Origin of the sequence: Pedobacter endophyticus, from assembly GCF_015679185.1 — a bacterium.
GTDB classification, from domain to species: domain Bacteria; phylum Bacteroidota; class Bacteroidia; order Sphingobacteriales; family Sphingobacteriaceae; genus Pedobacter; species Pedobacter endophyticus.
In genome coordinates this window covers 3690977-3806319 of sequence record NZ_CP064939.1, presented here as the reverse complement: position 1 = coordinate 3806319, position 115343 = coordinate 3690977, and the positions used below count along the sequence as shown (strand labels likewise).

Sequence of the window (115343 nt, the reverse complement as noted above, 5' to 3'; positions counted from 1 at the left end):
TTGTACCACTGGCCTTACATAGCCTTTTTTAACCAATTTTAAGTACCAGGCATTTCCTGCGTTTGCCTTATCTAAACACCGCAGCCACATCTCATTTTCATTTAGCGATAAGATCTGGTATTGAGATACGCCTAAATAATAACTGATAAAGCCTCCACCAGATATAGTTAGATATTTAACGCCATTGGTTTCAGTAATTAGCCAGGTTAAATTGGTTGCTGGCGTATAGTTTACCGTTGGATCATTTGCTCCCGCCGGGCCTCCAATTCCCGGGGCATTGGATGCGTTTGCAAATGTAGTGCCTTTATTATCGTAAGTATATTTCAACCCATTCATGTTAAAGGTCATTTCATCATCGTAAAAGCCAAGTCCAGTTTTTTCATCTGCCGCTGCCTGGTACCAATCGGGCGCTTGCGAAGTGATCGGCCCAACGCCTAAGTGTCCGGCCGATTTTTGATCGATTACCCACGTAAAGCCCGACGCATTGGATAAGCCTCCGGACAAAGTAGTAAATGCAGGATCGGTTAACATGGCGGGGTTGGTATTTGCGATGACCACGGCTTTTGTGCTCGAAACGGAACCCCCATCGGTTACAATGGTTAACTTCACGTTATACGTTCCGGCGAGGGGGTAAGATGCGGTTACGGTGTTGCCATCGGCAGTGCCACCGTTTCCGAAATCCCAAAGGGCCTTAAACCCCGGCGACTCGTTTACCAGCGTAACTACATTGGCGTTGGTTGTGCTTGGCGTTACGGTAAACTTAACCTGATCGGCGGTAGGCAATGCACCCAACTCTTTATCTGTATTTTCTTTTTTGCAGGCACTGATGCTCAGCAATATCAACAGGCTAAGAAACCCAGCCGATTGTTTTATGATATAATTGAATTTCATGATAATATCTGATTAATTATAGCCCGGATTTTGTTTGATTACGCCTTTGGTTAAATCAATTTCTTGTTGCGGAATTGGTAACAGCTCACTCTTACCTGCTTTATAGCCTAAAGGCCCAAGTACTGCAACTGCCCTGCCCGAACGAACAAGATCAAAGAAACGATGCCCTTCGAAAGCCAGCTCTAAACGGCGCTCGTTAAAAATGTTATCTAAGGTTGCGGGTACTGGCGCCAAACCAACCCTTGCACGTACGGCGGTAAGTAATTCGAGGGCACGGGTGGCATTGCCTACCGACCGTACCAAAGCTTCGGCCTCCATTAAATAAGTATCGGCCAGGCGCATTTCGATTTCATCAATCGGCCAGTTTAATTCTGCCGTTCCACTGTTTGATCGGTAAGCCTTTAACGGTGCGTACTTTTTAATAAAATAATCGGTATTTTGGTAACGGGCGTTGTATGTTCCTCCGGCAGCTTTTAATGCGGCACCATCGATAATGGATGTTCCAAAACGCGGATCAGCTTTCATGGCGTTTACCAAATCCAACGTGACCGGGCAAAAGCCCCAACCCGCCGAATACGTATCGCCATTGTAACTATCCATGCCCACAAACTGTGGCGCTACATTACCTTCGCCGCCATTAACCCAGCCCCAGTCGCCCCAGGCACCTAAAGTTGAATGCGGAATTTCTAAAATCACTTCTGCATTGAATTTGTTATCTGGCCTGAAAATATCTGCATAGTTGGGCAACAGCGCGTAACCATATTCGTTACCGGTTTTATTTACATCGTTAAATAAAGTTGCGGCCTCGGTTAGCTTGGCGTTATCGTTTTCAAAAAGCAACACTTTACCCAGCAATGCTTTAGCTGCGCCTCTTGATATTCTGCCTTTTTCTCCCGAGGGAACCACTGCAGGCAAATCGGGATAAGCCTCTCTCAAATCTTTTTCTATCTGCGCATAAATGGCAGCAGGTGCCGATTGCGTTTGCGTATATAAATCGGCGGTTGGAATTTGTTGCGTAATGAGCGGAACGTTGCCAAAAAACCTAACCAGATCGAAATAAAAATAGGCCCTTAAAAATTTCGCCTCAGCCGTTACGCGGGCCTTAAATGTTGCACTTAACGTAGTTGCATTATCGATTTTGCCAAGAATGATGTTGGCACGGTTTACACCGGTAAAATTCCTCGACCATAACCCAACCTGCGGGCCGAGTCTCGAATCCATGTTGAAATTATCGTAAGCAACCCACCCCGGTTGATCGGAGGCATTACCGCCACCGGCCCAACAATCGTCTGATGCGGCGCTCAACAACGGCTGTTTCATGGTATAACCTCCGCTTGTTCCCCACTGCATCACATCATAAACGGCTATTAAGCCCTGATAAACCTCAGTTTCGTTGCGATAGAAATTTTCTTCGGTTGCTGTACCCTTGGGGGTTAATTCCAAAAAGTCTTTCTTGCACGAAACGGATAACTGCATTATTGCCAGTACGGCAACAGCATATTTTATATCTTTAATCTTCATCACTAAATTATTAAAATCCAACATTTACACCTACAAAGAATGATCTTGCTTGTGGATAAAAACCACGGTCTACACCTAAACTTCCACCACCAATTTCAGGGTCGTAGCCCGTGTACTTGGTCAAGGTGAAAAGGTTGTTCGCCATTACATAAAACTTCAGATTATCGAGGCCAACCTTATTGATCAGGGTTTTGGGCAAGGTATAGCCCAACTGAACATTCTTTAACCTGAAATAAGCGCCACTTTCTAAAAACAGGCTCGAAACGCGACTGTAGTTTTTGTTCTCGTCGGCCAAAGTTGCACGCGGTACCATGTTGCTGGTTCCCTCGCCGGTCCATCTGTTTAAAATGTTTGTGGTGTAATTAGACGGGCTTAAATCGAACCTTCTTAAACCATTAAAAATCATGTTTCCAGAAACGCCCTGTCCGAAAAGAGAAATATCGAACCCTTTGTATTTTGCCGAAAACGTTAAGCCATAGGTAAAATTCGGGTTAGATCGGCCCAAAAATGTTCTATCGGCATCGCTAATCAATCCATCGCCGTTTAAATCTAAAAACTTAATATCGCCCGGTTTGGCATTGGGCTGTATGGGGGCTCCGGCGCTGTTTTTATAATTGTTTATTTCTGCCTGATTTTGGAACAAACCTGCGCTTTGGTAGCCGAAAAACGAATCGACGGATTGACCAACGGCAACCCTTGTTACTTCTAAGCTCTGCGGAGTAATCGTTTGTCTGCTAGGCAGATAATCTTTATCGGCACCTAGCAAGGTCACTTCATTTTTAATAAATGAGGCGTTACCTGCAACGCGGAAGCTAAACTCGCCTACTCTTTTGTTCCAGCCCAGTTCTACCTCAAAACCGCGGTTGTATAAATCGGCCGTATTGGCGTAAGGACCTGTGTTGCCCACGTACGATGGCACGACTTGTTGAAGCAACATGCCGTAGGTTTTCTTATTGAAATAACTGGTTGATAGGGTAATGCCCTCAAACAACGTGGCATCGAAGCCCAAATCGAATGATGAAGTTTCTTCCCACTTCAAATCGGGGTTTGAAAGCGCATTCGGGCTTACACCGTTAACCAACGCCTGACCTGCTGCTGTACCTAACGAGTAATTTCGTCCGCCGCTTACGGTAGCTAAATAGCTAAAATCGGGAATATTATCGTTACCGTTTATCCCGTACGACCCTCTGAATTTGAGGAAGGTAATGATGTTATTTTGGGGCCAGAAACTTTCTCTTGATGCAACCCAACCTGCCGATGCGGATGGGAAATAACCATACTTATTGTTAGGGCCGAAACGTGATGAACCGTCTCTACGAATAATCCCGGTGAAGAGGTACTTCTCGTCGTAATTGTAAATAATCCTTCCGAAAATTGAATTTAAGGTGTTTTGGTATTCGCCGCCATAAAAATCGGAATTGATTCTTGCTACAGGAAATTGCAGGGAGGCATCGCGGATGTTATCTACAGGGATTCCTTCTTTAATTCCTCCAGAGGTTTCGCCTTTGTTTTTTTGTGCCGAATAGCCAACCAAGGCGGTGATAACATGCTTACCTATGGTTTTATCGTAACTTAGCGTATTTTCTAATGACCAAAATAAACCTCTGTTGTTATCGCGGGTATAGGCGGTTAGGGTAGATTGATTAATGGAGTTGAGGTAATAAATGGGACGAAAAGTTTGTCCTCCCCAAAAGGCTAAATCTACACCTCCGGTACTCCGCAATTTTAAGCCTTTAATAAATTCCACTTCGGCAAAAGCGTTTCCTACAACCTTGTCGCTCCATGAGTTTCCTTGCGCAACTTGCAAGGCGGCAATGGGGTTTAAAATTTCGGATTGTGCATAATCAGAAATTCCATACGGAAAACCGGCGGCGTTTCTTACTACGGGGTTATTTAAGTATTTGGGTAGGCCATATTGCGCAGGATCGGTTTCCACAACAGGTGTAATCGGGTCCATATTAATGGCTCTGCTTAATGGAGAACCATATTCTGTATTGGTGCTTACGCCTGTGGAATTAATTCTGGTGTAACCGATTGAATTTCCAAACTTGATGTTCTTGGTAATCTTGTGTTCAAAATTAAATCGTGCGGTAAAGCGCTTGAACTTCGAATTTTGGGTGGCCACGATACCATCTTGATCGAAATAACTGAAAGAGCCATAATAGATTGATTTCTCATTGCCACCACTCATATTTAAGTCGTGGTTTTGAATCATGGCCTTGTTGTTAAAAACGGCGTCTTGCCAATCGGTGCCCACGCCGTATTGTTGCGGGTTCGGAAAACGCACTGCAGTTACGCCATCTGCCAGTTGCGATTCGTTGTAAATTGTGGCATATTGGGTTGCATTTAAAAGGTCTAACTTGGTAGACGGGGCTTGAGTACCGATGTAATTGTTATATTCTACTCTAATCCGGCCAGTATTTGCCCCCTTTTTAGTGGTTACAATAATTACCCCATTTGCCGCCCGCGTACCGTAAATTGCCGCAGAAGCTGCATCTTTCAATACTTCGATCGATTCGATATCCGATTGATTTAAATATTCGATACCTCCGCCAATTACGACACCATCTACCACAAACAGCGGATTGGCGTTGTTGATGTTTGCAGTACCACGAATTCTGATGGTGCCACCATCCCCTGGCTGCCCAGAGCTTGTAGTAACTGTTACGCCCGAGGCCCGGCCTTGCAGCGATTGTTCGATCCTCACTACGGGCATATCTTTCAAATCGGTTGCTTTTACGGAGGCAATGGCGCCGGTAACTACGCTTTTCTTTTGCGTGCCGTAACCAATTACAACAGCATCGGCCAACAAACCCGCCGAAGGTGTTAAGGTAATAGTAATGCCGTTGGCGGCGGTAACCTCTTTATTTTCATAACCAATGTAAGAAACAACCAGCGTTGCGCCTTCGGCTACATCCCTCAAAATAAAGGTACCTGTTGCATCGGTCATAATCCCCTGGTTGGTGCCCTTTACCTTAACGCTAGCGCCAACCATTGGCTGTCCTTTCTCGTCGAGTACCGTTCCTCTGATGTCAACAAACGTTCTGATCATCAGTGGCGTTCCGTCTACAGCTTTCCGGTGGATGATAATGGTATTGTTTTTAACCGTAAAACCGAGGGGCTGTTCGCTAAAAATGCGCCTGAGCACTTCCTTAATATCGGTATTTCGGACTTGAATAGTTACGGGTTTGGCTTCTTTAAGAAGATCTAAATCGTACAAAAAGTTGTATCCAACATCTTTATTTAGTTTTTTAAAAACCTTAAGTAGCGTGGTATTTTTTTCTGATAAAGTTACGTTCTGCGCATTGGCAGCCCCATAACTGAGTTGTAAAAAGCAAGTGATTAGTAAGACAAACGTCAATTTCATAATCAGCAGAAATTTAAACAGGCGCCCTTTGGGTTGGGGCAACCAATCGGTATAAAAATTCATATATTTGGTTATTAGGTTTAAGAATAATTGTATCTCACAGTTTTACGGTTAGAAAAGGCCTTTTATATAGCCGGGAGCGTTGCCGCGCTTCCGGTTTTTTGTTGGCACTATCCTAAAATCATCATCGCTTGATGAAAGCAGGTATACGTTATGGCATAACTAAAATCCTCCTTCCATCAATTTTAAAATGTACGGCGCCGGTTGTTTGAAGCATATCCAAAACTTCGTTTACACTATTAAACCGCGATATACGCCCGCCAAAAACTTTATTGATCCGGTTTCCCCGATAGTCGATTTCAACATCGTACCACCTGGCAATCTTGTTCATAATAGTTTGCAAATTTTCCTCATTAAAGCTAAAGAAACCATCTTTCCACGCTACCGATTCCTCAGCATCAACATTTTGAATTAATACTAACGAAGATGATGAACTGATCACAGACTGTTGACCAGGTTTGAGTAAAGCTGCAGCATTGGTTTGCAAGTTTTTAATCTGTACGCTTCCCTCAAGCAAGGTGGTTTTATTGCTCGGCTCATTTGCGTAAGCGTTAATGTTAAAATGGGTTCCTAAAACGGCTAACTCCTGATCTCTGCCATTACCCAGTTCCGTTTTTACCTTAAAAGGCACACGAGCACCGTTTTTGTCCAGCTGTTTAGCCACCTCAAAATATGCCTCGCCCTTAAGCTCAACCAGTCTTGCGGCTTCGTTAAAAGCTGCAGGATACTTTAACGATGATTCTGCATTTAGCCAAACCCTTGTACCATCGGGCAAGTTGATTTGATATTGCCCTCCGCGGGGCGTTTCGATGGTGTTATATAAATTTCTGTTGTTAGAAACAGAAGCAACAGTATAAATGAGCTCGCCGTTTTTGGTTTTGGTAATGTTTATTCCGGCCTGCTTGGCAATAACACCGTTAGAGGCATCGGTAAGCGAAATTTTAGAGCCATCGGCTAAAGTTAAGGTGGCCTTGTTACCACCGGGACGGATAATCGGATCTTGATTTTTCGTAATTTCGGGCTTAGTGCCGATGTTATCGTATAGCTGCCTCTTAATCACAAAGCCGATAAAGAAAAGTACCATCGCAGCAGCAGCCAGCTTTAGCCACAGCCTATTTTTTATTCCCGAATTTATTGCTGTTTCATCCTGAATCGCAGTCCAGATTTGCTTCCGTGCATCGATCAACTCTGCATGATTTAAGTCAGAATCTCTGTTCGAAAGCGCTTTCAAGTGCCACGATTCTACCAAAGCCTTTTCAGCTTCAGTACAAAGTCCGCTCCGGTACTTTTCTAAAAGTTTTTCAACTTCCTGTTTACTCATTACTTCAAAATATTTGGCTAATTAAATACAAGTAGGTTGAGCAGGCGCCAGGTAGTAGATGGAATGAAAATATTTTTTATTTTTCGCCTGTTATCCTGAACGTAGTGAAGAATCCCACTCGTAATCCCAGAAATAGCCATACCAACCACGGCAGATTTATTCTTTTTTTTAGAAAAGCAAAGACAGCATTTCATTTTAATGTTTCCTCCCGCCACCTGCTCATACGCCTGCAGGCCTTACACTCGAGGCCGGTATCCACAGTGTCGGGTTTATAAAACGAGTTTCCTGCAAAAAAGCTTTAAATCTGTCTCCCGTCAGTTGAAACTGACGGCAATGGAATAGCAAGGAATAAACCGGCACATCGCCCCTCATTGCCGTTCGGCTTTAGTATCCCGTCAGTTGAAACTGACGGCAATGGAATAGCGAGGAATAAACCTGCACATCGCCCCTCATTGCCGTTCGGCTTTAGCCAACGGTAAATTAGCAAGGAATAGAACTCCATTGCCGTTGACTTCAGTCAACGGTTAACGGATTAAAACTATAACAGCCAGCAACAAAAACGAAGTTAATTTTAATCTTAAAACCTTAAGCGCATTGCTCATTTGTTTTTTAACTGTTTTGTCTGACAATTGAAGAATTTCTGCAATTTGTTTTTGGGTAAGGTGCTGTTGCCTGCTCATTTCAAAAATCAATCTCATCTTCGGCGGCAGCAAGCTTACTTCTTTCTCAATTAGCGAAGCAAATTCTCTTTCACGAATGTAATTATCCGTTACATAATCGCCTTTCTCTGCAAAATCTGTCAGCGATTGCAAATAATTCGACCGCGATTTATTTTTGTCCAACCAATCGAAAACCTTGTAGCGAACCGCAGTATATAAATAAGATGAAAGTTGCGTTTTGATCTGAATATTTGGGTTGCTCCACAGGTAAACAAAAATCTCCTGCACAATATCACGGGCATCCTCCCTATTGCTTACCATTTTACAGGCGTAAATGTATAACAAACCATTAAAGCGCTCGTAAATTTCCTCGAAGGCGAACTTATCTCCCTCCTGCATCAGAACGAAGATCTCAAGATCAGTTAGCGATTTGTAAGTTGACATTTGGTTAGGATGATTAAACGAATGTAAGGATTTGTTTAACTTAAATCCTAACAAAATCGCCACAAATCGTACAATTTTAAACGTCTACTTAACGCTTAATCCGTTTTACACACCATTGTAATCTTTAGCTTCATAATTGGCATATCGGGAAAAGTCGATATATATTTGCAGCATGGATCAAGTAGAAGTTTTTAAAGCCTTATCAAACAAAACGCGTTTACAGATTTTAAACTGGCTGAAACAGCCTGCAGAAAATTTCCCGGAACAGCCCAATGCCGATTTCGAAAACGTTGGTGTTTGTGTAGGTCAAATCCAAACAAAAGCCGGCTTATCTCAAAGCACCATTTCCGAATACCTTGCCATTTTACAAAGAGCCGATTTGGTATCTGCAACCCGCGTGGGGCAATGGACGTACTACAAACGCAACGAAGCGGGGTTGAAAAAACTGAACGAAATTATTACTACAGAATTATAAAAATTGAAAAATATGAACACAGATAGTTTATTTAAGCCTTTCAGCTTAAAAACATTGAACACGAAAAACAGAATTGTTATGGCGCCTATGACGCGGTCGTTTTCGCCTGATGGCATCCCTACCGATGATGTAGCTGCCTATTATGCAAAAAGAGCTGCAGGTCAGGTTGGCCTGATCTTATCAGAAGGCACCGTAATCAATCGCCCATCCTCTTCGGCCGATCCAAATATCCCGCACTTTTATGGCGAACAGGCGTTGGCCGCTTGGCAAAAAGTAATTAATAGCGTTCATACCGCAGGCGGGCAAATGGGTCCACAGATTTGGCATCAGGGTATTATGGAAAATCACCCATCTGGGTGGTTGCCAGGCACCCCGTTCGAAGGGCCATCATCTCTTAACAAGCCCGGTTTTGAAAACGGCGTTGCCATGAACGATGCTGCCATTGCCGACACCATTGCCGCATTTGGTCAGGCAGCTGCTGATGCAAAAGCCTTAGGTTTCGATACTGTAGAAATTCATGGTGCACATCAATACCTGATCGACCAATTTTTTTGGGACGGCACCAACAATCGCACCGATATTTATGGTGGCAAAACATTGGCCGAGCGTACACGTTTCGCCGTTGAGGTAATTAAAGAAGTACGCAAACGCGTTGGAGACGATTTTGCGCTTATTATTCGCTTATCGCAATTTAAGCCAGCGGCCTACGATTTTAAACTGGCCAAAAATGAAACTGAAATGGAGCAATGGTTAACGCCGCTTGCAGATGCTGGTGTTGACATTTTCCACTGTTCGCAACGCCGTTTCTGGGAGCCAGAGTTTGAAGGTTCTGATTTGAACTTTGCAGGCTGGGCCAAAAAAGTAACTGGCAAAGCAACCATCTCGGTGGGTTCGGTTGGGCTCGACGGCGATTTCTTTGGTGCTTTTGCTGGCCAAAGCTCTCAACCAAGCTCGCTCGATGAACTGGTACGCCGGATGGATCGTGGCGATTTCGACCTTGTTGCTGTTGGTCGTCCGCTTTTAGCTGACCCGAACTGGGTAGAAAAAATTAAGAACAACCGTACCGACGAATTAAAAGGCTTTAGCAAAGAGGCTTTGGCAGAATTGGTATAATTTTTCATTCTTTATTTGCAATTTAAAAGCATCCCGAAAGGGATGCTTTTTTTATATCCCGTTCGTCATTGCGAGGCACGAAGCAATCTATCACATGAGATTGCTTCGTGCCTCGCAATGACGATTTTTATAAAGATTTTCCTTAAATTCACACTTTCAAACAACCCAAAATTCCATGTCGAATATTTCCCTCATTATCGAAGAAAGACCAGCAAACATTGGCAACTTTATGGTTGGCAGGCTACTGCCATTTAGAGAAAAACGTATGGTTGGGCCTTTCGCCTTTATCGACCACATGGGGCCGGCAGCAATGAACGACCATGAAAATTTAGACGTCCCTCCGCACCCGCATATTGGCTTATCGACCTTAACGTTTCTTTTTGAGGGAGAAATTGAACATAAAGATAGTTTGGGAACGGATGTAATCATTAAACCCGGTCAGGTAAACTGGATGACTTCGGGAAGTGGAATAGTTCATTCTGAAAGAACGCCGGAATATTTGCGACATACCGATAAATTGTTGCACGGCTTACAAATTTGGGTGGCACTGCCAAAGGCTTTGGAGCAAATGGAACCCGAGTTTTTTCATGTCGACGATCAAGATATACCAAGCTGGGAACAAGACAACGTAAGTATCAAGCTAATTGCCGGTGAGGCTTTCGGGAAAAAATCGCCTGTTCCCGTTTACTGTCCGCTTTATTTTTTAGAGATTAAGAGCACAGAAAGGCAAAAACTGAACATTGGCGATAATCTTTTTGGCGAAAGTGCACTTTACATTTTGGAGGGCGGGATTGAAAGCGATGGTCACCTGTTTGAACCGCGATTGATATTAATTGCCAACGATGCCAAACTCTGCGAATTTACGATGCTCGAAAACACAACGGTTTATATTTTCGGCGGAAACCCGTTTCCCGAAGAGAGGTTTATTTACTGGAACTTTGTAGCGTCAGAAAAGGAATTGATAGAAAAAGCCAAGCAAAATTGGTTGGAGCAAAAGTTCAAGTCTGTGCCAGGCGAAACGGATTTTGTTCCGCTGCCAAACCAAAACCCATATTTGAAAAAGTAGCTATTTCGCTGTCGTTACGAAATCGATTTTTTATCGGTTGTGGTAATCTACATCACCTATTTGTGATGTGAGGTTCATTTTATCATTAAACAAGAGCATTTAATTTGATCACCTTTCAACTTTCAAGTTACGTTCGTTAAGGTATGCTTTAAACTCTGCAAAAGTCATCCCCTCAGTTTCTTTTGCTATTTTCTCTTTTACCGTCCGAAAAAATTTGACTGTGTCAAAACTTTTTTCTTTTTTTTCGTTTTTATCATTCATTTTCAATGATCTCTTTTGGTGAACGTATATCTAACTGTATATAACCATTTTTAATGTTAATCGAGTTATAGCCTCGGATGCGGAATACGTTTACTATGTGTTTAAAATTCCAACTTACCAAGTAATCAACCTTATTTATCGTGGCACAAGCAATATGCCGACAATCGTCGATGCTAGTTGGCCCAACGACCTTTTCATTGATATAATTTTCTGCCAAGGAGTTGATTTCCTCTGTGATTTCGACATATTCGACAGTTTCTTTATCCAAATCAACGAAATATTCCTTAACCTTTTCGGTGCGTTTTGCAGCTCAAACTCCGTCAGATCTGAGTATACACAAATGACCTCACCACATTTGACCATTGCAAATAACTTTTCGGTTTGCTGCTGAAATTCAATATCATAGATTCCGCCAAACACTGAAGTATCAAAATACAATCGTGGCCTCATAACCAAATTTAAACAATTGATTCGACCTATGCAAGTTCACAGTAAGGTGTTCACTAAAGCAAATACTAAATTAAAGGGCTTGGAGGGAGTTTGTCTGAGCGAAGCCAGACAGTTCCTGCTGACAGTACCGGCCAACTCTGTTTGATAAGTACATGATCGATTCGATGCCGATATTATTCTTCCAACAGCGCTTGCCTGATTTTTTCAGCAGCTTCGGCCAACTCCTCTTCGGTAGGTTTAAGCTTTTCCTTACTGAAATTCATATCGTTTACATGGTTCATCGGAATCAGATGTATATGCGCATGCGGAACTTCCAATCCCACCACAGAAACGCCAACTTTTTCGCAGGGGAAAGCGGTTTTTAATCCCTTAGCTACAATTTTGGCAAACATCCACAGCCCAACATACAGATCCTCATCCATATCGAAAATATAATCGACCTCGATTTTAGGGATCACTAATACATGCCCGGCTGTTAACGGCTGAATATCTAAAAAAGCTAAATACTCCACGGTTTCCGCTACAACATGGGCATTTATTTCTCCGGCAACAATTTTCGAAAAGATAGTCATTTAAGGTGTAAGGTTAAAAGGTGTAAGGTTTAGGGCTAAAGGCGGGAGCTAAAGCATTACGCCCAACTAAAAGTCTTTGTTTATTATAAAAGATTACCATAAGAGGTAAAGGTGAGGCGTTTACAATTTACGAAATTTGGCCTTACGCCTATACCCTCAACCTTACACCGCTCTTGCTTATCTCGAAATTTCTAATACTTCGAATTGCATTTTGCCTGCAGGCACTTCAATTTCGGCAAATTCGCCAACTGATTTACCGAGCAATCCCTGTGCTATTGGCGACTTAACAGAGATTTTTCCCGTTTTTAAATCAGCCTCACTTTCGGCAACCAATTGATACGTCATCGTTGCACCGTTTTTAACATTCTTGATCTTTACGATCGACAAAGCCAGCACTTTCGACAAATCTAATTTCGACTCATCAATCAGTCGTGCATTAGCCAATGTATTTTTCAATTTGGCAATTTTCGCCTCGTGCAAACCTTGCGCCTCCTTAGCGGCATCATATTCTGCATTTTCCGACAAATCGCCCTTATCTCTTGCCTCAGCAATTGCTTTAGATATCAGCTGACGGCCAGTCGTAGTTAGATAATGAACTTCCTCTTTTAATTTATCTAACCCCTCTTGTGTGTAGTACGTTACCTCTGTCATTGCTCTATTAATTTTGTTTCAAACGCTATAAAAAACAAACAAGACTACATAGTTGGTTTGCTACATAGTCTTGCTTCAATTATAACGAAGATAAATTGTGTAAATTACAAAAGCAAATAAATACACAGGATTTTTTATGATTTAAGGACGAACAGCACTTTTGTACCTCGCTGGCGCAAGCGTCCCGCTTATGCTTATGCCTATCCAATTATTTATCCACAATGTTCGATATATTCTATAATTCACTCATTATTTTTACTTTTAGCGCAAATTATTCAGTAAAAAATGAAAAAAATACTTTCTATTGCCTTGCTAATTGCTTTAGGCGGTTACACCGTTTCGGCGCAGGAACTTTATATGCCGCGAAATATTAAGGCGGCCTATCAAAAAGGAACGCGATCTATGAGCGGAAAACCCGGTCCCAATTATTGGCAAAACCATGGCCGTTACAACATGGATATAAAAGTTGATGCCGAAACCAAGGTAGTGAGCGGACAAGAGGAAATTGTTTACAGCAATAACAGTAATGATACCTTAAAAACACTTGCCATTCGTTTTGTAAATAATTTGCATAAGCCAACATCACCACGTGGCGGAGCTGTAAGCGAAGATTTCTTATCAACAGGCTTGAACATTTCCTCGTTTTCGGTAGATGGCGAAACCTATCAAGTGGACAGCAAAAACTGGGGAACGGTTGGCAACGTACGCTTAAAAAAACCGCTGAATCCAAAATCAAAGATTACCGTCAAAATCGATTGGGATTACCCATTATCGAAAGAAAGTGGCCGCGAAGGACAGATCGACCCGAACTCATTTTTTGTGGCTTACAGTTATCCGCGAATTTCAGTTTACGATGACTACAACGGATGGGACAGAATTCCGCATACCGACAGGGCTGAGTTTTATAACGATTTTAATGACTATGTTTTTTCTGTCAAGGCTCCAAAAAACTACGTAGTTTATGCTACAGGCGATTTTTTGAACCCCGATGAAGTTTTACAGCCTCAAATTTCCGAGCGTTTAAAAAAATCGTACAATACCGATGGCGTTATCCACATCGCTACAGCGCAAGAATTAAAAGAAGGCAAGGTAACTGCACAAAAAGAGTGGAACACCTGGAAATTTAAAACAGATCACATTACCGATGTTACCTTTGCTTTGAGCAACCATTACGTTTGGGATGGCGGAAGTGTAATTGTCGATTCAAAAACCGGCCGAAGGGCCAGTGCTCAGGCGGCCTATAACCCAACAACGGGAAAGGATTTCATCAACTCGGTTAAGTATAACATCAATGCGTTGGCTTGGTTTTCTAACAACTGGCCGGGCATTCCTTATCCTTACGTAAAAACAATCGCCTTTCAGGGGTTTGCCGACATGGAATACCCAATGATGGTCAACGATTCGCAATTTGGCGATCCGGTATTTGCCCAGTTGGTGCAAGACCACGAAGTAGCGCACACCTATTTTCCGTTTTATATGGGCATTAACGAAACCCGTTACGCTTATATGGACGAAGGTTGGGCAACAACTTTCGAGTATTTGATCGGTATTGCAGAGCATGGCAAGCAAGCAGCCGACGATTTCTACAAAAAGTTTCGGGTGAACAATTATATCAACGATAAATCTGCAGAAGAAGATCAGCCGGTAATTTCCATGTCAGATCAAGTATCGGGAGCAGGTTATGGCAATAACTCGTACGGCAAAGCGTCGCTTTCCTATTTGGCTTTGAAGGACATGCTTGGCGATGAAATTTTCAAAAAAGCACTGCATACTTACATGAATAACTGGAACGGTAAACACCCCATTCCCTGGGATTACTTTAACTCCATGAACGCAGGTTCGGGCCAAAACCTGAACTGGTTTTTCCAAAACTGGTTTTTTACCAATAATTACCTTGATTTATCAATTTCGAAAGTTAGCCCGGCGAAAGGAAAGTATACCATTGCAGTTAAAAATACCGGTGGATTTGCAATTCCATTCAATGTTGTGGTTACTTACAGTGATGGCAAAACAGAAAACATCCATAAAACGCCAATGGTGTGGAAAGCCAACCAAAAACAAACTGCAGTAGTTATTAATACCCTTAAAAAAATAAAATCTGTTGCGTTAGATAATGGCATTTACGTTGATGCCACGCCAAAAGATAATGTTTATGAGGTAAAATAGGTCAGTTTGCAGTTCTCAATTTTCAGTTTGGAACCGCCAATTAAAAAGTGATCGGATGAATATCGGCATATTGCAAGTATTCATCCGATCACTTTAAACCGCCCGTCTGCTGAAGCAAGACTGCAATGAATAAAAATCTGCAGCCATTTACAACGCCAAACCGTTAACTGAAAACTGAAAATTGCCAACTGAAGCAAGACTGCAATGAAGAAAAATTTGGAGCCATTTACAACGCCAAGCCGTTAACTGAAAATTGCCAACTGACAACTACTAACTGTCCTCCGTTTTACAACTTACCTGATGGTTAACCGGAAAGTTGACCGAATTAGCAATAAAGCACATTTTATTGGCTTCTTTATGCAACGATTCTGCCAGTTCGATATTTGCATTATTGGCAATTAAAACCTGCGGATGCAACGTAACTTCCCTAAATTTGCCACTTCCATCGGCCGATTCTTCCATTGTGCCAACCGCCTCGTCTTTATAATCGATAACAACAATTTCGTTCTTTGAGCACAGATGCAAATACCAAAGCATGTGGCAGCTTGATAAAGAGGCCAAAAGTAAATCTTCGGGGTTATATTTCGATTTATCGCCAAGGAAGGCCGAATCAGATGAACCCGAAATATCGGCTTTGCCCTTTACAGAAATGACATAATCGCGATCGTATGAACGATAATCCATTGTGCCCGAGCCCTTATTGCCCGTCCAGGTAACCGTAGTTGAATATTGATGATCTTTCGGCATGATAAAAATGGTTAGATTGTATTGCCAATTTATGAAATAATGATTGGATTTTGAGAAGAAATCGCAACTGTTTTTAATTTAGAAAATGGAATCCTTTATGCGCTGGTTTCCCGTAAATTAAAAATTCATTCCTTTTAGCTTCTCTGCCAAAACCTCCGAAATTTTGCGGTACGAATCAAAAGTCCATCCGCCAACATGCGGCGTTAGTATCACCTTCGGGTTTGCTGCCAGTTCTTGGTACCACGTTTGCTCGCCGAGGGCCGGAAACTTTTCAGTTTGCAAAACATCTAAACCGGCACCCAAAACTTTGCCCGATTTTATCGCATTTAATACTGCTGGGGTACCTACAATTTCCCCTCTGGCCGTGTTGATGAAAAAAATCGGCTTTTTAAAATGGAAAAAATATTCATCATTTACCATTTGCCTTGTCTCGGCTGTTAAAGGAATATGTAAGCTTAAAACATCACTAAATTTCACAATCTCTTCCATACTTACCTCACGGGCAAAAGCGTCAGAAAAACCCGTCTTGTATTTATCGTAGGCCATTACATCAACCTCAAAGCCCGCCAGTTTCTTCGCAAAACTCTGCCCCATAAACCCATAGCCAATAATACCTACTTTTTTGCCTTTTAACTCATAACCGCGGTTACCTTCTCTGTCCCAAACACCGTTTCTGATTTCGATATCCGCCTTGCGGAAGTTGTTCATCAACGATAAAAGTAAACCAGTGGCATGTTCGCCCACCGCATCGCAGTTGCCCTCGGGCGCATTAATCAGCTCAATATTCCGCTCAAAGGCTATGTTATCATCTATATTATCGAGCCCTGCACCTGCCCTGGCTACAAATTTCAGGTTTACCGCCGCATCGAAAAGCGCTTTATCAATTCTAAATTTCGTACGCACGGCAATGCCCACGTAGTCCTTAATTCTTGCTAAAGTTTCCTCGCGTGTAATCTGAGGTTCATCATCAACCTGGTAGCCCATGGCAGTAGCCTCTTCCTTAAAAACCGGATGTAGATCATCCACGATCAATATTTTTTTCATGCTTGTACAAAAGTAACAATCTCGAGGTCTTTTAAACTCCGTACTATCGAAAAATGTTTTCTATAAGGGCAACGTTAAACTGTAACTACCTGCATTTTGGGGCTAAAACAAGCGTTTATTTCGAACATTAATCCGTTCAAATGCTCACAAAAATTTTACTATAAAGGGGCTGTAATAAAATAGTTACGGCTCCTTATTTAAACTTAGTTGCCGTTACTTTGTCTCCCTTTATAAAAAACACACACAAAGCATATTCTTTAATGAGACTTTTAAAATCGCGAACGATACAGATTACCCTTTTATTTTTTAGTTTAACGTTTAACCTTTTTGCTCAAACTGGCGGAAAGGCAAAAATTACCGGCGTTTTAAAAGATGCCAAAACGCAAGAAACCATTCCATTTGCAACAGCTGTTTTAATTAACAAGGCAGGCAAAAACGCAAAAATTGCACAAACAGATGTAAATGGTGCTTTTGTAATGACCGATTTGCCAACGGGCACTTTTACCTTTAAAATTAGTTACGTAGGCTACCAAACCATGGTTAGAAACAATGTAACTATTACTGCAACAACCGGAACCGTTAACTTCGGCGATATTAAGATGAACCCCGGCAAGGGCAACATATTAAGTGAGGTTACCGTAACTGCCGAAAAGCCTGGCATGCAAATGGGCATCGACAAAAAGATTTTTACCGTAGATCAAAGCGTAATTAGCGAAGGTGGTTCAGCCGGCGATTTATTGCAAAACGTCCCGTCAGTTTCTACCGATATTGATGGCAATGTGAGCTTACGGGGCTCAAGTGGCGTAAAGGTACTTATCGATGGCAAGCCCTCGTTAATTGCGGGTGGCAACGTTGCACAAATATTGGCCTCCATACCCGCCAGCTCAATTGAAAGTGTAGAGGTAATCACCAATCCATCATCCAAGTACGATGCCGAAGGCCAATCGGGTATAATCAACATTGTATTAAAGAAGAATACCAAGCTTGGCTTTAACGGCTCTGCAGCAATAACTGCCGGTAACCGCGATAACTATAATGCCAACACCAACCTAAGTTTTCAAAACAGCAAAGTAAATATTTACGGAAATTACAGCTATCGTTATGGCAACCGCATAGGCGGAGGTTTTCAAGATATCACCTATAAAGATCCAACCAGTTCTACCGCATTTGCCAATCAGAATACCTCATCAAACTCGTTAGATCAAGGCCACAATGTAAAGGCAGGTATCGATTATTATGTGGCGCCAAAAAGCGTAATCAGTTTATCGGGCGGCTTCAATTCGAGAGAGAATGAGCGAGATGAGTTTATCGACATCAGACAGCTTAGTTCTGCCAGAACTCCTGTTTTGTTAAGCAACAGAACCAATGCCAACAACGGCTATGGCGATAGTTATGATTTGAACTTGGATTATGTACAGAAATTTAAAAAGCCTAAAGAGGAACTGACTTTTAACTTCGGTTACTCTAACGGAACCAACAACAACGATCAAACCTACAGCACAAACGTTACCAATAGCAACGGTAACGCTGTTGATTTAAACCCAAGTTTACAACGCATTTTTAACACAGGCGATAACAGCAACTATAACATTCAGGCCGATTACGCGCTACCAGTGGGTAAGGTTGGCAAAATAGAAGCAGGCTACCGCAGCCAAATCCGCCTTGGCAATAACGATCAGTACGCTGATTCTATTTTAACCAATACGAGCGTGTATGTTAGAAACAATAAGCTGATTAACGATTTTAATAGTAAAGACCAGGTGCACGCCCTTTACTTAAATTATCAAAACCAGATTAAGAACTTTGGCTATCAGATAGGTTTACGGGCCGAAGATGCCCGCTTAGATACCCATTTAGAGGGCTATCAAAACAACGTGCTGACATCGAGCGAGGGAAATATCCATTATAAGCGAATCTATCCAAGTGTGTTTTTAACCCAGAAATTGAAAGGCGAAAACCAACTTCAGTTGAGCTATACCCGACGCGTAAATCGTCCACGTCCGTGGGAAACAAACCCTTTCCTTGATGTTTCCGATCCACTGAATTATAGAGCTGGTAACCCGAACTTATTACCAGAAGATGTTCACTCTTTCGAACTGGGCTACATGAAATATTGGAAGAAAGTGACCTTAACATCAAGTTTATATTTTCGCCAAACAAACGATGTAATCCAACGGGTAAGAAGCGTACCTGATGAAAACGGTGTGATCATCTCGACACCACAAAACTTATCTCGTCAGATAAACAGCGGACTAGAGTTAATTGGCCGGTTCGATCTGCTTAAAGCTTTAAACTTTACTACAAACGTAAACCTGTACCAAAGTAAGTTTTACGGCGATGAGCGCTACAACATTGCCAATAGCAGCGGTTTTAGCTGGAATGCCAACTTAACGGCAAACTTAACGGTGGCAAAAAATGTGTCGCTACAAATGCGTGGCGATTACAGGGCCCCAGAGGTGATGGCCCAGGGAAAAAGAAACGCCATGTACGGAATTGATGGCGGTGCGAAATACGATTTCCCGAACAAGAAAGCATCACTGAGTTTAAACATCAGAGATATTTTTAACACCAGGGCCTGGAGCATGACGACGGATGACAATTATACAACTATCGATTTTGAGCGCCGAATGCGTGGCACCATGGGCAACTTAACTTTTTCTTACCGTTTCGGAAAAACAAGCTTTAACCTAAACAAAACCAAGAAAAAAGACGATCAACAAGATAACCGCCCAGACGAGGGATCGTTTTAAAAGAGCCTCACCCGCCGAAGATCTGGTAGGTATCGGATGACGTTATTCTTGCCGTCTTTCCCGCGCAGGAGAGAATCTGAATACAGTGTAAAAAGACTGATCAGTAAGATCCCCAGTCAAGCTGAGGATGAGAACCGCTGATAGTTGGCGCCTTAGAGAGCTAATTAATGGTCTTTTATGAAGAAGAAAGCCCAGCCGCTAACTTTCATAGCGAGGGGCTTCTTTTTTTACTACCTTGCATTATGGAAGCAATCAATCCCTGGAAAACCCTCGAGAGTGAACTTAAATATGATAACAACTGGATCAGATTAACCGAGCATCAGGTAATTAATCCATCGGGTGGCAAGGGAATCTACGGCGAAATTCACTTTAAAAACTTAGCGCTGGGCATTTTACCTTTAGATGAAGACTACAACACCTGGTTGGTAGGCCAATATCGGTATCCATTAAAGGCCTACAGCTGGGAAATTCCCGAGGGCGGCGGTCCTTTTACCGAAGCACCCTTAGAGAGTGCCAAAAGGGAACTTTTAGAAGAAACCGGCATGAGCGCCAAACATTGGAAGGAAATTCAAAGGCTGCACCTTTCCAATTCGGTAACCGATGAACATGCCATAATTTATGTAGCCACCGATTTAATACAGGGAATAGCAATGCCAGAGGAAACGGAAGAACTGGTTGTAAAAAAGATCCCTTTTGACGCTGCTTATCAAATGGTTTTAAACGGAGAAATAACCGACTCAATGAGTGTGGCTGCAATTTTAAAAGCCAAGCTGATGATTTTAAACGGCGAATTGTAATGATTATCTTTGTTGATATAAATTGTTAATCTACTCACCAACAATGGGTCGTACATCCGAAATATCAGAATTTGCAAACTCCACTGCCGGCCAGCGGATGGACGCACTCTTTTATATGCAAAGCCATTGGATAAAAAACGAAAACAAGCTCATGGATATTACCGACGATTTCTACCTTAACTTTATTACCTTATTAAATAAGCATGAGGTTGAATATTTGTTGATAGGAGGCTTTGCGGTTAACTTTCATGGCTATGCGAGAACTACGCACGATATGGACTTATGGATAAACCCCGAAAAGGCTAACTTTGCGAGATTGCTTACTGCTATTGACGAGTTTGGTTTTGATGTTAGTATACTAAAAGGAGTATATCTGGCAAAGCAAGAACCGATAAAATTGCCACATGATACGATCAGTTTTAAGAAAATAGAAATATTGGTCGATATTTCGGGGGTGTATGATTTTCAAACTGCGTATAACGACAAAGTTGACGCAATGTATAACGATATTTCCTTAAAGTTTATAGGCTATGACGATTTGATAAAGAACAAATTGTCGTCGGCACGCCCCAAAGATTACGATGATATACATACACTAAAATTGATTGCAGAAGAAAGAAAACTGAATGCGCCAATACGTGATGAATCAAACACGCTTAAGAGGAAGAAGCCGCAGCGATAATATTAAGTTTAAGAACTGTAACGCTATAAACACCAAACAATTATTAAAGCAACATTATAACATAATTAATTAAATGAGTAAGCTTTTCGGCTACATTTTAAGTCCTGTTTTCTATTTCTTTTTCGGATTAACACTTTGCATTTTCCACCCCATTCAATGGATTTGCTACAAACTTTTTGGCTACAAGGCGCACAAAGTTTCGGTAGATATTTTAAACTTCTTTCTTACCTATTGCCAGTTACTCCTTTTAAATTCGATCAGCTTCAAAAACGAATACACGCTGCCAACAGATCGGCCGATTATTTTCGCCGCTAACCACCAAAGCATGTACGATATTCCATCGTTGATCTGGTTTTTAAGAAGACACAGTGCAAAATTTATTTCCAAAATTGAGTTAACTAAAGGCATCCCCTCCATATCGATAAACCTGCGCCTGGGTGGCGGCGCAAACATCAACAGAAAAGACAATAAACAGGCCATTTCCGAAATCATAAAACTCGGTCGCCGAATGAAGGAAAACAACTGGAGTACGGTTATTTTTCCTGAGGGCACAAGAGCCAAAGACGGACAGGTTAAACAATTCCAATTTGGAGGAATTGCCACCATTTTAAAGGCTGTACCGAATGCCCTCGTGGTGCCAGTCGCAATAGAAAATTCGTGGAAAATTGTTCGGTTTGGAACGTATCCTCTTACTACTGGCAACGCGTTAAAGTGGACTATCTTAAAACCGATTGAGCCAGAAGGAAAAACCGCTAACGAGATTACTTTAGAAGCTGAAACCGAAATCAGAAAGCTGCTCGGGCAAGTGTAGGGTAATATTTCACCAACAAGTTAAGTATTCGTTTCTTCCATCAACTCATTGTGCTAATCATAAAATCCGTGATATGTCACCTTGAGCGGAGTCGAAGGGCAAAAAATTCAGCATGACGGGATGAACGAACACTTAAACCCGATCCCATCCCTGAACGCTCGACTGCGGACTATTCAGCAATTCGACAATATTAACTTTGGACTTCGGACTCACGACTAAAGACTTCTGACTCCCGACTAAATATTCTTATTGCCGATAACCCTAAAAAACTCATCGCGGTAAGTATCGCCAACCGGAATAATCTTTTCATTAATGGTTATCCGGCTTCTTTCAATACTTTCTATCTTGTCGACCGCAACAATATACGATTTATGCACCCTGATGAATTGGCTTTGCGGCAAGGCTTCTTCCATCTTTTTCATGCTCTGAAGCGTAATCACACGTTCATCTTTGGTAAAAATAGAAATGTAGTCCTTTAAACCTTCGATGTACAAAATATCATGTAGGTAAATCTTTTGAATCTTGTGTTCAGTCTTAACAAAAATGTAATCCTGTACCGGGTTCGGCGGCCCCGAAAATGGCGCTGGAGTAATGATGGGTTGCGCAACACTGGCAGGAGCTTCAACTGGCTTAACCTGATTATGCACTTTTTCTACCGCCTTGTAAAACCTATCAAAAGCAATCGGCTTAAGCAGATAATCAGAAACGTTGAGATCGTAACTTTCCAAAGCATATTGAGGGTAAGCCGTTGTTAAAATGTAGTGCGTTTTGTTGCCCGCAATTTTTAAAAACTGTATTCCGGTTAACTCCGGCATTTGAATATCCAAAAACACCAGATCAATTCCTCCCGCCTGAACAATTTGCAGCGCTTCAATAGGGTTTTCGCACCTTTTAACCAAAGTTAAAAAAGGCACTTTAGAAATATAATCCTGTAAAATATCAAGCGCTAAAGGCTCATCATCAACAACAATACAGTTTAGGTTCATTTTTAGGTTTAATTTTAGCGGTGAGATTATAGATTTGCGACCTGAGATGAAAGATTTGAGAGATGCGTATGGACGATAACATTTCCCACATCCTCCATCTAATGTCTCCCGTCTCAGATGTCCTGTCTCACATCAGATCTAATTTAAATATCAATCATTAGTTCGCACGTATAATGAGTAGCCGAATTTACAACATTTAATTTATATCTATCGGGGTAAACAAGCTGTAATCTACGCTCCACATTAGTTAGCCCCACCCCGCCCTGGGCATCTTTATTTTGCTGGTTCTTTTTGTTAATCACACTGAAGTGCAAAATCTTCTGGTTTGCAATAATATTGATCTTTACCGGGTTTTCGGGATCGTTAACTACGCCGTGCTTAAATGCATTCTCTACAAAGCTGATCAGCATTAAAGGAACTATTTTTTGTGAATCAATTTCGCCGTTTAAGGTAAGTTCGATAAATGCACCATCTTTAAAACGGATTTTCTGTAGCTCAATGTAGTTCGTTAAATACTCAACCTCTTTGCTTAAATCAACAGTGGGCGTATTGCTCTCGTAAATCATGTAACGCATAATTTCTGAAAGCTTCATAATTGCATCGGCTGTTTTATCCGATTTTTGGTAAGCAAGCGAATAAATATTATTTAGCGAATTAAAAAGAAAATGCGGATTGAGCTGCGATTTTAAAAACTGCAGTTCCATTTCTCGTCGTTCACTTTCAAGGTCACGCTGAATGCGCTCGTTAGAGAACCAATCTGCCGCAAATTTAATCAGGCAACTCGAAACTAAAAAGAAACCACAAATAAATAACTGTGCAAAAAAATACTGATCTGCCGGCCAGGTTTTCTTTTTCCCTTCCATTACATAATCCATCATATCTTTCGGATTTAGCACTGCAACTACCGTTTTTATTAACGAGGCCGCACCCAGCAAAAGCAAGAACAAAAGGATGTATAGGAAATACTTCTTCTTCCGTTTAATTAATTGAGGGATAAGAATGAGGTAATTAATATAGAACAGAGAAACGTTAATGACGCCAAATAACAGTATCGAAATTACAACATGTTTGGTCGTGTTTCTCTCCGCGCTAAAAAAAACATCCAAAATAATAATGAACACGATAACCGCCCAATATAATGCGTGCAGTATTAAAGGCCCTTTGCTTTTTTTCATTTATATTTAATTAAACAGGAACAAATCTCCCTGCTTTATTTTATGCAACCAAAATAAATAAACTTTATATTTTAACAGCAAACAATCTACCAACGGGCATTTTTTTTCTACGAACCGTCCAAATGGCAAAATTTATCGACGAACGCCCAAAATGGCCGTTGATCTAGAATCTTGAACACTTGGTATAATACATTTTAGCAGCCGATTTTCATTCTGTTCCTTTGAATCATCAAAACGAAACGAAATGAAAAAGTTAGCCAATACATCGCCATTTTTACTTTTATTAGTACCAGTTTTTATGATGATTATTTTAACCTTTACCGTTAATGCCAATCGCAATGAAACAGAATTAGTGGTAAAACCTGCTAAAACCTCAACTGCTGTTGTTAAACAAGCTACCGCTATTTTTCAATAAGGATGAGTAATTATGCCATCCAAACCGCAGGTTTAAATTTTAGCTTTGGCCACCAGGCCATTGTAACCGATTTATCGCTACAGGTGCCTAAAGGCAGCATTTATGGCTTTTTGGGGCCAAATGGCGCCGGTAAAACCACTACTATAAAAATATTGCTCAACCTGCTAAAATCTCGCGCAGATCAGGTTTTCATTTTCGGCAAAGAAATTAACAACAACCGCATTCAATGCTTAAAGCGAATGGGTGCACTGGTAGAACAGCCGGCAATTTACGGCCACCTTACCGGAAAAGAGAATCTGATTAACCGCTGCATCATTTTAGGTATTAAAAAGGATAAGGCAGAAAAAATGTTGACCCTGGTCGGCTTATCAGATGCGGCAAACAAAAAATCGAACAAATACTCGCTGGGGATGAAACAACGCCTTGGCATAGCATTGGCCTTGGTTTCCGATCCTGAACTGCTGCTGTTAGATGAACCTACAAACGGCCTCGACCCGAACGGCATTATCGAAGTTAGAAATTTATTGGTTGATCTGGCTACCAACCATGGTAAAACGATATTGGTTTCGAGCCATTTATTGGCCGAAATAGAAAAAACCGCTACACACGTTGGCATCATAAATAAGGGCAAACTGTTGTTTCAGGGCACTATTGATGAATTGCACTTACTAAGTAAACCCATGCTCGAAATAGAGGTGGAGCAAACCGAGTTAGCAAGCAACCTCCTAAGCGAAGCTGGCATTGAAATCATCTCACAAACAGAAAAAAGAATTACAGTTCCATTCTCCTCTGCAAGCCAAAGCGGCGAGATCAACACGCTGCTTGTACAACGTGGCTGCAGCGTGAGCAGCCTTTCCAGACAGCGTAAAGACCTCGAGAACTTGTTTTTAGCCATTACCAAAACCAATTAAACATGCGCTCTTTTTATATTTCACTCGTTTCTGAGTTTTACAAATCCAGAAAAACGCTCGCATTTTGGGCTGCAATTATATTACCGCTCGTTGTTTGCGGCCTGGTTTCTTTTGGTTTTTATACCAATGCAGATAAAATTCTGAACCTAAATTATCCGCCAATGATGCTCTGGTTGCGGTACATTGGTGCTGCGCTTGGCGTAATGGGTATATTGATTTTGCCGTTTTACGTCATATTTATGGCTTTTTCGGTCAACAATATCGAACATAAGAACGATACCTGGAAAACACTTTTCGCCCAACCCTTAAATAAACTATCTATCTATGCCGCCAAGTATTTTTATGCCGTAATACTGGTGGTTATCTGTCTGTTTTTGTTCGGCGTGCTCTCGTTTGCCTTTGGTCACTTACTTCAGGCGCTTGTTCCCAGGTATAATTTCAATCAATACGATCCCTCCCCACTTTTAATCAAGTTTTATATCAAGCTGTTTCTTTCCTCTTTAGGTATCTTATCCATTCAATTTATACTTAGTTTGCTTTGGGGCGATTTTTTAAAGCCAATGGGAATCGGCTTTGTGGGCACCATTATGGGTATAATTACAGGCAATTTGGGCTGGAAATATGCTTACCTGATCCCTTATAGCCATCCATCGTTAGTGCTAAGTAGTAGTTCTTCAGCCAAAAATCTATCCAACCCGGCAAACATTGAGATTTTTAACCAGGCAATTTACACGAGCTTAATTTATGCCGTGGCTCTTTTTGTAATTGGCTATTTCATCGTAACTAAAAAAAGTATTAAATAGTTAATAGACCGAAGTTCATATTCTCTCGTTAAATCGTTAAAAGATTTCTCCGTTCCGCGTTGCCACAGTCGAAAAGACGAGCGGGCTACGGACAGAGATGAGACCGTTCCTCATCCCCAAAGGTTACTTTGTAGCGAGGCAGGACTTGTGCGAGCTGACCTGTGCCGATTTTTCATCGGTAAGCAATCTGATTTATGAAAAGAGGTTGCTTTCCCGAAAAATCATATAGTATAGACACATCTCCTTTCGGCTGTTCGTCTTTCCCGCGCAGGCGGGAATCTTAATGCAAGGCGCCTAAATTTGTGCATTAGGATGCCCTACCGATAGCTATCGGTACAAGCTGAGGATGACGACCGTTTTTGGATAGTGCCATGAAATTTGACCATAATTCAAATTATTCGAGGTCATAAATCAAATGTTCTACAGATGGGTCCACAGACAAGAGAAATCGCGACAGGCTGTTCCTCGCAATGACGATCAACTTAAGAACGTCGTTCATATCGATTTCCATGCAATAAATTTAAAATCAGTATGACAGCGTTAAACCACTCATCCGATAGCTACGCCATCCTTCTGTTTAAAAAACAAAAGCCTGCACTTTATTAAAGGCAGGCTTTTTGCGTGAGAGAGGTGCGTCATTTACATGTATTTTCAATCCTTTAAAAGGACAATATTCTTTCTTTAAAGGCCCAGACAATAAGCTGGTACGAATTTTTCAAATCGAGTTTTCTAACCATATTTCTTCGGTGTGTATTTACTGTATGCTCGCTTATAAACAGCATTTCGCCAATCTCCTTGCTGTTGTAGCCCATAGATAATAAATGCACTATTTCAACCTCTCGCTCACTTATAGCGACATGATTTTGCTGAAGCAGAACTTTGTTAATCATTTTATGAAATTTTGGATAATTCCGTTTTTAAAAAACAAAAAGGACCGCATTATCTCAAAACGAGCCAACAAGCTTGATGTGCAATAATTTGAAGATAGACGACCTTATTTCAATAACGGCAACGTACTCAGTAACCGTTATAATATCAAAAGTAAGTACGCAGAGTAATACATTTCCACGGTAATTCGCCCTAAATAAAAGGGTAATTTTACGGTATTTTATTTTATCAAATACTTGCCCAAGCGCTTATTATTATCGATTTTTAACGCAAAATCAAACCCTATTATTTATGGATCAAAAATTAAGCTCGCAATCTATCGATCCCACGATTGCGACAGAAATGGTTAACGCCTATGCAAAAGAAACCGCAGCATTGAATTCAAAATCTTACACTAAGGCTGTATGGTTTCCCGCAGAGCAAATCTTAAATATCGCCAAAACGATAAGCGATGGTAAGCACGACGGATTAAGAATCTATTTTGCACAGTACGTTGAGAATACCTTACCAGATTTACCAGAATCTCATGTCGGCAGAAACACGCTATTACTTGTTCCAACGTTTGCCAGCGTTGAGGGCACTGTTGGTGGCGAAGGGCCTCACGATGATGATACTGGCGATATTGGCAACAGAGGCGAAATGTGCCCAGACGAGTGTAACGGTGTAACACTCTAGAAAGCAATGTCTGCAATACTTAGCCCTATAACCACTGTTGAATTACTTTGCCTCACCACGGCAACGGTATTCCTTGTAAAAGACAAAAATCTGTTTTGGCGAAATAACATCGCATATCTTATCGTGGTTTGTCTTACCGAAATGGTTATCGGGAGGTACGTGTCCTCTAAGTATCACAACAACCTTTGGGTATTTAATATCTTCGTCTTTTTCGAGGCTAGCTTTATCTCTTACGGAATTTACCACTGTTTGAACAAATACACCAATGCGAAAGTATTACTCGCCATAGGAACTTCAATTATCTATGCGTTCTACTTTGGGTTTATTATCAAAAATGGGATACTGGTCTTTAACCAAGTAGTTGTAAGCGTAATGTCGGTTATTTTTGTACTCTATTGCCTTTACTATTACTATTTGCTCTTAACCAGCGAAGAAGTACCAGAAATAAGCGGAAATCCAGAGTTTTGGTGGTTAACGGCGGTTTTGTTTTACTATTTTGGCAGTACTACGGTTAATTTGTTCTTGAAGTTGTTCATGAGCATTAAAATTGGCGCATTCAGCATTAGGTACATTATATTGAATGTTCTTAACCTTATTTTGTACGGCCTTTGGGCTTATTCATTTATATGCAGAGCGAAACAACGCAAATCGTTATCTTAGTTGGAATATCGACACTGATATTTTTACTGATGCCCGTTTTTTTGATCTTTTACATTAAGATCAGTATCAAATACCGGAAAAACCATTTGCTGGAAAAAGCCGCCATGCAGCAAAAATTTGAGGCAGAAATTCTTCAAACGCTGGTAGAAGTTCAAGATCAGACGATGCAAAGTATTGCCACAGAACTGCACGATAACGTTGGGCAGCTACTGAGTTTAACCACTTTAACGTTAAACTCAGTAGACCTTTCGAACACAGAAAAGACCAGAAAAAAAATTGAAAACTCACTTTCTCTGGTCAACAATTCAATAAAAGAGCTCAGAGAACTTGCCAAAATACTGCATGGCGAGCAATTGGTAGAAAACGGCCTTGGTAACGCCATCGAACAAGAAATTAACTGGTTAAACAAAGCTGGTACTTATCAGCTCATTATCAACAATCAGCTTTTGGGCTTATCAGTTACATCGCCCAATAAAGATCTGATCATTTTGCGTCTGCTTCAGGAAATTATTAATAACATTATTAAACATGCCCAGGCAACCGAAATTGAAATTGCCGCTTCATTTAGCGATAATACACTGCAACTAACTGTGAAAGAAAATGGGATCGGTTTCGATTACGAACAAATTAAAGAAAAAAAGACAGGCATGGGCTTAAGTTCAATTTTTAAGCGGGTTGATATGATTAAAGGAAGCCTGAACATCCAATCGGCACCCAACAAAGGCACAGCAATATCAATCGAAATTCCTTATCCTTAATTATGATAACACCAAGCATTTCTGTAGCCGTGGTAGATGACCACACCTTATTCCGCTCTGGCCTGGCGAGTTTACTCGGCGAATTCGATGAAATCGACATTTCATTTGAAGCCTTTAATGGCGCCGATCTTCAAACCAAGCTCAAAAAAAGCCCGGCTGTTCAGCTGATTTTAATGGATATTAACATGCCAGTTATGGATGGCTTCGCTGCCACCAAATGGGTTAAAACCAATTATCCACACATGCATGTATTGGCGTTGAGCATGCTCGAAGATGAAAAAGCCATTATTGGCATGATAAAAGCCGGCGCAGGCGGCTACATGCTCAAAGAATCTACTCCGTTAGAATTGCTCCACGCGATAAAGGTTATTGTAGAAAAAGGATTTTACGTAAATGAGCTCGTTTCTGGAAAGTTACTGGTGGCACTGAAAGATGGCGACAGCAACCCTACGTTTTCGGCACGGGAACTCACATTTTTGCAGCATTGCTGCTCCGAACTAACCTATAAGGAAATAGCCGAACTAATGAATGTGAGCCCCCGTACCATTGATAATTATCGCGAATCGCTATTCGCTAAATTGAATATAAAATCACGAACCGGCCTGGTGGTATATGGGATCAAGAACAAAATGATCGTGATTTAATTTGAACTATTCAAGCTCAAATTCCTGATGAAAACTAGGAATAGCTACGTGTTTATATCCATTGTCCTTTAAACGTGTGGCAAAGTTTTGCTGAACATCGTATTCGCCATGTACCAAAAATAATTGCCTTACTTTTTCAGGGTCTTGGCAAGCTAAAAAATGCAACAAATCTTCATAATCGCCGTGAGCGCTCATCGATTTAATTGAGCGAATATCTGCCTTCACATCATATTCATCTCTAAATATCTCAACAACCTTTTCGCCAGCAAGCAATCGCCCACCCAGCGAGTTAGGCTCGCAGTAGCCCACCATTAAAATGGTATTTTTGGTATTGCCGATGTTGTTCCTGATGTGGTGTTTCACCCGTCCTGCCTCAGCCATTCCCGATGCAGAGATAATCACACACGGTCTCCGATCCTCGTTTAAGCTTTGCGATTCCTCTACACTTTCTACAAAACGCAGGCCCTTAAATGCAAACACGTCAAAATCTACTTTCATCACCCGCTTAACGCCATTATTATATACCTCCGGATGGTTTTTTAGAATTTCCGTTGCTTTAGACGATAGTGGACTATCTACATAATATTGCAGATCGGGTAATTTGCCCTTCAATTCGAGGCCATTTAAAGCGTACAGCAACTCTTGCGTTCTGCCGACCGAAAATGCCGGTATAATAACCTTTCCTCTTTTAACGTTGCAGGTTTCGTTAATAATTTCCAGCAACATGTCTTCAATAGGATCGAGATCTTTGTGTAACGAATCGCCATAAGTAGATTCCATTAATATGTAATCTGCCTGATCGAATTTTTGCGGACTCTTTAATAACAAGTCACCGTAGCGGCCAACATCGCCCGAAAAGGTTATTCTCTTGATTTCACCATCTTCTTTTATTGATAAATGGACGGCAGCGCTTCCCAAAATGTGACCTGCATCGGTAAACTTTAACCTGATATTTTCATCAATTTCAAAATCTTCCTCATACTCCACAATCTTCATTTGGCTGAGCGTTTTAGTCACGTCCTCCTCGGTGTAAAGCGCCTCCTCCATCTCTTCACCCTCACGCAGTCGACGATTGGAAAATTCAGCATCTTGCATTTGAATTTTTGCAGAATCCATCATTAATATTCGTGCAAGGTCCATTGTGGCCGCGGTGCAAAAGATTTTCCCGCTGAAACCATCGGCCACCAACTTCGGCAGCAACCCGCAATGGTCTATGTGCGCATGCGATAAAACAAGATAGGTTACCTGCTTCGGATCGAAGCCGAAATAGTCGTTCAACTTGTCGGTAACGCGGCCCATTCCCTGGAAAAGGCCACAATCTAATAATATTTGGGTGTTATTCTTTAGCGTAATAAGGTGCTTGCTCCCTGTAACAGTACGGGCAGCACCATGAAAGGCAATCTTCATTTAGGTGTAGCGGGAATGATTTATAAAAAAATTGCCGGATTTTCTCCGGCAATTCAATTTCTTATGATTTTACCTCTGATATTTTATCTTTAACTTTGTCGGCAACGCCTGATGCCTTATCTGAAAAGCCCGCAAGTTTGTCTTTCGATGCATCTAATAAATCAGCAAAAAAATCGGATACTTTTTCTTTTAAATCACTAGTCGAATCTGAAGATAATGCTAATGCAATAGTTGCGCCCAATGCAGCTCCGGCCAATACGCCTGCTATAATTTTTGTTTCTTTTGTCATGATTTTTAGTATTTAGTTATTAAACATATTTCACCTGTTGGTGTTTTAATTTTTTTTATATTACAAAAATTAATCCAGAATGAAGCATATATTTTTTATCGACCTCGATAACACCATCTACTTTACCAAGCCAAACGAAAAAATCTTAATGAGCGGCCTTTACAATCTACTTGATCAGGAAGACCTGGGCATTTCAGACCACGATTACCAATCGGCAAAAAAAGAAATGCTTCGGACACCGTTTTTAAAGGTAGCCGAAAAATACGGATTCGATAAGGGCGTTACTGAGCGTACTGTTGAGTTTTTAGCGAACAGAGAAGTGGTAGAGCCATTGCAAACGAGTGAAGATTACCATTACATCAAAGCGTTGGAAGGACGCAAATTTATCTTTACAGCCGGGTTCCCTAAGCAACAGTTATCAAAAGTTAAAATGCTGGGAATTGCTGATGATTTCGAATCGGTTTTTGTAATTGACGTAGCTAAAACGAGCAAAAAAGAAGCTTTTGCAGAATTTATTAAAAAGGAAAACCTGAATAAGAGCGACATTTTAATTATCGGCGACGATGCAGAGTCGGAAATAAAATTCGGATTGGAGCTGGGCATCGAAACTTTTTTATTGGATCCGGATCACCTTCATCCAGATGCCGAAACAACTTATCGCGGAACCGATCTAAGTAGCCTGCCAGAAATAACAGGACAAAAAAAGAGGTCAAGCTTTTAAATCTTGACCTCTTTTAAGGGTTCAGCCCCTTAACTTATCCTCTGCCACCTCTTGTTGGCCTTCCACCTTGAGCGCTGCCTCTTTCGCCACCGCTGCTTCGTTGTTGTTCTTGTTGACTACGTTGCTGTTGCGCCTGGGCCTCTCGCTGCGATCTTTGTTGCTGCTCTTGCTGTGCACGTTGCTGCTGAGCCTGGGCCTCTCGCTGCGATCTTTGTTGCTGTTCTTGCTGTGCACGTTGCTGTTGCATTTGCTCATTACGCTGTGCTCTTTGTTGCTCCATTTGTTGCGAACGCTGTTGCTCCTGGGCTTGCGCCTGTTGAGCACGTTGCTGTTGCATTTGCTCATTACGCTGCGCCCGCTGTTGCTCCATTTGCTGCGCTTGTTGGGCACGTTGTTGTTCCATCTGCTCGTTGCGCTGCGCCCTTTGTTGCTCCTGCCCCTGCGCCTGTTGAGCACGTTGTTGTTGCATTTGCTCGTTACGTTGAGCCCTTTGTTGCTCCTGACCTTGCGCACTGCGTTGTTGCTGTGCCCGCTCATTACGTTGCTGAGAAGCCTGAACATCTCTTTGTGCCCGTTGCTGATCCTGGCTTACGCGATCCGCCTGACCACGTTGCTGACGCATTTGCTCCATCCGTTGTTGGTAGTCTCCGCGATTAGCGTTTTGCTGCTGGTTCCGCTGCTCAATTCCGTTCGAGTTTCCGCGTTCCGCACGTCCGTTACTGTTGCGATTATAAACTTCGCCACGATCGGCATTCGATCGGTTATTCTCTCTGCCAATAGTAGCATCATTTCCACGGGTTGATTGAGAAGAACGATTGTCATTTCTCGATCCAAAACGGTTGTCGTTGCTGTTGTTTCCACCCCGCGAATCGCGATTCGTGTAACCCTCATTTCTTCCTGCCCTGCTAAAACCAGCGTTACCCTGCTCAAATTTTCTCGGTGCAGCACTCCTGTTGTTTACTGCATTCCGTTCAGGTCGTGGCCTGTAAATAGACACTTGTCTGTTCTCGATTCTGCTGGCGCCCGGTCTGCTACTTTGCGAGTATCTGTAAACCGTTACATTACGATTCGTCGCACGTCGAATATCTTCTATCCTTGGTCCTCCATAATACGTTCTCCGGTTGTAAACATAAGTATTGTTTATAATCGTTGTATTGCGGATGTAAACATTGTTACGGGCGTAATTATATCTCGGAAAAACATTAACGTAAATGCTCGCCTGCGGAATAAAGTTCCAGCAAAAATCTGGCACCACATACCTGCGGCCGAAGCTCAGGTTAATGCTAATGCCCGGTGCCATAGGCGCCCAACCATAATACCCTTCCCCACTTCTCCAATCAACCCAGGCAGGTCCCCATGTAGTATCTGGCAACCAAATCCATTGGCGATAACTATTAATTACCCAACGGCCATAATGAAAAGGTGCCCAGCCCCAATCGTAGTTAGATACCCAGGTATTTCCATATTCAGTCATCGCCCAACGTCCGTTTGTATAATAAGGCCGGAAATCGCTTTGGTCAACATCAGGCCGCCAAACGTAACCATACTGCGGATCCTGAATCCATGTGCCGTAAGGCGACAATTCGTCGTAAAAAGTTTGTAGAGAAACGTTTCCAGTGCTATAACCATCGTCCTGGTAGTCGTTTTGATAGTCTTGTGCCCTGACTAAGGTTGTGGTTCCGGCAAGGAGCGCAAAAAGCCCTAGCACAATTGCCGATTTTTTCAGTGTTTTCATTTGTGTGTTTATTTAATAACCTAACTTGTGTGTATCAATTAGAGCGCCAAACAGCATTAAAGGTTTAATATGCATGCATAGTTTTTCGTTTTGTGCCAGATCTCGCCAGCCGGGGCATATTTCACTCTTTTATAACGGTTTAAGCAAAGTATAATTGTGCAGAAAACAAGTCATTCGCCAATAAAATTTGCTACAATTAAATTTTTTAAAAAGTATGTTCTGCTTTTCTATAAATTCTAAAACTTAATTCTATAATTGTATTTTTGCATCATGCAAAATGGCACCTTATATCTAATCCCTGTACCTCTGGCAGAAGAGGCAGCTCATAAAACCTTTACCCCCTATTTGGTAGATACCATTAACCAGATAGATACTTACATTGTTGAAAATAGTAAAACCGCACGTCGGTTTCTAAAAGAAGCTGGTTTACAAACCCCTCAAAAAGATTTGATCGTTCACGATTACGGAAAACATAACCGAAATGATCTCGGTCAGTTTTTTAATGAGTTAAAGGCGGGCAAGGATGTGGGCTTAATGAGTGAGGCGGGCTGCCCGGGCATTGCCGATCCAGGTGCAGATATTGTAGCCGAGGCGCACAAACGAGGAATTAAAGTAGTTCCGTTGGTAGGACCGAGCTCAATTTTGCTCGCTTTAATGGCTTCAGGGTTTAATGGCCAAAGCTTCGCTTTTTGGGGTTATTTACCGATAGATAAAGAACAAAGAGCCAAACGGATCAAGGATTTGGATTTATCTGCAAGCAGATATAAACAAACACAGATTTTTATTGAAACGCCTTTTAGAAATAACCAGCTGTTTGAAGAAGTATTGAAAAGCTGCAAGCCCAACACGCAAATTTGTGTGGCCTGCAATCTCACCGCCGAAGATGAATTTATCAAAACGCAAAGTGTGTACAACTGGCGGAAAGAAGAAATTGATCTTCATAAAAAGCCGACTATATTTTTGATGTATTAAGTAAAATTGGTTCATCGGTTCATTAGTCATCGGATGAATACTTTGCATTGACGCTAAATTCAACCGATGACTGTTCGGTATTGCTCATTGTAATTGGTTAATTAATTCATTGGTTCATTCGTTAATTAATCATCCGATGAATACCTTGTATTGACGCTAGATTCATGCGATGACGGTTCGGTATTGCTCATTGTAATTGCTTCGTTGCTAATTGCTAGCTGGTAGCTGATAATAGTTGGTTGGTGAAAATTGAATTTCTTCCTATATTGGGATTATCCAATCTAAATAATACAAAAATTTAATCGTTAACCCTTTACAGTCAATGAAAAAATTAATTCTGTCTCTTTTCGCCATCAGTGTTTTAGTTAGCTGTAAAGACACTAAAAAGCAACAAATGAATACTACCAACAATGAAGCTTTGATTAAACAATATTTTGAACATTTTAATCAGCACAACTGGCCCAAAATGGCTGCTATGTATACTGATACGGCTGAATTTAAAGATCCCTCGTTAGGACAGGGAACTTTTAAACAGACGAGAGATCAAATTGTTAAAAAATATAGCGAATTGGGTACTACTTTCGCCGATGTTCGGGATGAAGTACTTCAGGTTTACCCTTCAGGAGACAAACACATCATCGTTGAATTTGTATCTACAGGTACAGCTCCGGACGGTTCTAAATTTGAATTGCCCATTTGCACGATATTTACGATCGAGAATGGATTGATTACAAAGGACTTTACTTATTACGATAATTTTGAGGAGTAAACTACCGGTACATTCCCTTGCCATCAATAAAATCGATCACCTTATCGGGCAAGAAGAACTGAACGTTTTTCTTTTCTTTAATTGCCTTTCGGATAAATGTGGATGAGATTTCCATTAACGGTGTTTGGGTAAAAGTAATTGCAGGATGGTTTCCCCACTCGCTCACATTGGCTCCCGGACGTGGATAAACGTAAATCTCATAATTTTTGAGCAATACCTCGTAATTTTTCCACTTCTTAAGCGATGCCAGGTTATCGGCGCCCATAATCAGAACAAACGTTCGTTCCGGATACTTTTCATGCAGATAGGCTAACGTGTCGACGGTGTAGGAAGGTTGCGGCAAGCCAAACTCAATGTCGCTCACCCGGATATGTTCAGCATTTTCCGTTGCTATTTTTGCCATTTCCAACCGGTCGTACATGTTTGTCAATCCGCTTTTTTCCTTTAAAGGGTTATGCGGTGAAACTACCAGCCAAACTTCGCTAAGCGCAGTATGATTGGCCATGTAGTTGGCAATAATTAAATGCCCTGTGTGGATGGGGTTATAAGAACCAAAGAAAAGACCAGTTTTCAATTTTCAGTTTTCAGTTTAAATCAACGCCGTCATTGCGAGGTACGAAGCAATCTTCGTACTAAAGTCTATTGGAATAGGATTGCTTCGTACCTTATAATGACACCGTTGTAATCCGCTCATAATCAGCTATGTTTTATACGCAAGAAATCCATTAGCATTTTGCTTAGCCACCACGCATAACCGCTTCGTCCTTGCTGTCCCGAAGCTTCGGGCTCGGCATCTTTCATGCTTAGCGTTCATGCTAAATAGATCCCGAGCCAAGCTGAGGATGACGACCGTTCATAGTCCGTGCTTATATGCATAAAGAATATCTAAAACGTCATCATTTTTTTCAGGGACACGGACCTGATTGATACTCGTTACAAAGTAACCCCTTTGGGGCAATGACAAAAAAAGTCAAGAAGTCAAGCTTTAAAAGCTTGACTTCTTTCCATTCAGCTATCAGATTCATCTGACAATATTGGAAAAGTTACATATAATCTTTAAAATCTTCCAATGGCTCATCAAAATCGGCAGACATTTTAAAAAAACCATTTGCATAACCGAATTGTCTCTCTTTCAGCTTTTCATTTCGTTTTGATTTTTTCTTTAGCGACGAAACAAAGTCAGAAACCTGCTTCTTCAGATCTGAAGGCAATGAAGAAATCTGGCTATACAGTTGAATATCAGTCATACTCAAATATAACAATTTCCACTTTCTTAAGGAACTATTTCTTCAAAAACTCCCTCACCAACTGCTCCGCCTCTTCACAAGCTGTAGTCAAATCGTAGTTCTTTAAAATTACATCGAATTTATCGGCGTAAGTGAGTTCTTTCTCCGCCTTGATAAAACGCTCCTGCAACTTCGCCGGGCTATCTGTACCGCGACCGCTCAACCGCTCTTTCAAAACATCTAACGATGGCGGCTGAACAAAAATGGCCAACGCATCCTCTTCATATTTCCTTTTCAGGCGAATACCGCCCTCTACATCAATATCAAAAATAACGTGCTTACCCTCATTCCAAATGCGTTCAATCTCCGAACGTAGCGTGCCGTAAAAAGTACCATTATACACCTCCTCAAACTCAACAAACTCCTGACGGGCCACCTTGTGCAAAAACTCCTCTTTAGTAATAAAGTAATAATCGTTTTCGTGTGTCTCATTACCCCTTAACTCGCGTGTGGTAGCCGAAATGGAAAAACTCAGTTCAGGAAACTTCTTTAATAAATGATGTACGATGGTGGTTTTACCAGCTCCTGATGGCGCAGAAAATATAATTAATTTGCCTTGTTTCATTTTTTTAAAACTAAAGCTTAACGCATTAAGTCCAAAGCTTTAATCTTTGAACTTTTAGCTTTAAGCTTTCTATAACACATTCAGTAACTGTTCTTTAATTTTTTCTAACTCTTCCTTCATTCCCACAACGTACTGTTGCATTTGTGCGTCGTTGGCCTTTGCCCCCATGGTGTTAATCTCACGGCCAATTTCCTGAGAAATAAAGCCCATCTTCTTTCCATTGGCCTCTTTGCTTGCCAACGTTTGCAAAAAATAATTGCAATGACTTTTCAGGCGTGTTTTTTCTTCCGTAATATCAATTTTGTCTATGTAATAGATCAGTTCCTGCTCAAAGCGGTTCTGATCCACATTTACCTTGCCAACCGCCTCTTCTAAAAACTGCGAAAACTTATCCCGAATGTGCGCAATCCTTTTCGGCTCCAGCGCTTCAACTGATTCGAAATAAGACAGGATATTCTTGATTCTGAGTTCAAGGTCGGCCTTTAACACAGATCCTTCATCTTCCCTAAACTTGTTAAAATTGGCCAGCGCTTCAGTAAAAATCTGGTATAAATGGTTCCATTCATCCTCACTCACACTTTCTTCCTTGTAGCTAATTACCTCAGGAAAAGTCAGTGCTGTTTGCAAAAGATTACTACTTTCGGCTCCCAATTGCTCGTTTACCGCAATTAATTGATTGTAATAATGTGTGAGCAAGGCGGTATTAATGCTCGCTCCTGTAACATCGCCATTGGTGCGCTCTACATTAATGCTGAGGCTTACTTTTCCACGTTCAATATCTTTGCTGCAGATGTTGCGCAGCACAAGTTCCTTATCAGAAAAAGCCTTGGGATATTTTAAATTGAGCTCAAGAAATTTACTGTTGAGCGATTTTATTTCGACACTATACTTTGCATTTGCATAATCGGCTGTTGCTAAGCCGTATCCTGTCATGGATTTTATCATGTGCAAAGATAGGTTTTTAACGTGAAACGATAAAGCAACAAAATCGGCAATTGTCCCAATCTTTCTTGCCCGATCAAAATTTTTAGTAAACGGACGCGGCTAGCTCTTAGCGGCCTGCAGCCCCGCTTTACACTTTACTGCGTGCTCGTTCCAATCAGGTTTATTTTACAACGCAGTAAGCTTTTTGGGTAAGCCTTTTTCCTGCAGGGCGGGCATAACTGCACACAGGCTGGCAGCACCAGAGCATTCATTTCTACTTAAAAACTACCCTGAGCTATGTTTTAAGCATGGTCAAAATGGCATTAAAAGTCTTCGCTTTCAACTTGTCCAAATCCTCCGCGGCCATTCCCTTAACCTCCACCGCTTCGCCAAATACTGTTTTAATTAAACCGGGCTTTAACAAAAGTGGATTCCGTCGTGGCAAATGCGCTTTACTGTTCAAAATGGCGAAGGGCATTATTGGTGTTTGCGTCTCAATAGCCAGGCGAAATGCGCCATCGTAAAAAGGAGCCAGCAAGTCGTCTGTTTTATTCATCGTACCTTCAGGAAATATTAAGATCGACTCACCTTTGTTCAAGTGATTTCTAAGTTCGGCCACCGATTGGTCGCGGCTTTCGCGGCTGCTGCGATCGATCATGACCACGAGGCGCTTGTAAATCCAGCCAAAAACGGGAACCTTTAACATTTCAATCTTGCCCAGCGGACTGAAGGCCTGGGGGATGCAAATTACAATAGCCACCGCATCGAGAAAAGAAGTGTGGTTACCTACATAAATATACGATCGCGATGTATTTATTTTTTCGCTTCCTTTTGCCCTGAACCACAGAAAAGTGAGCAAGCTGAAGCTGTAGGCCCAAAACTTCAAGAACATAAAAGCAATCCGTCTTCCCGCACGTTCATTAAATATACCCGTGGTTAAAATAACGAAAGGACATACCGCATTCATTAAGATGAAAAACACGATGGATGAATACATCAAATACAGCAGGCCGGCAAATTTTCGGATGGACATTAACGTTCTTTTAACAGTTTATAAAGTTAACAAATGTTAATTTTACAAAAAAACCTTGCATAAAATGAAACTCGGGCCTTTCCTTTTCTTGATGCTTCTGATAAGCGGTTTGTTTACGAACGAGGCTTTTGCCCAGTCGTTCATCATTAGAGGTGTGGTAATTGAAAAGGGATCGAACGTGCGAATTGCCATGGCAAAAATCTCGAATATGCGATCGAAAACGGGCGCTGTTAGTAACGAGATTGGCATGTTTCAGCTCAGCGTAGAAATGGGCGATACTTTACTGGTAACCAAAAAAGACCTGCTCGACAAAAAAGTGGCAGTCAAAACCAATACAGATTTGGTGGTATATTTAACCAGGGGCACTACCATGTTAGATGAGGTTGTTGTTAAAGGCAACTCGAAACAACAGGAAATGGCAGAAATTAACCGCGACTACAAACGGAACGGCTCTTTTTATGCCGGCAAGCCGCCCCTTATCTCGCTAATTCCCTTTGGCGGTCATCCATTGACATTTTTTTACGAGCTTTTTGGCAAAACGCCCGCCCAGGCCCGCCGATTTAAACGCTATTATAAAAAAGAGCTAACTTTGATGGAAGTAGACCGTTTCTTTAACAAAAGTTTGGTGATTGAAAATACCGACCTGAAAGGAAAAGATTTGGATAAGTTTTTGCTTGACTATTATCCGCCAACCAGTTTGGCTAACAATTGGAACCACTACGACGCGATTAAATACATCAAGGAATCTGCCCGCAGGTATACAGATACCCTGAACCACAAAAAAACAACAATGCAATGAAATATCCGAAGCTCATTTTCTTATTCATCATATCACTAATGGCTTGCGCTGGTGCAAAAGCACAGGATTTTATTGTAAGAGGGGTTGTTATAGAAAAAGGGTCGAACATTAGAGTGGCGTTAGCAGAAATTACCAATCAGCGCACCAAACTCGGCGTAGGAAGCAACGACCTGGGAATGTTTCAGCTAAAAGCCAAAATCGGCGATACCTTATATGTAAATAAGCGTGACCTGCTCGATCAACAAATTGTAGTTCGGAGCAATCAGGATTTGATCATTTATTTAGTGCGAAACTCAACCATGTTGGATGAAGTAACAATTCGTGGCAATACGAAGAAGCAAGACCTTGCCGAAATTAAGCAAGAATTTAAAAACAAAGGGGTTTACAATGGCGGCAAATCATCGTTCCTGCAAACCGTTTTTAGTCCGCTCAATGCCTTGTATAACCTGGTAGGTAAAGACCCTAAAAATGCCCGACGGTTTGGCCGATACGCAGATAACGAAATTAAGCAAAGTCAAATCGACCAATATTTTAATGGCACTATTATTCAAAACAACACCAATTTGAGAGGTAAAGATTTGGAAACCTACATGCTCAACTGCAGGCCAGAATACGATAAAGCACAATATTGGAACAGTTACGATTACATTAAGTACATTAAAGAATCGTCGAAGAAATTTACCGATACACTTGGCAAGGGGAAGTAAGCTGGAGTTTTGAGTTGGGGGTTGGGAGTTTTGAGTCTTTAGTCCCGAGTCCATAGTCTCTATCCATAGCGTATTGTCCGATCGTTGTTCTTTGGTCTAAATGGAGATTTACTTATCAACCGTAAGCCATTTAACCGATTCGACAATGATTGTTGAACTAATAAACCAATGAGCTAATGAACCAATAAGACTAGATCGCCAGTGTTTCGCAAGCTTTTTCGGCGGCTAGTTTTTCGGCATTTTTCTTATTATAATCTCTTCCGGTACCTTGTTTTTCGCCGTCTACAATTGCACTGATGGTAAACAGCTTGGCGCTTTCGCCTTCGCCATTTTCAACCAATTCGAACATTACATCTTTGCCATGGCGCTGACACCATTCAATGAGTTTACTTTTAAAGTTAGTTTCGGTAAGTTCGAGTGTATGGATATCAATGTGCGGCTTTACAATCCTCCTAAGCAGAAATTCTTTGGTGAAATTATAGCCTTTATCCATATAAATGGCTCCGATGATAGCTTCAAAGGCATCGCCGAGCATGGAGTTGTGTTTCGTTTGGATGCTAACAGAGCGCTGATCAAACTGAATCAGTTTATCGAAGCCAATTTTTTTTGCAAGCTGGTTTAGGTTTGCCCGATTAACGATTTTTGAGCGCATTTCGGTCAAAAACCCCTCTTCTTTGTAAGGATAGTGCTTAAATAATAGTTCGGCTATAACAGAACCCAGTACGGCATCACCTAAAAACTCTAAACGCTCGTTGCTACTTCTGCTTCCATTTTTCAGCACTTTTGCAACAGATCGATGCCTGAACGCCATTCGGTACAGCGTTACATTACCTGGAACAAAGCCTAAAATATTCCGCAGCTTTTTAACGAACTCTTTCTCGGGAGAAAGATAAAGTTTATATAATCTAAATATCGGCATTAAAAAAATAACAGAATTAACGGCTAATCAGCATATTTAACTAAGTTATCTATTTTTAATTAGCAATACAAAAATTATATATCAAGCAGCTCAAATTAATCCTCGTATTTCTTGAAAATAACTGAAGCGTTATGACCACCAAAACCAAAAGTATTGCTTAAAGCGGCTCTAACTTCGCGTTTTTGCGCTTTGTTAAAGGTAAAATTCAGTTTAGGATCAAAAGCTGGATCATCTGTAAAATGATTGATTGTAGGAGGCACAATGTCGTTTTGCACAGAAAGAATTGCGGCGATTGCTTCAATTGCACCTGCTGCACCTAATAAGTGACCAGTCATCGATTTTGTAGAACTGATATTTAAACGGTAGGCATCCTCTCCAAAAAGATCAGCAATGGCCTTGGTTTCACTAATATCACCCAGCGGTGTCGAAGTTCCGTGCACATTAATATAATCAATATCGGCAGTGGTTAAACCTGCGTCTTTCAGCGCGTTTGTCATTACCATTTTAGCACCTAAACCTTCGGGATGTGGAGCGGTGATGTGATTGGCATCAGCACTCATTCCGCCACCAACAAGTTCGGCATAAATTTTTGCACCCCTTGCTTTTGCGTGTTCAAGTTCTTCTAAAATAATAGTTCCGGCGCCTTCACCGGCTACAAATCCATCGCGGTCCTTATCAAACGGGCGAGATGCTGTTTGAGGGTCGTCGTTACGTGTTGATAATGCGTGCATGGCGTTAAAACCACCCATACCTGCCTCATTAATGATGGCTTCAGAACCTCCGCTGATAATTACATCGGCCATACCCAAACGGATATAGTTAAATGCATCTATCATGGCATTGGTAGATGAAGCACAAGCTGAAACAGTTGCAAAATTTGGCCCACGCAGGCCATACTTAATAGAGATATGCCCTGGAGCGATATCAATAATCATTTTTGGAATAAAAAATGGATTGTACCTTGGTGTACCGTCTCCCTTGGCAAAGTTCGAAATTTCATCAAGGAAGGTTTTCAACCCACCTATGCCTGCACCCCAGATTACACCGATGCGGTTGGTATCCAATTTCTCGAAATCGAATCCTCCATCCTTAACGGCTTCATCAGTAGCTACAAGAGCATACTGTACAAACGGATCTAATTTGCGGGCTTCCTTTTTCTCCAAAAAATCTTCCGGATTAAAGTTTTTTACCTCACAAGCGAATTTGGTTTTAAACTTTTCAGTATTAAAACCCTTAATAGGAGCAGCGCCACTCACCCCGTTAGTCAATCCTTCCCAAAAATCAGGAACATTATTGCCTATAGGAGTGAGCGCACCCAACCCTGTTACTACTACTCTTTTTAATTCCATTTATACTGAAAAAGCGTAATTCTATTTAACGTTTTTTTCCAAATAAGCAATCGCTTGACCAACTGTACCGATGGTTTCAGCCTGATCGTCAGGAATAGCTACATTGAATTCTTTTTCAAATTCCATAATCAATTCTACGGTATCTAAAGAATCTGCACCTAAATCGTTGGTGAATGAAGCCTCTGGCGTAACTTCGCTTTCGTCAACACCTAGTTTTTCTACGATAATAGCCTTAACTCTTGAAGCAATATCAGACATAATTTTATAATTTAATGGTTAAATAATTCTGTGCAAAGAAAAATAAATTCTTACAATTTTCAAATGTTTTTATTTCGATAGCACAATTTGGCTTCGAAATAACAAGCGAATATAGAATTAGTTTTTTAATTTCGTTCTGTTAAATAAATTATTTCCCTTGAATAGAACTTACCTAAAGTTAACCTTAGATCTTGATTTTACGTTGATTGCGATTACAGCGCCATTGAAAGACTATGTTTTGTGCCACAAAATTAATACCCGATTAAACACGCAGTTTGAGAAAATTGAAGATCACGAAATATTTTTTAATGTAGATGAACCGGCCTGGTCGTTCTCAAAATACTATTTTTTTGTAGAACAGGGCGAGGTAGAATATTATTTAATCAGCAATAGAAGCAGCGATGGTTTACTGGTTCCTGAAATGGGCAACGTCGATTTCTTCATCATAATAAGAGAATTTATCGATCAGGAAGATTTAAATTATCTGATAAACGGATTGAACAAACTTCCTGATATTCAGGTAGCTGCAAAAATAGATCCGGTAAAGTTAAAGAGCAAGGAGAATTTGGTAATATAAAAAATATATACTTCGTGTAGTAAATACACTATATTTGACGGTTATAAAACAACGAACGAAAAAACAAAATATATAAATTTTAATGCAGTTTGATTATTTTAGAGAATAATTAGCGCTCCCTACTGCATTGCTAAAATCAATTAATTAAATGAAACCTTTTCATTCAAGAACTAAAATTGTTGCCACACTCGGACCTGCATCAGCAAAGCCAGAAGTATTATATAGTATGTTTAATGCTGGTTTAGATGTTTGTCGTTTAAACTTTTCTCATGGCTCACAAGCTGATCATCAAGCAGTTTTAGATACTATTAAAGATCTAAACAAGAAATACGATTACAACGTTGGAATCCTTGCCGATTTACAGGGACCAAAAATCCGTATCGGCCTGGTTAAAGAGGGCGGCATTAACTTAATTAACGGTAAAACAACTGTAATTACCACCAATGAGTGTGTGGGCAATGAGGAGCGCATTTATATCACTTACCAAAACTTTCCTCAGGATGTGCAAGCCGGAGAAATTATCCTTTTGGATGATGGAAAGTTGCAAATGAAGGTTTTATCTACCAACTTAAAGGATGAGGTAGTTTGCGAAATCGTACACGGTGGGATCTTAACCTCGCGTAAAGGCGTAAACCTGCCCAACACGAAAGTTTCAATTCCGTCATTGACGCCAGAGGACAGGGAAAACCTTGAGTTTGTTCTTCAAAATGATGTAGAATGGATTGGTTTATCCTTCGTTCGTAAGGCCGAAGATATTATTGAACTTAAGAAAATAATTGCCGAGCGTGGCAAAACGGCTCGTGTAATTGCCAAAATAGAAAAGCCGGAGGCCATTGCCAATATCGATGAAATTATTGCTGCTACCGATGGTATTATGGTTGCACGTGGAGATTTAGGTGTTGAATGCCCAATGGAAGAAGTGCCATTATTACAGAAAATGATTGTTGCCAAATGTAGAGCCGCTTCTAAACCTGTAATTGTTGCCACACAGATGTTGGAGAGTATGATTACTACCCCACGTCCTACGCGTGCTGAGGTTAACGATGTGGCCAACTCTGTTTTAGATGGTGCAGATGCGGTAATGTTAAGTGGCGAAACTTCTGTTGGAGAATTCCCGCTAATCGTTATCGAAACGATGCAGAAAATTATTCAAAACATCGAGCAAAACAACTACCCTTTTAATCCAGATAAGTTCTTGAAACCAAAATCGCCATCTTTTTTAAGTGATGCGATTTGCGATTCGGCCTGTTTCTTAGCTAAACAAACCAACGCAGTAGGAATTGTTTCTATGACTTTAAGTGGTTATACCGCTTTCGAAATCTCGAGCCACAGACCTGAGGCTTTAACATTTATCTTTACAAGTAACCGGGCATTACTAAATGCAGTAAGTTTATTGTGGGGCGTTAGAGGCTTTTACTACGACAGATGGGAAAGCACTGATAATACCATGATTGAGGTGAACGAAATACTGAAAAGCAAGAAGTTGGTTAAGCAAGGCGATATTGTAATTAATACGGCTGCTATCCCGATGGAAGCTAAAGGTAAAACCAACATGCTAAAAATTACGGTGATCGATTAATTTTCATTCAAAATATTTTTGATGCCCGGGGGGTTTCCTCCGGGTATTTTTTTTGCGCTAAAAAGTTTAACAACCAGCGCAACTCCCTTTAAGTTCTTTTTGCTAATCTTTTCTCTTTCCTGAGTAAACCAGGCATTAAGTTGCCACGCCCGCCCAATGCCGTATAGTTAAGGATTAAATAAAAAATATTGTCATCCTGAGCGCCAACAATAAACAGTCGTCATCCTCAGAGATTAGTTTAAAAAACAAAGGAGTTGGGATGACAGCTTTTTTACGCTGTCATCCTGAGTGCAACGAAGGATCCCCAAGCGATGAAACGCAGAACGCCAAATCCCCACTGCCAAAAGAAGGCAAGTGAAGGGGACAAGGATGGTGAGATGTAGGTTGCGGATTCTTCCTTCGTCAGAATGACAAACCGGCGCTGTCATTGGTAGCTTGGCTGGGGAGCTTAACACAAGGGTAATACATTTGCATTAAGATCCCGCCTCCCCGCCCGTTCAGGCGGGCGGGGTTTCTATGTTTCCGTAGCTGATCTATTTTTGTTCAGTAGTTACGTTTAAAAGCGACTTACTGGTATAACAACCATAGGTTTTTAAATTTGAAGAATTTTAAGTATATTTCAACAATCAAATTTCGAAACTATGGATGAGCTTATGAACATCTCGGTACTTTGGTTCGTTGTAGGCTTTTCGTTTTTTCTCCTCGAATTTTTAGTCCCCGGCTTTATTTTATTCTTTTTTGGTATTGCAGCCTGGCTTGTTGCACTTATTACGCTGTTTTTTGATATTGCCATAGATACCCAATTAATCATTTTTTTGGTGAGTGCACTCGTTACTGTTGTGCTCTTCAGGAAATGGGTTAAAGAAAAGCTCGGCATGCATAAAGCAAGCCAGAAGGTACTTGAAGATGAGTATATTGGCAAAATAGCACTTGCCGAAACCGAAATTACCCCCGAAAAAAACGGTAAAGTAGAATTTAAGGGCGCCAGTTGGGATGCTAAATCAGACGAGTACATCACTTTAGGCCAACAAGTTGAAATTATAGAAACCAAAAGCATTTTATTAATTGTAAAACCCATAAAAGTATGACAGCCTCAACCATTATTTTAATCGTTCTTATCATTTTTATTCTCATTGCGTTTCTATCAACCTTCAAAGTTGTTCCGCAGCGGTCGGTGTTTATTATTGAGCGCTTAGGTAAATATAGTCGCACATTAGATGCAGGTTTCCACATTCTGATCCCGTTTATCGACAAAATTGCCTACAAACAAAACCTTAAGGAACAGGCCATTGATGTGGCTTCGCAAATTTGTATTACCAAAGATAACATTGCAGTTGAAGTGGATGGGGTTTTATACCTGCAGGTGATGGACCCGCAAAAAGCTTCGTATGGCATTGACAATTACCGTTTTGCCGTTATTCAGATCTCTCAAACCACCATGCGAAGTGTAATCGGTAAAATGGAGCTGGATAAAACTTTTGAAGAAAGAGAAACCGTAAACGCAACCATTGTAAGTGCGGTAGATAAAGCCAGCGAGCCATGGGGCATTAAAGTGTCTCGTTACGAAGTGAAAAATATTTCGCCACCACAAACCATCAGAGACGCCATGGAAAAACAAATGCGTGCCGAAAGGGAGAAAAGGGCAGTAATTGCCGAATCGGAAGGTGATAAACAGGCGAAAATTAACCGTGCCGAAGGCGACAAACAGGAAATGATTGCCCGATCGGAAGGTGAAAAGCAACGTAAAATAAACGAGGCAAGTGGTACGGCATCAGAAATTGAAATGGTGGCCATTGCAACGGCAAAAGGGATTACCGAAATTGCGCAATCTATTAATGCCGAAGGCGGAATGAATGCCGTTAACCTCCGTGTTGCCGAACAATACCTAAACGAATTCGGCAAACTGGCAAAAACCAATAATACGATGATTGTACCAGCCGATTTATCTGATATTGCCGGAGTGATTTCGAGCATCACCTCGGTGTTGAGTAAAACAAATACTTTGCCTAACCCGATAATTCCGGCGAAAAAATAAGCACTCTTTTTTATCAATAAAAAATATATTTTTGCACAGCATTGTTAGGAGAGGTGTCAGAGTGGTCGATCGAGCACGCTTGGAAAGCGTGTGTACTGCAAGGTACCGCGGGTTCGAATCCCGCTCTCTCCGCCAAAGAACTAAAGCCCCGTCCAAAAACGGGGTTTTGTTGTTTCTGGGAATTTGCGAAGCTAAGCTTCAGCAGAGCTGAGGAACAACAAAAAAATGAGCGCAACGAGGCTTTAGTTCTTTGAAGCCTCCCCCGCCAAGGGATCAACGAAGTTAATCCCGCTCTCTCCGCCATAGAACTAAAGCCCCGTCCAAAAACGGGGTTTTGTTGTTTCTGGGAATTTGCGAAGCTAAGCTTCAGCAGAGCTGAGGAACAACAAAAAAATGAGCGCAACGAGGCTTTAGTTCTTTGAAGCCTCCCCCGCCAAGGGATCAACGAAGTTAATCCCGCTCTCTCCGCCAAAGACAATCGTCATTTCGACCGAAGCGCTCCGTAGGAGCTCCTTTGGAGGAGAAATCTTTGAACCATTTTTTAATGAAAATTCGAAGATTTCTCCGTTCCGCGACCGATGAAAATCGGTATAGGGGTGCTACAGTCGAAAGGACGATCAGCTGAGGATGACAGAGATATGAACAATCGTCATTGCGAGGCACAGCCTGTCCCAACTTCTTTAGGAAGCAATTTCACTTCGTAAAATCAGATTGCTTCGGCTCACACAGGCCTGGCCTCGCAATGACGACTAAACAAACGATGTTTCCAAGATATGGCCACACGATAGGATTTCTCGAAAGCAAGTTACATCTCTCGTCCTTGCTCACGACGCTTTGGCAGTGGGTTGTTGGCGTTTTGCATTTCATCGCTTGCGGATCCTTCGTTGCACTCAGAATGACACCGTCAAACCTGTCATCCCAATACCTGTGTTTTTCTAAACTGACTTTAAGGATTACTTAAAATGTCAACATGGGCAAGCTAACAACTCCAATGTTCCTTACAAAACTTCAAGCGCCATTTCAAATCGCTATTATAAATCTTTTTCTTATATTGAGAAGCATTTAGCCCAATGTCATTTAGTTAAGTTCCACGGGTGTCATCCGATAGCTATCGGATCTGAGCGGAGTCGAAGACCTTTTCTGTAGGAAAAAACAAATAAACATCGCCCTTCGACTAAGCCTGTATTGAGCGTAGTCGAAATGCTCAGTGTGACAATGTTTTTTGTTTCTTCCTTAACTAAATGACATTGATGGTCAGCCAGCCAGCTTTTCTTAATTTTACTCGTCAAATGAAAAAACACTTCTTTATACTTCTTTTTCTATTTCCATTACGCTGTTGTCAAGCTCAAGAAAAACCGAACATCATTTTATTTTTGGTAGATGATATGGGCTGGATGGACACTTCGCAGCCGTTTGGAAATCAAATAATGCCGCTGAACAAAAAATTCCATACGCCGAATATGGAGCGAATGGCCAAAGAAGGAATGCTATTTAGCAATGCCTACAACAATTCTGTCTGTACACCAACGCGAACCAGTTTGATTACCGGTCAAAGCGCCGTACGAACCCATATCACCAACTGGACTTCTATCACAGCGAATCAGATTACTGATTTTCCAGACAGTTTGTTAGCTCCACCGGCCTGGAATATGAATGGCCTAAGTGTAACCGATCATCAAAACTCTTTTACCGTTAAGCAAACGTTACCCCAGCTGTTGAAAGACGCGGGATATTTTACAGTGCATGTTGGCAAGGCCCATTGGGGATCGTTAGGTACAACAGGAAGCGACCCGCAAGCGCTTGGCTTTGTAGTCAATATCTCCGGTTCGTCGCTGGGCCATCCACAGAGTTACCTTGGCGAAGAAAACTATGGCAATATGCCTGGCAAAACGAGCTTTAACGCCGTGCCCGATTTGCAGCAATTTTATGGTAGCGATACTTTCTTAACTGAGGCTTTAACTTTGAAGGCCAAATCCGCTTTAGATTATCCCATCAAAAACAAGCAACCGTTTTTCTTATATCTGGGCCATTATGCAGTGCATTTGCCCATTCAGGCTGACAAAAGGTTTGTAAACAACTATTTAGAGGCTGGCCTTGATAAAACAGAGGCCGCTTACGCCTCGCTAATTGAAGGGATGGACAAAAGTTTGGGCGACGTTTTGGATTATGTAAAAGCCAGGGGAATAGAAAAAAATACCGTAATTATTTTTATGTCAGATAATGGCGGCCTTGCCAATACTGGCCGTGGCGGGCAGCGCAACACCCAAAATTTACCGTTAAGAGCTGGTAAGGGGTCGGTTTATGAGGGCGGAATCCGTATCCCCTTTATCGTTAAGTGGCCTACGACTGCCAAAGCCGGAAGCAAGACAAACCAGTACGTTATGCCCGAAGATTTTATGCCGACGATATTAGAAATCGCGAAAATAAAAAACCATGATGAGTTAGACGGTAAAAGCTATTTGCCCCTGATAAAAAACGCTTCGTTAAAAACCGACGCACGGCCCATCCTTTTCCATTATCCAAACCGTTGGACACGAAATGAAGACGAAGGCTACGCGTGGTCGAGCGCAATGCGATTGGGCAATTGGAAGTTGGTTTATTTAATGAAACAGCAGAAACTTGAGCTTTATAATTTAAAGGATGATATCGGCGAGCAACACGACTTGTCAATTTCAAATGGGGCAAAGGTTGTTGAACTGGCCAAAATCTGGACTGCCGAGCTTAAAAAACGTGGTGCCCAATTGCCAACATGGCGGGCAAATGGCAAAACTGTTGCCTGGCCAGACGAAATTGTAAAGTGAAGCAACAGATGCTTGCTAAACCTTGGAATAGATTAGTAAATAGCAATAAAATATCAACAGGTTATAGATAACCTGTTGATGAATGGAACAAAAAATAGGGATGGATAAGCAGATAATTGGAAAAACCTTTTTTACTGGTGAATGGCGTAACTGGCTTTTTTGCAGCACAGTTATTTTAGCGGGAAAACGCTGTTTATAATCAGCGTTTTGGCTAATCTACCAGGCAAAGAGTCAATTATTTCTTATCGTTACAAACTAATATACTAAAAATAGCTTAAATAATCAAAAAAAGCGGCTATAATAGTAATCTGAGCAGCAAATTAAGATGCATTAATATTTTTTCAACGCTATTTGTATCACTTTTAATACCCGTCAATTTATGAAACTGTACTATTTTTACAATCGAGATTAACTAAGAAATTATGAATAAATATTGGCTGAGCATAGCGGCTTGTTCTTTGGCGCTTACAGCAAGTGCTCAACAAAAGCAGGCATTAACGGCTCAAGATTACGAGCGTGCCGAACGCTTTATGAGTTACAATACCGAGCCACTTATCGATGGCGGTACGGTGAGACCGAAATGGCTTGAAAACGATAAATTCTGGTACACGGTAAAAACCCCGAGCGGTGAGCAAACCTATCTGGTCGATCCTGCAGCAAAAAGCAAAAAGTTAACCACTGCGTACAAAAACAGCAACAACACGCCGGGCAGCATGCGTGGCAACAGTAGAAATGAGGTTCTATCGCCCGATGGTAAAAAATCGATCTTAATAAAAGATTACAACCTTTATGTTAAAGATATTGCAAACGGCCAGCTAACGCAGCTTACCACAGATGGCATAAAAGATTATGGCTACGCCACCGACAATGCGGGATGGAAACACAGCGATGCACCGATCCTCCGTTGGTCGCCCGACTCAAAAAAGATAGCTACCTTTCAGCAAGATCAGCGCAACTCGAAAGATATGTATTTGGTAAGTACCAACGTAGGCTCGCCAACGCTGAGTACGTGGAAATATCCGCTTCCCGACGATAAGGAAATTCCTACGATCAGAAGAGTGGTGATTGATGTGGTAAACCCCAAGGTGATTTCGCTTGATGTAGCTCCCGATCCGCACCGGGCAACCTTGAGTGATGATATTTCGAGCAGCGGAACGTTTGATGATATTGACTGGAAGGCAGACGGAACTGAACTGGCTTTTGTTTCAACTTCGAGAGACCATAAAATTGAAAAATTCAGAATTGCAAACGCATTAACCGGTGCAGTTCGGGAAGTTTTCGAAGAAAAGGTAAAAACCCAGTACGAATCGGGCCAGGGGGCGATAAACTGGAGCTATTTACCTGCATCAAAAGAAATTATCTGGTACTCGGAAAGAGATAACTGGGGACATCTTTATTTATATGACTCGACTACGGGAAAGCTCAAAAACCAAATTACCAAGGGCGATTTTGTAGTTGCAAGGGTGCTAAAAGTGGATGAGAAAACACGCACCATCTATTTTGTTGGCAATGGCCGCGAGGCAGGAAACCCTTATTTTACGCATTTGTATAAGATCGGTTTCGATGGCAAAAACCTCGTTTCGTTAACACCAGAAGAGGGCAACCACATCAGTACCTTTTCTCCATCAGGAAAATACATTTTAGATACTTACTCTCAACCAAATGTACCATCGGTTACGGTTTTGAGAGACTTGAACGGAAAGCTGCTGCTATCATTAGAAAAAACCGACGTGAGCAGGCTAGCTGCAACGGGCTGGAAAGCGCCAACTCCGGTTTCGGTGAAGGCACACGATGGCAAAACTGACATTTACGGTTTGGTTTTTACGCCAACGAAAATGGAATCGGGTAAAAAATACCCGGTGATCGATTACATTTATCCGGGCCCTCAAGGCGGAAGCGTTGGTAACTGGTCGTTTGCTGCTTCGCGTGGCGATAACCAGGCCTTGGCCGAATTGGGCTTTATTGTTGTGGTAATTGAAGGCACCAGCAACCCTGATCGCTCTAAAAGCTTTCACGATATGAGCTATGGCAACATGGCGGAAAATACTTTGCCTGATCAGATTACTGCGATTAAACAACTTTCAGAAAAGTTTCCGATTGACACTACAAGAGTTGGTATCTGGGGTCATTCGGGCGGCGGATTTGCTACCGCGGCTGCCATGTTCCGTTATCCCGATTTCTTTAAGGTAGGCATTGCTGAGTCAGGGAATCACGATAACAGAAATTATGAAGACGATTGGGGCGAACGCTACAATGGTTTTGTGGAGAACTCAGATTATGAAGCGCAGGCCAATCAAAACTACGCTAAAAACCTAAAGGGAAAACTGATGCTCGTACATGGAATGATGGACGATAACGTGCCTCCTTACAATACTTTATTGGTAGTAGAAGCGCTGGAAAAAGCAAATAAATCGTTCGATTTAGTGATATTTCCGAATAGTGCGCATGGTTACGGAGCGTATTCGCCGTATATGATGAGAAGAAGATGGGATTACTTTGTACAAAATTTATTAGGTGCAGAACCACCAAAAGATTACCTGATTAAAGGACCAACAAGATAATAGGAAAGGATAGCCCAAAAAAGCTATCCTTTTTTTATGCGCATTAAAACAGTGAACAGGTTAACATTTGTTAAACTTTTACGGTTCAGCGTTTTAATTGGTACTTTAGAAAAAACCAGTTATCTATGAAAACGCTGTTATTGTTTGCATTAATTGCTCTATCGTGTAACGTATGCGCCCAACAAATTAATGGGCAAGTATTTGATATGTCGACAAAGTTGCCTTTAGCGCATGTTGTGATAAGTTATGGTTTGCGAAATACTTTCACTGCGGCAGATGGGACATTTAAACTCGGCGTAGTAGGTACATTGGGATCTGTAAAAATCCATAAACTCGGCTATCAAGATGATGAATTGAGCCTGTTAACCATCTTCCCGAACGTAAAAATCTATCTTAGGCCAACTTCTATCACATTAGATGATATTACTATTGTATCTAAAAGAGATTATCTGGCCGATTCGTTAAAAATGCGAAAAGAGTATGCTAACATTTTCGACTATAAGGCGCCAACGATAAAAGATGTTTTAGTAAAAAAAGGACTTAGGCGTAAGCAACCAGGTTCAAATTTGGTATCAAACTCTACTTCTTCCATCATCAGTTTTGATGTTTTAAAAACAATTGGCTTACTCACAAAGGATAAATCATCCATTTCAAAACTGCAGAAAGTACAATTGAAAGATGAGGAGAGCAATTACATCAATCGCCGCTTTAACGCCAAAAAAATTGTCGATATTACAGGTCTTGCAAATGATTCACTACAAATTTTTGTCGATAGATATCTCCCAACTGCAGTAGAGGTAAAGAAGATGAGCGATTATCAGCTATTGATGTATATAAAAAGAAGTTATGCAGAATTCGTTAAACCAAACAAACGTTAACTTCAACAGTTATTAGTTAAATTGAATTTTATGGAAGAACCAAGGGGTAAAAACAAGGTAATTATAACTGGAAGTACGGGCATGGTTGGAGAAGGTGTTCTAATTCAGTGCCTTAAAAGCGCTGAAATTGATTCCGTTTTGGTAATCAATCGCAAAACCTGCGGTTATGCCCATCCCAAGCTAAAGGAAATAATCCATAAAGATTTCTTCGATTTTTCGTCTATTGAGCAACACCTTTCCAGTTATAATGCATGCTTTTTCTGCCTGGGCATCAGCTCGGTTGGGGTTGCCGACGATGTGTACTTTAAAATGACTTACACGCTTACAATGCATGTTGCCCAAACGTTAAGTAAACTAAATAACGCGATGACGTTTTGTTACGTTTCTGGCAGCGGAACGAATAAAAACGGACGCTTAAAATGGCAAAAAGTAAAGGGCGATACGGAAACCGACTTATATCAATTGCCTTTTGAGCAGGTATTTAATTTTAGGCCTGGTTTTATTAAACCCATTCCGGGGCAGAAGTTTGCTCACAAGTTTTATAAATACATCAATTGGATGTTCCCACTGGGAAGGAAATTTTTCCCGAACGGGTTTTGCACAATGGAAGAACTCGGCGATGCGATGATTAATACACTGAAGCATCATAACGAGCGAAAAATATTGGAGGGGAAAGATATTATAGCGCTGGCCCGCCAGGGCACCTAAGCGAAATTTGCCAAGCCCACTAAGCGCATAACACCTGGTGGGCTCAGCATTAAAAATCGCTATTTTTTGTTGTCAACCTTACGTTGATTGTCTTTGTTTGAGGTTTGATCAGAACGTTGGCCGCCACCATTCGTAATTCCCTGCATTTTCTTATCGGTCTTTACATCGTGGTTCGCCCTGTCTGCAATAGAATTGCCCTGAACCGTTGGGTTGTTTTTTGGAATGCTCGTGTTTTTCATAACTGTAGATTTTAGTAAACATTGCGGAGCGCTATATAATTAACCGCTCACTTTCGATTATGTTTTAATTTTTGGCAGATCACGTTGTTTGCAGAGCGAGAACCCAAAAGACGGCGTGTCCCCCACTTTTTTTAATCTATATTACCCACATTTTTCACCGCCACTTATGCCTATTTACAACCTATTGTATTAAATTCTTTACTTGGATTAGTTTTTGTTTAATTCGTGTTTCGATTGTTAACTTCGCGCAATCGGATACAACATTACAACGTGAAAAAGAGATTCATATTATTTGCGTTTTGCGCTGTTGCATTTTCTGCAGGCGCACAACAGAAAACCTATTTAGAAATGCTAGCCAATCAACCGAAATGGGTTGATTCGGTATTCAGAAAATTAAACCGACGAGAGCGTATTGCGCAGATGTTCTTTGTTAGGGCGCATACCAACCTGGGCCAAAAATACATTGACTCGGTTGGGCAGGTAATTAAGAAGGAGCAACTAGGTGGCGTTATCTTTTTTCAGGGTGGCCCGGTGCGACAGGCAATTGCTACCAATGCGTACCAAAAGTTGAGCCGAGTACCCTTAATTGTGGCCAACGATGGCGAATGGGGCCTTGGCATGCGCCTGGATAGCACCATTTCGTATCCTTATCAAATGACATTGGGTGCAATTCAAAATAAGGATTTACTTTATAGAATGGGGCTCGAAGTGGCCAAAGATTATAAGCGTTTGGGCATGCAAATGAATTTAGCACCTGATGCAGACATTAACAATAATCCTAAAAATCCGGTAATCAATTATCGATCGTTTGGCGAAAACAAATTTAACGTGGCCAGCAAAACTGGTGCTTACATGAAAGGGATGCAAGAGGGCGGCTTGCTTACCACATTGAAGCACTTTCCGGGCCACGGCGATACTGATGTAGATTCTCATTACGATTTACCGCAGCTTACTTTTAGCGCCGCACGCTTAGATAGCCTTGAAATGTACCCCTTTAAGCAGCTGATAAAAGAAGGTGCATCGGGAATTATGATTGCCCACATGAACATTCCATCGCTCGATACTACAAAAAACTTACCCTCTACCCTATCAAAACCTATCGTAACAGGCATTTTAAAGGAAAAACTCGGCTTTAAAGGTCTGATTATTTCTGATGCGATGGACATGAAGGGCGTGGTAAAATATTTTAAGGAAGGCGAGGCAGATTTGAGGGGCATTATTGCCGGAAACGACATCTTGGAGCTTTCGGAGAACAGCGAGAGGGCAAACAAATTAATCAGAAAGGCGATTCGTCAAGGTCGTGTAGATATAAATACCATTAACGAAAGTGTTAAAAAAATTCTGACTGCCAAATATTGGGCTGGTTTTGCAAATAGAGATACAATTGCCATTCCGGGCCTAAGTGCGGGCATTAACCGCAATACGAGCAATGCGCTCGTACAGCAATTGGCCAATGCCTCGGTTACGCTGTTAAGAGGCAAAGAATATATCAAAAATCTAATTCCGATCAGAAGAACCGCAATTATCAGCATTGGCGTTCCGGGGGTTACCCGCTTTCAGAAAGAAATTTCGAAAGGCTATTATAATTCTGTTTATTATGTGTTGGATAAAGATGCGTCGAGCACACAAATCTCTAACATTGCCAGGGAAGTGGCTGCTTTTGATCAAATAATTGTTGGTATTCACGATAGCCGATCGCGGCCTGCAAATAACATCCCGTTAAATGCTGGTGTCAAAAATTTTATTAAAGATTTATCAGCAAAAAATGCGGTGTTCGCGTTATTTGCCAACCCTTATAACCTCGCGGGTTTGCCAGGCCTCGAAAAGAGCAAAGGCTTAGTTATTGGTTATCAAAAAGAAGATTACATGCAGGTTTCGGCCGCAGCAGTAATCAACAACCGATTAATCCCATCGGGGAAATTACCGGTGAGTATTTTGCCAAATTATAAATTCGGCGACGGGTTATAATCCGCAACTTTCGCCTGCAAAGGCTTGACAACTTGATGATCTTAAATAAAATGCCGGATAACTTTATCTGGCATTTTTTGTTTGTATTTGAGTTTAACTACCAATCTTTCTGCTTCAAAAAACTTAAAACAATTTCTGCCTTAAAATCATTATCTATTAAAAACCCAAAAGTTATGATAGATCCACAAGACGAAGATTATTCGAACGACCCAAATGATGCTTTACGCAGAGAGGACGATACCGAAAACATAAATGAACTGGATGGCGATGATACCAATATCGAGCACGATAAGGATTTACTGGAGCAGGCTGACGAAGCTTCGAGAGCATCGTACGAACTGAATTTAGATGATGTTGATCGTAACGACGAAGAAGATCTGAACGATTAAAAATGAAAGCCGCAGGCTTACAGACATAGGTCTGAAAACTGCGGCTTTTCTATAATTTTTGGCTGTTTACCTTAGCCCTCTGCTTTAGCGTTTCAGCTTTAGTCATTTAGCGTCCTAGCCTGCTGTCTTTTTTGGTTTGTAGTTTTCAGGATCAACGGCAGCAACTGTCCAGCCTTTCAAAAACGAAGTGATCTTTTTCACATCATGTCCAACTTTTTTTCTTCCATTGGCGCCAATTTCATCAGATTCAAGATACGATGAATTTTCGATGTGCAAAACCTTGCCTTTACCATCTAATACCACAAATACCGGATAGCCAAAACGGTTCGGAAAACCGAGGTATTTCATCGCTTCATCATTGTGATGATCCTTGTCCCAGTTTACCAAAATGTACTCGTAATTATCGTTAATGGTTTGTTTCAAGCTTGCGGTGGTATCAACCAAATTGTGGAACGCAATACACCACGTGCACCAGTTACCCCCCACCTGAACAAGCACGTGTTTGTTGGCTTTGGCTGCCTTTTCTGTTGCCGCTTTAATATCGGCCATGGCGTTGGCTTCGGGATTGTAAATATGCACACCAGCCGTTTTGGCCTGACCAAATGCTGCGCCCGAAATAAGAACAGCCGTTAATAAGACTAATAGATTTTTCATGATTTTTTCTAATAATAAAAGCAAAGTTAGCAAAGTCGACTAATTTTATAGATTACCATTAAATTCTTTACAGAGTAAATACATTTTGTAAAATCTTATCTTTGTATATCGATGGATTTTCTTGATATACATAGCCACAAAAGTGCCCAAAAACATGACGAAACGAGCATCCAAAGCTTATCGTTAACGAGCGATATTTTCCTGGCGATGCCCAAAACCAGGCCCATTTCGATAGGGCTGCATCCGTGGTACGCCATTTTGGAAAACTTAGAAATGCAACTGAAATATCTTTCTGTTTTGGCGAAGCAGCCGAACGTAAAACTGATCGGCGAATGTGGTTTAGATAAGTTGAAAGGCGAAAGTCTGGACAACCAGATTATTATTTTTGAAAAGCAAATTGCCATCGCGGAGCACTTACAAAAGCCAATCATTATTCATTGCGTAAAGGCTTTTGCCGAGCTGATTGAAATGAAGGAGCAATTAAAAGTCAAGGTTCCGATGATTATTCACGGCTTTAATAAAAGCGAAGAAATGGGCAAACAGTTACTGGGTAAAGGATTTTTGCTCTCCTTTGGAGCTAGTCTCTTAAAACCTAATTCTGGCGTTACAAATTTGATTCAGCAGATCGATGATTTCTTTTTGGAAACTGATGATTCGGAAGTTCCCATTAAAGAAGTTTACCTCGCCGCAGCCAATTTAAAAAAATGTGCTGTAGATGATCTCAAAGCTCGCATTTTTTGCCAATTGGAACCGCATTATCAATCCGGTTTTTGATGGTAAAAACAATTAAAAATAAGTCCGTTTTCGAATATCAATAAAAATATGTCAGATACAGCATGGCTTTCCCGTTCGGCCCTTTTGGTAGGCGATGAAGGCATAAATACGCTTCAATCCAAACACGTTTTGGTTATCGGCCTGGGCGGTGTGGGTTCTTTCGCTGCCGAGTTTATTTGCCGATCGGGCATTGGCGAAATGACGATCGTTGATGGCGATGTTGTTGATCCTACAAACCGCAACAGGCAGTTGCCTGCGTTAGCAACCAACCATGGTGTAAGTAAGGCGGCGATTATGGCCGAGCGATTACTCGCCATCAACCCCGAATTAAAGCTGCATGTGGTGAACAGTTTCCTTACTCCAGAGAAATGCCGCGAAATTCTCGAATCGGAATTTGATTATATTATGGATTGCATTGATAGTGTGATGCCAAAAATCACCCTGCTTTCTACCGCTTTAGAACGGAATATCCCAATTGTTAGTTCAATGGGCGCCGGGGGCAAAATGGACCCAACGAAATTGAGGGTAACGTTACTTCCAAACACCTACCAATGTGTGTTTGCCAGTTATGTACGCAAGCGGTTGAATAAACTGGCGAACGCCGATAAAATAAAGGCCGTATTTTCAAACGAAGAAATGGATAAGCGCTCGATGATTATGACAGATGGCAGCAATTTTAAACGATCGGCGTATGGAACGGTTTCTTACCTCCCGGCGGCCTTTGGCGGAGCCTGCGCATCGGTTGTAATCAGAGATTTATTGGGTTTGCCAATTGAAATGGCCGAGCGCCCCGCAAGAATCAGCCACAAGGTTTTAGCGAAGAAAAAGAAAACGAGATAGGTTTGTTCAACCAATTGTTAATATTATGATTTCTGAAAGGCTTTAAATTGTTGTAAATTAGGGTTTGTAAAAACCACCCCGCCTTGCGGGCACCCTTCAAGAGGGGAATTGCAAAGCGCAAAAACATCAATTGTCAATGAAAACAATTCTTAAGATACCTGCCAATAATTTAGGCGATTCATATTCCCCTCTCCCAGAGGGGTGCCCGCAGGGCGGGGTGTCAAACAAGAGCGAGTTAAACAAAAAACCAATTTTCATAAACGGAATAGAAATAGAACAACGTTTAATTTTAGAACTTCCATATAACAATAAGCTCAAAGAAAGAGCCCGGTTACTTCGCCAAGCAAGAAATTTGCCGGAAGTATTATTTTGGATGCAGGTAACCAAAGGCAATTTCCATAAAATAGATTTCGACAGGCAAAGAGTTATTGGCAATTATATCGTCGATTTCTATATAAAAGCGCTAGGCTTAATCATAGAAATTGATGGATCAAGTCACGACGGTAAAGAAGTATATGATAAAATAAGAGAAGATTATTTTATTTCTCTAGGCTTAAGGGTTTACAGAATTTCTGTTGATGATGTGATGAGAGCTATGAATTTTGCACTAATGGGCTTAGAAAATTATATAATTGAACATTATGGGGTTAAAACATAATTGAACACCCCGTCTGCTACGCATCCACCCCTCTAAAAGAGGGGAATGCATAACGCAGACAACCACACGCATTAAAACAATGTCAGGTTCTGCGCTAAATCCCCCTCTCACAAAAGGGGTACCAGCAGGGCGGGGTGTTAAAGTAAATTAATTCAGCCTCAATCAACAAGCCTACTATGCCTAAACCACTTAAAATCCTTCAAGCTTCTGCCGGTTCTGGCAAAACGTTCAGTTTAACCGCCCATTACCTTACGCTGCTTTTTAGTGGCGAAAATAAATACCGCGAAATTTTAGCTGTTACCTTTACTAACAAGGCCACCGAAGAAATGAAATCGCGGATTTTAGAGGTGCTGGTTGGTTTGGCGCAGGGTAACCCATCAAAAAAAATCGACGATTATCGTCAACTGATTTTAATTGCCTATCCCGAGTTAAAAGCTGAAAGTTTGAAGCTGAAAGCCGATAAAATTTACCGCAAAATTCTGCACGATTATAGCCGCTTTTCGGTAAGTACCATTGATGGCTTTGTGCAGAAAGTAATCCGCGGCTTTGCTTTTGAGCTGGGCCTAAACGCCGATTATAATTTAGAAATGAATTATGACAAGGTTAAGGATGATTTGGTAAACAAGCTTGATGCAGCGCTAAACGATAACAAACAGTTGCTGCAATGGATTATCGATCTGGCTATTGAGCGCATCAGCGATAATAAAAGCTGGAACTATAAAATCGAATTGTACAACCTTATCGGAGAAATCTTTTCTGAACGGTTTCAGATTTTCGAATCAGCGGTTGAGGAATTGGGCCTCGAGAACATTGATGAGCTCTTTAAAAAATACATCAACGTAACCAAAAGTGAGATAAAAAACTTCGAAGATGAAATTATTCAGCTGGCAACCGATGCGTACGAAGCACTAAATGTTTTAGGTGTAGAAAATGAGCATTTGAAAGGAAAATCGAGAAGTCCGCTGACTAAACTGGTTTTGGTTGCCCGTGGCGATTTATCAAAAGCTGAATCTGTTTTTAAGTTAATTGACGAGCCTGACGAATGGTTTCAGAAGGCTGCAAACATGCCCGAAGCATTCGAAATCGTAAACCCCATTTTAAAAAAGATAAAAGCGCATTATTTGGCGAATTTGCCGAACTATCAATTAGCCATTGCATTTAACAAAAACTTGTATTATTTACGGTTGATGCAAGAAATTGCAGTATTGCTGAAAGAATATCGGGCAGAAAATGATAACCTTTTAATTAGCGATGCCCAAAAATTAATTTCGGGAATTACCGAAGATGCAGGTGATAACCCTTCGTTTATCTGGGAGAAAGTGGGCAACCGATACCGAAACTTTTTGTTTGATGAGTTTCAAGATACCTCTACCAGTCAGTGGGGGAGTTTTAAATCGCTTTTAACAAACGCCATTGCAACACCCAGTTTAGAATTGACCGACCACTTAATAGTAGGCGATACGAAACAATCAATTTATCGCTGGCGAAATGGAGATTGGAACATATTACATAAACACGCCAAAGTGGATGTTGGTGCTCACAATGTTATTGAAGATAGTTTGGCGGAGAATTACCGGAGTGCCGAGAACATCATCAAGTTCAACAACTTCCTTTACCGCTCCATTCCGTTAACCCTACAAAACGAACTAAATCAAAATTTAGCAGGCAAGCCCGAAAATATCTCCAACTGGTGGAACAACGAAAATTTCGATTCCATTATAACAGATATTTATGCAGGCGCCACACAAAATTCCGCCCCCAATACACTAAAAGGCGGAACAATAAAAATCAAGAAATTTGGCAAGGACCAGGCTCCGGAGGAAGTCCGATTTTCGGAAACGGTTTTTAGAGATATCGCCTTGAACGACGTAATCGATGAAATTTTTCACCTAAAAGATGAACAACATTATGCCTTAAAAGACATCGCTATTTTGGTGCGCTCGAACACCGAAGCCATGCTCACCGTTGAAAAACTGATGGAACAAGGTTTGCCCGTTCTGTCGGGCGATGCATTGCTAATCTCCAATAACTCGGCAGTTCAACTCATCATTAATACGCTAAAAACCCTCATTGGTCTCGATGCTCAAACGGCTTTGTACAAGGCCAATTGCATTGCGCTTTACCATTCGCTGCACCAAAAAGCGGCCAGTGCCGATCATTATCTGCACCTCAACAATGTTTCTTTGAGCACTTTAGGTCGGGTTTTACCACAATCGCTCTGCGAAAACTGGCAATCGTGGCTACAACTCCCACTCGCCGAACTGGTAGAAATTTTAATTGAAGCTTACAATTTAAAGAACCTCAGCCAGCACCTTCCTTATCTGCTCGCCTTTAGAGATTTAACGGCCAATGCGGGCAGATTGGGCGAAAAAGGCATCATTTCTTTTTTAACCTGGTGGGATGAAGACGGCGTGAAAAAATCGCTGCCATCGCCCGAGGGTGCAAATGCCATACAGATCATTACCATCCATAAATCGAAAGGGCTGGCCTTTAGAGCGGTTTTTGTTCCTTTTTGTAACTGGGAAGTTAAAGGTAAAACCAATTCTACTTTCTGGGTTTCATCAGAAGATACTGTTTACAAAGAGCTGCGGGGCATTCCGTTAAAGTACAATGAGGCCCTTGCCGATTCGGCCATTGCAACAGCCTATTACGAGGAGTTGTTGTACAATAATATGGATGCCTTAAATATGCTTTATGTGGCTACAACACGTTCAAAAGACTACCTGTATATTGCCACAATGGCCAAGGCCGAACCTAAAGGAAACAAGGAAATTAACTTATCGAATATGGGCGATGTAATCAATCTTACCCTGGCCGACGAGTTTGATGATAACGGCGTTTATGAAATTGTGGATTATGTAACGAACGAAAACAAGCCCGATGAAGCAAATTTCATCAACTTAAAAAGCTATCCAACAACTAGCCGGCTTTCTGAACTTTACATTCCATCAGAAGAAAAACACTTAAAACATTTGGTCAATATTGAAAAATCTGGGCGCAAAGGATCGTTATTACACGATATTTTAGCAAGTGCCGCCAGCGAAAGAGAGGTTGCCGCTTATACAGAAAACCTGGTATTGCAGGGGATTATTAAAGACGAAGAAAAGCAGAAACTCATTGGTTCTGCGCTCGAGGTGTTAAACCATACTGAACTTCGGGAACTGTTAGATAGAGCGAAGGAAAGCATTACCGAAAAAAATATTGTAGATGCTGACGGAAAGCTTCATCGGCCAGACAGGGTGCTGATCACCGATGAAGAAGTGATTATCCTCGATTACAAGTTCACTATCGAGGAAAGTGAAAAACATATTCAGCAGGTGCTTAATTACAAGGATCTTTTGAAAAACATGGGTTACAAAAATATAAGAACTTACCTTTTTTACGCAGTGAAGGGCCGATTGAAATTAGTATAATGATGCAGATGAAACCATTTTTACAGGAAGTTGCCGAAGATTTAGTTACCAGGTTTGGCGACCGTTTACAAGATTGCTCAATCGTTTTCAACAATAAACGGCCAGCTGCTTATTTGCAAAAGCATTTGGCCGACATTATCCGGAAGCCTTTTTTTAGTCCTTCGTTTTTTACTATTCAGGAGTTCTTTTCGTGCTCAACCAGCTATAAAATTGCCGATTTTTACCTGCAGTTTTTTACGCTGCATAAAATCTATAATCAGCTATTGGCCGAAGAAAAGTTAGAGGCCATATCCAGCTACAAGTTTTTTCCTTTAGCGAAAATCATCTTAAGTGACTTTAGCCAGATAGATGCTGATTTGGTAGATGCTCAGAAGCTGTATCGCGATTTGGAGGACATTTCGGTAATTAATCAGGACTTCGATTATTTGAGTCCTGAGCAATACCAGTTTCTGTCTCAATTCTGGACTTCTTACTCGGAAGGAAAACACAAGAAGCAACAGGAGTTATTTATAAAAATGTGGCGACGGATGCCAAAGCTTTATAATAAGTTTCACGCTACGCTAAAAGAGCAAGGCTACTTGACCAACGGTTCTGTTTACCGCCATTTGGCTGGCGATATTACCAGCCACAGGGAATTTACCGCGAACTTTGGCAAAGAAAAAATCATTTTTGTTGGTTTCAATGCGCTGAGCAGCGCCGAGGCCAAAATATTTACTCAACTACAGGAAGCGGATAAGGCATTATTCTATTTCGATGCCGACAGCTATTATTTAGACGATGTTTCGCAGGAAGCCGGTTTGTTTTTAAGGAAAAACCTGAATACGCTCGGCTTAAAAAATGAATTTGCTGCGGCTGAAAGCCTCATGAAAAACGGCGAACATCAGGTGAACGTGTTTAAGGTTCAAGGCCAGTCGGCGCAGGCAAAAATACTAAATGAAATTTTAGAGGAAGATTACGCGAATGCCGAAAGCGTTGGTAAAACGGTTATCGTTTTGGCCGACGAAAGTTTATTGATTCCTACCTTGCAAACAATTCCAACTGCATATAATGGCGCTGCAATAGACTTGAATGTGACGATGGGTTTTGCGTTGGCAACTTCGAGTATTTTTGGTCTGGTAGATTTATGGCTAACCAGTCAGCTCGAAATTTTAAAAGCCGAGAAAGTGCTATACAAAAATGTTGAATCTTTTTTAACGCATCCGCTAACCGGCCTGACGCAAAAAATGCGTGACAAGATCCTCACCGCCTTGCTAGCCGAAAACCAGGTCGAAATTGACCACAAACGGTTGTTACGGCAACGCGGTTTGTTCGAAGTGTTTTACAAGAAAATTGACGGACCTCAGTTTGTAGTTGCGAACTTATTGGAGGTGTTGGATTTTGTTTTAACGAGGTTATCGAACGCCAAAACGTTAAAAAAGATTGATGCGGAGCTGTTTGTGAAAACCATTCAAGAACTCAATCGATTACAGGATACGTTTGGAAACCACATCGGGAAAGAAGAAATTCCGTTTGTGATTTATTTGGTTCAAAAATCGCTACAGGCCATTTCTGTGCCGCTTTCTGGCGATCCGCTAAATGGCATTCAGGTGATGGGATTGCTTGAAACCCGAAACTTAAACTTCGATAAAGTGGTGATTTTAGGTTTTAATGAAGGAATTATTCCGAAATCATCAATCGGAAATAGTTTCATTCCAGATTCTATTCGCCGGGTGTACGGCTTGCCTGTTTTAGAAAATCTCGATGCTATTTCATCGTACATGGTTTATCGCCTAATGCAAAGGGCAAGAAACATCAACTTTGTTTATAACAGCTTAACTGATGAATCCACTTCGGGCGAAGCCAGCAGAATCTTAAAACAACTGGAGTACGAAAGCGGCTTCAGTTTTACCTACAATGAGCTGAATCTGGAAGTAAAAACTGAACAGCAAAAAGAAGTTCTGATAGAGAAAACGGGCAATGCCTTTATTCAGCAAACATTACAAAGGTACCTCGACAAAAAGAAAATTTTGTCGCCTTCGGCATTAACGCAATACATTTCTAATCCGATCGATTTTTTCTTCAATTATATCGCCGGCATCAAGGAACCAAAGGAAATTAGCGCCGTGGTTGAGGCTAACGAGATTGGTTCGATTTTGCATAAGGTAATGGAGTATTTCTACGAAGATTTGAGGGATGCTGAAATTACGGCTGAAAGAATCAACGCTCGACGAAGCACCGTTCCGAAGCTTATACAGCGGGCTTTTAACGCAGTAATGTTTAATCATCCCGATTTGGTGATGGAATATAAAGGCATGCAAAAAGTGATTTTGGCCATTGTTGATGCTTATGTGAACATTATTTTGAACCACGATATTTCGCAAACGCCGTTTACGATTATCAGTCTTGAGCAAAAGGTTGAAGCCGAAATCAGCTTTCCGTTAAATGGAAAGGATGAAAGCGTTAAGATTTTTGGATATATAGACCGGGTTGATGTTAAGGACGGTGTTACAAAAATTGTAGATTATAAAACAGGAAGCGATAAATTGGCATTTAAGGATGTAGATGAACTTTTTAATTCGGATGGAAAACATATTAACAAGGCCCTGATTCAAACGTTGCTTTACACGTATGCGTACGAGCAATTCGCCGGCAAAACCTGTGTTGAACCGAATTTGTATATCGTTAAAACCATGAACGACCCTGTTTATGGCGGCGTTTGGTTTAAATCGAACAGGCAAGTATTGCGGGGCGATTTTTTGGAAGAAATTAAGCCTTTGTTTTTAACTAAACTCAAAGAAAAGCTTGCCGAACTTTTTAGTGCTCCTTATTTTAAGGCTAGCGAAATTCCGGATAATTATAAATATTCGATTTATAAAACCTTGTTTGGGAAATGATCCAATTTCCCGTTGGTTGAAACCAACGGGAATGTAAAAGGCGGCTAGCTTGTTCACTTTGCTATCATGCGGCTAAAGCCTGTCTCCTATTGTCTTAAACGCCGTTGGTTGAAACCAACGGCAATAGCAAAGCAACTCACTAAGCCAACTCGCTATCTGCATTATACACCACTTTGCCGTCTGGCTTTAGCCAACGGCTTAGCAAATGAGCAAGCTAAGCCAAATCACTATATGCATAACCATCACCTTGCAGTCTCCGTTGGTTGATACCAACGGCAATGAGCAAGGCAGCTCACTAAGCCAACTCGCTATCTGCATTATCCACCACTTTGCCATCTGGCTTTAGCCGACGGCTTAGCAAATGAGCAAGCTAAGCCAAATCACTATCTGCATTATCCACCACTTTGCCGTCTGGCTTCAGCCGACGGCTTAGCAAATGAGCAAGCTAAGCCAAATCGCTATCTGCATAACCATCACCTTGCAGCGCTCCGGCAATGAGCAAGGCAGCTCACTAAGCCAACTCGCTATCTGCATTATCCACCACTTTGCCGTCTGGCTTCAGCCGACGGCTTAGCAAATGAGCAAGCTAAGCCAAATCACTATCTGCATAACCATCACCTTGCAGCGCTCCGGCAATGAGCAAGGCAGCTCACTAAGCCAACTCGCTATCTGCATTATCCACCACTTTGCCGTCTGGCTTTAGCCGACGGATTTCAAAATAAATTCCTATATTGGCTTCAGCCAAACTTTCCATTATGTCGTATGTAAGAATTTGGGTTCACATTGTGTTCTCAACAAAAAACCGACATCCCTATTTAACAAAAAACATTCGCTATCAAATTCAAAATCACATTGCAAAGAACTGTAAGGAAAAATCCATTCTGTTAAAAGACATCAATGGCTACACTGAGCACCTGCATTGTTTGATATCGCTTGGGAAAGAACAAACTATTGCCCAAGTGGTTCAATTGATAAAAGGAGAATCGGCGCACTGGATAAACAACAACAATCTCATCAGCGACACCTTTATGTGGCAAGACGATTATTTTGCTGTTTCAGTTAGCGAATCGAACTTAGAAACTGTAAGTAATTACATCAAAAATCAGGAAAACCACCATCGTAAAAAAACTTTTGATGAAGAAGTAAAAGAGTTCATCGATAAGTATAAATTTGAACTACAGAAAGATTAAAATGCTAACCCTCAACTTCACCAAATTTCCTGTACTTGAAACCGAACGCTTAATTCTGCGGGAGCACGCACTTTCGGATGCCGAAACCTTATTCGCCATGCGAACGAACGAAACGGTAATGAAATACATTTATAGAGAAAGGCCTAAAAATATTCAGGAAATTGAAGCATTTATTTCATCTTTTAACATTGGTTTCGCGAATGGCGATAACCTTGCTTGGGTAATTGCATTGAAAGAAAACCCTAGTCAAATGGTTGGCTCTTTAGGTTATTGGCGCACAGATTATGCAAATCATAGAGCAGAGATTGGTTATATGCTACATCCTAATTATTGGAGGATGGGCATTGTTTCAGAAGCTTTGGCAAAAACAATCACCTTTGGTTTTAAAAATATGAACTTACATAGTATTTGTGCTAATGTTAGTCCTAAGAATAATGCTTCGCAGCAAATTTTGATTAAACATGGATTTAAAAAAGAAGCTCATTTTAAGCAAAATTACTATTTCAGGGGGCAATTCTTAGATAGCGAAATTTATGGTTTGCTAAATCCAGGCCATTAGATAAATCCATAATATGCTTATATTTGATTATGTATCGTTTAGACAGAACAGCATTTAAGGTCCAAACATCCGACGAGGCCTAAAAATCTCATGCAGAATATTACCGCACATTAACGTGGCAGGAAAGATTACGAATTGCAAATTATTTAAACAGTACCGCTTACGGTTACCCCGAAGACAATCCACCAAGACTGGATAGAACCAAGTTTAGCGCCAGAGCAAGAAATAAGTAATAGATGTTTTATTAAGATGTTTCGAAGAATCGATAAAAACTAACACAAAAACGAGCTCCATTTAGGGCATCGCAAAATATTATTTCAGCGATCAGCACTTATAGGTAAAAACTAACAATAATAACGCTTATCGTTGCCAATAGTGAACCATAATTATTACAATTTACACGCATTATTGCCTTTGGTTTCCATACGATTAATAATTATATTTGCCTCCGTTATTAAAATTTACAATGAGAGAAATCCAATTTAGAGAAGCACTACGCGAAGCCATGCAAGAAGAAATGCGTAAAGATGATCGCGTTTTTTTATTAGGTGAAGAAGTAGCAGAATATAACGGAGCGTACAAAGTAAGTCAAGGCATGCTTGATGAATTTGGTGCGAAACGCATTATCGATACCCCGATTGCCGAGTTAGGCTTCGCAGGTATTGCAACTGGTGCTGCAACGGCAGGCCTCATTCCAATTGTGGAGTTCATGACATTCAACTTCTCACTGGTAGCTATCGACCAAATCATCAACGGCGCAGCTAAAATTTTATCAATGAGCGGCGGTCAGTTCTCTTGCCCAATGGTTTTCCGCGGCCCAACTGGTAACGCAGGCCAATTAGGCGCACAACACTCTCAAAACTTCGAAAACTGGTATGCAAATACACCAGGTTTAAAAGTGGTAGTTCCCGCTACACCTTATGATGCAAAAGGATTATTAAAGCAAGCCATTATAGATCCCGATCCGGTTATTTTTATGGAATCGGAAGTAATGTACGGCGATAAAGGAGACGTTCCTGCAGAAGAATATTATTTAGAAATCGGCAAGGCCAGTGTAACCAAACAAGGTACCGATGTAACCATCGTAACTTTCGGTAAAATGTTGACCCGTGTGGTAAATCCAGCCGTAGAAGAACTTACCAAAGAAGGCATCAACGTTGAGGTGATTGATTTACGCACCGTACGTCCTATTGATTATGCTACCATTATCGAATCAGTGAAGAAGACAAACCGCTTGGTTGTTGTAGAAGAAGCCTGGCCATTGGCATCACTTTCGGGCGAAATCGCTTTTATGGTTCAAAAACAAGCTTTCGATTACTTAGATGCACCAGTTTTACGTATAACTTGTGCCGATGTTCCACTTCCATACTCGCCAACTTTAATTGCTGCAAGCTTGCCAAATGCCGAGAAAGTTGTTAAGGCAGTTAAAGAAGTAATGTACGTTAAAAAGTAATTATCCATTCGATTGCCATCCGATAGCTATCGGATCTCAGCGTAGTCGAAGACACAATATATAAATCCTCCAAAGCAATTTGGAGGATTTTTTTTGCCCTTTTCGGATGGGCAACCAGTTTTTTAGTTAACCTCGCTTGCTATCAGTTTAAGCCTTTAGGGTTTAGTCTACTTCAAACTCGGCTTAAAATGATGCTTAAAAGATTTCTCCGTTTCGCTACGCTACAGTCGAAAAGACGACCAAGTTTTAGAACCTGTCATTGGTAGCTTTACTGGGCATCTTGATTGCTAAGGTTTAATCCGGAAAGCTTCGGGACCGCTTGCGCTACGAAGACGACCGCCTTAAACGTTACTCATATTTATCTTTGCTAAAAAATAAAACTCAGCATGACAGCAATTCACGGTTGCTGCAAACAAAAACTCAACTCAGTTTTTTACTTAAACCCTCAAAACCGACTGGTAATTTTTAACTTCGCGGCATAAGCAGTACATCCCATGCCCGAAAATTACATAGCCGACAAAACGTTTGATAAAGAAGATTACACCTTGCGGCCTTTACCAAAAGCAGAATACGAAAACTGCAAATTTATCAACTGTAACTTCTCAAGTTCCGACTTAAGCGGTGTCAAATTCCTAGACTGCCAATTTATTTCATGTAATTTAAGTCTTGCAAGCTTTGCCAAAACAGCTTTAATCGACGTTAATTTTAGCGATTGCAAAATGCTGGGGCTCCGTTTCGAAAACTGTAACGATTTCGGACTCGCTTTCAGTTTCGACAATTGTAAGCTAGACCATTCTTCCTTTTATAAGTTGAAACTGAAGAAAACCACTTTCAAAAATTCACAGCTGCATGAAGTTGATTTTTCAGAATGCGACTTAATGCAATCGGTTTTTGATTATTGCGATTTATCAGCGGCAACATTCGATAGAACAAACTTAGAAAAGGTCGATTTCCGAACAGCTTATAATTATTCCATCGATCCTAACAGCAATCGCGTCAAAAAGGCACGTTTCTCTAAATCGGGCTTGGCAGGTCTTTTATATAAATACGATATTCAGATTAGTGAATAAATCCATCGGATTTTTTGTATTTTCATGCAAGGATTTTAGCTATCATGGAAAAACAGGAACCAAAAACAATTGATGAGTACATTGCCCTTTTCCCTGCAAAAACACAGACAATTCTGCAGCAGCTTCGCGAAACGATACATAACGCTGTACCAAATGCCAAAGAGGTAATCAGCTATAAAATGCCTGCATTTAAACAAAATGGGATTTTGGTTTACTTCGCAGCCTATAAAAACCACATCGGCTTTTACCCAACAGGCTCCGGAATCGAAGCATTTCAGCATGAGTTTGGCGATTACAAATGGAGCAAGGGCGCCGTTCAGTTTCCAATTGATAAACCGATGCCGTTGGATTTGATCGCCAGGATTACAAAGTTTAAGGCGGAGAGGGATAAGGCTCCGACGAGGAAAAAGTAACACTTGAATTTCTTCACTTGATAAACTTACATATTGCGCTTCAAACCAACCTTTCGCTGTCCTCATATCGAAGATCGATTTTTCATCAATCGAGATATCCGTTCGCTACGCAACTTCTAAGACGGTAAAGAAGCTTCCCCTAATAAATTTACTCACATATTTTAGTGGAAAACTTGATTTTAAAAACCGGCAAATCCAGTAAATCCTGATTAGCTTTGTCGTTTAATTTTGAATATGTTAACTCACCATAAAATAATTGCAGCTGAATTAAAAGTTGCAGAAAAGCAAGTAACTGCAACCATCAATTTGTTAGACGAAGGTGCAACAGTGCCCTTTATTTCGCGTTATCGAAAAGAATTAACCGGCAGTTTAAATGAGGTTGAAGTTGCCGCCATACGCGACAGGGTTTTGCAACTCCGCGATTTGGACAAGCGACGGGAAGCGATCTTAAAATCGATGACTGACCTTGGAAAGTTAACGCCTGAGCTCGAAAAACAATTAAACGAGGCTGAAACCATTTCGCTTTTGGAGGATATTTATCTACCCTTCAAGCCGAAGCGCAAAACCCGTGCTTCGGCGGCAAAGGAAAAGGGCTTAGAACCGCTGGCCTTACAAATTTTTGAGCAACAAAGTTTTGATTTAGAAACTTCGGCCGCTCAATTTATTGATGCCGAGAAAGGGGTTGCCTCACTTGATGAGGCGCTCGCGGGTGCCCGCGACATCATTGCAGAAATGATTTCCGAAAATGCCGAAGCACGCACCAAAATGCGCACATACTTCCAGGAGAAAGCCGTGTTTAAATCAGAAGTAATTAAGGGCAAGGAAGAGGAAGGTATAAAGTACAAGGATTATTTTGAATGGAACGAACCGGTGAAGACGGCTGCCTCGCACCGCGTTTTGGCCATGCGCCGTGGCGAAAAAGAATTGATTTTGCGCTTAGATGCATTGCCACCCGCCGAAGGCGCATTGGAAATTCTCGAAAATCAGTTTATTTTGGCAAACAATGCAGCGTCTAAGCAAGTGCAGCAAGCCTTAGAAGACGGTTACAAACGTTTACTGGAGCCCGCAATGGAAACCGAGCTTCGCGTGTTAACCAAACAAAAAGCAGACGAGGAAGCCATCCGTGTTTTCGCAGAGAATGCCCGCCAATTGTTATTGGCAGCTCCAATGGGACAGAAAAACGTATTGGCTATCGACCCCGGTTTCCGCACTGGTTGTAAAGTGGTTTGTTTAGATAAGCAAGGTCAATTGTTAGAAAACACCGCAATTTATCCGCACACCGGACAGGGAAATATTAAAAATGCAGCATTCGCCATTCAGCAACTTTGCGAAAAATATGACATTGAGGCCATCGCCATTGGCAATGGAACCGCCGGCAGAGAAACTGAAGCTTTTATCAGAGGTTTAAACCTGCCGCACATTACCGTTGTAATGGTAAATGAAAGTGGTGCTTCAATTTATTCGGCTTCTGAAGTTGCCCGTGAAGAATTTCCGACGCAGGACATTACCGTTCGTGGCGCTGTTTCAATCGGCCGCCGTTTGATGGACCCCTTAGCGGAGCTGGTAAAAATCGATCCAAAATCTATCGGAGTTGGCCAGTATCAGCACGATGTTGATCAGAATAAGTTACAAGCCAGTCTCGATGATACCGTAATCAGCGCTGTAAATGCCGTTGGCGTAGAATTGAACACGGCTTCAAAACAAATTTTGGCTTATGTTTCCGGCTTAGGCCCAACTTTGGCGCAAAACATTGTCGATTACAGAAATACAAATGGGGCTTTCAAAAACCGTGAAAGTTTAAAAAAGGTGCCTCGTTTGGGCGACAAGGCTTATGAGCAGGCAGCAGGTTTCTTGCGCATTCGCAATGCCGAGAATGTGCTAGACACGAGCGGAGTTCACCCAGAGCGTTACGTCGTGGTCGATAAAATGGCGAAAGATTTAGGCACAACCGTTTCTGCCTTAATGAAGGATACACAATTGCAAAAGCAAATTAAGCCGCAACAATATGTAACTGACGATATTGGCTTGCCAACCTTGAACGATATCTTAAAAGAACTAGCCAAACCCGGTCGAGATCCACGCGAACAATTTGAGGCTTTCAGTTTTACAGATGGCGTAAACGAAATTGGCGATTTAAGAACCGGTATGAAGCTTCCCGGTATTGTAACCAACATTACCAATTTTGGTGCTTTTGTTGATATTGGCGTACATCAAGACGGTTTGGTGCATACCAGCCAGTTGGCCAATCGCTTTGTGGCCAACCCGAATGATGTGGTAAAGGTTCATCAAAAGGTTGAGGTTACCGTAATGGAAGTTGATGTTGCCCGCAAAAGAATCTCGCTTTCAATGAAAAGTGAAGAAAGTCCCAAGTCGGGAGTCCGAAGTCCGAAGTCTGAAACGCAGAAAAGTAAGCGTGATTTTAAATCCAACAACCCAAAACAAAGCGCTAAGCCTCGCAATGAGCCAAAAGATGCTGATGGCGATTTACAGGAAAAGCTGGCTAAGCTGAAAGGGATGTTCAAATAGCACATCGTGCGTCATGTCGACTGAACATTAGAATCTTTATCAGTTACTTATCGTAAAAGAGAGTATTTATGCGATCAAATAGCAGAAAAAGTAAAAATTGTCATCCGAGACTTATCGGATGACAATTTATATTTCCTTAAGCTTATCTTTAAACTCCAACCTTGTCTTTGGCAGGCTTTCAGGATAATTACCCTGAATAAAGGTAATCATACCTTCGCGAATGTTGCACCGCAAATCGAAGGCACGCGATGAATTAGAGGCACTCATTAAAAAGCGTACCTCAATCAATCCGTCTTTTGTGCTATCTGTAATCTGCACTACGTTCACCCTCCTATCCCAAAGCGGACTGGCTGTTAAAAGCCTTGTCATTTCCTGGCGCAAAGGTTCAATCGGGATAGTGTAATCGAGATAAAGAAAAACGGTGCCCAACAAATCTGCTGAAACCCTCGTCCAGTTTTGAAAAGGTTTTTCAATAAAATAGGTTATAGGCAAAATTAATCGGCGTTGGTCCCAAATACTTACCACAACATAAGTTAGAGTAATTTCCTCAACTTTGCCCCATTCGCCCTCAACTACCAGCACATCGTCAATACGAATCGGCTGTGTAAACGCGATTTGAAAGCCCGCCAGCAAGTTTCCCAGCGATTTTTGTGCCGCAAAACCAATAATAATACCACCAATACCAACGCCCGTTAGCAAGCCCGCCCCTATTTTACGCATGCTTTCGAAGCTCAGTAAAATGATAGCTGCGGTTATTAAAATAATTAATGAAACGATAAACTTCCTTACAAACTGCAGCTGCGTTCTGATTTTGCGCTCCTTTAAATTATTTTCTTTGTTGAGATCATATTTGAGGTAAAAAAAATCTTCCAGAACATTGATTAACCTGATCAAAATGATTGCAAAAGTAACGGTAAGTGATATTTCGAGTATTTTATCAATGCCCAGTCTAAATTTTGGAGAGAGATCCATTAAATCAATCGAAAAGTTGAGAAACAATAAGGGCAAAAAAACTTCTACCGGGCGGCGCAAGTGCTTTATTGTTGATTTGATGATGGCAAAGTTCCACCACCGCGACAATAACATGAACGTTTTGTGAATAACAAACTTTACAAGAACACCGAGCAAAATGGCTGCGATGCCAATAATTAGGTTTTTGATAACTAATGGGACTGGATAACCGAAAATAGTATCGAGGTACTGCATAAACAATTATAAATAGGGATAAATTTATGTAACAATGGCCTCTGTAGATTGTTTTCATCAAGTTGAGAGTTCAAAAATCGAAACTGTTTTTGTATCTTGGATAAAACCAACAACGATATGGCAGCTAAACAATCGCTCTCTATCATCCCCGAAAATATTTTAGTAAACAAGATTTATGAAATTCGTGGCCATAAGGTTATGCTAGATAGAGATTTGGCGGAACTTTATGGCGTGGAGACTAGGGTTTTAAAACAAGCGACACGAAGAAATCTTGACCGATTTCCCCAAGATTTCATGTTTGAATTAACATCTGAAGAGTTAAAAGATTGGAGATCACAAATTGTGACCTCCAATTCGGATAAGATGGGATTAAGGTATAAGCCTTTTGTTTTCACCGAACATGGCATACTCATGCTTTCTAGCATATTAAACAGCCAACAAGCCATACAGGTAAACATTCAAATCGTGAGAATATTTACAAGATTGAGGCAGTGGTTAACCGAAAATGGTGAATTAAAATATGATATTGAAGAGCTTAAGCGAAAAATGAACAGTCAGGAAAAAAACATAGAACTTTTATTTACTTACCTTGATCGCTTAATGGATAAGAAAATCGGCCCAAGGAAAAGAATGGGCTTTATGCATGATGATTTGTAGTTAAGATCTTTTGAAGTCGCAAATTGCACCTTCAAAAATGGGTTTTGTCGTTATTACAGTTTGCCTTGATGTAAATCCCAAATTGGAAAACACATTTCAAAATCGTTCCAAACAATGTCGCCGTATTCGATATGAAACTTTTTGAACTCGCCTATATCGAGATACTTTCTCGACATCGGGTTTTTAGCAGTCCTTAAAAAAGCCTCGAAATCAACGGTTTGATTAACCCCGTCAGAAAATTCAAACGCAATTTTATAATCTTTCAGATATTCGGCTTTATTAATTTCAACTATCATTTTATAATTTCTTTGTTATAACTTCTGATGCTATCGGTTTGTTGTAGACAAAATAGTCGACCCATTTAGCAACAATATCATCTCTAAAAACTTCAACAAAGGCCTTAAAGTTTTTCAGGTTTTTTGAATCCAAAGGCCTTTTTCCCTTTACATCAGAAATTAATATCTCCTTAAAAACACCATCTATAAATATAATATCGGCTTTGCTTTCTGTTCCCTGGTACTTTCCATGTACATGAATGGGCTCATGGTCATTTGAGTAAAAAAGTATAATTAGCCCTAAGTATTCATATAGTTTCGGCATTAAACAAATATAGCTAAAATAATTATTGTCTATTACTGAATATTGCGCTGACTTTTAGTTATCTAGATGAATTGAGAGCGCTCATCGTGAAAAAGCCACCTCCAAGAAAAAAATGAGCAACGCATCTAATAACCTGTAAATAAATTGAACATTGATTATATTTGGTTGTAACCAAAACCAAAAGGAGCATGAGAAATTTAATTTTAGGAGCTGGAATTGCCCTATTCTTTGCAACAGCCTGCAATAACGCAACCAAAAGCGACCAAACATCAATTGATAGCACTTCAAATGCCTCCACAGAAAAACCTTTAAATTCAGCAGCAACAATGAAAGCTTGGGAAGTGTATATGACGCCCAGTGAGGCGCACAAAATGCTAGCAAAAAGCGATGGCACCTGGGATGAAGAAATTAGCATGTGGATGAATCCTGATGGCCCGCCAACTGTTAGTAAATCGGTTGCTGTAAACAAAATGATTTTGGGGGGCCGTTACCAACAAAGTACGCACACCGGTAATTTTGATGGAATGCCATTTGAAGGTATAAGTACTGTAGCCTTTGATAATGCTCGTAAAGTTTATATAAGCACCTGGATCGACAATATGGGCACTGGAATGATGATTTTGGAGGGAACTTATAATGAAGCAAGCAAAACTTTAACCCAAACCGGCAAAATGTACGATCCATCGGTTGGCAAAGAGATAGATGTTAAGGAAATTACCAAATTTATTGATGAGGATAACCAATTAATGGAAATGTTTCACACCAAAAACGGCAAGGATGTTAAAACAATGGCTATTAAGTTTACAAGGAAAAAATAGTTTCAAACTATTATTTCTAAAATCCATTTAACTTCTAACCCATAATAAGTTTACAACCCATGCCCCCTAAACGGGATTGCAGCAATATACTTTTAAAATTTGCAGCAACTTCGTCACGCTGGCATGATGAGGCGTAGTTTATTGCATGAAGATCAGTATGAATGACGGTCTTAAGACGGTCGTCATTCCCGCGCAGGCGGGAATCTTAAAGCGTTAGCAGTAAGATCCCCAGTCAAGCTGAGGATGACGATTGTTCGTAGTTGGCGTTCCATTCATTTGGCTAACCTAAAGATTAAGTAGCTGTAATTCACTCAACTACCAATAACGTCAATGGTAGACGTAATTTATTGATAAAATCAATATGAGTGACGGTTTTAAGACGGTCGTCATTCCCGCGCAGGCGGGAATCTTAAAGCCATAGCAGTAAGATCCCCAGTCAAGCTGAGGGTGACGATTGTTCATAGTTGACGTTCCATTCACATGGCTAAACAAGCGTTCAGACGCAGAATTCAGTTATCTACCGAAATCGTAAATGGTAGGCACGAAACGTCTGCAACGGATGCAACAGAGCCCCCCTCCGTCAAGCTTTACAAAAAATCACCAATCAGCTTGCCACGTGGCGGCGCTCCTCGTTATTACAACCAGCAATGCAAACTTTTTTGTTATCAACTATTTGATAATAAAACTTTTCTATCTATCTTTGCAGTCCCAAATTTAATGGGAATAATAAATTGTTTAATAAATTAAATACAAGCAAGTGAATACGTTAAGTTACAAAACTGTCTCGGCCAATGCAAAAACTGTTAACAAACAGTGGGTTGTTGTTGATGCGCAAGGCGAGATTTTGGGGCGCTTGTCATCGAAGATCGCAATGATCATCCGTGGTAAAAACAAGCCTGAGTACACCCCACACGTAGACTGCGGCGATAATGTTATTGTTATCAATGCAGACAAGGTTAAATTGACAGGAAACAAATTCAGCGAAAAGCAGTATGTTTCTTACACTGGTTATCCAGGTGGTCAACGTTTTATTTCTCCTAAGGAGTTAATGGCGAAACACCCTCAACGTGTAATCGAGAAAGCGGTACGTGGTATGTTACCGAAAACTAAATTGGGTAAAAAACTTTACACCAATCTTTTTGTGTATGCAGGTGAAACTCACCCTCATTCAGCTCAATCTCCAAAAACCATTAAACTTTAAGAAATGTCAGTTACTAACACTTCAGGAAGAAGAAAAACAGCTGTAGCACGTATCTACTTAAAAGATGGTGCTGGCGCAATTACCGTTAACGGTAAAGATCACAAAGTATATTTCCCAACTTTACCTTTACAATACATCGTAAATCAAAGTTTAGAGGTTTCTGAGCTTACTGGTCGTTATGATATTACTGTAAACGTACAAGGCGGTGGAGTAAAAGGACAAGCAGAAGCTGTTCGTTTAGCTATTGCTAAAGCGATTGTTGAACTAGATGCGGAGAAAAAACCTGCATTACGTGCTAAAGGCCTAATGACGCGTGATATGCGTATGGTTGAGCGTAAAAAACCAGGACGTGCGAAAGCCCGTAAGAAATTCCAATTCAGTAAACGTTAATCACAGGAGGCAAGAACAATGGCAAGAACAACTTATCAAGACTTATTGGATGCAGGTGTACACTTTGGTCACCTTACCCGTAAATGGAATCCAAAAATGGCTCCTTACATTTTCATGGAGCGTAATGGAATTCACATTATAGATTTAAATAAAACTTTAACCAAAACTGAAGAAGCTGCGGCTGCGATTAAACAAATCGTAAAATCAGGACGTAAAGTTTTATTCGTTTCTACAAAGAAACAAGCAAAAGGAATCGTAGCTGAGCAGGCTAAAAAAGTAAACATGCCTTTCGTAACCGAGCGTTGGTTAGGTGGTATGTTAACCAACTTTGCTACCGTTCGCAAGTCAATCAAAAAGATGTCAAACATCGATAAAATGACTAAAGACGGTACTTACTCGATCCTTTCGAAAAAAGAGCGTTTAATGATTCAGCGTGAGCGTATTAAATTAGAGTCACTTTTGGGTGGTATTGCTGATTTAAACCGTTTACCAGCAGCGCTTTTCTTAATTGATGTTAAGAAAGAGCACATCGCGGTAACTGAGGCGTTGAAATTGAACATCCCAACTTTTGCGATGGTTGATACCAACTCTGATCCTTCGAACATCGATTTCCCGATTCCGGCGAATGATGATGCTACAAAATCGATCTCTTTAATTACTGATATCATTATCAAAGCAATTGAAGAAGGTTTAGACGAGCGTAAACGCGAAAAAGAAGATGAGGCTGAAAAAGAAGCAGTAGCCGCTAAAGCTGCAGCTGATGCTCCAGAAGTAAAAGAGCCAAGACGTAAAAAAGCTGCTGAAGCAGAAGTTGAAGCGTCTTCATCTGAAGAAACCAAAACAGAAGAGTAACCCCACAACCCCTAAAGGGGCATAAAAGGTTACAAATTCAAAATTCATAAATTATTTAATCACTCGCAAGTCCCGATTTATATCGGGATTTGTTTGTAAAAACTGATAAAATGTCTACAGTACAAATTACTGCCGCAGATGTAAATAAATTACGCCAACAAACTGGCGCTGGTATGATGGATTGCAAAAAAGCTTTAGTTGAAGCAAATGGCGATTTCGAAGCAGCTGTTGATTTATTGCGCAAAAAAGGTCAAAAAGTATCTGCCGCTCGTTCTGGTAATGCTACTTCTGAAGGTCTGGTATCAATCGCTGTTTCAGCAGATGGCACAAATGGCAAATTAATTGCTTTAGCTTGCGAAACTGAGCCAGTTTCTAAAGTGGAAGATTTCCGTAATTTAGCTCAGGCTGTTTTAGCTGCAGCAGTTGCAAACAATCCTGCTTCTGCAGAAGAGTTATCAGCAATTACTTTGGAAGATGGACGCACAGTAGCCGAAACGATTACTGAATTGACCGGTAAAATCGGCGAGAAAATCGTTATTCAAGAGTATGCAAATATTTCTGGCGAAAAAATCGTTTCTTATATCCACTCTAACGGTAAAATGGGTGTTTTAGTAGTATTTGAAAACACTAATGGTGCTGATATTACTGAAGCTGGTAAAGATGTTGCCATGCAAATTGCTGCCATGAATCCTGTTGCTGTTGATAAAGACGGTGTTGATCCTGCTACAATTGAGCGTGAAATCGAAATTGCTAAAGATGTAATTCGTGCTGAAGGTAAACCAGAAGAAATGGTTGAAAAAATCGCTGCTGGTAAATTGAATAAATTCTACAAAGACAGCACTTTATTAAACCAAGAGTTTGTTAAAGATAGTTCAGTAGATGTTCGTAAATTTTTAGATAACACTTCTAAAGGTTTAACAGTATCTGCTTTCAAACGTGTACAATTAGGTGCATAAGCATCCATAAAATTCAACGAAGCCTCGAGAAATCGGGGCTTTTTTTATGACTTTATTTCTAAGAAACGGTCGTCATCTCGACTGAAGCGCAGCTGAATGGAGGCTGCTTCAAAAATGAAGTATTGTCATCCTGAGTTCTAATTTATTGCATAAAAATCAGTATGATCCGATAGCTATCGGATGACGTAAACTATTCTTGCCGTCATTCCCGCGCAGGCGGGAATCCTAAAGCGTTGCGCTATTTTTACAGTAAGATTCCCTACCGATAGCTATCGGTACAAGCTGGGAATGACGACCGTTCATGTAGTGTCTTATAAAACAGCAAGTTGCAAAAAACGTAAATGATAGCTTCCCGAAAAGTCGGGAGAGATAGTCGAAGGGCTAGCCCAAATGCTTGAAAGGCCGTTTCGACTACTTGTCCAGAGACGATTTTACCGGATTTCCAGAAGGCTCAGCGTGACAAATTTATCGATTTGTCTTTTTGAGAAAGCCTCTGCTCAATTGCATTGTGTTCTGATCGAAATATTGGAGAAGATTTTATAAATTAGCTGGTTGACTACCAATTTCAAAGTCATACTAATCAAAGTAATTACAGCACATTTTATTCCTTAAAGGAAGCTAATTTTTTTTCCAAAATGCAGATAGCCATCGATTTTGAGCAAACCTATCCTCCAACTTTCATTGCAGAAGATTTAACTGAAATGAGATTCAATGCTCTTCAACGCGATGGCAGTATTCAACAGATACTTGTAAAGATTTCGAAACACCCAGACCCGCTGTTACCAGATGTGTACAATTTGGGCTTTGGGCCACCTGCTAGTAATGGAGGTTTTAAGGACAACGTGAGTTTGCATCACTCAAATATAAATAAGGTCTTTTCTACAGTATTGTTTTTAGCTCTGGCCTTTCTCGATTCTAATAACGGCTTTACAATTGGTATCGATGGGTCAAATGACTTAAGGGCTAGACTTTATCACCGCATGTTTAAACACAATCGTGCTTATTTTAATGAATTTTTTCTAGCAATTGGTGTTGATTGGTATGTAAGGATATTCCGCAATGGCCAGTACGAAGCGCATGAAGATGGCACTCCTTATGCTAAACCTCGACCAGAACTATTTGATTATGAGAGAGAAAATCGAGATCTTTACAGATATTATATGTTCAAACTAAAATAGCCTTAAACTTGTTCATCAATTTTTCATTATATTTGTATTATGAATCAGCACATTCAAAATAAAATTCAAGACTTGAAAAAAGCTGCAAAAATATCGCCTACTTCTGCAACTCCTGTTTCTAGAAATTTCTGCGACGAGGATAGTCTCGGCAAGGTCATAAGAACAAAAAATGACGCTGAACACTTCATGTCCGAACTGAACGCAATATACAAGCGCTCAAAATAATATTTTCTCAAATCTGGATGCTCACTCACTGAATCTCTTGGCAGCCTAAATTTAGCTACTTCTTCATTGCGGTATACGCCCCAACTTCCTTGCCCGAATCATCGAGCATACTCACCACAACTTTATTTGCATCGGCCTTTATCTTTGTAATGGTTCTTGTTCCAGCCTTTGGCCCACCACCAATAATTAATGGATAATGATTTAAATTTTTATCTGGTTGATGCACCATATGCCGATGTGTATGCCCACTCAATACCAAATCTACTTTTCCCTTGTTTAACAAAGGCTCAAATAGTTCGGTACATTGCTTTGGCCCATGCGCATCTCCGGAAAAACGAGGTGGGATATGCATTAAAACAATTCTGAACGGAGCTTTTCTGAAAGCTTTAGATTCAATTTCTGTTTTGAGCCATTCGGCCTGTTGCGCACGATAGTCATCAAAATTTACGATGTTGGCATAAACCGGATGCGAATCTTCCTTGTCCTCTCCTGTGTCTAAAATCACAAAACGCACTGGTCCCAAAGTAAACGCGGCATGCCCGACGTGCATGTAATACCGGGGAAAATCACGGGCAAATTTTCCCCGGGTTTCATGATTTCCCCGAACATAAACAAACGGAGTATGCCTTGCGAAATTATCTACACAGGGTTGCAACATGTGATCGATAATTTGTTTTTCATCAGTTTGGTAATCGAAAATGTCGCCGTTAAAAAAGATAAAATCCTGCTTCTCATTGCCAACCAAACCCATCAAATGCGGAATACTTTCAGGCCGATCGTGTATATCATTCATCATCAAAAATGATATCTCCGCCTTGTTTACGTCGGTATTAACAAATTGTTGTATCTCGCTGCTTATTGTATCGCCGTAAACAAGCTTGTATGGCTGAAAGCTTTTAATTTCTTTCGAAACGATTTTATAATAGTACTTAGTTCCCGGCTTTAAGTTTGAAAGAGTTATCATATTCAGCTTGCTATTGGCGGCAATTAATCCTAATTCTGCTTTACCAAAAGCTTTCTGATTGAGTTGATCGGGCGCTTCACCATATTCTACCCAACCGGCACCAATATTATTGGTTAACCACAAAATGGTCATAGAATTATTAAAATTGGTTTGCAGATACGGGCCAACAGCGAACTTAAATCCGTCATCAACGCGGGGCCGAGTAGCAAGTGCGACCGACGGCGTTATTAAAGAAGCAGCTCCAAGCGTGAGGCTCCCTTTTAAAAAACTCCTTCTACTATTTTCCATTGGTTTATTTAAATAACTATTTGCTCTTATAACCAAATATATAGCTACAATATTTAACTTTGAAGTTGTAAGAACAAATTTACTCAAACGTTTGCCCATGCCTAAAAGCCTTGCCAATGTTTCTTATTTCGATAACGAGAAATTAGAAAAAAATAAGACCATCACTATCGCTGAGAACAAAATTTCAGGACTAACCAACAGTGGCCACCCAAGCTCGGAACAGCAACTGATGGTACTTCCCGGGCTCATCGACCTTCAGATTTACGGTGCAGGAGGTAGATTATTTTCGGCAGAGCCCACGGTAGAATCGTTAGCTATTATTGAGGATGACTTACTAAAAAAAGGCACAACAGGTTTTCTGGCATGTATGGCCACCAATACAGAGCAGGTTTTTAACGCCTGTATCAAAACCGCAAAAGAATACCGCCAAAGTGCGAAGAATTTTCTTGGGCTTCACCTCGAAGGCCCCTTTTTAAACCCCAAACGTTTAGGCGCCCACATTCCAGAATTTGTTCGCACAGCCAGTTTAGATGAAATCAAAGCCCTATTAAACTTTGGCGATGGCGTTATTAAAATGATGACCATTGCGCCCGAGTGTCAGGACGATAAAGTTATTCAATACCTGCTAGATAATGATGTATTGGTTTCGCTGGGACACAGCAATGCCACTTTTGAAGAAGCAACCGCAGCCTACAACAAAGGTATTCAAACTACAACGCATTTATTCAATGCAATGAGCCCAATCCACCACCGCGACCCAGGAATTCCCACCGCCGTTTTTAACCACAACAAAGCTATGGCCAGTGTTATAGTTGATGGCCGCCATGTAAGTTACGAAGTGGTAAAGTTTGCCAAAAAGTTGGTAAAAGAACGTTTATTTCTCATTACTGATGCGGTAACCGCTTGCTCAACGGGGCCATATCAACACGTACAAAAAGGCGATAAGTTTGTAATGCCCGATGGCACCCTTTCCGGCTCATCGCTAACGATGCTGCAGGCCGTAAAAAACTGTGTCGATTTTTGCGATATTGAAATCGGTGAAGCCATAAAAATGGCAACTGTTTATCCTGCCAAACTGATCGGCATCGAAAACCTGACTGGCGAAATCGCAATCGGCCATACGGCTAATCTGTTGGTTGTTAATCAAAATCTCGAGCTGCAGGATGTGATATTTAACGGCGAGCGCATAGCAATTAAATAATTACAGCATTTGTTTAAAAGCATAGCTCGGTATTAAAAAAATGTTAATATTTTTGAGGACATGAAATACAAACGCATCCTACTAAAGCTTAGCGGCGAATCGCTAATGGGCGAGAAACAATACGGAATTGATAATGAACGCGTTAAACAATATGCCGACGATATTAAAGCCGTACACGATAAAGGTTTAGAAATTGCAATAGTAATAGGTGGAGGCAATATTTTTAGGGGCTTAAGTGCCGAAAAAAGCGGAATGGACAGGGCACAAGCCGATTATATGGGCATGCTTGCTACGGTAATCAACTCGATGGCCTTGCAAGATGCACTGGAAAAAGTTGGCATCAAGACCCGTTTGCTTACCGCAATTAAAATGGAACAGATTTGTGAGCCGTTTATTCGCAGACGTGCCGTTCGCCACCTTGAAAAAGGCCGCGTTGTAATTTTTGGTGCAGGTACCGGCAATCCGTATTTTACAACCGATTCTGCTGCCGCACTTCGGGCTATCGAAATTAAGGCCGATGCCGTATTAAAAGGAACCCGGGTTGATGGCATTTACACCGCCGACCCCGAAAAAAATCCATTGGCAACAAAATATGAAGAAATCTCGTTTAAAGAGGTTTACGCCAAGGGTTTAAACGTAATGGATATGACAGCCTTTACCCTTTGCGAAGAAAATCAGGTGCCAATTATTGTATTTGATATGAATAAACATGGCAACTTTATGAAAATTGCCAATGGCGAACCTATCGGTACTTTGGTGAAATAACTTTTAGACACACTTAGTCGGGATTTGAAATCCCGATCTAGATAGGTCGAGATTACAAATCTCGACCAGCACTGAGTCGACCAGCAATAAGTCGACTTGCAATAAGTCGACTAGCAATAAGACGATTGTTAATCGGGATTTGAAAATTCGGTTTACATAGGTCGGGATTACAAATCTCCACCAGCAACAGTAAAAATCTCGACCAGCAGTAAAGTAACACGCTAATCGGGATTTGCAATCCCGATTTTATAGCTCTGGATTTCAAATCCAGTATAAATAGTAAGAGACTACAAATCTCGACCAGCGATAAGATTACCAGCAATAAAAAAATTATTATTTTTGTAGAAATACACATATTATGAACGAACTCATACAATTGCAATTAATGGACGCACAATCTTCGATGGATAAGGCGATCGATCATTGTGAATCTGAACTAACTAAAATTAGGGCTGGTAAAGCTTCGGCAGGCATGCTTGATGGGATTTTTGTGGATTATTACGGCGCTCAAACAGCATTGGCTCAGGTAGCGAGCATTAATACGCCAGATGCGAGAACAATTGTGATTCAGCCTTGGGAGAAATCACTTCTTACAGCAATTGAGAAAGCCATTCAGGTAGCCAACATTGGTATCAACCCGCAAAATGATGGTATTGTTATTCGTTTAGTGGTACCACCGTTAACCGAAGAACGCAGAAGAGACCTGGTTAAAAAAGTTAAAGAAGAAGCAGAACGCGGCCGCATTACCGTACGCAACATCCGTAAGGATGCCAATAACAAAATCCAAAAACTTAAGGGCGAAGGCGTATCAGATGATGAAATAAAAACTGGCGAAGCTGAAGTGCAGAAATTAACCGATGCGTACATTGTAAAGGTTGATAAACATGCCGAGGCTAAAGAAAAAGATGTAATGACTGTTTAATCAGCATTTCAAAGCCAATAGAAAGGAACGGATTGATATCTGTTCCTTTTTTTGTTTATACGGAATTGAAAAAGTCTCGCTGGTTGGCATTTGTAATCCCGATCTTTTTAGCTCCGGATTTAAAATCCGGCATAGATAAAATAACCGTAAGTTACAAAACAAAAAAGAGCAACCTATCCAGGATTGCTCGATTAACTAACTTATTATTCATAAAAAATGCTGTTGGGGAAGGAGTCGAACCTTCAAGGGGTAGTTAGCTACAGTTCAAAAAATTAATTGTGGTCAACCCAATAAACTGCGTTTGTCCCATTATTCCCCACCACCGAGACAAGGAGGCGTGTCTGCCAATTTCACCACCCAACATTCTAGTCGTTAGTCTGAAGTATTTAGTCAACAGTCTATTAAGACGTTGTACTTGAAACCAAACCGCTGTAGGGGAAGGAATCGAACCTTCAAGGAGTGGTTAGCCATTGCTGGTTTCCCAAATTCTCCGCCACCGAGACAAGGAGGTGTGTCTGCCTGTTTCACCACCCTACAGTATGTTAAGCAATTTGTTAAAGAACGTTCGTTTTTGTTAATTGCTTGATACAAATGTAAAGGAACTATCAATACCTTGCAAATATTTTAAACATTTAATTTTATTTTTATTACTTTGATAAATATTGTTAAATTTGCTTATCATAATTCAAAAATATGCTTAAAAAAGACAATTCCAATTTAGAAATTGACAACCTCGACATCGATATATTGAAGCAATTGATGCAGGATGCCACAAAACCTTATACAGAAATTGCAAAAGACTTAATCGTTTCTGGCGGTACAATACACGTTAGGATGAAAAAATTGCAGGAAATGGGCATTATTAAAGGCTCGCATCTAATTATCGACCCGCAAAAAGCTGGCTACGATATTTGTGCCTTCCTGGGGATTTACCTCGAAAAAGGGATTCAATACAAAGACGCCGTTGCCCAGTTGAGTAAAATTAAAGAAGTGGTTGAACTGCATTATACAACTGGCGCTTACAGCATGTTCGCCAAAATTATTTGCAGAGATACCAATCATTTGCGGCACGTGCTGAACGAGGAAATACAGGCAGTTAACGGCATTCAGCGCACCGAGACTTTGATATCGCTGGAAGAAAGCATTAAACGCCAAATTGAGCTGGGATGAAAGGAGTCCGGAGTCTTGAGTCAGAAGTCTTGAGTCTCTAGTTTAAAGACTACGGACTATCGCCTGAGGACTAAGGACCTAATAACTACTTAAGCAACTGGTACGCAATTAACGCAGCTACATAAGCCATCGCCGTCATGTAAACCAATTGAATAATGGGCCATTTCCAACCTTTTGTTTCGCGGTAAACAATGGCCACGGTGCTCATGCATTGCATTGCAAAGGCATAAAACAACATTAACGAAATGCCTGTAGCAAATGAGTAAACTGGCAAGCCGGTTTGGTTGTTTACCGATGAGGCCATGCGCTCTCTAATGGTCGATGTATCTTCGTCGCCCCCATCTACGCTATAAATGGTGGCCATGGTGCCAACAAATGCTTCGCGGGCCGCAAATGAGGTGATTAAGCCAATGCCAATTTTCCAATCGTAACCCAACGGACGGATGGCAGGCTCAATCCAATGCCCTAAAATGCCAACGTACGAGTTTTCGAGCTTCTCAGAAGCCATTAGCGTTTCTATATGTGTGGTGGGTTTTGTGGTATCTGCCAATGCCGGCGCATACTTCTTTTCAATATTCTCGAAACGGTTGCCAGGCCCAAACGAAGCCATCACCCACAATATAATGGAAATGGCGATGATTACCTTACCAGCCTCAAAAACAAAGGTTTTCGATTTTTCGTACATCGTAAAAAGCACATTTTTCCACCTTGGCATGCGGTAAATGGGCAGTTCCATAATAAAATAAGCCCGCTCTTTGGTTTTAATAATAAACTTCATCACCAGGGCAACAAGTACAGCGGCTATTATACCAACAAGGTACATCACCATTAAAGCAAGGCCCTGCAAATTAAAAATCCCCAATACCTTTTGCGAGGGAATAATTAATGAAATAATCAATATATAAACCGGTAACCTTGCCGAGCAACTTATTAAAGGGGTAACCATAATGGTAATAATCCGGTCTTTCCAGTTTTCGATGTTTCTGGCGGCCATAATTGATGGTACGGCACAGGCCAGGCCACCAATCATAGGTACAACCGATTTTCCGTTTAAGCCTACTTTGCTCATAATCTTATCCATCATAAACGTAACGCGGGCCATGTAGCCAGTATCTTCCAAAACGGAGATAAAGGCAAAAAGGATCGCAATTTGAGGAATAAATATGAAGATGCCACCCAGGCCGGCAATAACGCCATCGAGCACTAAATCGGTAAGCATGCCTTGCGGCAAGTAGTTGTGGCCAACTTCAGTTACGAAGCTAAATCCGCTCTCAATCCACGCCATTGGATAGGTAGACCAGGCAAAAATGGCGTTGAAGATATTAAAAAGAATAAATAAAAAAATGGCGAAGCCCCATACCTTATGGGTTAAAATGGCATCGAGCTTATTGTTGGTGGCAAACTTTTCGGTGGTTTTGGTTTCTGTAACCACGCCCGATAGTACGGAGCCTAAATGCTTGTACCGGGCAATTGTTTCTGCAGCCTGAATTTTCGACGATTCGAAGTGATGCGCCTGCTCAATTTCCTCAATCTCATTTTGCTCCTGCTGGGTAAAAAATCCCAAATACTCGTGCTGGTGCAACACCTGCAAAGCATAATAATCGTTATCGGTATTAAGTTTCGATTTGATGGCGTTTATGGCTTCCGGCGCCAATACATTTACATCAACATCTTGCAACTGGGTGGCCACCTTATTCATGTTGGTTATGGCCTGCTTCAACTTATCGATGCCAATGTTGTTTCTTGCTGATATAGACACAACCTGAACACCCAACCTTTGAGCGAGTTCGATGAGGTTGATTTTTGTGCCTTGTTTTTCGGATAAATCGATCATATTAAGCACCAATATCATCGGGATGCCCAAATCTGCCACCTGAGAAAAAAGCAGGAGGTTGCGCTTTAAGTTTGATGCATCGGCAATTAATACAATTACATCCGGAAAACTGCTATTGGTTTTATCGGCCAAAACCTGAAAGACGATGCTTTCATCGTTACTTTTCGGATATAAGCTATAGGTGCCGGGCAAATCGATAACTTCAGCTTCCTTACCATCGGGAAGCTTCATAAAGCCTGTTTTTTTATCGACTGTAATGCCGGGAAAGTTTCCTATTTTCTGATTTAAACCGGTTAACCGGTTAAACAATGTAGATTTACCTGTATTGGGATTACCAACTAACGCAACTTTAATATCCAAACCCACCTATTTACTGAATAATTATGACATCGGCCTCGCTTTTACGCAAGCAAAGCTGATAACCAGCAACACGAATAGCCATCGGATCGCCCAGCGGGGCAAACCGCTCAACCTCTACTACCTCGCCGGGCAAACATCCCATTTCCATCAGTTTTACTGATAAATCAAGATCGGTAAATGCCATAATGGTTCCTTTTTCGCCAATTTTAAGGTTCGAAAGCTTCATGTGCTAAATTTCCCGCAAGTTAACCTTTCTTTAGATTTATTCCAAATAAGCTCGCTATAAATTGAAGTATGCCGGATCGATTACCCGAAGGTGCTTTCTTTTGAACTTTTTCATCGCTTGGCACATTAAACTTACTAGCTGCCCTTAGCTTGTTAAACCACTCTATTTCGGATGGCGTAGCCAAGCGGCAGTCGGAGTTACCGCAGCCGAAATACTCAAAGCTGCCATTTTCGAGGTACTTTGAGTTCATTTTCGGCCTGGCCTCTACATAATCACCCGGCAGGAGGCGCAATGGCATAAAAAAGATATCTCGATGTGGGCCAGGGCACACCACCAGGCTGCCGGATTTTATTGCAGCAGCAATTTCCAAATCTATCATAACAAAATATTTTGGCAACGGTTAATAAATAAACTGAGGTGGGATGGGGCCGCAGGGGCTAATCTTGATCAAAGAGAAACGTAAATGCTCAAGATGCAAAAAAAATCGGTAATTATTGCTTTGTAGACATTAAAATTTTTTAAGACGCTTTTTTCTGTTCTTAATTACCGTATTTAAGGCGTCTACAACCTCATTGTGGTACTTTGAATAAATGCGGGCAAAAGATAACTCAGCGTTTTTTGCGCTAATGCCCAGCATCTCGGCTACCAAAAGCCAATCGCCCCTTCGCTTTGCGTCTAAAAGCCTCTTCAAAGATTCCAAATAAATTTGCTCGTCGGTGCTATCAATTGTTGCATTGATATGCGTAGCAGACTTAGCAGCTGTTTTTTTTTCATTGCTTACCATATAAATTCTATATTTGTTCTATACAAGCACAATATAATAGATTATTGTCTATTTACCAAATATTCTAAGAGATTAATTTCTATCGTTCAAAAAATGGGGGCAACACAAAGAGTTTTAGAGTACCTGGGTTCAATTGGAATGAGTAAATACGAGTTCTACAAGAAAACCGGCCTTTCTAACGGCTTCTTAGATAAGGGCAGCAACATTGGGAGCGATAAGTGCCAGAAGATCAGTGAAGTTTTTCCGGGCTTGAACATTGCTTGGCTTATTACAGGAAAGGGCCAGCCAAGGACGCTTTATCCGGTTGATGAAACGCTGCACATAGCTAATGAGCCGGAGCGACCGCGTTATAGAAGTTTAAAAGAGAAGCTGGCAGAAGATAAACGAATACCGTTGTATAATTTTAACGTTTCGGAGGGCCTTACCCAGCTATTCCACGAGCCGAAGGTTGTAAGTTACATCGAAATTCCAAACTTACCAAAGTGTGATGGTGCAATTACCGTGGCTGGCGATAGTATGTATCCGATTGTTAAGGCTGGAGATATTGTTGTTTACAAGCGTGTAAATGATCTGGAGACTGGGATTATTTTCGGCGAAATGTATGTTGTAAGTGTTTCAATCGATGATCAGTTGCATACGCTGGTTAGGTTTATCAAAAAATCGGATATTAAAAACCATATCCAACTGGTAGGTTATAACAACCTGGATGCTGCAATGGATGTACCTTTAAATGTTGTTGAAGCGGTTGTAATGGTCAAGGCAAACATTAGCTATACTACCATGTCATAACAGCGCTTTCGGCTGCTAAAAGTTAATTGCGCTGCCTTCCGCCACCAAAACTGCCGCCGTTTCTTCTTCCCCGCCCGCCATCCTCGTTACCCCTTATTCTGTTTTTTCCACCCATTCGGTTCAACGAGTAGGTAAAGGAGAACATAAAATAGCGTTTAAGTACGTTGTAGCCTACATCTTGTATGGTATTGTTGTTCGCCGTGCGGCTTATGCCCTGGTTCTCATTCAGCAAATCGTTTACCGAAGCCTTAAAAGTTCCCTTGTTTTTAAAAAACTGCTTGCTTAAAAATGCATTTACCAAGGTAAAGTGCGTATCAAAAGCCTCGCCCCTGCCGGTGTTTTGGTTATAATCGGCATCTACATTTAGGCGGATATCGCCCGGAAACAGATAGCTCACACTTATATTCGGGCTAAACGTATAATATCGGGTATTAGAGTTGGGCTGCACTGAATAGGTTGCACGGTTAATTGAGCCGCTAACGCCAGCGGTAAGATCGAGTTTTTCGAGATTTGAAACTAACCGGTACCCATTGCGTATAGACCAGCTGTTGGTAATATTTTTTAGTGAATTGGTGAAGTTTACATCGCGATCGTAGTTGCCGCTTACATTGATATGAAAGTTAAGCTTGTTTTCATCCATTATTGGTAAGCTGAGCGATGATGAAAGGCTGCCGGAGTAAACGCCATTAACATTAACAGGCAAAATGGCCAGCTTGCCTTGGTCTGGCCCGGTTTGGATCAAGCTGCTGCTGTTGGCAATTCGGTTAGAGGTTTGCGTTAAATTGAGGTTTACAAAAAGCGATCGGTTTTTGCCAACGGTAAAGGTGTTAAAGGCTACCCGTAAGGTATTGTTAAATTCGGGCTTCAGATCGGGATTACCAACCGGGATGCTTTGGGTATTTGTATTATTGGGGATAGGCTGTAACTGTTGTATACTTGGCTGGGTGGTGCTTCCACGGTAATTAAAAACCAGGCGCTTACTTTTGCTAAAATTATACCTGAACATGGCCGATGGCGTATAATTGAAAACGTTTTGCTTTAACACATATCCCCGGCTGATGTTGTTGTTAGTTCTATCGGTATTTTGAACGGCCATGCCCAAATTCCAGTTGTATTTTTGCGCATTTTTATTGAAACTGAAACCTGCAGAGTTGGTTAAGATGGTATTTTCGTACGCGTTGCTATAAGTGGCATCGAGCAAATCGTATTGTAACGTGGCGGGGTTGTAATTGTAGGTAAACCGATCGGAGGTATTGTGGTTGTAGGCGTTTTGATAGTTAAACTCGAGGCTCAAGGTTTTACTTAACGGCTCTGTATACACCAGCCGGGTGCTTTGGCTTAGCGATTCGCTTTCCTGATCGTTAAACTGGTTAGTTAGCTTTGGGGTTACCACGCCCCCGCTGTCTGTACGGCCCTCTGAGTTATTGTTATAATTAGCTGCATCGTTATTATTAAGGTTTGTATTGAGGTTTAAAGACAAGGTTCGGCCCCGGCGCATAAATTTTTTGCGCAGTAAGATGTTGTTACTAATGGACGGTGCCGTGCTGCGATTGCTTAGCGCCTGCGTTCCATTAATCATGTACCGTTTATAATCGCGGCTGTAGTTGCTGTTGTTTAAGCTTTTGTTATCGGTGTAGCTGATGTTGGGTTGTATGCGCAACGAGGTTAGGGAATCGAGCTTGGTATCGACCATAAAGCTGAGCCTGTGGTTTAACCTATCGGATGTATTGACCTGGTTATTGTTAAAAACGGTTGTTACATCGCCCAGCAGGTTTTGTGTAACGCTATTCCTTAAGATCAGGTTGTCTGATTTGTTAACAAAATAACTGAGGTTGATTTCGGTTTCATCCGCATATTCATCAGAAAAGTTAAAGCCCCCCGCTTTGGTGTCGGTAATTCCGCCGCGGCCACCGTTGTTGCCTCCGTTTCCACCGCCTAAACCTCCGCCAAAGTTCTGCTTGTTTACATTGTTAAACTGGGCAACAACGCTCAGTCGTTTATCCTGGTTAAAACGATTCACATTGGCGTTTACATCGTACCTGTTGTTTGAGCCATAGCCAGCGGTTGAATTACCGAAGTAGCCGTTCTTTTTATCTTTTCGGGTGGTAATGTTAATAATCTTCGTTCTGGAGCCATCGTCGATGCCCGTAAATTGTGCCTGATCCGATAGTTCATCGATAATCTGAATTTTATCGATCATATCCGCGGGCAAATTCCTGGTGGCCAGCAACGGGTCGTTACCAAAAAATTCTTTTCCATCAACTCTAACTTTCGTTATGGTTTCGCCCTGTGCCTTTACCGTGCCCGCCTTATCAACCTCAACACCGGGCAGCTTTTTAAGTAAATCTTCAACTACGGCGTTTTCTATTACCTTAAAAGAGCTGGCATTAAATTCGAGTGTATCTTTTTTAACAACAATTGGCGGCACTTCTGCTTTAATTTCGACGGTTTCGAGATCAATTGCGCCGCCCTCTAAAATGATATCGCCAATGTTAATGTCGCTTTTATCCGCTGTAATGGCAAAATCTTTTGTACTGTTTTTAAGCCCTAAAAAAGCGGCATATAGCCGATAAGCCCCGGGCTTTAATCCTTTATACGCAAATTTGCCATCTTCGGTGGTGCTCATTGCGCCCACGGTGGTAGAATCGCTCAAATTTTTGATGGCAACAGAAGCAAAATCCAACGGCTTTTTATCTTTCGACTGGATGATCCGCCCACTAACCGAACCGGTTTTTTGTGCATAAACGAAAGTTGACGATAACAAAAGCAGCAGCGTAAAAATTCTCTTCATTTGGTTAGTTTTCCTGATTCTATTTTAAGACCTAACTTGGGGTTAAAGGTTTATTGAAGCCAAAGTAACAAATGAAATACATAACTGTCATTTGTACATTTATAAGGGCTGGTGCTTTTGGATAAGATTGCGTTGACTCGCGATGCCGGACTAATTTAATACGTTGTTTACGAGGGGGCGTCATCCTCAGAGGTCAGTTTTTAAAAAAAAACAAGAAGTTGGGATAAGGTTTTTACGCTGTCATCCTGAGCAACGAAGGATCCCCAAGCGATGAAACGCAGAACTCCAACAACCCACTACCAAAAGAGGGCCGGTGAGCGGGCGGGGATGGTGAGATGTAGGTTAAAGAAGCTTCCCCGAGAAATCGGGACAGGCTGTTCCTCAGCATGACAAATCCCGTGCTGTTATTGGTAGCTTGATTGGGGATCTTAATGCGCAAAAAATTGGTGCCTTGCAATAGGATTCCCACCTGCGTGGGAATGACGAATGGGCGAAAGGATGAAAAGCAAGGCGAATCAGATAGCATCAAGTTAATTTGGTAGAGAAAATTTTAAAAAAAAGCCCGCATTTTAACGGGCCTTTTTCATTAAGCTTTTACATTCTGTTGCGTCTTCCGCCGCCGCCCGTGCTAGGCATTTGCACGTCGCCACCCATCGTCCTTCCGCCTATGCGGGTAAGCGAGTAGGTAAACGCTAACATGTAATACCGTTTAAGCACATTATAGTTTACATCCGATATTGAGGTGCCTGTAGTTGTTCTGCTTATGCCTGTATTCTGGTTCAATGCATCGTTAACCAAGAACTTAAACGTTGCTCTGTTTTTAAAAAACTGGCGGCTTAAGTAAGGATTGATCAAAGTGTATTCCCTGTTATACAAATCACCTCCGCCAAAGTTGCGGTAGTACTCAACCGTTGTTGCAATTCTGAAATTACCGGGCAACACATAACTTACATCGAAGTTGGGGTTAATGGTATAATAGGTTGTATTTGCCGATGGTTGTGCCGAGTAAACGGAGTGATTGTAGCTTCCGGTGATGCCGCCTGTTAAATCAAATTTATCAACATTGGTAACCAATTTATAACCGTTAGAGATAGTGTATGAATTGGTAATGTTTTTAACCAGCCCTGCAGTTGCACTGGATGTAATCAAGTTTACATCTCTGTTGTACGATGCATCGGCCGATATGTTAAGGGTCAATTTGCGCTCGGCCATGAGTGGCAAAGATAAAGTTGCCCCTCCGCTACCAGCGTAAACGCCATCTACGTTTACGTAACTCACCTGTTGTATACCATTTTCGAGCGGCACATTGGCCCGGCCAATGCTGTTGAAAGTTTGGGTAAGGTTTAACCTTGCAAAAAAGAAGCGACCGCTTTCGATGTCGAAATTATTGTAGTTCACTCTTAATGAGTTATTAAACGATGGCTTTAAAGTTGGGTTACCCACAAAGATTGTCTGCGTGTTGGTATTATCCGGAATCGGCTGAATCTGATCGATTGTTGGCTGCGATGTTGATCCGCGATAATTGATAAATAAACGCTTGCGGTTGCTAAAGTTATATCTGAACTGGGCCGACGGCGTTATGTTGATAAAGTTTTGCGTGCGTACCAAACCTGTAGTTAAATTGGTGTTTACACGGTTGGTTTGTTGCGCTGCAATACCAATGTTCCAGTTGTATTTCTTTTCGGTTGTAGTAAAACTAAACCCTGCTGCATTCGTCAAGGTGCGGTTATTGTAGGTATTCGTGTATTGCGAATTAACCAAATCGAACTGTAGTGTTGCCGGGTTGAAATCGAAAGTCTGACGTTCAGAATCGCTGTTCGAATAACCGTTCTGGTAGTTAAACTCAACGCTGAGTGTTTTATTTAACGGCTCGGTATAAACCAGGCGGGCAGTATTATTTATCGAATTGCTGTTGGTAAGGTTGTTTTGATTGGTTAAACTGTCGGTGGTTGCGCCATTCCGCGTAATTTGATCTAACCTGTAGTTTAAGGCAGTTGCGTCGTTATCGTTTATAGATGTGTTTACGTTTAACGAGAGCGTACGGCCGCGGCGCTTGAAGCTTTTACGAACCAATAAGTTGTTGCTAAACGATGGCGTTGCTGAGTTGTTGTTATAACGCTGCAATCCGTTTGTTAACGAGGTAACATAATCGCGGTTGTAAGTGGTTGTGCTATTGGCATCGGTTTCGGTGTAAGAAACGTTTGGCTGTATCTTGATGGATAGCGAAGGGTCGATCTTGGTATCAACCATAAAGTTAAAACGGTGGTTTGTTCGCTCGGTTGTGCTGTTTAAGTTCTCGTTTATATTTGTTGTAATGCCACCGAACAAATTTTGTGTGTTTGAGTTTTGAAGCAATTTCGCAGTAGCATCGTTAAAGAAATAACTTGCCTGAAACTGCGTTCCGTCTTTATAAGTATCTGCAAAGTTTAAACCCGCTGCATTGGTGGTGGTAATGCCAGGCGAACTTGAACCACCGCCGCCACCTCCGCCTCCGCGACGGCCACCGAAGCTGCCACCGCCAAAGCCGTTTCCTACGCCGCCGCCCTGACCAAAGTTTTGTTTGTTGATGTTGTTAAATTGTCCTACAAAGCTCAATTGCTGGTCTTCGTCGAACTTGTTAACGTTTAAGTTGGCATCATAACGATCGTTGGAGCCATAGCCTACGGTACTGTTGCCGAAGTAACCGTGCTTCATTCCCGATTTGGTGGTAATGTTCAATATCTTGTTGCGGGTTCCATCGTCGATTCCGGTAAACTGTGCCTGTTCCGAAAGTTCATCAATCACCTGAATCTTATCTACCATATCGGCGGGCAGGTTTTTGGTGGCCAATAAGGGGTCGTTCCCGAAAAACTCTTTTCCATCTACCTTAACCTTAGTAATGGTTTCTCCCTGGGCCTTTACGCTTCCGTCTTTTGCAACTTCTACGCCCGGTAGCTTTTGCAATAAATCTTCAACAACTGCATTTTCACGCACTTTTATTGATTTAGCATCAAACTCAATCGTGTCTTTTTTAACTACGATGGGGATGCTGGCAGTTACATCTACCGTGCTTAAATCTACACCATCATCGGCCAGCGCAATTTCGCCGGCGTTTACGGCTGCCTTTGCCACCTCAACATCTTTAGTTGCCGTTTTAAGCCCCAAAAATGCCGCATACACACGGTATCGGCCGGGGGCGATGGCCTTGAAGCTAAAAGACCCATCGGGGTTAGTTTGGCCCGAGGCCACAACGGTAGAATCTTTTAAATTGCGTATGGCAACGGTAGCGAAATCTACAGGCTGCTTATCTTTTGCGTTAATTACCTTTCCGCTTATCGATCCAGAATTTTGTGCATGGGCAATGTACCCGCAAAATATAAGGACAACTAAAATTGCCTTTTGAACGTTCTTTTTCATTAAAAAAATTTAGATATTCTATTACAAAACTATGCTATCAGACTAAGGAAAGGCGGAAAGGTTTGTTAAGACTTGTTAAAAGCTTGGTAACATTTTAAATACAGCACAATTTTAATCATAGAAGATTAAACTTTCGAGACTAATATTCTGACAATGAGACTGTAATAACAGGGTTAAGATTTGTCTGAACCGATTTTCAATTTCTTAAGCAATACGTTTTTGCTGGAAATGAGCGGTTCTGTGTTGATGAGGAGAACAGCCCTGGCTCAGAAGGCGTGGGTGCGCTTGGCTTATCGTTGCCCGGGATAGCTTTTGTAATACACTTTTGGGCAATTACAGCTTTTTTTGAAAATACTGCAACTTGCTAGCATAGAAATAATGAGCAGGCCGATTAAACTAATTTTTACTTTCATCGAAATTCAATTTATGGAGCAAAACGTAACTAAAAACAGCCATTAATGCGCCAGTCATATCGCAGGTAAAGTCCCACCATTCGGCAGACCTATAAACGAAAACCTTCCATTGTAACAACTCTATTATCCCACCGATTATTGCGTTGATGAGTAAAATTTTAAAAATGGTTAATGTTCTGAAAGCGAAATTATGCTGATACTTTATTTTGCCATAAAAGAGCAGGGTCGATAAAACAAAGAAAAAGCCCAAATGAGCCATTTTATCAAATCCCTCGAAGAAAAAACCACCTTCGGAAGTGGATTGGGGCATTTTTATATTGCAAAGCACCAAAACGATGATGGTCCAAAGAATAGCCCACTTTTGATGTTTTAGTGCTTTGTACAAAATATCTTAAAATTAAGCGCCAACCAATTCTTTATAAGCATCTGCAGAAAGCAAACCTTCTACTTCAGCTAAATCGCTCAAGGTAACTTTTACCATCCATCCTTGTCCATAAGGATCAGAATTTACCAACTCAGGATTATCGTTTAGTTCAGCGTTGATTTCTAATACGGTACCAGTTACCGGCATGTATAAATCAGATACTGTTTTTACGGCTTCAACCGTTCCGAAAACTTCTTCTTTGGTCACTTCCGAACCTACTGAGTTAATGTCTACATAAACGATATCGCCCAATTCGCGTTGTGCAAAATCCGTAATACCGATAAAAGCTTCATTACCTTCAACTTTAACCCATTCGTGGTCTTTAGTGTATTTTAATTCTGATGGAAAATTCATTTGTTATAAATTAGTTTGCCAAAGTTAACGAGGATTTTCGAGATATAACAATGTTAACGTTATTTTGCTTAGTTAAATATCATCGGTTATCGATATGATGGGGTGTTGAAGGGTTTTCCTCCGTTTCCGTCATTTCGAGCGCAGCCGAGAAATCTATCCGCCAGGCACTGCTGGCTTTAGATTGGAACAGTTAACTAACAGATATATCAACCGATGAAAGAATCGGTTATTGATATGACGGGTTGTAGAACTGTATGTACTCATATCGTCGTACCGAGACGCTACGACGAGGTAGTGCGAAACTCACTCCATTGTCCGTCATTTCGAGCGTAGCCGAGAAATCTGTCTGCCAAGCACTGCTTCCTTTAGATTGGAACAGTTAACTAACAAATAGCTCAACCGATGAAAAAATCGGTTATTGATATGACGGGTTGTAGAACTGTATGTACTCATATCGTCGTAGCGAGACGCTACGACGAAGTAGTTTGTGCTTTTAAACCTAATTCAATGTAAACCTTAAGCTAAATCCAAAATTACTGAACGATGTATTAAACGTTTGCGAGGTGTACGGTTTGGTAATGTTCGAATCGTAAAACAATTTGATATTAAACTTCTGGTTCAACACATAATCTACACTCGGGCGTAATGTAATGTTCTTGGCACCCGATGATACTTCGGCCTCGGTGATATCGGCACGGTAAATCACCGTTTTGTTATCGCGAACGGCAACATCGAGCTTAAAATCCATATTGTTATCCATTTTTAAACTCTTAAACAAGCCAAAAGGAAAACGGAACTTATTGGTTCGGTAGCCCAAGCCAAGTACCATGTTATTTTCTGATAATTGTGCGAGTTGACTATTTGACAGGCTCAAGCCCAGCAACCGCGATCTGTTTAACTCAAAAGATGCCGTTAAGTTATTTTTAAACCGTGTATCGATACCAACCAGCGGCGCAAAATACTCTGAAATGGTTACCTGTGCAAATTGATACTCGGGTAAAAAGTTGTTGTTTACATCACGAGTGCTCGAAAAGCCTCCAACTTCCTGGTACCTCAATAATGAATTGAAACCATTGATGTTATATGAAGAACGGTACCCATGTCTGATATCGACCGATGAAAACTTATCGGCAATGAAAGGGATTCGGGTTAAACCACTATAAGTTAGGTTCCAGTTTGGCAGCGGTATTTTCGGAAACGCATTCATGCGTGTCTTATTCGCATCCTTGCCCGAATAAGCGGCCATAAATGCCGAAATCAACACATCCTGACTCTCTTTGCTATAGCCATCGGCATACCCATCGGTAACACCACTCGAGTTAGGATTTTGTGCACCCAATCTTCTCGAAATAATTATCCGGTTAGCCATAAACTGATTAAACAAAGTCGAGATCACGTTGGCATTCTTCTCCTTAAAGGCTGTTCCCAGCGCGATATAAGAAACGCTGTAATCGCCTGTGGTAATGGCGCTTAAATTCTCAAATGAAGAAGTACTTTCCAAATACCTAAAGTTGCTGGAGAAATTGCGGGTTTGTACCTTGTTGGCTCTTAAGGTAATTCTAAAATCCTTAAACGGTTCCAGTTGGCCAGTCATTTGCAAATCCTCCCTCAAGGTATTTACATACAACTGCGTTTGCAGTGTATCGCTGGTTAGCCAGCCTCCGGCGAGTGCCCGTTGCCTAATGTCTTGCTGGCTACCGAAAACAAAGCCCAGGCCCGGTGCGCCCGTTACATCATCAATCCCAAAGTATTGCGTTGTTGGCAAGTAGCCCGGCAAAAAGATTCCCTTAGTTTGCACATAATTTCCGCTTACATTTTTTAAACTGGTTAACAGGTTCACAAAAAAGTTCGTCACTTTTCCTCCGGTATCGCCGCTGCCCGCCTTCCGTACAAATCCAAACTTGTTGTACAGCGTAGAAAGGGTTAAGGTTGGGTTAACCTGAATGGTTCTACTGTTTTGCACCGTGTTGCCAAGGTTAATATTTGGATCGCGGAGGGTAGAAAGCGGCTCAGTTTGCCAGTTAAAGTTTGTTCCGTAACGCGTGGTAACCTTTACCCAGTTAAAGCCTGGTATTTTATCAATAGGCAGGTTGTAGGTTACGTTTAAGTTGTGGTTGTAATCGGTTGTACGCCCTAAACGCTTAAGGCTCTCCCAAACGGTATCACGCTTTAAGCCGTTAATCCGGCCATCTGGCTCATCAATAATAGAATAGTTTGTGGCATTAAAATCGAGCTGAAGCGATCGGGTCAGGTTCCAGGCAATACCATAAATTCTGCTCATGGTAAAGTTCTTATTAAAGGTGGTACCGTACCCATTCTGATAAACGCCTAAAGTGTTGGTAGGGTCGTTATTTCTTAATGTGTTTTCAGAATATAATCGATCTACATCAATTCTAAAATTAATGGCACTTGGGAAAATACTAAAATTAAAATCTCTCAACAGCGCCAGCATATTCGATTTAATGATCTTTTCGAAAGGAGCAATTGTTTTGGCCTCTCTGGAATAACTGTACTGTAACGATGCTCTATAGGTATTTTGAATGCTGCTTTGATTAATAAAATCGCGGTGGTTATACTGGGTATAGGCATAGCTGGCGGCAAAGTTTTCGATATCCCAAAGCTGAGCCGGCTTGCTGTTGTTGGTGCGTTCTTTTCTAACGTTTGTAAAGTTGATGCCTCTGCGCACAGTATAATCCTGAGCGAAGTTCAAAATCGAATCTTTCTCGGCCCTACTCGCCTGCTCTAATGCATTCTTCAGCTCAATATCTGGCGTACGTGGGTTATATTGCGGCGTTGATACCTGCTTAGAGTAATTAACAAACATCGGGATTTTAACACCCGACTTTTGCGGAAGAAACTTGCCAAGCTCTACTGCTGATGATACATCGAGCAAGGTGTTATCTGCCCGATTCCGCTCGCTCACTTTCGAATCGATAGAACCAAAGCCAATGGTCGATTTGCTCCCCGAAATGTTCACATCGGCAAAATCGGCAAGCTTTAGGTTCAACCTGCCTGTAGCTGCCCAACCGCCCTTTTCGTCAAATTCAGTTAATCGCAACTCATTAAACCATACCAGTGCATTCTTATCGAAGCCATCGTCAGCTCCGCCAACGCTTAAATTTCTAAGCGGGTTCTTAATTCCGAGCATGTACACCCGCACCTTGCTCATGTCTGGCTGGCCCTTAACTACAATAGTTCGCGTTCCATCGGTATAGGTAAAGGGAATATTAATTGGCCACGGTTGTCCGTTGGCTAACCGGGCCGAATTACGGGCAAGCTTTGCATTCTGGAAAAGGGTAAGATCGACATCCATCCTGTTGGCTTCGGGCCAAATCGCATCCGGATCGCTGGTACCAGGAGGGGTAATCTGCAAAGGCATTACATACTCATAGTAGTTATCGATGTTATCGGTCCCGATCCTTAAAAATGCGGCAACATCATTATTGTTCAAAATCTGATTATTTACAGCTTCGGCGTGAACAAACATTTCCAAATGCTTGTACGATCTGAAATCACTGTACGAAGTTTTAAATGCAGCCCGGCCATAACCGTCTCTCAAATCTTTAACGGTTACCGAAAGCGATTGCTCGTTTAAGCGGGTATCGCCACGGTAGTTGCTATAATCGCGTTCGCGGATAATACCCGGAGGCGTAACATACGGAATTGGCGATCGCTTTCCGTTTTCTTCGATATTTACAGTTGAAACCTCAATGCTCGAATTGTCGGGGGTTAATGCCGGCAACGATGGCTCTACAATCACTTGTGCTGCTTCGTTTGATGAGTTGAACGGACGCCATTCGCCACGAATCAATTGCAATTTTGCAAAACGCAACACCGCGGTATCAGCAAAATTGGTCATAAACATCCTGAAAAAACGGATGGACTTGAAATCTTGTATGCCGCCAACTTTTTGTTGGTAGTCGCCGATTGGAATCCGAAACTGATACCAGGTTGCGGCCTGCGTGTTGCCATTGGCCAGTTTTACCTGCGAAGTAACCTTATCGGTAATAAAGTTCTGCCCAACAACCAAATCTCCGGGGCGCATAGACACCTTATATTGGAAATATTGATCGCTTTGCGTCATGTTGTTATCGCGGTTGATATCTTCACCATCGGGAAGCGAGGTAGATGCAGAATTCTCTAACCCTAACTCTTCTTGCGATTGTTGTGATGTTTTCGAGTTGCCCTCGGTGCCATTGTATTTTTCGTAACGCTTTAATATTCCGGCATTGATCTGATCTAATGCAGGCCCTCTAAAATAGGCATAGTTATCTGACGACGGATCGGCATCGAGCGAGGCAGATGCGGTTGCGTTCAATTGCGATTTAATTTGGTTGATTGAAGCGGCAAACTTGGCACGCTCACCGGCATCCGATAAACCATCTAAACCAACATCCTGTGCCTTACGGGCATCAACATTGGTATCAAAAGCCTGTACAACGGGTTGTAGCTTTGGCACCCTACCCCAACTGGTTTCGTCGTATTTCGAAGGATCGTCAGTAGCCGGCAAACCATTCTCCAACGATTTTCTGCCGTCCTTTAAGATATCTTCGGAAATATTGCCCAGGTTAAAATACATATCTCCACCGGTAGCATTTGGCTTATAAATAAACGGATCTAACACCCAAAACTCAATAAAACCGATGTTTAAAGCCTCGAAATCGTTGGTCTCAATTTTACGTTGGAAACCGCCCCAATTGTTCTGTGGCTGCAACAAACTACCATCGGGCCTAAACCCGGTAGTTTTAAAGTTATATGGTCCCCGCACTGTGGGGTAGTAGGCAACATCTAAAGTGGTAATGTTTAACGCCTGCCCCGTAGCGGTTTGCTTAAACGGAAAAACTTCTTGTTCAATTACCTGCCTAACATAATGGTTAGAAAGCTCGTTTCGGTTGTTGCGGATATTTGATGGCGTTGTAGATGCGGATGAATTATAAAAAGTAGGATCGATGTTGTAAAAAGCTATCCTTGCACGGTTGTAACCATAGGCGAGATCATCAACAAGCTGCGATTCTTGGAATAATTGCGGCGTACCCGATAACTGCCAGGCAACGGCACTCTTTAAATCGATTACCGATCTCGATGCCTCGAAATCGTCGAGATAACTTACTCCGTTTTTGCTCCCTGCAAAATTTAACGCCCGCGGGTGGCCGGGAATCAGTTGCGCAAACTCGCCATAAAAGGTAACACTTGAGGGGGCTTTGGTAGATATAAATGGAATTTTATCGACCATTTTGGTTAAAAAACGAGAAGGCGAACTGTAATTGATATCACCACCCAAAATGGTATTAGAAATGGGTTCTTCGCCAATATTTACCTTTTGTGTTAAAGGCTTTTCGGTAAGGTTCATTACCGTTGCCCCAAGGTTTAACTTGTTGTTTACCCGATAATCTAAACGGGTACCAAAAAGCGATCGTTGTTGCAAACCAAAAAGTTCGTTGTTTTCGGTTGTGATTCTGATGGGCTGACCAGAAATTAAAAGCGCCTGATTGATGACGCTTACTCTACCGCCCTGATAATCGACCGTAAAATCGACACCCTCGGTTAACGGCATGGTACCGGCAAATACTTTTACCGACCCTTCGGGAACGTTAAAGGTGCCCAAATTAAACTCCGAAGAAATATCCGATTGATAGTTAACCTTGATCAGATATCGGTTTTGATTTTGAAAAAGCTGCTTTGCGATGGTTTGTGTTGAATCGTAAAGTGCCGTAAACGCATATTTATCAATTAACGATTGTTCGCCGGGGGCAAATCTGGCAGCTAAGTCTTTACCAAAAGGCTCAATGATCGGGAAAATAATTCTGCCGTTTGCGGGGTCGATGGTAATATATCCGGTGTTGGTGTTGGTAATGAGCGTAGCCACACCCGCAGCATTGGTACCGAAAAGATTGTTGGTGTTAGCGTTGCTGGCTGTAGAGTACGAGCCAAAGGCATTGTTGGCCGCAATAAAATCGAAAATACCATCAGGTTTCCGTTCATTTTGCTGATTTAACCTGTCAAACTCCGTCAAGGCAATCCATTGTCGGTTTGCCGTGTTCTGGCCTTCGGTCATGATGGGACTTTCAACCCCGGTTTGATTGTCGATACGATAAATATCCAGCTTAAAATTCTGGCTGCTGATTTGGTAGCCACCAATGGAATAGATGTTTTTCATCATCAAATCCCAGATTGGCAAACTGATATTGTTCGTTTCGTTCTTTAATAATTTGGTGTATAAAACTTTCGGATTTGCCGCATCGAAAGGGATATCAGTTGAGAATTCACCCACTTGGTATTCAACGCCATTATAGGTATATCGGTAAGCAACGGTTAGGGCTTCATCGGCATTTAACGGGTTGTTTAGGGAGATATAACCTAATTGCGGCTGAAAAGTAAACTCTCGATCAGTAAGTTTTCTGGCGTAAGTTAACTTGGCATAGTTATCGGTAGTTCCGCTTCCCTGAAAGAACGAAATAACGTCGTTTGAGTTTGTAAAGCGTGCCCCGGCAGGTAAGGCTGCTAACAAATTATTCGACTGCTGTGGGAAACCAGTTGCAGTTGTTCCTGCTGGCAAGCCCGATGTTCCGCCTGTAAACAAGGTTGTATTGTAAGGCTGGTTCTCGCCCAGATCCATAAAACCCAAAACATCACGCGAATCGTTCGTGTTCCCCGCTTTGTTGGTTATCCACACCTCTATTTTGGTAATTTGAATTGGAGAGGTGATAATCGGCGCATTGGCCAAATACTTATTGTAGTTATTTCTGAAAAACTGCGATAAGAAATAGTGTTTGTTGGCCTCGTAACTATCGGCGCTAACGGTTGTTGTATTTTGCTGTGCACCGTTGGTTATATTCAGCTCCCGCGATTCGGACTTTTGCTGTGTATAAACACTGGTTACGTTTAACCGCCCAAACTTTAATTGCGTTTTAATACCAAAAAGCGCCTGCGTTCCGGTAATTAACGAGGTGTTTAAAGGCATGCTTACATTACCAGCCTCTATTTTTTGGATAATATCGTCAGCACCACCAGTGTAATCAAGCTTAATCTGATTTTCGAAATCGAACTGCGCCTCGGTATTGTAATTGCTCTTAATTTTTAGCTTGGTACCGATGTTGCCCACCAAATCCATTTGAATTCGTTGATTGAAATCGAAATTGGTCTGTACCCTTTGCCGTTCGTTAAAAAGCGGGTTTTCGTTTTTATTTATTCGGCCCAGAAAAGTGAGCTCTGCCTCTCCGCGTGGTTGAATATCGATTACCGAGCCACCAAATAATTTCTCGAATGCCCTGCTGTTCACCTTAATTTGAGGGATAATGCCTGTATTGCGGTAATCGCTCACCTCAGAGTTTGAAATGCTTCGCCAGTTATCTCGCTTAATTTCGCTGTTTAGCAGGCGTTGGTACTGATCAATTGTGAGGTATTGCGTTTGCAGCACGTACTTATCGCCAATAAGCTCCTTCACTACATAACGCTTATTTTTGGCATCGTACTCTACAATTCTTTTTAAATTACTCGGCGATGGATTAAAAGGCGTCGGCGGCGCTCCCAAACCCAGGCGTTCCTTTTCTTGCAAGCCAAATTTATTTTTGGCCGCAGCGGTATCTGTTTTGCCCGGAACAACTTGTGAGAAAGCGTTTTGGAAAGCAAATAAGAAAACAGAAATGAGGAATAGGTGTGTAAAAATTCTCTTCAAATGCGTTGTTATCTATAATTTTTTTAAAGCTTGTTTAATTAGTTGCTCCACCGAAAGTGTTCCTTCTGTTACTTTTAAAATCTGATCGATGGTTTTTTCGGCTGTTTGTTTGGCGAATCCGAGCATTACTAATGCAGATAACGCTTCATCTTTAACTGTATTGTGTTGAGGCATAGAAATTAATGAATCTGCGCCTTCTTTTTTAAGCTTATCTTGCAACTCCAAAACCAAACGCTGGGCGGTTTTTGCCCCCAGGCCCTTAATACGCTGTATAAGTGGCAAATCGGCAGTCACAATCGCGGTTTGTATTTCAACGGGGGTAATGGATGACAGGATCATTCTGCCGGTGTTTGGCCCAATGCCTGATACAGATATCAGGTGTAAAAATAAACGGCGTTCGCCCTCATCAGCGAAGCCGTATAATGTATGTGCATCCTCTTTTACGTGCAGCCAGGTGTACAATTTACACTTTTCTCCCTCGGCTAACGCGCTGTAGGTATTTAATGAGATGTTGATGTGGTAGCCTACACCTCCGGCCTCAATTACAACATAAGCTGGATTTTTGAACGTTAATCTACCGTCAATATAGGCGTACATATTTTAAATTACGATTTTAGAATTACGATTTTAGATTGAAACCCACTGTCAACAGATCAATCCTTAAGGTTTATTTCTTAGTTGTTTTTCCAAATATACCTTTTCGCTTTGATGTTTCAATTTCTTGTTTGGCCTGAACATCAACAACGGCAATGGTTACCATGTTTACGATCTCCCTTACGGAGCTTCCTAACTGAACAATATGAACAGGTTTATTTAGCCCTAAAAGGATCGGACCAACGGCCTCGGCACCGCCCAGTTCTTGCAGGAGTTTGTATGAAATGTTGCCCGATTCGAGATTTGGGAACACCAAAGTGTTCGCTGGTTCATCGGCCAGCGTGCTGAAAGGGAAATTATCTTTCAACAATTCGTTATTAATGGCAAAGTTTCCCTGCATTTCACCATCAACTATCACTTCTGGGTGATCTCTGTGCAATAACTTAACCGTCTGCCTAACTTTTTCGGGGGTTACGCCATCGTTCGAGCCAAAGTTTGAGTAAGACAGTAGCGCAATGCGTGGCTTAATGTTAAATTGCTTAACAGATTTATCGAGCAGTAGCGTAATATCAACCAGTTCTTCGGCAGTTGGATCTACGTTTACAGTAGTATCGCCGAAAAATACCGGGCCTTTTTTGGTCATCATCAAATACATGCCCGCAACACGTTTTACACCCGGCTCTACGCCTATTACCTGCAAGGCCGGCTTAATTACGGCGGTATAATTTTTGGTAAGTCCTGAAATCATGGCATCGGCGTCGCCAAATTCTACCATCGATGCACCATAATAATTACGGTCGCGTATCAGCTTTGTGGCTTCTCTCATTGACGACACGCCCTTACGTTGGCGCTTTTTAAACAACGCTTCGGTGTATTGAAGGGCCTTGGGGGTATTTTCTGTCTGATCGATAATTTCGACCCCGCTTAGCTCAAGTGCGTGTGCATCAATAATTTCCTGTATCTTTTCTCTATTACCTAATAAAATAGGAATAGCAATGTTATCATCTTTAACGATTTGCGCCGCCTTTAAAATTTTATAGTTATCGGCTTCTGCAAATACCACACGTTTGGGATCCATTTTGGCCTTGGTGGTAACGGCACGCATAATGGCATCGTCAAGCCCTAACCGCTTTCTTAATTCTTCGTTGTAAGCATCCCAATTGGTGATAATTTTGCGTGCCACACCGCTCGCAATAGCGGCTTTTGCCACTGCTGTTGACACTTCGGTAATTAACCTGAAATCGACCGGTTTTGGAATGATATAATCTTTGCCAAATTTCAGGTTTCTGGCATTGTAGGCGAGGTTAACAGCTTCGGGAACAGATTTTTTAGCTAATTCTGCGATGGCTTTTACCGCAGCAATTTTCATTTCTTCGTTAATCGTTGTCGCACGAACATCTAACGCTCCACGAAAAATGTAAGGGAAACCCAGTACATTGTTTACCTGGTTTGGATAATCGGAACGGCCGGTTGCCATAATAATATCCTTACGGGTTTTAATGGCCAAATCGTACGAAATTTCGGGGTTTGGATTCGCCATAGCGAAAACGATAGGGTTTTTAGCCATGCCCAAGAGCATGTCGGCAGAGATTACGTTTGCGGCCGAAAGACCAATAAACACATCTGCGCCTTTCATAGCTTCGCCGATATTAGCAATGTCTTTTCGGGTTGTGGCAAAGCTCATTCTAATGCTGTCGAGGTCTGTTCTGTTTACATCAATTAAGCCATTGATATCAAACATTACCAGGTTTTCTTGCTTCACCCCTAACGAAAGGTACATTTTTGAGCAAGAAACGGCGGCGGCGCCAGCACCACTTACCACAACCTTAATTTTATCGATTTTCTTTTTCTGTAATTCGCAGGCATTTAACAGTGCGGCGCCCGAAATAATCGCGGTTCCGTGCTGATCATCGTGCATTACGGGGATGTTCATTTCCTCTTTTAAGCGTCTCTCGATCTCGAAACACTCAGGCGCCTTAATGTCTTCGAGGTTAATTCCACCGAAGGTAGGCTCTAACGCTTTTACGATTTTTACAAAGTCATCTACATTTTCGGTATCCAACTCTAAATCGAAAACGTCGATATCAGAAAAGATCTTGAATAACAACCCCTTGCCCTCCATTACTGGTTTGCCCGCCTCGGGACCAATGTTCCCAAGACCTAAAACGGCTGTTCCGTTACTAATTACAGCTACTAAATTACCTTTGGCGGTATATTTGTAAACATCTTCTTTGTTGTTTGCTATTTTTAAACAGGGCTCGGCCACTCCAGGTGAGTAGGCCAGGGTTAAATCCCGTTGCGATGTTGTAGGTTTGGTTGGTACTACTTGTATTTTTCCCGGACGACCTTGTGAATGGTAGTCCAATGCATCTTGTTTTCTATTTGTATTACTCATTAAGTAACTTATTAGTGACGGTGCAAAGGTACAATTCTTTTTATGAGGCTTAAAATAAAAAAGGTATTGGAGAAAGTTAAGGGAATTGTTTTGGGATTATTGCAAAAATGAATAGACTGAATGGTTGGGGAAAGATTTGACAGTTTGGAGTTGGTTGTTTGTTTTTTAGGTAAACCCCACCTCGTCGTAGCGTCTCGCTACGACTATTTGATTTTCCATCCGTTCAATTTAAACCCGGCCCATTACCGGATCGGTGAAGCTTTCTTTTCCGGTTTCAATCCGCCCGGCATATCGTTGCGAGAACAAACTGTTTGCACTGCTTTTTAGCTCAAAATCGTACCAGCCGTAGCTTGCCTTTAAATTTAAAATAAAGGCTTCTTCAGCTTTTGCCGCGATTGATTTACGCAAATTGTTCGTTTTATAACCGATGTCAGTCAATTCAAGATCTACCGGATTTGAGCTTTCGTTTTTTATTACCAGTTTGATGTTTCCTGTTGGTGCTTTTGTTAAGCGATTCAGCTCATGCTCGGCCGAGATCGTAATGAAAGGATCATTGGCGGTTCCGATAAATTCACGATAAAAGCCATTTGGCCCGTTCAATCGCAAGTGATATTTGCCGCCCTCGAAAGCACTTAACGGCCAGAAATAGTCGAGCTCATCATTCGGTTTGACGGCGAACGACCAATTTCGGCACATATCTTCTTTGCTATCATCCTTAAATTTTACCGGAACATAAACCGTAAATGGGGCGCCCGCAGCACTTTTGCCGAATAGCTGGTTTTTGGCAGCCATTTTAATCTGAAAGTGCTGCTTGCTCTGGTCTAACGAACCCGATCCCATAAGTTGGTACGGCAAGGCGCAGGCTTTTCTGATCCCTTTCTCTTGCTGAGACATCAGGCTTGCGAAATCATTTGTGGAAACAACTTGTTTTATTTCTTCACTTGATAGCGGTTTAGCTATTTTCGGCTGCTCCTTAAATTGGGCATTGAAAATGGTTTCTACAAAGGCATCGCGGTTAAGAAACGGCAGCTTTTCAGTTTCTGCATCGAATGGGGTAAATGCTGAAGTCAGGTTGCCACAAATCGCCCGGCGCCATTGGCTGATGTTATCCAACCGGATATTTTTATTGTATTTTTTGTTTACAAACTCCTCTAAAAACTGAAGTGTAGAGGTGTGATCAAAAACCTGCGAGTTTACTTTACCGCCTCTGCTCCAAGGCGATGCAATTAACATCGGCACCCTAAAGCCTAGCCCAATCGGGGCTTCGCGTGCCCCTTTTTCGGGTACGCCTTGTTTAAGTTCATTTGCCAAACGAACATGCTCAATTTCGGTATCGATGCCTTTTGACACCTTTCCGGTTTCGGGTTTGTTGTTATCTGGAATAGAGAACGGCGGCACGTGATCGTAATACCCGTCGTTTTCATCGTAAGTTACAATAAATATGGTTTTCTTCCACACTTCGGGATTTTTGGTTAAAATGTCCATTACTTCCGAAATGTACCACGCTCCGTACCATGGCGCACTTGGGTGATCGGAGAAGTTTTGCGGCCCCGCCAACCACGAAACCGTTGGCAGTTTACCCATGTTCACATCTTGCCTGAACTGGTAAAGCACATCACCTTTTGGTACAGTAACCTCGCGTTCTTTCGCACCGTCGTTATATTTTATAGTGGAGATACTTCGATAATCAGGATCATTTTTATTGACTACAAAAGCACGGTAAAACAAGCTCTTCTGTTCATCGCTTAGCTTAGCGAAGTTTTCGCTGTTCCACTTTTTCAGTTCAGCTGTAGCATCGTCCAGCGCTTTGGTTTTATTTTTAAGGTCGTTTTGAATCTTTTTTGCCGCTACATCACTTGAGGGACTGGCTTCTTCTAATTTATTTATTTCTCCGGGCAAGGTTTCAACCAACTTTTGAAGGTTCTCTACATACTTGTCTTTATACTTGATGTTGTAGGCCTTAAAAAACTCTAACAAATTACAGCCGAAGTTCGAGAGCCACGATCTTTCTTCACCTTTAAATCCACCTCCGCAGCTGGTTTCGTTCTGATAAAAATTCCAGCTGATTTTGTTTTCTTCCAAAAGTTCAGGAAAAGTTTTCCAGGGGTGTTTACCATACGCAAAATCGTCGTTTCTGATATTGGCTTTTGGAATCCCATCTTCATCGTGGGTAATTTTGCCAGTCCAAAAAAACGATCGGTTTGGTGTTGTACTGGTCATAGCCGAGCAAAAATTCTGATCGCAAATGGTAAAAGCGTCTGCCAGTGCATAGTTAAAAGAAAGATCTTCGCGAACGTAATGCCCCAAGGTTAAAGGCATTTGTGCATAATTTTTATTACCCGATTTCTTCGCTATAAGCCATTTATCGTATTTGCCTTCATTGTAGGCATCAACCTGGCTGGCCCTTGAGTGCGGCAACGAGCCCATCCAGGTTACCTTGGTATCTTTAATATTTAGCCTGAAAGGAGCGTATGTATTTCCAACCGCATCAGTTTGAAACCAAACCGGCTTATTGTCTGGCAAGGTTACCGCCCTTGGGTCATTAAAGCCGCGAACACCTTGTAAACTACCAAATGCATGATCGAACGACCGGTTTTCCTGCATTAAGATTACGATGTGCTCGGCATCGAGAAAAGTACTTCCGGGCACCGGGTCTATTGCCAATGCCTTTTGAATTGACGATGGCATAACGCTTGCCAAGCCTGTAGCACCAGAAAGCAGTAAAGATTTGCGGAGAAATTCTCTTCGGGTATCCATGTTTTGTTAGAATGATTCGAAGCAAATTAAATCTATTTTAACACATTTTGAATGAAGTGAAAGTTAATAATCTGTAAATCGATAACAATGTTACAGTTTGGAAGTGCGCTGGTGACTTACCCTCGTCCTACCCTCGTCGTAGCGTCTCGCTACGACATATATTAAATTAATGGAACAGTGAGGAGCCCCTTTGCATATGGACAACAGTGCGAGTTTCTGTATTCAAAGAGGGGAGTGGATGAATAATTTGATAGGCACAAGCGAGCCGCTTGCGCCAGATGATGCTTCAAAGATTTCTCCGCTACGCTACAATCGAAAAGACGACCTGCTTAGATGCAGCTTGCCGACGGCCTTAGCCCTTACTAATTTTGAGGACCATACCCGGTTGCAACGCCGCCTTATTTAATCCGTTATCCTTTTTAATGCTTTGAACGGTTGCTCCGTCAAACTTTTCGGCAATGCCCGAAAGCGTATCGCCGATCTTCACTTTGTAACTTAAAAATGAAGTTGGCGCTTTTAACGTGGCCTGCTTTTTGGCAAAAATTTTCAGTTTCTGCCCGGGAACAATGGTTTTACTTTTTAGGCGGTTCCACACACGTAAATCCTGAACCTCTACGCCGTATTTATTCGCCACCGAGGTCAGGTTTTGTCCAGAGGCAACCTTATGATAGACCACCGCAACTGCGGGCGGAGTTGTTAACTTTTGCTTGCGTAAATCACGCACATCGTCGGTGCTCGCCTGAACAACTTTCATATCTACATCAAGCTCCGAGTTGTAAAGCACATCGTAAATACCCGCAAAGTCTGCATCCCGCAACTTGGGCATCACAATCCTTTTAGGCTCTTCATCGGTTCCGTTTACAATTTTCTTTTTATACGATGGGTTCAACGCAAACAGCGCTGTTTCATTCACATTTAAGGCCTTGGCCAGCGACGAAAGCGAAACGAACCTGCTAGTTTGAACGGTATCTGTTTTCAGGTATAAATCGCAGGCTTGCGGGGCAATTTGGTGCTTGCCATAATAGTTCATTACATAAACAGCGGCAATAAATGCAGGCACATAGTTTCGGGTTTCCTTTGGCAAAAACTGTCTGATCTCCCAAAAATCGCTGGAACCCGCCTTCGCTATAGCACGTGTTACGTTTCCCTTGCCACAATTGTAGGCTGCAATAGCCAAAAGCCAGTCGCCGAGTTCCTCATAGGCATCTCTAAAATAAGCTGCAGCCGCATAACTGGCCTGAATGGGATCTTTCCGCTCATCAACAAAATTATCCATCTTTAAGCCATAAGCTTTGCCCGTACCAAACATAAACTGCCAAATACCGGTTGCGCCAACCCTCGAAATGGCATGCGGGTTCATTTGCGACTCTACGATGGTAAGGTATTTTATTTCCTGCGGAATATTAAAATCTTTGAGCGCCTTATCAAAAATGGGAAAATAGTAGTTTGATAAGCCCATCATTTTGCCAAACATATCCTTGCGTTTGGCATAGATATCAATGTATTGTTGAACGAACTCGTTGTAAGGCAGGGGAACGGTTTTGGTTATCGAATCGAGCCTGAGCTTGTAGATATAATTTTGGCTCATCATCAACGGATTCTCGTTTACGACAGGAACCGCTGTTGTATCGGTATTGATGAAAATGTTGTTCTGTCCCTTCGGCAGACTATCTAATTTTAAAATTTGCTGCGCAGAAGAAGTGGAGGCGAATCCAAGAAAAGCACAAATAGAGGCAAAAAGTAATTTTTTAATCATGAGCTATTTGGTTTACTATGATTTGTCATTCCGGCAGAATGACAGCAAAATATCTGATCCAATTGCAATAATGACTTACGAACCCGGGCTTTCCGGACTTCGACTAATTTGATAAAAATGCCTGAGAAAAAGCCAGAAGCTTATCTTCCTCAAAATGTTTGGCTATAAATTGAATACTTAACGGTAAATCTTCTGAATTATTGCCCAAAGGCAAAGCTATCGCCGGATTGCCGCTCAATGATGGTAAAACGGTAAAAATATCGGCCATATACATCACCAATGCATCTTGCACATTATCGCCGATTTTAAATGCAGCGGTTGGTGCCACAGGCGATAAGATGAGATCGTAATCTGCAAAAAGTGCATCTACCCTTTCTCTTATCAAGCGGCGCACCTGTTGTGCTTTTTGGTAATAAGCATCGTAGTAACCGGCACTTAATACAAAAGTACCTAGTAAAATGCGCTTTTTGACTTCCTCGCCAAAGCCTTCTGCTCTCGATCGTTTGTAAAGCTCGGTAAGCGATTTCGCCTCGGTATTGCGATGACCGTAATGTACACCATCGTACCGCGAAAGGTTCGAAGATGCTTCTGCAGTAGTGAGGATATAATATGCAGGCACCAGATAATCGAGCAAATCGAATGATACATACTCAACAGTATGCCCATGTGCCTTTAAATCATCTATTGATTTTAATATTGCCGATTTAATTTCGGGATCGAGCGCATCGCTCTCAATCGTTTCTTTTAAAACAGCTATTTTTTGTTTTTTATTTTCACTTAATAAGGTGGGATAATCGGGAACTTCGAGTGGTGAAACGGTTGAATCATTATCATCTGCACCTGCAAGAACCTGTAAAAGCAAGGCAGCATCTTCAACTGAGGCTGTAATCGGGCCTACCTGATCGAAGGATGAGGCATAGGCAATTACGCCATGGCGAGAAATTCTACCGTATGTAGGTTTTAAGCCAATTTGCCCACAAAAAGCAGCTGGTTGCCTAACTGAGCCACCGGTATCGGTACCGAGGGCAGCAAGGCACATATCGGCCTGCACGGCAACTGCCGAGCCGCCAGACGAACCACCGGGAACAAGATCGGGATTAGCGGCATTTTTAGCTGCACCAAAATACGAAGTTTCGTTGGATCCGCCCATAGCAAATTCGTCGCAATTTAGGCGACCAATTATAACAGCATCTTCCTGCAATAATCGCTGCACAACGGTTGATGAATAAGGCGAAACAAAACCATCGAGCATCTTCGATGATGCGGTTACCACATGGTCTTTGTAGCAAATGTTATCCTTAATGCCAATAACCATACCTGCCAGTTTACCTGCGGTACCGTTTTCGATTTTCTGTTGTACCGCTTTGGCCTGAACTTCTGCCGAATAAAAAAACACCTCGTTAAATGCATTGAGGTGTTTGTTATCTTCAATTTGCTTAAGATAATAAGCCAATAAGTCGGGCAGGTTTAAAGCTTTTTGCGAAATGAGCCTTTGTATCTCTTTTAGAGCGCTGTATTTCTTCAAAACTAAAAATATATTGCAATTAAACGGTTTTATCGCGGTTAGATGGATCTACATGCTCTCCATCAACACCATCTTTTCCTTCTTTAAATTCTTTAACACCTTTACCTAAACCACGCATTAGTTCAGGAATTTTCTTTCCTCCAAAAATTAAAAGGATCGCAGCAACGATCAATATAATTTCTGGTGTGCCAAGCATTGCTGCTATTGTTGTATTTAACATAAC

At 41.4% G+C, this 115343-nt stretch carries 99 protein-coding genes and 3 tRNA genes (1 of these 102 cut by a window edge); 55 read left to right on the top strand and 47 right to left on the bottom strand.

All coding sequences use genetic code 11. The annotated features are described in order from the left end of the window. From IZT61_RS15525 to IZT61_RS15505, 5 genes are all read right to left on the bottom strand, one after another. Window positions 1-891 carry the 5' portion of a PKD domain-containing protein gene (locus IZT61_RS15525; RefSeq protein WP_196097965.1) on the bottom strand. Its footprint begins 513 nt before the window's first position, so the window shows 891 of its 1404 coding nt (coding positions 1-891); its start codon is at window positions 889-891; its stop codon lies off the left edge, out of view. A 12-nt stretch (window positions 892-903) separates the two neighbouring features. Continuing rightward, window positions 904-2412 (bottom strand): RagB/SusD family nutrient uptake outer membrane protein, encoded by a 1509-nt coding sequence (locus IZT61_RS15520; protein WP_196097964.1) that lies wholly within the window; start codon window positions 2410-2412, stop codon window positions 904-906. Between the two features lie 10 nt (window positions 2413-2422). Then, the gene (locus IZT61_RS15515; RefSeq protein ID WP_196097963.1) at window positions 2423-5842 is read right to left on the bottom strand and encodes a TonB-dependent receptor; all 3420 of its coding nucleotides are present in this window, start codon (window positions 5840-5842) and stop codon (window positions 2423-2425) included. A 148-nt stretch (window positions 5843-5990) separates the two neighbouring features. After that, the gene (locus IZT61_RS15510; RefSeq protein WP_196097962.1) at window positions 5991-7160 is read right to left on the bottom strand and encodes a FecR family protein; all 1170 of its coding nucleotides are present in this window, start codon (window positions 7158-7160) and stop codon (window positions 5991-5993) included. A gap of 524 nt (window positions 7161-7684) precedes the next feature. Next, a complete protein-coding gene (locus IZT61_RS15505; RefSeq protein WP_196097961.1) occupies window positions 7685-8263 on the bottom strand; it encodes an RNA polymerase sigma factor in 579 nt (192 codons plus the stop codon). 172 nt (window positions 8264-8435) lie between these two features. Between IZT61_RS15505 and IZT61_RS15500 the strand changes: the two genes are divergently transcribed. The 3 genes from IZT61_RS15500 (at window position 8436) to IZT61_RS15490 (ending at window position 10917) form a co-directional block, all read left to right on the top strand. Next, complete coding sequence (locus IZT61_RS15500) at window positions 8436-8738, top strand: ArsR/SmtB family transcription factor (RefSeq protein WP_196097960.1); 303 nt, start codon at window positions 8436-8438, stop codon at window positions 8736-8738. A gap of 12 nt (window positions 8739-8750) precedes the next feature. Beyond that, window positions 8751-9851 (top strand): NADH:flavin oxidoreductase, encoded by a 1101-nt coding sequence (locus IZT61_RS15495; RefSeq protein WP_196097959.1) that lies wholly within the window; start codon window positions 8751-8753, stop codon window positions 9849-9851. Window positions 9852-10026: 175 nt separating this feature from the next. Next, window positions 10027-10917 carry a pirin family protein gene (locus IZT61_RS15490; RefSeq protein WP_196097958.1) on the top strand — a complete coding sequence of 297 codons (891 nt, stop codon included), beginning with the start codon at window positions 10027-10029 and terminating at the stop codon, window positions 10915-10917. Between the two features lie 108 nt (window positions 10918-11025). Here IZT61_RS15490 and IZT61_RS15485 read toward each other — a convergent pair whose 3' ends face one another. From IZT61_RS15485 to greA, 3 genes are all read right to left on the bottom strand, one after another. Continuing rightward, on the bottom strand, window positions 11026-11178 hold the full coding sequence (locus IZT61_RS15485; protein WP_196097957.1) for a hypothetical protein: 153 nt from the start codon (window positions 11176-11178) through the stop codon (window positions 11026-11028). Window positions 11179-11801: 623 nt separating this feature from the next. After that, window positions 11802-12200 (bottom strand): HIT family protein, encoded by a 399-nt coding sequence (locus IZT61_RS15480; protein ID WP_196097956.1) that lies wholly within the window; start codon window positions 12198-12200, stop codon window positions 11802-11804. Between the two features lie 177 nt (window positions 12201-12377). Continuing rightward, window positions 12378-12851, bottom strand: coding sequence for a transcription elongation factor GreA (gene greA / locus IZT61_RS15475; RefSeq protein WP_010603520.1), 474 nt, complete (start codon window positions 12849-12851; stop codon window positions 12378-12380). Between the two features lie 285 nt (window positions 12852-13136). On the opposite strand from greA, the gene IZT61_RS15470 reads away from it, so the two are divergent. Continuing rightward, on the top strand, window positions 13137-15017 hold the full coding sequence (locus IZT61_RS15470) for a M1 family metallopeptidase (RefSeq protein WP_196097955.1): 1881 nt from the start codon (window positions 13137-13139) through the stop codon (window positions 15015-15017). A 270-nt stretch (window positions 15018-15287) separates the two neighbouring features. On the opposite strand, the gene IZT61_RS15465 is transcribed toward IZT61_RS15470, so the two are convergent. Beyond that, window positions 15288-15764, bottom strand: a complete 477-nt coding sequence (locus IZT61_RS15465; RefSeq protein ID WP_196097954.1) for an OsmC family protein — start codon at window positions 15762-15764, stop codon at window positions 15288-15290. Window positions 15765-15881: 117 nt separating this feature from the next. Further along, window positions 15882-16808 carry a 2-hydroxyacid dehydrogenase gene (locus IZT61_RS15460; protein WP_196097953.1) on the bottom strand — a complete coding sequence of 309 codons (927 nt, stop codon included), beginning with the start codon at window positions 16806-16808 and terminating at the stop codon, window positions 15882-15884. A 260-nt stretch (window positions 16809-17068) separates the two neighbouring features. Here IZT61_RS15460 and IZT61_RS15455 point away from each other — a divergent pair, with 260 nt between their 5' ends. From IZT61_RS15455 to IZT61_RS15440, 4 genes are all read left to right on the top strand, one after another. Further along, on the top strand, window positions 17069-19558 hold the full coding sequence (locus IZT61_RS15455) for an outer membrane beta-barrel family protein (RefSeq protein ID WP_196097952.1): 2490 nt from the start codon (window positions 17069-17071) through the stop codon (window positions 19556-19558). A 242-nt stretch (window positions 19559-19800) separates the two neighbouring features. Then, the gene (locus tag IZT61_RS15450; RefSeq protein ID WP_196097951.1) at window positions 19801-20355 is read left to right on the top strand and encodes an NUDIX domain-containing protein; all 555 of its coding nucleotides are present in this window, start codon (window positions 19801-19803) and stop codon (window positions 20353-20355) included. 43 nt (window positions 20356-20398) lie between these two features. After that, window positions 20399-21037, top strand: coding sequence for a nucleotidyltransferase (locus IZT61_RS15445; RefSeq protein WP_196097950.1), 639 nt, complete (start codon window positions 20399-20401; stop codon window positions 21035-21037). Between the two features lie 73 nt (window positions 21038-21110). Beyond that, window positions 21111-21848: a lysophospholipid acyltransferase family protein gene (locus tag IZT61_RS15440; protein ID WP_196097949.1), complete on the top strand. Its 738-nt coding sequence runs from the start codon at window positions 21111-21113 to the stop codon at window positions 21846-21848. A gap of 236 nt (window positions 21849-22084) precedes the next feature. Here IZT61_RS15440 and IZT61_RS15435 read toward each other — a convergent pair whose 3' ends face one another. Continuing rightward, complete coding sequence (locus IZT61_RS15435; RefSeq protein WP_196097948.1) at window positions 22085-22834, bottom strand: LytR/AlgR family response regulator transcription factor; 750 nt, start codon at window positions 22832-22834, stop codon at window positions 22085-22087. A gap of 143 nt (window positions 22835-22977) precedes the next feature. After that, window positions 22978-24009 (bottom strand): sensor histidine kinase, encoded by a 1032-nt coding sequence (locus IZT61_RS15430; protein WP_196097947.1) that lies wholly within the window; start codon window positions 24007-24009, stop codon window positions 22978-22980. A gap of 244 nt (window positions 24010-24253) precedes the next feature. On the opposite strand from IZT61_RS15430, the gene IZT61_RS15425 reads away from it, so the two are divergent. Genes IZT61_RS15425 through IZT61_RS15415 form a run of 3 tightly spaced genes read left to right on the top strand, consistent with a single transcriptional unit; the run spans window position 24254 to window position 26138 of the window. Further along, the gene (locus IZT61_RS15425) at window positions 24254-24424 is read left to right on the top strand and encodes a hypothetical protein (protein ID WP_196097946.1); all 171 of its coding nucleotides are present in this window, start codon (window positions 24254-24256) and stop codon (window positions 24422-24424) included. 2 nt (window positions 24425-24426) lie between these two features. Further along, entirely contained in the window at window positions 24427-25335 is a 909-nt protein-coding gene (locus tag IZT61_RS15420; protein WP_196097945.1) for an ABC transporter ATP-binding protein, read from the top strand. Window positions 25336-25337: 2 nt separating this feature from the next. Beyond that, entirely contained in the window at window positions 25338-26138 is an 801-nt protein-coding gene (locus tag IZT61_RS15415) for an ABC transporter permease (protein ID WP_196097944.1), read from the top strand. 659 nt (window positions 26139-26797) lie between these two features. On the opposite strand, the gene IZT61_RS15410 is transcribed toward IZT61_RS15415, so the two are convergent. Continuing rightward, complete coding sequence (locus IZT61_RS15410; protein WP_196097943.1) at window positions 26798-27028, bottom strand: response regulator transcription factor; 231 nt, start codon at window positions 27026-27028, stop codon at window positions 26798-26800. Between the two features lie 289 nt (window positions 27029-27317). Between IZT61_RS15410 and IZT61_RS15405 the strand changes: the two genes are divergently transcribed. The 4 genes from IZT61_RS15405 to IZT61_RS15390 are packed head-to-tail and all read left to right on the top strand — an operon-like array spanning window position 27318 to window position 29763. After that, window positions 27318-27701 carry a hypothetical protein gene (locus IZT61_RS15405; RefSeq protein ID WP_196097942.1) on the top strand — a complete coding sequence of 128 codons (384 nt, stop codon included), beginning with the start codon at window positions 27318-27320 and terminating at the stop codon, window positions 27699-27701. Between the two features lie 6 nt (window positions 27702-27707). After that, window positions 27708-28361, top strand: a complete 654-nt coding sequence (locus IZT61_RS15400; protein ID WP_196097941.1) for a hypothetical protein — start codon at window positions 27708-27710, stop codon at window positions 28359-28361. Then, complete coding sequence (locus tag IZT61_RS15395) at window positions 28328-29119, top strand: sensor histidine kinase (protein WP_196097940.1); 792 nt, start codon at window positions 28328-28330, stop codon at window positions 29117-29119. Before IZT61_RS15400 ends, IZT61_RS15395 begins: the two co-directional genes overlap by 34 nt. Before the next feature lie 2 nt (window positions 29120-29121). After that, window positions 29122-29763 (top strand): response regulator transcription factor, encoded by a 642-nt coding sequence (locus IZT61_RS15390; protein ID WP_196097939.1) that lies wholly within the window; start codon window positions 29122-29124, stop codon window positions 29761-29763. A 6-nt stretch (window positions 29764-29769) separates the two neighbouring features. Here IZT61_RS15390 and IZT61_RS15385 read toward each other — a convergent pair whose 3' ends face one another. Next, the gene (locus tag IZT61_RS15385) at window positions 29770-31170 is read right to left on the bottom strand and encodes an MBL fold metallo-hydrolase RNA specificity domain-containing protein (protein ID WP_196097938.1); all 1401 of its coding nucleotides are present in this window, start codon (window positions 31168-31170) and stop codon (window positions 29770-29772) included. A 61-nt stretch (window positions 31171-31231) separates the two neighbouring features. Further along, window positions 31232-31459 carry a YtxH domain-containing protein gene (locus tag IZT61_RS15380; RefSeq protein WP_196097937.1) on the bottom strand — a complete coding sequence of 76 codons (228 nt, stop codon included), beginning with the start codon at window positions 31457-31459 and terminating at the stop codon, window positions 31232-31234. Window positions 31460-31538: 79 nt separating this feature from the next. Between IZT61_RS15380 and IZT61_RS15375 the strand changes: the two genes are divergently transcribed. Beyond that, window positions 31539-32180, top strand: a complete 642-nt coding sequence (locus IZT61_RS15375) for an HAD family hydrolase (RefSeq protein ID WP_196097936.1) — start codon at window positions 31539-31541, stop codon at window positions 32178-32180. Window positions 32181-32214: 34 nt separating this feature from the next. On the opposite strand, the gene IZT61_RS15370 is transcribed toward IZT61_RS15375, so the two are convergent. Beyond that, window positions 32215-33915: a DUF6600 domain-containing protein gene (locus tag IZT61_RS15370; RefSeq protein ID WP_196097935.1), complete on the bottom strand. Its 1701-nt coding sequence runs from the start codon at window positions 33913-33915 to the stop codon at window positions 32215-32217. A gap of 270 nt (window positions 33916-34185) precedes the next feature. On the opposite strand from IZT61_RS15370, the gene IZT61_RS15365 reads away from it, so the two are divergent. Continuing rightward, a complete protein-coding gene (locus tag IZT61_RS15365; protein ID WP_196097934.1) occupies window positions 34186-34887 on the top strand; it encodes an SAM-dependent methyltransferase in 702 nt (233 codons plus the stop codon). A 322-nt stretch (window positions 34888-35209) separates the two neighbouring features. Then, a complete protein-coding gene (locus tag IZT61_RS15360) occupies window positions 35210-35656 on the top strand; it encodes a nuclear transport factor 2 family protein (protein WP_196097933.1) in 447 nt (148 codons plus the stop codon). Window position 35657: 1 nt separating this feature from the next. On the opposite strand, the gene nadD is transcribed toward IZT61_RS15360, so the two are convergent. From nadD to IZT61_RS15335, 5 genes are all read right to left on the bottom strand, one after another. After that, the gene (nadD, locus tag IZT61_RS15355) at window positions 35658-36230 is read right to left on the bottom strand and encodes a nicotinate (nicotinamide) nucleotide adenylyltransferase (RefSeq protein ID WP_196097932.1); all 573 of its coding nucleotides are present in this window, start codon (window positions 36228-36230) and stop codon (window positions 35658-35660) included. A gap of 469 nt (window positions 36231-36699) precedes the next feature. Further along, entirely contained in the window at window positions 36700-36903 is a 204-nt protein-coding gene (gene vapB / locus IZT61_RS15350; RefSeq protein ID WP_196097931.1) for a type II toxin-antitoxin system VapB family antitoxin, read from the bottom strand. A gap of 34 nt (window positions 36904-36937) precedes the next feature. Further along, complete coding sequence (gene gmk, locus IZT61_RS15345) at window positions 36938-37507, bottom strand: guanylate kinase (protein WP_196097930.1); 570 nt, start codon at window positions 37505-37507, stop codon at window positions 36938-36940. Window positions 37508-37576: 69 nt separating this feature from the next. Then, entirely contained in the window at window positions 37577-38440 is an 864-nt protein-coding gene (locus IZT61_RS15340; RefSeq protein WP_196101331.1) for a YicC/YloC family endoribonuclease, read from the bottom strand. 286 nt (window positions 38441-38726) lie between these two features. Then, a complete protein-coding gene (locus tag IZT61_RS15335) occupies window positions 38727-39464 on the bottom strand; it encodes a lysophospholipid acyltransferase family protein (RefSeq protein ID WP_196097929.1) in 738 nt (245 codons plus the stop codon). 64 nt (window positions 39465-39528) lie between these two features. Between IZT61_RS15335 and IZT61_RS15330 the strand changes: the two genes are divergently transcribed. Then, window positions 39529-40263 carry a peptidase associated/transthyretin-like domain-containing protein gene (locus tag IZT61_RS15330; protein WP_196097928.1) on the top strand — a complete coding sequence of 245 codons (735 nt, stop codon included), beginning with the start codon at window positions 39529-39531 and terminating at the stop codon, window positions 40261-40263. Continuing rightward, window positions 40260-40970 carry a hypothetical protein gene (locus tag IZT61_RS15325; RefSeq protein ID WP_196097927.1) on the top strand — a complete coding sequence of 237 codons (711 nt, stop codon included), beginning with the start codon at window positions 40260-40262 and terminating at the stop codon, window positions 40968-40970. The genes IZT61_RS15330 and IZT61_RS15325 overlap by 4 nt, the downstream gene beginning before the upstream one ends. Before the next feature lie 190 nt (window positions 40971-41160). On the opposite strand, the gene rnc is transcribed toward IZT61_RS15325, so the two are convergent. The 3 genes from rnc to IZT61_RS15310 form a co-directional block, all read right to left on the bottom strand. Further along, window positions 41161-41889: a ribonuclease III gene (gene rnc, locus IZT61_RS15320; RefSeq protein WP_196097926.1), complete on the bottom strand. Its 729-nt coding sequence runs from the start codon at window positions 41887-41889 to the stop codon at window positions 41161-41163. A gap of 95 nt (window positions 41890-41984) precedes the next feature. Continuing rightward, window positions 41985-43238: a beta-ketoacyl-ACP synthase II gene (gene fabF / locus IZT61_RS15315; protein ID WP_196097925.1), complete on the bottom strand. Its 1254-nt coding sequence runs from the start codon at window positions 43236-43238 to the stop codon at window positions 41985-41987. Window positions 43239-43259: 21 nt separating this feature from the next. Continuing rightward, a complete protein-coding gene (locus tag IZT61_RS15310) occupies window positions 43260-43496 on the bottom strand; it encodes an acyl carrier protein (protein ID WP_008508386.1) in 237 nt (78 codons plus the stop codon). Window positions 43497-43653: 157 nt separating this feature from the next. On the opposite strand from IZT61_RS15310, the gene IZT61_RS15305 reads away from it, so the two are divergent. From IZT61_RS15305 to IZT61_RS15265, 9 genes are all read left to right on the top strand, one after another. After that, complete coding sequence (locus tag IZT61_RS15305; RefSeq protein WP_196097924.1) at window positions 43654-44073, top strand: IPExxxVDY family protein; 420 nt, start codon at window positions 43654-43656, stop codon at window positions 44071-44073. A gap of 148 nt (window positions 44074-44221) precedes the next feature. Next, window positions 44222-45652, top strand: a complete 1431-nt coding sequence (pyk, locus tag IZT61_RS15300) for a pyruvate kinase (RefSeq protein ID WP_196097923.1) — start codon at window positions 44222-44224, stop codon at window positions 45650-45652. A 641-nt stretch (window positions 45653-46293) separates the two neighbouring features. Next, complete coding sequence (locus tag IZT61_RS15295; RefSeq protein ID WP_196097922.1) at window positions 46294-46740, top strand: NfeD family protein; 447 nt, start codon at window positions 46294-46296, stop codon at window positions 46738-46740. After that, window positions 46737-47687: an SPFH domain-containing protein gene (locus tag IZT61_RS15290; RefSeq protein WP_196097921.1), complete on the top strand. Its 951-nt coding sequence runs from the start codon at window positions 46737-46739 to the stop codon at window positions 47685-47687. The genes IZT61_RS15295 and IZT61_RS15290 overlap by 4 nt, the downstream gene beginning before the upstream one ends. A gap of 47 nt (window positions 47688-47734) precedes the next feature. Next, a tRNA-Ser gene (locus IZT61_RS15285) sits at window positions 47735-47822 on the top strand. A 1154-nt stretch (window positions 47823-48976) separates the two neighbouring features. After that, entirely contained in the window at window positions 48977-50488 is a 1512-nt protein-coding gene (locus IZT61_RS15280; RefSeq protein ID WP_196097920.1) for a sulfatase, read from the top strand. 422 nt (window positions 50489-50910) lie between these two features. Beyond that, on the top strand, window positions 50911-53049 hold the full coding sequence (locus IZT61_RS15275) for a S9 family peptidase (RefSeq protein ID WP_196097919.1): 2139 nt from the start codon (window positions 50911-50913) through the stop codon (window positions 53047-53049). Between the two features lie 125 nt (window positions 53050-53174). Next, window positions 53175-53927, top strand: a complete 753-nt coding sequence (locus IZT61_RS15270) for a hypothetical protein (protein WP_196097918.1) — start codon at window positions 53175-53177, stop codon at window positions 53925-53927. Window positions 53928-53957: 30 nt separating this feature from the next. Then, window positions 53958-54635 (top strand): NAD-dependent epimerase/dehydratase family protein, encoded by a 678-nt coding sequence (locus IZT61_RS15265; protein ID WP_196097917.1) that lies wholly within the window; start codon window positions 53958-53960, stop codon window positions 54633-54635. 59 nt (window positions 54636-54694) lie between these two features. On the opposite strand, the gene IZT61_RS15260 is transcribed toward IZT61_RS15265, so the two are convergent. Then, window positions 54695-54874 carry a hypothetical protein gene (locus IZT61_RS15260; protein WP_196097916.1) on the bottom strand — a complete coding sequence of 60 codons (180 nt, stop codon included), beginning with the start codon at window positions 54872-54874 and terminating at the stop codon, window positions 54695-54697. Between the two features lie 270 nt (window positions 54875-55144). Here IZT61_RS15260 and IZT61_RS15255 point away from each other — a divergent pair, with 270 nt between their 5' ends. Both IZT61_RS15255 and IZT61_RS15250 read left to right on the top strand, forming a co-directional pair. Beyond that, the gene (locus IZT61_RS15255) at window positions 55145-56842 is read left to right on the top strand and encodes a glycoside hydrolase family 3 protein (RefSeq protein WP_317193163.1); all 1698 of its coding nucleotides are present in this window, start codon (window positions 55145-55147) and stop codon (window positions 56840-56842) included. A gap of 173 nt (window positions 56843-57015) precedes the next feature. Beyond that, a complete protein-coding gene (locus IZT61_RS15250) occupies window positions 57016-57231 on the top strand; it encodes a hypothetical protein (RefSeq protein WP_196097915.1) in 216 nt (71 codons plus the stop codon). 114 nt (window positions 57232-57345) lie between these two features. Here IZT61_RS15250 and IZT61_RS15245 read toward each other — a convergent pair whose 3' ends face one another. Then, window positions 57346-57885 (bottom strand): thioredoxin family protein, encoded by a 540-nt coding sequence (locus tag IZT61_RS15245; RefSeq protein ID WP_196097914.1) that lies wholly within the window; start codon window positions 57883-57885, stop codon window positions 57346-57348. 111 nt (window positions 57886-57996) lie between these two features. Here IZT61_RS15245 and IZT61_RS15240 point away from each other — a divergent pair, with 111 nt between their 5' ends. From IZT61_RS15240 to IZT61_RS15190, 11 genes are all read left to right on the top strand, one after another. Further along, window positions 57997-58659, top strand: coding sequence for a TatD family hydrolase (locus IZT61_RS15240; protein ID WP_196097913.1), 663 nt, complete (start codon window positions 57997-57999; stop codon window positions 58657-58659). Between the two features lie 48 nt (window positions 58660-58707). Then, window positions 58708-59499, top strand: a complete 792-nt coding sequence (locus IZT61_RS15235) for a tRNA threonylcarbamoyladenosine dehydratase (protein ID WP_196097912.1) — start codon at window positions 58708-58710, stop codon at window positions 59497-59499. Window positions 59500-59635: 136 nt separating this feature from the next. Beyond that, entirely contained in the window at window positions 59636-60157 is a 522-nt protein-coding gene (locus IZT61_RS15230; RefSeq protein ID WP_196097911.1) for an endonuclease domain-containing protein, read from the top strand. A gap of 176 nt (window positions 60158-60333) precedes the next feature. Continuing rightward, a complete protein-coding gene (locus tag IZT61_RS15225; protein ID WP_196097910.1) occupies window positions 60334-63570 on the top strand; it encodes a UvrD-helicase domain-containing protein in 3237 nt (1078 codons plus the stop codon). Between the two features lie 8 nt (window positions 63571-63578). Beyond that, window positions 63579-66443 carry a PD-(D/E)XK nuclease family protein gene (locus IZT61_RS15220; protein ID WP_196097909.1) on the top strand — a complete coding sequence of 955 codons (2865 nt, stop codon included), beginning with the start codon at window positions 63579-63581 and terminating at the stop codon, window positions 66441-66443. Between the two features lie 755 nt (window positions 66444-67198). After that, entirely contained in the window at window positions 67199-67633 is a 435-nt protein-coding gene (gene tnpA, locus IZT61_RS15215) for an IS200/IS605 family transposase (RefSeq protein WP_196097908.1), read from the top strand. A 1-nt stretch (window position 67634) separates the two neighbouring features. Continuing rightward, entirely contained in the window at window positions 67635-68192 is a 558-nt protein-coding gene (locus tag IZT61_RS15210; RefSeq protein ID WP_196097907.1) for a GNAT family N-acetyltransferase, read from the top strand. Window positions 68193-68658: 466 nt separating this feature from the next. Then, a complete protein-coding gene (locus tag IZT61_RS15205) occupies window positions 68659-69645 on the top strand; it encodes a pyruvate dehydrogenase complex E1 component subunit beta (RefSeq protein ID WP_196097906.1) in 987 nt (328 codons plus the stop codon). 494 nt (window positions 69646-70139) lie between these two features. Then, window positions 70140-70715: a pentapeptide repeat-containing protein gene (locus tag IZT61_RS15200; RefSeq protein WP_196097905.1), complete on the top strand. Its 576-nt coding sequence runs from the start codon at window positions 70140-70142 to the stop codon at window positions 70713-70715. 44 nt (window positions 70716-70759) lie between these two features. Continuing rightward, the gene (locus tag IZT61_RS15195) at window positions 70760-71128 is read left to right on the top strand and encodes an iron chaperone (RefSeq protein WP_196097904.1); all 369 of its coding nucleotides are present in this window, start codon (window positions 70760-70762) and stop codon (window positions 71126-71128) included. A 234-nt stretch (window positions 71129-71362) separates the two neighbouring features. Continuing rightward, a complete protein-coding gene (locus tag IZT61_RS15190) occupies window positions 71363-73654 on the top strand; it encodes a Tex family protein (RefSeq protein ID WP_196097903.1) in 2292 nt (763 codons plus the stop codon). Between the two features lie 126 nt (window positions 73655-73780). Here the strand turns inward: IZT61_RS15190 and IZT61_RS15185 are convergent, their stop codons facing one another. Then, on the bottom strand, window positions 73781-74860 hold the full coding sequence (locus IZT61_RS15185; RefSeq protein WP_196097902.1) for a mechanosensitive ion channel family protein: 1080 nt from the start codon (window positions 74858-74860) through the stop codon (window positions 73781-73783). A 117-nt stretch (window positions 74861-74977) separates the two neighbouring features. On the opposite strand from IZT61_RS15185, the gene IZT61_RS15180 reads away from it, so the two are divergent. Further along, window positions 74978-75517 carry an ORF6N domain-containing protein gene (locus tag IZT61_RS15180; RefSeq protein WP_196097901.1) on the top strand — a complete coding sequence of 180 codons (540 nt, stop codon included), beginning with the start codon at window positions 74978-74980 and terminating at the stop codon, window positions 75515-75517. 53 nt (window positions 75518-75570) lie between these two features. Here IZT61_RS15180 and IZT61_RS15175 read toward each other — a convergent pair whose 3' ends face one another. Both IZT61_RS15175 and IZT61_RS15170 read right to left on the bottom strand, forming a co-directional pair. Further along, a complete protein-coding gene (locus tag IZT61_RS15175) occupies window positions 75571-75813 on the bottom strand; it encodes a DUF2442 domain-containing protein (protein WP_196097900.1) in 243 nt (80 codons plus the stop codon). Between the two features lies 1 nt (window position 75814). Next, window positions 75815-76117 (bottom strand): DUF4160 domain-containing protein, encoded by a 303-nt coding sequence (locus tag IZT61_RS15170; protein ID WP_196097899.1) that lies wholly within the window; start codon window positions 76115-76117, stop codon window positions 75815-75817. Window positions 76118-76305: 188 nt separating this feature from the next. Between IZT61_RS15170 and IZT61_RS15165 the strand changes: the two genes are divergently transcribed. The 7 genes from IZT61_RS15165 to IZT61_RS15135 all read left to right on the top strand — a co-directional run bounded on the left by IZT61_RS15165 (window position 76306) and on the right by IZT61_RS15135 (window position 81737). Beyond that, window positions 76306-76935, top strand: a complete 630-nt coding sequence (locus IZT61_RS15165) for a DUF1579 domain-containing protein (protein WP_196097898.1) — start codon at window positions 76306-76308, stop codon at window positions 76933-76935. Between the two features lie 757 nt (window positions 76936-77692). Beyond that, window positions 77693-78136, top strand: a complete 444-nt coding sequence (gene rplM, locus IZT61_RS15160; RefSeq protein WP_196097897.1) for a 50S ribosomal protein L13 — start codon at window positions 77693-77695, stop codon at window positions 78134-78136. Between the two features lie 3 nt (window positions 78137-78139). After that, window positions 78140-78526 (top strand): 30S ribosomal protein S9, encoded by a 387-nt coding sequence (gene rpsI / locus IZT61_RS15155; protein WP_055913282.1) that lies wholly within the window; start codon window positions 78140-78142, stop codon window positions 78524-78526. Window positions 78527-78544: 18 nt separating this feature from the next. Then, window positions 78545-79378, top strand: coding sequence for a 30S ribosomal protein S2 (gene rpsB, locus IZT61_RS15150; protein WP_196097895.1), 834 nt, complete (start codon window positions 78545-78547; stop codon window positions 79376-79378). 110 nt (window positions 79379-79488) lie between these two features. After that, window positions 79489-80334 carry a translation elongation factor Ts gene (tsf, locus tag IZT61_RS15145; RefSeq protein WP_196097893.1) on the top strand — a complete coding sequence of 282 codons (846 nt, stop codon included), beginning with the start codon at window positions 79489-79491 and terminating at the stop codon, window positions 80332-80334. 635 nt (window positions 80335-80969) lie between these two features. Next, a complete protein-coding gene (locus IZT61_RS15140) occupies window positions 80970-81512 on the top strand; it encodes a DUF6934 family protein (protein ID WP_196097891.1) in 543 nt (180 codons plus the stop codon). A 39-nt stretch (window positions 81513-81551) separates the two neighbouring features. Then, window positions 81552-81737 (top strand): hypothetical protein, encoded by a 186-nt coding sequence (locus IZT61_RS15135; protein WP_196097890.1) that lies wholly within the window; start codon window positions 81552-81554, stop codon window positions 81735-81737. Window positions 81738-81792: 55 nt separating this feature from the next. Here IZT61_RS15135 and IZT61_RS15130 read toward each other — a convergent pair whose 3' ends face one another. Then, window positions 81793-82989, bottom strand: a complete 1197-nt coding sequence (locus tag IZT61_RS15130) for an FN3 domain-containing metallophosphoesterase family protein (protein WP_196097888.1) — start codon at window positions 82987-82989, stop codon at window positions 81793-81795. A gap of 97 nt (window positions 82990-83086) precedes the next feature. Between IZT61_RS15130 and nagA the strand changes: the two genes are divergently transcribed. The 3 genes from nagA (at window position 83087) to frr (ending at window position 85877) form a co-directional block, all read left to right on the top strand. Beyond that, window positions 83087-84190: an N-acetylglucosamine-6-phosphate deacetylase gene (nagA, locus tag IZT61_RS15125; protein WP_196097886.1), complete on the top strand. Its 1104-nt coding sequence runs from the start codon at window positions 83087-83089 to the stop codon at window positions 84188-84190. 60 nt (window positions 84191-84250) lie between these two features. Further along, window positions 84251-84955 (top strand): UMP kinase, encoded by a 705-nt coding sequence (gene pyrH, locus IZT61_RS15120; protein WP_196097885.1) that lies wholly within the window; start codon window positions 84251-84253, stop codon window positions 84953-84955. A 358-nt stretch (window positions 84956-85313) separates the two neighbouring features. After that, entirely contained in the window at window positions 85314-85877 is a 564-nt protein-coding gene (gene frr / locus IZT61_RS15115; protein WP_196097883.1) for a ribosome recycling factor, read from the top strand. Between the two features lie 219 nt (window positions 85878-86096). Here the strand turns inward: frr and IZT61_RS15110 are convergent. Both IZT61_RS15110 and IZT61_RS15105 read right to left on the bottom strand, forming a co-directional pair. Next, a tRNA-Asp gene (locus IZT61_RS15110) sits at window positions 86097-86240 on the bottom strand. Window positions 86241-86306: 66 nt separating this feature from the next. Beyond that, window positions 86307-86414, bottom strand: a tRNA-Asp gene (locus IZT61_RS15105). 156 nt (window positions 86415-86570) lie between these two features. Between IZT61_RS15105 and IZT61_RS15100 the strand changes: the two genes are divergently transcribed. Beyond that, window positions 86571-87047: an Lrp/AsnC ligand binding domain-containing protein gene (locus tag IZT61_RS15100; RefSeq protein ID WP_025145395.1), complete on the top strand. Its 477-nt coding sequence runs from the start codon at window positions 86571-86573 to the stop codon at window positions 87045-87047. An 85-nt stretch (window positions 87048-87132) separates the two neighbouring features. Here the strand turns inward: IZT61_RS15100 and feoB are convergent, their stop codons facing one another. From feoB to IZT61_RS15080, 4 genes are all read right to left on the bottom strand, one after another. Further along, window positions 87133-89241: a ferrous iron transport protein B gene (feoB, locus tag IZT61_RS15095; RefSeq protein WP_394370729.1), complete on the bottom strand. Its 2109-nt coding sequence runs from the start codon at window positions 89239-89241 to the stop codon at window positions 87133-87135. 10 nt (window positions 89242-89251) lie between these two features. Further along, window positions 89252-89467, bottom strand: a complete 216-nt coding sequence (locus IZT61_RS15090; RefSeq protein ID WP_196097879.1) for a FeoA family protein — start codon at window positions 89465-89467, stop codon at window positions 89252-89254. Between the two features lie 19 nt (window positions 89468-89486). Next, window positions 89487-89846, bottom strand: a complete 360-nt coding sequence (locus IZT61_RS15085; protein ID WP_196097877.1) for a hypothetical protein — start codon at window positions 89844-89846, stop codon at window positions 89487-89489. A 129-nt stretch (window positions 89847-89975) separates the two neighbouring features. Further along, window positions 89976-90251, bottom strand: a complete 276-nt coding sequence (locus IZT61_RS15080) for a hypothetical protein (RefSeq protein ID WP_196097875.1) — start codon at window positions 90249-90251, stop codon at window positions 89976-89978. Window positions 90252-90389: 138 nt separating this feature from the next. Here IZT61_RS15080 and IZT61_RS15075 point away from each other — a divergent pair, with 138 nt between their 5' ends. Beyond that, window positions 90390-91040, top strand: a complete 651-nt coding sequence (locus IZT61_RS15075) for a S24 family peptidase (protein ID WP_196097873.1) — start codon at window positions 90390-90392, stop codon at window positions 91038-91040. Window positions 91041-91062: 22 nt separating this feature from the next. Here IZT61_RS15075 and IZT61_RS15070 read toward each other — a convergent pair whose 3' ends face one another. The 11 genes from IZT61_RS15070 to IZT61_RS15020 form a co-directional block, all read right to left on the bottom strand. Then, a complete protein-coding gene (locus IZT61_RS15070) occupies window positions 91063-93831 on the bottom strand; it encodes an outer membrane beta-barrel family protein (protein WP_196097871.1) in 2769 nt (922 codons plus the stop codon). 594 nt (window positions 93832-94425) lie between these two features. Next, a complete protein-coding gene (locus tag IZT61_RS15065; RefSeq protein ID WP_196097869.1) occupies window positions 94426-97227 on the bottom strand; it encodes an outer membrane beta-barrel family protein in 2802 nt (933 codons plus the stop codon). Between the two features lie 396 nt (window positions 97228-97623). Beyond that, window positions 97624-98025 carry a VanZ family protein gene (locus IZT61_RS15060; RefSeq protein ID WP_196097868.1) on the bottom strand — a complete coding sequence of 134 codons (402 nt, stop codon included), beginning with the start codon at window positions 98023-98025 and terminating at the stop codon, window positions 97624-97626. A gap of 12 nt (window positions 98026-98037) precedes the next feature. Then, a complete protein-coding gene (gene gcvH, locus IZT61_RS15055) occupies window positions 98038-98418 on the bottom strand; it encodes a glycine cleavage system protein GcvH (RefSeq protein WP_196097866.1) in 381 nt (126 codons plus the stop codon). A gap of 499 nt (window positions 98419-98917) precedes the next feature. Next, window positions 98918-106093, bottom strand: coding sequence for a T9SS outer membrane translocon Sov/SprA (gene sov, locus IZT61_RS15050; RefSeq protein ID WP_196097864.1), 7176 nt, complete (start codon window positions 106091-106093; stop codon window positions 98918-98920). 12 nt (window positions 106094-106105) lie between these two features. After that, entirely contained in the window at window positions 106106-106690 is a 585-nt protein-coding gene (gene ruvA / locus IZT61_RS15045) for a Holliday junction branch migration protein RuvA (protein WP_196097862.1), read from the bottom strand. Between the two features lie 70 nt (window positions 106691-106760). Continuing rightward, a complete protein-coding gene (locus tag IZT61_RS15040) occupies window positions 106761-109082 on the bottom strand; it encodes an NADP-dependent malic enzyme (RefSeq protein ID WP_196097860.1) in 2322 nt (773 codons plus the stop codon). Between the two features lie 228 nt (window positions 109083-109310). Beyond that, entirely contained in the window at window positions 109311-111839 is a 2529-nt protein-coding gene (locus tag IZT61_RS15035) for a phosphocholine-specific phospholipase C (RefSeq protein ID WP_196097858.1), read from the bottom strand. Window positions 111840-112191: 352 nt separating this feature from the next. Beyond that, window positions 112192-113595 (bottom strand): lytic transglycosylase domain-containing protein, encoded by a 1404-nt coding sequence (locus IZT61_RS15030; RefSeq protein WP_196097856.1) that lies wholly within the window; start codon window positions 113593-113595, stop codon window positions 112192-112194. A gap of 103 nt (window positions 113596-113698) precedes the next feature. Further along, window positions 113699-115120, bottom strand: coding sequence for an Asp-tRNA(Asn)/Glu-tRNA(Gln) amidotransferase subunit GatA (gatA, locus tag IZT61_RS15025; protein WP_196097854.1), 1422 nt, complete (start codon window positions 115118-115120; stop codon window positions 113699-113701). Window positions 115121-115139: 19 nt separating this feature from the next. Continuing rightward, a complete protein-coding gene (locus tag IZT61_RS15020; protein WP_196097853.1) occupies window positions 115140-115340 on the bottom strand; it encodes a Sec-independent protein translocase subunit TatA/TatB in 201 nt (66 codons plus the stop codon). Window positions 115341-115343 lie beyond the last annotated feature (3 nt).

Excerpts from the sequence above, each read along its gene's own strand:
- IZT61_RS15375 (WP_196097936.1), top strand. The coding sequence starts at position 31,539 with ATGAAGCATATATTTTTTATCGACCTCGATAACACCATCTACTTTACC.
- IZT61_RS15165 (WP_196097898.1), top strand. The coding sequence starts at position 76,306 with ATGAGAAATTTAATTTTAGGAGCTGGAATTGCCCTATTCTTTGCAACA.
- IZT61_RS15400 (WP_196097941.1), top strand. The coding sequence starts at position 27,708 with ATGTCTGCAATACTTAGCCCTATAACCACTGTTGAATTACTTTGCCTC.
- IZT61_RS15470 (WP_196097955.1), top strand. The coding sequence starts at position 13,137 with ATGAAAAAAATACTTTCTATTGCCTTGCTAATTGCTTTAGGCGGTTAC.
- IZT61_RS15020 (WP_196097853.1), bottom strand. The coding sequence starts at position 115,340 with ATGTTAAATACAACAATAGCAGCAATGCTTGGCACACCAGAAATTATA.
- IZT61_RS15065 (WP_196097869.1), bottom strand. The coding sequence starts at position 97,227 with ATGAAAAAGAACGTTCAAAAGGCAATTTTAGTTGTCCTTATATTTTGC.
- IZT61_RS15465 (WP_196097954.1), bottom strand. The coding sequence starts at position 15,764 with ATGCCGAAAGATCATCAATATTCAACTACGGTTACCTGGACGGGCAAT.
- IZT61_RS15280 (WP_196097920.1), top strand. The coding sequence starts at position 48,977 with ATGAAAAAACACTTCTTTATACTTCTTTTTCTATTTCCATTACGCTGT.
- IZT61_RS15495 (WP_196097959.1), top strand. The coding sequence starts at position 8,751 with ATGAACACAGATAGTTTATTTAAGCCTTTCAGCTTAAAAACATTGAAC.
- IZT61_RS15175 (WP_196097900.1), bottom strand. The coding sequence starts at position 75,813 with ATGATAGTTGAAATTAATAAAGCCGAATATCTGAAAGATTATAAAATT.
- IZT61_RS15040 (WP_196097860.1), bottom strand. The coding sequence starts at position 109,082 with ATGAGTAATACAAATAGAAAACAAGATGCATTGGACTACCATTCACAA.
- IZT61_RS15200 (WP_196097905.1), top strand. The coding sequence starts at position 70,140 with ATGCCCGAAAATTACATAGCCGACAAAACGTTTGATAAAGAAGATTAC.
- IZT61_RS15415 (WP_196097944.1), top strand. The coding sequence starts at position 25,338 with ATGCGCTCTTTTTATATTTCACTCGTTTCTGAGTTTTACAAATCCAGA.
- IZT61_RS15330 (WP_196097928.1), top strand. The coding sequence starts at position 39,529 with ATGAAACTCGGGCCTTTCCTTTTCTTGATGCTTCTGATAAGCGGTTTG.
- IZT61_RS15275 (WP_196097919.1), top strand. The coding sequence starts at position 50,911 with ATGAATAAATATTGGCTGAGCATAGCGGCTTGTTCTTTGGCGCTTACA.
- IZT61_RS15235 (WP_196097912.1), top strand. The coding sequence starts at position 58,708 with ATGTCAGATACAGCATGGCTTTCCCGTTCGGCCCTTTTGGTAGGCGAT.
- IZT61_RS15190 (WP_196097903.1), top strand. The coding sequence starts at position 71,363 with ATGTTAACTCACCATAAAATAATTGCAGCTGAATTAAAAGTTGCAGAA.
- IZT61_RS15260 (WP_196097916.1), bottom strand. The coding sequence starts at position 54,874 with ATGAAAAACACGAGCATTCCAAAAAACAACCCAACGGTTCAGGGCAAT.
- pyk (WP_196097923.1), top strand. The coding sequence starts at position 44,222 with ATGAAACCTTTTCATTCAAGAACTAAAATTGTTGCCACACTCGGACCT.
- IZT61_RS15090 (WP_196097879.1), bottom strand. The coding sequence starts at position 89,467 with ATGAAGCTTTCGAACCTTAAAATTGGCGAAAAAGGAACCATTATGGCA.
- IZT61_RS15500 (WP_196097960.1), top strand. The coding sequence starts at position 8,436 with ATGGATCAAGTAGAAGTTTTTAAAGCCTTATCAAACAAAACGCGTTTA.
- nagA (WP_196097886.1), top strand. The coding sequence starts at position 83,087 with ATGCCTAAAAGCCTTGCCAATGTTTCTTATTTCGATAACGAGAAATTA.
- rpsI (WP_055913282.1), top strand. The coding sequence starts at position 78,140 with ATGTCAGTTACTAACACTTCAGGAAGAAGAAAAACAGCTGTAGCACGT.
- greA (WP_010603520.1), bottom strand. The coding sequence starts at position 12,851 with ATGACAGAGGTAACGTACTACACACAAGAGGGGTTAGATAAATTAAAA.
- IZT61_RS15435 (WP_196097948.1), bottom strand. The coding sequence starts at position 22,834 with ATGAACCTAAACTGTATTGTTGTTGATGATGAGCCTTTAGCGCTTGAT.
- IZT61_RS15080 (WP_196097875.1), bottom strand. The coding sequence starts at position 90,251 with ATGGTAAGCAATGAAAAAAAAACAGCTGCTAAGTCTGCTACGCATATC.
- IZT61_RS15100 (WP_025145395.1), top strand. The coding sequence starts at position 86,571 with ATGCTTAAAAAAGACAATTCCAATTTAGAAATTGACAACCTCGACATC.
- ruvA (WP_196097862.1), bottom strand. The coding sequence starts at position 106,690 with ATGTACGCCTATATTGACGGTAGATTAACGTTCAAAAATCCAGCTTAT.
- frr (WP_196097883.1), top strand. The coding sequence starts at position 85,314 with ATGAACGAACTCATACAATTGCAATTAATGGACGCACAATCTTCGATG.
- IZT61_RS15135 (WP_196097890.1), top strand. The coding sequence starts at position 81,552 with ATGAATCAGCACATTCAAAATAAAATTCAAGACTTGAAAAAAGCTGCA.
- IZT61_RS15030 (WP_196097856.1), bottom strand. The coding sequence starts at position 113,595 with ATGATTAAAAAATTACTTTTTGCCTCTATTTGTGCTTTTCTTGGATTC.
- IZT61_RS15225 (WP_196097910.1), top strand. The coding sequence starts at position 60,334 with ATGCCTAAACCACTTAAAATCCTTCAAGCTTCTGCCGGTTCTGGCAAA.
- IZT61_RS15130 (WP_196097888.1), bottom strand. The coding sequence starts at position 82,989 with ATGGAAAATAGTAGAAGGAGTTTTTTAAAAGGGAGCCTCACGCTTGGA.
- IZT61_RS15455 (WP_196097952.1), top strand. The coding sequence starts at position 17,069 with ATGAGACTTTTAAAATCGCGAACGATACAGATTACCCTTTTATTTTTT.
- IZT61_RS15240 (WP_196097913.1), top strand. The coding sequence starts at position 57,997 with ATGGATTTTCTTGATATACATAGCCACAAAAGTGCCCAAAAACATGAC.
- IZT61_RS15460 (WP_196097953.1), bottom strand. The coding sequence starts at position 16,808 with ATGAAAAAAATATTGATCGTGGATGATCTACATCCGGTTTTTAAGGAA.
- IZT61_RS15405 (WP_196097942.1), top strand. The coding sequence starts at position 27,318 with ATGGATCAAAAATTAAGCTCGCAATCTATCGATCCCACGATTGCGACA.
- IZT61_RS15450 (WP_196097951.1), top strand. The coding sequence starts at position 19,801 with ATGGAAGCAATCAATCCCTGGAAAACCCTCGAGAGTGAACTTAAATAT.
- tsf (WP_196097893.1), top strand. The coding sequence starts at position 79,489 with ATGTCTACAGTACAAATTACTGCCGCAGATGTAAATAAATTACGCCAA.
- IZT61_RS15445 (WP_196097950.1), top strand. The coding sequence starts at position 20,399 with ATGGGTCGTACATCCGAAATATCAGAATTTGCAAACTCCACTGCCGGC.
- IZT61_RS15230 (WP_196097911.1), top strand. The coding sequence starts at position 59,636 with ATGAAAACAATTCTTAAGATACCTGCCAATAATTTAGGCGATTCATAT.
- IZT61_RS15505 (WP_196097961.1), bottom strand. The coding sequence starts at position 8,263 with ATGTCAACTTACAAATCGCTAACTGATCTTGAGATCTTCGTTCTGATG.
- rnc (WP_196097926.1), bottom strand. The coding sequence starts at position 41,889 with ATGCCGATATTTAGATTATATAAACTTTATCTTTCTCCCGAGAAAGAG.
- IZT61_RS15335 (WP_196097929.1), bottom strand. The coding sequence starts at position 39,464 with ATGTCCATCCGAAAATTTGCCGGCCTGCTGTATTTGATGTATTCATCC.
- IZT61_RS15340 (WP_196101331.1), bottom strand. The coding sequence starts at position 38,440 with ATGACAGGATACGGCTTAGCAACAGCCGATTATGCAAATGCAAAGTAT.
- IZT61_RS15180 (WP_196097901.1), top strand. The coding sequence starts at position 74,978 with ATGGCAGCTAAACAATCGCTCTCTATCATCCCCGAAAATATTTTAGTA.
- IZT61_RS15250 (WP_196097915.1), top strand. The coding sequence starts at position 57,016 with ATGATAGATCCACAAGACGAAGATTATTCGAACGACCCAAATGATGCT.
- gmk (WP_196097930.1), bottom strand. The coding sequence starts at position 37,507 with ATGAAACAAGGCAAATTAATTATATTTTCTGCGCCATCAGGAGCTGGT.
- IZT61_RS15195 (WP_196097904.1), top strand. The coding sequence starts at position 70,760 with ATGGAAAAACAGGAACCAAAAACAATTGATGAGTACATTGCCCTTTTC.
- IZT61_RS15480 (WP_196097956.1), bottom strand. The coding sequence starts at position 12,200 with ATGACTATCTTTTCGAAAATTGTTGCCGGAGAAATAAATGCCCATGTT.
- IZT61_RS15365 (WP_196097934.1), top strand. The coding sequence starts at position 34,186 with ATGCAAAATGGCACCTTATATCTAATCCCTGTACCTCTGGCAGAAGAG.
- IZT61_RS15290 (WP_196097921.1), top strand. The coding sequence starts at position 46,737 with ATGACAGCCTCAACCATTATTTTAATCGTTCTTATCATTTTTATTCTC.
- IZT61_RS15490 (WP_196097958.1), top strand. The coding sequence starts at position 10,027 with ATGTCGAATATTTCCCTCATTATCGAAGAAAGACCAGCAAACATTGGC.
- tnpA (WP_196097908.1), top strand. The coding sequence starts at position 67,199 with ATGTCGTATGTAAGAATTTGGGTTCACATTGTGTTCTCAACAAAAAAC.
- IZT61_RS15410 (WP_196097943.1), bottom strand. The coding sequence starts at position 27,028 with ATGATTAACAAAGTTCTGCTTCAGCAAAATCATGTCGCTATAAGTGAG.
- IZT61_RS15520 (WP_196097964.1), bottom strand. The coding sequence starts at position 2,412 with ATGAAGATTAAAGATATAAAATATGCTGTTGCCGTACTGGCAATAATG.
- IZT61_RS15370 (WP_196097935.1), bottom strand. The coding sequence starts at position 33,915 with ATGAAAACACTGAAAAAATCGGCAATTGTGCTAGGGCTTTTTGCGCTC.
- vapB (WP_196097931.1), bottom strand. The coding sequence starts at position 36,903 with ATGACTGATATTCAACTGTATAGCCAGATTTCTTCATTGCCTTCAGAT.
- IZT61_RS15515 (WP_196097963.1), bottom strand. The coding sequence starts at position 5,842 with ATGAATTTTTATACCGATTGGTTGCCCCAACCCAAAGGGCGCCTGTTT.
- pyrH (WP_196097885.1), top strand. The coding sequence starts at position 84,251 with ATGAAATACAAACGCATCCTACTAAAGCTTAGCGGCGAATCGCTAATG.
- IZT61_RS15185 (WP_196097902.1), bottom strand. The coding sequence starts at position 74,860 with ATGCAGTACCTCGATACTATTTTCGGTTATCCAGTCCCATTAGTTATC.
- IZT61_RS15035 (WP_196097858.1), bottom strand. The coding sequence starts at position 111,839 with ATGGATACCCGAAGAGAATTTCTCCGCAAATCTTTACTGCTTTCTGGT.
- IZT61_RS15270 (WP_196097918.1), top strand. The coding sequence starts at position 53,175 with ATGAAAACGCTGTTATTGTTTGCATTAATTGCTCTATCGTGTAACGTA.
- IZT61_RS15295 (WP_196097922.1), top strand. The coding sequence starts at position 46,294 with ATGGATGAGCTTATGAACATCTCGGTACTTTGGTTCGTTGTAGGCTTT.
- IZT61_RS15325 (WP_196097927.1), top strand. The coding sequence starts at position 40,260 with ATGAAATATCCGAAGCTCATTTTCTTATTCATCATATCACTAATGGCT.
- IZT61_RS15210 (WP_196097907.1), top strand. The coding sequence starts at position 67,635 with ATGCTAACCCTCAACTTCACCAAATTTCCTGTACTTGAAACCGAACGC.
- IZT61_RS15085 (WP_196097877.1), bottom strand. The coding sequence starts at position 89,846 with ATGATAGATTTGGAAATTGCTGCTGCAATAAAATCCGGCAGCCTGGTG.
- IZT61_RS15310 (WP_008508386.1), bottom strand. The coding sequence starts at position 43,496 with ATGTCTGATATTGCTTCAAGAGTTAAGGCTATTATCGTAGAAAAACTA.
- IZT61_RS15385 (WP_196097938.1), bottom strand. The coding sequence starts at position 31,170 with ATGAAGATTGCCTTTCATGGTGCTGCCCGTACTGTTACAGGGAGCAAG.
- IZT61_RS15220 (WP_196097909.1), top strand. The coding sequence starts at position 63,579 with ATGAAACCATTTTTACAGGAAGTTGCCGAAGATTTAGTTACCAGGTTT.
- gcvH (WP_196097866.1), bottom strand. The coding sequence starts at position 98,418 with ATGAATTTTCCATCAGAATTAAAATACACTAAAGACCACGAATGGGTT.
- IZT61_RS15380 (WP_196097937.1), bottom strand. The coding sequence starts at position 31,459 with ATGACAAAAGAAACAAAAATTATAGCAGGCGTATTGGCCGGAGCTGCA.
- IZT61_RS15425 (WP_196097946.1), top strand. The coding sequence starts at position 24,254 with ATGAAAAAGTTAGCCAATACATCGCCATTTTTACTTTTATTAGTACCA.
- fabF (WP_196097925.1), bottom strand. The coding sequence starts at position 43,238 with ATGGAATTAAAAAGAGTAGTAGTAACAGGGTTGGGTGCGCTCACTCCT.
- IZT61_RS15070 (WP_196097871.1), bottom strand. The coding sequence starts at position 93,831 with ATGAAGAGAATTTTTACGCTGCTGCTTTTGTTATCGTCAACTTTCGTT.
- IZT61_RS15170 (WP_196097899.1), bottom strand. The coding sequence starts at position 76,117 with ATGCCGAAACTATATGAATACTTAGGGCTAATTATACTTTTTTACTCA.
- IZT61_RS15205 (WP_196097906.1), top strand. The coding sequence starts at position 68,659 with ATGAGAGAAATCCAATTTAGAGAAGCACTACGCGAAGCCATGCAAGAA.
- IZT61_RS15395 (WP_196097940.1), top strand. The coding sequence starts at position 28,328 with ATGCAGAGCGAAACAACGCAAATCGTTATCTTAGTTGGAATATCGACA.
- IZT61_RS15430 (WP_196097947.1), bottom strand. The coding sequence starts at position 24,009 with ATGAAAAAAAGCAAAGGGCCTTTAATACTGCACGCATTATATTGGGCG.
- rpsB (WP_196097895.1), top strand. The coding sequence starts at position 78,545 with ATGGCAAGAACAACTTATCAAGACTTATTGGATGCAGGTGTACACTTT.
- IZT61_RS15360 (WP_196097933.1), top strand. The coding sequence starts at position 35,210 with ATGAAAAAATTAATTCTGTCTCTTTTCGCCATCAGTGTTTTAGTTAGC.
- IZT61_RS15510 (WP_196097962.1), bottom strand. The coding sequence starts at position 7,160 with ATGAGTAAACAGGAAGTTGAAAAACTTTTAGAAAAGTACCGGAGCGGA.
- IZT61_RS15140 (WP_196097891.1), top strand. The coding sequence starts at position 80,970 with ATGCAGATAGCCATCGATTTTGAGCAAACCTATCCTCCAACTTTCATT.
- IZT61_RS15245 (WP_196097914.1), bottom strand. The coding sequence starts at position 57,885 with ATGAAAAATCTATTAGTCTTATTAACGGCTGTTCTTATTTCGGGCGCA.
- IZT61_RS15485 (WP_196097957.1), bottom strand. The coding sequence starts at position 11,178 with ATGAATGATAAAAACGAAAAAAAAGAAAAAAGTTTTGACACAGTCAAA.
- IZT61_RS15390 (WP_196097939.1), top strand. The coding sequence starts at position 29,122 with ATGATAACACCAAGCATTTCTGTAGCCGTGGTAGATGACCACACCTTA.
- IZT61_RS15420 (WP_196097945.1), top strand. The coding sequence starts at position 24,427 with ATGAGTAATTATGCCATCCAAACCGCAGGTTTAAATTTTAGCTTTGGC.
- IZT61_RS15075 (WP_196097873.1), top strand. The coding sequence starts at position 90,390 with ATGAGTAAATACGAGTTCTACAAGAAAACCGGCCTTTCTAACGGCTTC.
- IZT61_RS15265 (WP_196097917.1), top strand. The coding sequence starts at position 53,958 with ATGGAAGAACCAAGGGGTAAAAACAAGGTAATTATAACTGGAAGTACG.
- IZT61_RS15440 (WP_196097949.1), top strand. The coding sequence starts at position 21,111 with ATGAGTAAGCTTTTCGGCTACATTTTAAGTCCTGTTTTCTATTTCTTT.